99 protein-coding genes, 2 pseudogenes and 1 riboswitch (2 of these 102 only partly in view) are annotated in these 114,496 nt (G+C 69.5%); of the genes and pseudogenes, 40 read left to right on the top strand and 61 right to left on the bottom strand.

Going from position 1 to position 114,496, the window contains the following annotated elements:
• The 8 genes from OHA77_RS04315 to OHA77_RS04280 all read right to left on the bottom strand — a co-directional run.
• Positions 1 to 481, bottom strand: the beginning of a protein-coding gene (locus OHA77_RS04315; protein WP_406316273.1) for an FAD-dependent oxidoreductase. 737 nt of this gene lie to the left of the window's left edge; only the first 481 of its 1,218 coding nucleotides appear in the window; the start codon lies at positions 479 to 481; the stop codon falls past the left edge of the window.
• Positions 482 to 582: 101 nt separating this feature from the next.
• Complete coding sequence (locus tag OHA77_RS04310; protein WP_406316271.1) at positions 583 to 1,566, bottom strand: phosphotransferase family protein; 984 nt, start codon at positions 1,564 to 1,566, stop codon at positions 583 to 585.
• Positions 1,567 to 1,575: 9 nt separating this feature from the next.
• A complete protein-coding gene (locus OHA77_RS04305) occupies positions 1,576 to 2,472 on the bottom strand; it encodes an aldose 1-epimerase family protein (RefSeq protein WP_406316269.1) in 897 nt (298 codons plus the stop codon).
• A gap of 71 nt (positions 2,473 to 2,543) precedes the next feature.
• A complete protein-coding gene (locus OHA77_RS04300) occupies positions 2,544 to 3,551 on the bottom strand; it encodes a LacI family DNA-binding transcriptional regulator (RefSeq protein ID WP_326821952.1) in 1,008 nt (335 codons plus the stop codon).
• A 33-nt stretch (positions 3,552 to 3,584) separates the two neighbouring features.
• Positions 3,585 to 5,009: a GH1 family beta-glucosidase gene (locus OHA77_RS04295; protein ID WP_406316268.1), complete on the bottom strand. Its 1,425-nt coding sequence runs from the start codon at positions 5,007 to 5,009 to the stop codon at positions 3,585 to 3,587.
• On the bottom strand, positions 5,006 to 5,887 hold the full coding sequence (locus OHA77_RS04290; RefSeq protein WP_406316266.1) for a carbohydrate ABC transporter permease: 882 nt from the start codon (positions 5,885 to 5,887) through the stop codon (positions 5,006 to 5,008). The genes OHA77_RS04295 and OHA77_RS04290 overlap by 4 nt, the downstream gene beginning before the upstream one ends.
• Positions 5,884 to 6,864: a sugar ABC transporter permease gene (locus OHA77_RS04285; RefSeq protein WP_326821955.1), complete on the bottom strand. Its 981-nt coding sequence runs from the start codon at positions 6,862 to 6,864 to the stop codon at positions 5,884 to 5,886. Before OHA77_RS04285 ends, OHA77_RS04290 begins: the two co-directional genes overlap by 4 nt.
• 80 nt (positions 6,865 to 6,944) lie before the next feature.
• Positions 6,945 to 8,297 carry an ABC transporter substrate-binding protein gene (locus tag OHA77_RS04280; RefSeq protein ID WP_406316265.1) on the bottom strand — a complete coding sequence of 451 codons (1,353 nt, stop codon included), beginning with the start codon at positions 8,295 to 8,297 and terminating at the stop codon, positions 6,945 to 6,947.
• 939 nt (positions 8,298 to 9,236) lie between these two features.
• On the opposite strand from OHA77_RS04280, the gene OHA77_RS04275 reads away from it, so the two are divergent.
• From OHA77_RS04275 to OHA77_RS04265, 3 genes and pseudogenes are all read left to right on the top strand, one after another.
• The gene (locus OHA77_RS04275; protein WP_406319763.1) at positions 9,237 to 10,262 is read left to right on the top strand and encodes an IS30 family transposase; all 1,026 of its coding nucleotides are present in this window, start codon (positions 9,237 to 9,239) and stop codon (positions 10,260 to 10,262) included.
• Between the two features lie 85 nt (positions 10,263 to 10,347).
• A complete protein-coding gene (locus OHA77_RS04270) occupies positions 10,348 to 11,406 on the top strand; it encodes an IS110 family transposase (RefSeq protein ID WP_406316263.1) in 1,059 nt (352 codons plus the stop codon).
• Positions 11,407 to 11,577 (top strand): annotated as a pseudogene (locus tag OHA77_RS04265) (IS30 family transposase); the annotation flags it as partial.
• 111 nt (positions 11,578 to 11,688) lie between these two features.
• Here OHA77_RS04265 and OHA77_RS04260 read toward each other — a convergent pair.
• From OHA77_RS04260 to OHA77_RS04250, 3 genes are all read right to left on the bottom strand, one after another.
• Positions 11,689 to 12,384 carry a CHAP domain-containing protein gene (locus OHA77_RS04260; RefSeq protein ID WP_406316261.1) on the bottom strand — a complete coding sequence of 232 codons (696 nt, stop codon included), beginning with the start codon at positions 12,382 to 12,384 and terminating at the stop codon, positions 11,689 to 11,691.
• A gap of 18 nt (positions 12,385 to 12,402) precedes the next feature.
• Positions 12,403 to 12,540, bottom strand: a riboswitch (cyclic di-AMP (ydaO/yuaA leader).
• 365 nt (positions 12,541 to 12,905) lie between these two features.
• Positions 12,906 to 13,484 carry a TetR/AcrR family transcriptional regulator gene (locus OHA77_RS04255; RefSeq protein ID WP_406316259.1) on the bottom strand — a complete coding sequence of 193 codons (579 nt, stop codon included), beginning with the start codon at positions 13,482 to 13,484 and terminating at the stop codon, positions 12,906 to 12,908.
• Positions 13,485 to 13,499: 15 nt separating this feature from the next.
• Positions 13,500 to 14,372, bottom strand: coding sequence for an oxidoreductase (locus OHA77_RS04250; protein ID WP_406316258.1), 873 nt, complete (start codon positions 14,370 to 14,372; stop codon positions 13,500 to 13,502).
• A gap of 150 nt (positions 14,373 to 14,522) precedes the next feature.
• On the opposite strand from OHA77_RS04250, the gene OHA77_RS04245 reads away from it, so the two are divergent.
• Together OHA77_RS04245 and OHA77_RS04240 are read left to right on the top strand one after the other, a co-directional pair.
• Entirely contained in the window at positions 14,523 to 15,560 is a 1,038-nt protein-coding gene (locus OHA77_RS04245) for a hypothetical protein (protein WP_406316256.1), read from the top strand.
• A gap of 11 nt (positions 15,561 to 15,571) precedes the next feature.
• Entirely contained in the window at positions 15,572 to 16,759 is a 1,188-nt protein-coding gene (locus tag OHA77_RS04240) for a DUF6716 putative glycosyltransferase (RefSeq protein ID WP_406316255.1), read from the top strand.
• On the opposite strand, the gene OHA77_RS04235 is transcribed toward OHA77_RS04240, so the two are convergent.
• From OHA77_RS04235 to OHA77_RS04205, 7 genes are all read right to left on the bottom strand, one after another.
• Positions 16,738 to 18,141, bottom strand: a complete 1,404-nt coding sequence (locus OHA77_RS04235; RefSeq protein WP_406316254.1) for an ATP-binding protein — start codon at positions 18,139 to 18,141, stop codon at positions 16,738 to 16,740. The two genes, OHA77_RS04240 and OHA77_RS04235, sit on opposite strands and share 22 nt — an antisense overlap.
• Before the next feature lie 83 nt (positions 18,142 to 18,224).
• Positions 18,225 to 19,526: a polysialyltransferase family glycosyltransferase gene (locus tag OHA77_RS04230; RefSeq protein ID WP_406316252.1), complete on the bottom strand. Its 1,302-nt coding sequence runs from the start codon at positions 19,524 to 19,526 to the stop codon at positions 18,225 to 18,227.
• The gene (locus OHA77_RS04225; protein WP_406316251.1) at positions 19,523 to 20,452 is read right to left on the bottom strand and encodes a glycosyltransferase family 2 protein; all 930 of its coding nucleotides are present in this window, start codon (positions 20,450 to 20,452) and stop codon (positions 19,523 to 19,525) included. Before OHA77_RS04225 ends, OHA77_RS04230 begins: the two co-directional genes overlap by 4 nt.
• Before the next feature lie 292 nt (positions 20,453 to 20,744).
• Complete coding sequence (locus tag OHA77_RS04220; protein ID WP_406316250.1) at positions 20,745 to 22,763, bottom strand: N-acetylneuraminate synthase family protein; 2,019 nt, start codon at positions 22,761 to 22,763, stop codon at positions 20,745 to 20,747.
• Between the two features lie 244 nt (positions 22,764 to 23,007).
• Positions 23,008 to 23,193 carry a CsbD family protein gene (locus tag OHA77_RS04215; RefSeq protein ID WP_326821966.1) on the bottom strand — a complete coding sequence of 62 codons (186 nt, stop codon included), beginning with the start codon at positions 23,191 to 23,193 and terminating at the stop codon, positions 23,008 to 23,010.
• Between the two features lie 129 nt (positions 23,194 to 23,322).
• Positions 23,323 to 24,282: an alpha/beta hydrolase gene (locus tag OHA77_RS04210; RefSeq protein ID WP_406316249.1), complete on the bottom strand. Its 960-nt coding sequence runs from the start codon at positions 24,280 to 24,282 to the stop codon at positions 23,323 to 23,325.
• 274 nt (positions 24,283 to 24,556) lie between these two features.
• A complete protein-coding gene (locus OHA77_RS04205) occupies positions 24,557 to 25,432 on the bottom strand; it encodes an AEC family transporter (protein WP_406316248.1) in 876 nt (291 codons plus the stop codon).
• A gap of 189 nt (positions 25,433 to 25,621) precedes the next feature.
• Between OHA77_RS04205 and OHA77_RS04200 the strand changes: the two genes are divergently transcribed.
• The gene (locus tag OHA77_RS04200) at positions 25,622 to 26,194 is read left to right on the top strand and encodes a putative glycolipid-binding domain-containing protein (RefSeq protein ID WP_406316246.1); all 573 of its coding nucleotides are present in this window, start codon (positions 25,622 to 25,624) and stop codon (positions 26,192 to 26,194) included.
• Between the two features lie 523 nt (positions 26,195 to 26,717).
• On the opposite strand, the gene OHA77_RS04195 is transcribed toward OHA77_RS04200, so the two are convergent.
• Positions 26,718 to 27,260 (bottom strand): DUF4240 domain-containing protein, encoded by a 543-nt coding sequence (locus OHA77_RS04195; protein ID WP_406316244.1) that lies wholly within the window; start codon positions 27,258 to 27,260, stop codon positions 26,718 to 26,720.
• A gap of 419 nt (positions 27,261 to 27,679) precedes the next feature.
• Between OHA77_RS04195 and OHA77_RS04190 the strand changes: the two genes are divergently transcribed.
• The 7 genes from OHA77_RS04190 to OHA77_RS04160 all read left to right on the top strand — a co-directional run bounded on the left by OHA77_RS04190 (position 27,680) and on the right by OHA77_RS04160 (position 36,110).
• Positions 27,680 to 28,927: a hypothetical protein gene (locus OHA77_RS04190; RefSeq protein ID WP_406316242.1), complete on the top strand. Its 1,248-nt coding sequence runs from the start codon at positions 27,680 to 27,682 to the stop codon at positions 28,925 to 28,927.
• Positions 28,928 to 29,467: 540 nt separating this feature from the next.
• Positions 29,468 to 30,763, top strand: coding sequence for an extracellular solute-binding protein (locus OHA77_RS04185; protein WP_326821972.1), 1,296 nt, complete (start codon positions 29,468 to 29,470; stop codon positions 30,761 to 30,763).
• A 24-nt stretch (positions 30,764 to 30,787) separates the two neighbouring features.
• Entirely contained in the window at positions 30,788 to 31,780 is a 993-nt protein-coding gene (locus OHA77_RS04180) for a carbohydrate ABC transporter permease (RefSeq protein ID WP_406316240.1), read from the top strand.
• Positions 31,777 to 32,649: a sugar ABC transporter permease gene (locus OHA77_RS04175; RefSeq protein WP_406316238.1), complete on the top strand. Its 873-nt coding sequence runs from the start codon at positions 31,777 to 31,779 to the stop codon at positions 32,647 to 32,649. The genes OHA77_RS04180 and OHA77_RS04175 overlap by 4 nt, the downstream gene beginning before the upstream one ends.
• Positions 32,650 to 32,698: 49 nt before the next feature.
• Entirely contained in the window at positions 32,699 to 34,315 is a 1,617-nt protein-coding gene (locus OHA77_RS04170; RefSeq protein WP_406316237.1) for a glycoside hydrolase family 13 protein, read from the top strand.
• On the top strand, positions 34,305 to 35,354 hold the full coding sequence (locus OHA77_RS04165; RefSeq protein ID WP_406316236.1) for a LacI family DNA-binding transcriptional regulator: 1,050 nt from the start codon (positions 34,305 to 34,307) through the stop codon (positions 35,352 to 35,354). Before OHA77_RS04170 ends, OHA77_RS04165 begins: the two co-directional genes overlap by 11 nt.
• 123 nt (positions 35,355 to 35,477) lie before the next feature.
• The gene (locus OHA77_RS04160; protein WP_406316234.1) at positions 35,478 to 36,110 is read left to right on the top strand and encodes an amino acid-binding protein; all 633 of its coding nucleotides are present in this window, start codon (positions 35,478 to 35,480) and stop codon (positions 36,108 to 36,110) included.
• Between the two features lie 46 nt (positions 36,111 to 36,156).
• On the opposite strand, the gene OHA77_RS04155 is transcribed toward OHA77_RS04160, so the two are convergent.
• Positions 36,157 to 37,449: an ABC transporter ATP-binding protein gene (locus OHA77_RS04155; RefSeq protein WP_406316233.1), complete on the bottom strand. Its 1,293-nt coding sequence runs from the start codon at positions 37,447 to 37,449 to the stop codon at positions 36,157 to 36,159.
• 307 nt (positions 37,450 to 37,756) lie between these two features.
• On the opposite strand from OHA77_RS04155, the gene OHA77_RS04150 reads away from it, so the two are divergent.
• On the top strand, positions 37,757 to 38,821 hold the full coding sequence (locus OHA77_RS04150; protein WP_406316231.1) for a LacI family DNA-binding transcriptional regulator: 1,065 nt from the start codon (positions 37,757 to 37,759) through the stop codon (positions 38,819 to 38,821).
• Between the two features lie 133 nt (positions 38,822 to 38,954).
• Entirely contained in the window at positions 38,955 to 39,869 is a 915-nt protein-coding gene (locus tag OHA77_RS04145) for a carbohydrate kinase family protein (protein ID WP_406316230.1), read from the top strand.
• 108 nt (positions 39,870 to 39,977) lie between these two features.
• Here OHA77_RS04145 and OHA77_RS04140 read toward each other — a convergent pair whose 3' ends face one another.
• Positions 39,978 to 41,318, bottom strand: coding sequence for an FAD-binding oxidoreductase (locus OHA77_RS04140; protein ID WP_406316229.1), 1,341 nt, complete (start codon positions 41,316 to 41,318; stop codon positions 39,978 to 39,980).
• A 275-nt stretch (positions 41,319 to 41,593) separates the two neighbouring features.
• Between OHA77_RS04140 and OHA77_RS04135 the strand changes: the two genes are divergently transcribed.
• Positions 41,594 to 41,839, top strand: a complete 246-nt coding sequence (locus tag OHA77_RS04135) for a hypothetical protein (protein WP_406316228.1) — start codon at positions 41,594 to 41,596, stop codon at positions 41,837 to 41,839.
• Positions 41,840 to 42,048: 209 nt separating this feature from the next.
• On the opposite strand, the gene OHA77_RS04130 is transcribed toward OHA77_RS04135, so the two are convergent.
• Entirely contained in the window at positions 42,049 to 45,612 is a 3,564-nt protein-coding gene (locus OHA77_RS04130; protein ID WP_406316227.1) for an indolepyruvate ferredoxin oxidoreductase family protein, read from the bottom strand.
• A 112-nt stretch (positions 45,613 to 45,724) separates the two neighbouring features.
• Here OHA77_RS04130 and OHA77_RS04125 point away from each other — a divergent pair, with 112 nt between their 5' ends.
• A complete protein-coding gene (locus OHA77_RS04125) occupies positions 45,725 to 46,177 on the top strand; it encodes an Lrp/AsnC family transcriptional regulator (RefSeq protein WP_406316225.1) in 453 nt (150 codons plus the stop codon).
• Positions 46,178 to 46,180: 3 nt separating this feature from the next.
• Here the strand turns inward: OHA77_RS04125 and OHA77_RS04120 are convergent, their stop codons facing one another.
• Positions 46,181 to 48,286, bottom strand: coding sequence for a SpoIIE family protein phosphatase (locus OHA77_RS04120; RefSeq protein WP_406316224.1), 2,106 nt, complete (start codon positions 48,284 to 48,286; stop codon positions 46,181 to 46,183).
• A 212-nt stretch (positions 48,287 to 48,498) separates the two neighbouring features.
• Here OHA77_RS04120 and OHA77_RS04115 point away from each other — a divergent pair, with 212 nt between their 5' ends.
• Entirely contained in the window at positions 48,499 to 49,035 is a 537-nt protein-coding gene (locus OHA77_RS04115; RefSeq protein WP_326821985.1) for an NUDIX hydrolase family protein, read from the top strand.
• A gap of 299 nt (positions 49,036 to 49,334) precedes the next feature.
• Here OHA77_RS04115 and OHA77_RS04110 read toward each other — a convergent pair whose 3' ends face one another.
• Together OHA77_RS04110 and OHA77_RS04105 are read right to left on the bottom strand one after the other, a co-directional pair.
• Positions 49,335 to 49,529, bottom strand: coding sequence for a DUF397 domain-containing protein (locus OHA77_RS04110; RefSeq protein ID WP_406316223.1), 195 nt, complete (start codon positions 49,527 to 49,529; stop codon positions 49,335 to 49,337).
• The gene (locus OHA77_RS04105; RefSeq protein ID WP_326821987.1) at positions 49,520 to 50,344 is read right to left on the bottom strand and encodes a helix-turn-helix transcriptional regulator; all 825 of its coding nucleotides are present in this window, start codon (positions 50,342 to 50,344) and stop codon (positions 49,520 to 49,522) included. The genes OHA77_RS04110 and OHA77_RS04105 overlap by 10 nt, the downstream gene beginning before the upstream one ends.
• A 174-nt stretch (positions 50,345 to 50,518) precedes the next feature.
• On the opposite strand from OHA77_RS04105, the gene OHA77_RS04100 reads away from it, so the two are divergent.
• The 3 genes from OHA77_RS04100 (at position 50,519) to OHA77_RS04090 (ending at position 53,225) form a co-directional block, all read left to right on the top strand.
• A complete protein-coding gene (locus tag OHA77_RS04100; protein WP_406316221.1) occupies positions 50,519 to 50,977 on the top strand; it encodes a hypothetical protein in 459 nt (152 codons plus the stop codon).
• Positions 50,978 to 51,133: 156 nt separating this feature from the next.
• Positions 51,134 to 52,105 carry an endonuclease/exonuclease/phosphatase family protein gene (locus tag OHA77_RS04095; RefSeq protein ID WP_406316220.1) on the top strand — a complete coding sequence of 324 codons (972 nt, stop codon included), beginning with the start codon at positions 51,134 to 51,136 and terminating at the stop codon, positions 52,103 to 52,105.
• A 169-nt stretch (positions 52,106 to 52,274) separates the two neighbouring features.
• Positions 52,275 to 53,225: an alpha/beta hydrolase family protein gene (locus tag OHA77_RS04090; RefSeq protein WP_406316219.1), complete on the top strand. Its 951-nt coding sequence runs from the start codon at positions 52,275 to 52,277 to the stop codon at positions 53,223 to 53,225.
• 1 nt (position 53,226) lies between these two features.
• Here OHA77_RS04090 and OHA77_RS04085 read toward each other — a convergent pair whose 3' ends face one another.
• The 6 genes from OHA77_RS04085 to OHA77_RS04060 all read right to left on the bottom strand — a co-directional run bounded on the left by OHA77_RS04085 (position 53,227) and on the right by OHA77_RS04060 (position 60,638).
• A complete protein-coding gene (locus OHA77_RS04085) occupies positions 53,227 to 53,919 on the bottom strand; it encodes an AAA family ATPase (protein WP_406316218.1) in 693 nt (230 codons plus the stop codon).
• A 300-nt stretch (positions 53,920 to 54,219) separates the two neighbouring features.
• Positions 54,220 to 55,284: a DUF917 domain-containing protein gene (locus tag OHA77_RS04080; protein ID WP_406316216.1), complete on the bottom strand. Its 1,065-nt coding sequence runs from the start codon at positions 55,282 to 55,284 to the stop codon at positions 54,220 to 54,222.
• Positions 55,277 to 56,797 carry a hydantoinase/oxoprolinase N-terminal domain-containing protein gene (locus OHA77_RS04075; RefSeq protein WP_406316215.1) on the bottom strand — a complete coding sequence of 507 codons (1,521 nt, stop codon included), beginning with the start codon at positions 56,795 to 56,797 and terminating at the stop codon, positions 55,277 to 55,279. The genes OHA77_RS04080 and OHA77_RS04075 overlap by 8 nt, the downstream gene beginning before the upstream one ends.
• A gap of 22 nt (positions 56,798 to 56,819) precedes the next feature.
• Positions 56,820 to 58,139, bottom strand: a complete 1,320-nt coding sequence (locus tag OHA77_RS04070) for a purine-cytosine permease family protein (protein WP_406316214.1) — start codon at positions 58,137 to 58,139, stop codon at positions 56,820 to 56,822.
• Positions 58,140 to 58,161: 22 nt separating this feature from the next.
• Positions 58,162 to 59,535, bottom strand: coding sequence for a hydantoinase/oxoprolinase N-terminal domain-containing protein (locus OHA77_RS04065; protein ID WP_406316212.1), 1,374 nt, complete (start codon positions 59,533 to 59,535; stop codon positions 58,162 to 58,164).
• Positions 59,532 to 60,638, bottom strand: coding sequence for a DUF917 domain-containing protein (locus tag OHA77_RS04060; protein ID WP_406316211.1), 1,107 nt, complete (start codon positions 60,636 to 60,638; stop codon positions 59,532 to 59,534). Before OHA77_RS04060 ends, OHA77_RS04065 begins: the two co-directional genes overlap by 4 nt.
• 88 nt (positions 60,639 to 60,726) lie before the next feature.
• Here OHA77_RS04060 and OHA77_RS04055 point away from each other — a divergent pair, with 88 nt between their 5' ends.
• Entirely contained in the window at positions 60,727 to 62,340 is a 1,614-nt protein-coding gene (locus tag OHA77_RS04055; RefSeq protein ID WP_406316210.1) for a PucR family transcriptional regulator, read from the top strand.
• Between the two features lie 227 nt (positions 62,341 to 62,567).
• Here OHA77_RS04055 and eda read toward each other — a convergent pair whose 3' ends face one another.
• The 4 genes from eda to zwf form a co-directional block, all read right to left on the bottom strand.
• Positions 62,568 to 63,179: a bifunctional 4-hydroxy-2-oxoglutarate aldolase/2-dehydro-3-deoxy-phosphogluconate aldolase gene (eda, locus tag OHA77_RS04050; RefSeq protein WP_326821992.1), complete on the bottom strand. Its 612-nt coding sequence runs from the start codon at positions 63,177 to 63,179 to the stop codon at positions 62,568 to 62,570.
• On the bottom strand, positions 63,176 to 64,132 hold the full coding sequence (glk, locus tag OHA77_RS04045; protein ID WP_406316208.1) for a glucokinase: 957 nt from the start codon (positions 64,130 to 64,132) through the stop codon (positions 63,176 to 63,178). Before glk ends, eda begins: the two co-directional genes overlap by 4 nt.
• Before the next feature lie 91 nt (positions 64,133 to 64,223).
• Positions 64,224 to 66,104: a phosphogluconate dehydratase gene (gene edd / locus OHA77_RS04040; protein ID WP_406316206.1), complete on the bottom strand. Its 1,881-nt coding sequence runs from the start codon at positions 66,102 to 66,104 to the stop codon at positions 64,224 to 64,226.
• Between the two features lie 105 nt (positions 66,105 to 66,209).
• Complete coding sequence (gene zwf / locus OHA77_RS04035) at positions 66,210 to 67,688, bottom strand: glucose-6-phosphate dehydrogenase (protein ID WP_406316204.1); 1,479 nt, start codon at positions 67,686 to 67,688, stop codon at positions 66,210 to 66,212.
• Positions 67,689 to 67,833: 145 nt separating this feature from the next.
• Between zwf and OHA77_RS04030 the strand changes: the two genes are divergently transcribed.
• A complete protein-coding gene (locus OHA77_RS04030) occupies positions 67,834 to 69,003 on the top strand; it encodes an ROK family protein (protein ID WP_406316202.1) in 1,170 nt (389 codons plus the stop codon).
• 150 nt (positions 69,004 to 69,153) lie between these two features.
• On the opposite strand, the gene OHA77_RS04025 is transcribed toward OHA77_RS04030, so the two are convergent.
• The 3 genes from OHA77_RS04025 to OHA77_RS04015 are packed head-to-tail and all read right to left on the bottom strand — an operon-like array spanning position 69,154 to position 70,225.
• A complete protein-coding gene (locus OHA77_RS04025) occupies positions 69,154 to 69,417 on the bottom strand; it encodes a hypothetical protein (protein ID WP_406316201.1) in 264 nt (87 codons plus the stop codon).
• A gap of 49 nt (positions 69,418 to 69,466) precedes the next feature.
• Entirely contained in the window at positions 69,467 to 69,856 is a 390-nt protein-coding gene (locus OHA77_RS04020; RefSeq protein WP_406316200.1) for a hypothetical protein, read from the bottom strand.
• Positions 69,857 to 69,859: 3 nt separating this feature from the next.
• The gene (locus OHA77_RS04015; protein WP_406316198.1) at positions 69,860 to 70,225 is read right to left on the bottom strand and encodes a hypothetical protein; all 366 of its coding nucleotides are present in this window, start codon (positions 70,223 to 70,225) and stop codon (positions 69,860 to 69,862) included.
• 97 nt (positions 70,226 to 70,322) lie between these two features.
• Between OHA77_RS04015 and OHA77_RS04010 the strand changes: the two genes are divergently transcribed.
• The gene (locus OHA77_RS04010) at positions 70,323 to 70,940 is read left to right on the top strand and encodes a hypothetical protein (protein ID WP_406316197.1); all 618 of its coding nucleotides are present in this window, start codon (positions 70,323 to 70,325) and stop codon (positions 70,938 to 70,940) included.
• A 245-nt stretch (positions 70,941 to 71,185) separates the two neighbouring features.
• Here OHA77_RS04010 and OHA77_RS04005 read toward each other — a convergent pair whose 3' ends face one another.
• Together OHA77_RS04005 and OHA77_RS04000 are read right to left on the bottom strand one after the other, a co-directional pair.
• Positions 71,186 to 71,380: a CsbD family protein gene (locus OHA77_RS04005; RefSeq protein ID WP_326822001.1), complete on the bottom strand. Its 195-nt coding sequence runs from the start codon at positions 71,378 to 71,380 to the stop codon at positions 71,186 to 71,188.
• Between the two features lie 53 nt (positions 71,381 to 71,433).
• Complete coding sequence (locus OHA77_RS04000) at positions 71,434 to 73,029, bottom strand: hypothetical protein (protein ID WP_406316196.1); 1,596 nt, start codon at positions 73,027 to 73,029, stop codon at positions 71,434 to 71,436.
• A gap of 909 nt (positions 73,030 to 73,938) precedes the next feature.
• Here OHA77_RS04000 and OHA77_RS03995 point away from each other — a divergent pair.
• The 4 genes from OHA77_RS03995 (at position 73,939) to OHA77_RS03980 (ending at position 80,270) form a co-directional block, all read left to right on the top strand.
• On the top strand, positions 73,939 to 74,793 hold the full coding sequence (locus tag OHA77_RS03995) for a hypothetical protein (RefSeq protein ID WP_406316194.1): 855 nt from the start codon (positions 73,939 to 73,941) through the stop codon (positions 74,791 to 74,793).
• A gap of 359 nt (positions 74,794 to 75,152) precedes the next feature.
• Positions 75,153 to 76,436: a hypothetical protein gene (locus OHA77_RS03990; protein WP_406316192.1), complete on the top strand. Its 1,284-nt coding sequence runs from the start codon at positions 75,153 to 75,155 to the stop codon at positions 76,434 to 76,436.
• A gap of 272 nt (positions 76,437 to 76,708) precedes the next feature.
• On the top strand, positions 76,709 to 79,156 hold the full coding sequence (locus OHA77_RS03985; RefSeq protein ID WP_406316191.1) for a M14 family metallopeptidase: 2,448 nt from the start codon (positions 76,709 to 76,711) through the stop codon (positions 79,154 to 79,156).
• Between the two features lie 88 nt (positions 79,157 to 79,244).
• A complete protein-coding gene (locus OHA77_RS03980) occupies positions 79,245 to 80,270 on the top strand; it encodes an NAD(P)H-dependent flavin oxidoreductase (RefSeq protein WP_406316189.1) in 1,026 nt (341 codons plus the stop codon).
• Between the two features lie 42 nt (positions 80,271 to 80,312).
• Here OHA77_RS03980 and OHA77_RS03975 read toward each other — a convergent pair whose 3' ends face one another.
• Positions 80,313 to 80,714 carry a MerR family transcriptional regulator gene (locus OHA77_RS03975; protein ID WP_406316188.1) on the bottom strand — a complete coding sequence of 134 codons (402 nt, stop codon included), beginning with the start codon at positions 80,712 to 80,714 and terminating at the stop codon, positions 80,313 to 80,315.
• 87 nt (positions 80,715 to 80,801) lie between these two features.
• Between OHA77_RS03975 and OHA77_RS03970 the strand changes: the two genes are divergently transcribed.
• Positions 80,802 to 81,479, top strand: a complete 678-nt coding sequence (locus tag OHA77_RS03970) for an SDR family NAD(P)-dependent oxidoreductase (RefSeq protein WP_406316186.1) — start codon at positions 80,802 to 80,804, stop codon at positions 81,477 to 81,479.
• Positions 81,476 to 81,847: a nuclear transport factor 2 family protein gene (locus tag OHA77_RS03965; RefSeq protein WP_406316185.1), complete on the top strand. Its 372-nt coding sequence runs from the start codon at positions 81,476 to 81,478 to the stop codon at positions 81,845 to 81,847. The genes OHA77_RS03970 and OHA77_RS03965 overlap by 4 nt, the downstream gene beginning before the upstream one ends.
• 142 nt (positions 81,848 to 81,989) lie before the next feature.
• On the opposite strand, the gene OHA77_RS03960 is transcribed toward OHA77_RS03965, so the two are convergent.
• From OHA77_RS03960 to OHA77_RS03950, 3 genes are all read right to left on the bottom strand, one after another.
• Positions 81,990 to 82,127, bottom strand: coding sequence for a hypothetical protein (locus OHA77_RS03960; RefSeq protein WP_406316183.1), 138 nt, complete (start codon positions 82,125 to 82,127; stop codon positions 81,990 to 81,992).
• A 193-nt stretch (positions 82,128 to 82,320) separates the two neighbouring features.
• A complete protein-coding gene (locus OHA77_RS03955; RefSeq protein ID WP_406316181.1) occupies positions 82,321 to 83,541 on the bottom strand; it encodes a Dyp-type peroxidase in 1,221 nt (406 codons plus the stop codon).
• Positions 83,542 to 83,558: 17 nt separating this feature from the next.
• Entirely contained in the window at positions 83,559 to 84,116 is a 558-nt protein-coding gene (locus tag OHA77_RS03950) for a copper chaperone PCu(A)C (protein ID WP_406316180.1), read from the bottom strand.
• Between the two features lie 445 nt (positions 84,117 to 84,561).
• Between OHA77_RS03950 and OHA77_RS03945 the strand changes: the two genes are divergently transcribed.
• Positions 84,562 to 85,140 carry a ClpP family protease gene (locus OHA77_RS03945; protein WP_406316178.1) on the top strand — a complete coding sequence of 193 codons (579 nt, stop codon included), beginning with the start codon at positions 84,562 to 84,564 and terminating at the stop codon, positions 85,138 to 85,140.
• Positions 85,141 to 85,603: 463 nt separating this feature from the next.
• Here OHA77_RS03945 and OHA77_RS03940 read toward each other — a convergent pair whose 3' ends face one another.
• Positions 85,604 to 86,239 carry a flavin reductase family protein gene (locus OHA77_RS03940; protein WP_406316177.1) on the bottom strand — a complete coding sequence of 212 codons (636 nt, stop codon included), beginning with the start codon at positions 86,237 to 86,239 and terminating at the stop codon, positions 85,604 to 85,606.
• Positions 86,240 to 86,512: 273 nt separating this feature from the next.
• On the bottom strand, positions 86,513 to 87,241 hold the full coding sequence (locus tag OHA77_RS03935) for a DUF2470 domain-containing protein (protein WP_406316176.1): 729 nt from the start codon (positions 87,239 to 87,241) through the stop codon (positions 86,513 to 86,515).
• An 87-nt stretch (positions 87,242 to 87,328) separates the two neighbouring features.
• Here OHA77_RS03935 and rpsD point away from each other — a divergent pair, with 87 nt between their 5' ends.
• On the top strand, positions 87,329 to 87,943 hold the full coding sequence (gene rpsD / locus OHA77_RS03930) for a 30S ribosomal protein S4 (protein WP_326822016.1): 615 nt from the start codon (positions 87,329 to 87,331) through the stop codon (positions 87,941 to 87,943).
• Between the two features lie 186 nt (positions 87,944 to 88,129).
• On the opposite strand, the pseudogene OHA77_RS03925 reads toward rpsD, so the two are convergent.
• Positions 88,130 to 88,681: pseudogene (locus tag OHA77_RS03925) on the bottom strand (ion transporter); the annotation flags it as partial.
• Positions 88,682 to 88,975: 294 nt separating this feature from the next.
• A complete protein-coding gene (locus OHA77_RS03920; RefSeq protein WP_406316175.1) occupies positions 88,976 to 89,668 on the bottom strand; it encodes a TetR family transcriptional regulator in 693 nt (230 codons plus the stop codon).
• Positions 89,669 to 89,744: 76 nt separating this feature from the next.
• Here OHA77_RS03920 and OHA77_RS03915 point away from each other — a divergent pair, with 76 nt between their 5' ends.
• Both OHA77_RS03915 and OHA77_RS03910 read left to right on the top strand, forming a co-directional pair.
• On the top strand, positions 89,745 to 90,482 hold the full coding sequence (locus OHA77_RS03915) for an ABC transporter ATP-binding protein (RefSeq protein WP_406316174.1): 738 nt from the start codon (positions 89,745 to 89,747) through the stop codon (positions 90,480 to 90,482).
• Positions 90,479 to 91,204: an ABC transporter permease gene (locus OHA77_RS03910; RefSeq protein ID WP_406316173.1), complete on the top strand. Its 726-nt coding sequence runs from the start codon at positions 90,479 to 90,481 to the stop codon at positions 91,202 to 91,204. The genes OHA77_RS03915 and OHA77_RS03910 overlap by 4 nt, the downstream gene beginning before the upstream one ends.
• Before the next feature lie 111 nt (positions 91,205 to 91,315).
• Here the strand turns inward: OHA77_RS03910 and OHA77_RS03905 are convergent, their stop codons facing one another.
• Complete coding sequence (locus tag OHA77_RS03905) at positions 91,316 to 92,620, bottom strand: ISAs1 family transposase (RefSeq protein ID WP_406311517.1); 1,305 nt, start codon at positions 92,618 to 92,620, stop codon at positions 91,316 to 91,318.
• A 761-nt stretch (positions 92,621 to 93,381) separates the two neighbouring features.
• On the opposite strand from OHA77_RS03905, the gene OHA77_RS03900 reads away from it, so the two are divergent.
• The 3 genes from OHA77_RS03900 to OHA77_RS03890 all read left to right on the top strand — a co-directional run bounded on the left by OHA77_RS03900 (position 93,382) and on the right by OHA77_RS03890 (position 100,087).
• Positions 93,382 to 94,971, top strand: coding sequence for a DNRLRE domain-containing protein (locus tag OHA77_RS03900; protein ID WP_406316172.1), 1,590 nt, complete (start codon positions 93,382 to 93,384; stop codon positions 94,969 to 94,971).
• On the top strand, positions 94,944 to 99,263 hold the full coding sequence (locus tag OHA77_RS03895; protein WP_406319762.1) for a DNRLRE domain-containing protein: 4,320 nt from the start codon (positions 94,944 to 94,946) through the stop codon (positions 99,261 to 99,263). Before OHA77_RS03900 ends, OHA77_RS03895 begins: the two co-directional genes overlap by 28 nt.
• A gap of 215 nt (positions 99,264 to 99,478) precedes the next feature.
• On the top strand, positions 99,479 to 100,087 hold the full coding sequence (locus OHA77_RS03890) for a DUF6461 domain-containing protein (protein ID WP_406316171.1): 609 nt from the start codon (positions 99,479 to 99,481) through the stop codon (positions 100,085 to 100,087).
• Positions 100,088 to 100,355: 268 nt separating this feature from the next.
• Here the strand turns inward: OHA77_RS03890 and OHA77_RS03885 are convergent, their stop codons facing one another.
• The 11 genes from OHA77_RS03885 to OHA77_RS03835 all read right to left on the bottom strand — a co-directional run bounded on the left by OHA77_RS03885 (position 100,356) and on the right by OHA77_RS03835 (position 110,908).
• On the bottom strand, positions 100,356 to 100,589 hold the full coding sequence (locus OHA77_RS03885) for a hypothetical protein (protein WP_326822027.1): 234 nt from the start codon (positions 100,587 to 100,589) through the stop codon (positions 100,356 to 100,358).
• Between the two features lie 67 nt (positions 100,590 to 100,656).
• On the bottom strand, positions 100,657 to 102,000 hold the full coding sequence (locus tag OHA77_RS03880) for an ABC transporter substrate-binding protein (protein ID WP_326822028.1): 1,344 nt from the start codon (positions 101,998 to 102,000) through the stop codon (positions 100,657 to 100,659).
• Between the two features lie 33 nt (positions 102,001 to 102,033).
• Positions 102,034 to 102,852, bottom strand: coding sequence for a carbohydrate ABC transporter permease (locus OHA77_RS03875; protein WP_326822029.1), 819 nt, complete (start codon positions 102,850 to 102,852; stop codon positions 102,034 to 102,036).
• Positions 102,849 to 103,805, bottom strand: a complete 957-nt coding sequence (locus tag OHA77_RS03870; protein WP_406316170.1) for a carbohydrate ABC transporter permease — start codon at positions 103,803 to 103,805, stop codon at positions 102,849 to 102,851. Before OHA77_RS03870 ends, OHA77_RS03875 begins: the two co-directional genes overlap by 4 nt.
• Positions 103,805 to 104,503, bottom strand: coding sequence for a glycerophosphodiester phosphodiesterase (locus tag OHA77_RS03865; protein ID WP_406316168.1), 699 nt, complete (start codon positions 104,501 to 104,503; stop codon positions 103,805 to 103,807). Before OHA77_RS03865 ends, OHA77_RS03870 begins: the two co-directional genes overlap by 1 nt.
• A gap of 252 nt (positions 104,504 to 104,755) precedes the next feature.
• On the bottom strand, positions 104,756 to 105,541 hold the full coding sequence (locus OHA77_RS03860) for an inositol monophosphatase family protein (RefSeq protein ID WP_326822032.1): 786 nt from the start codon (positions 105,539 to 105,541) through the stop codon (positions 104,756 to 104,758).
• Positions 105,538 to 106,530, bottom strand: coding sequence for a 2-hydroxyacid dehydrogenase (locus tag OHA77_RS03855; protein WP_406316166.1), 993 nt, complete (start codon positions 106,528 to 106,530; stop codon positions 105,538 to 105,540). The genes OHA77_RS03860 and OHA77_RS03855 overlap by 4 nt, the downstream gene beginning before the upstream one ends.
• 23 nt (positions 106,531 to 106,553) lie before the next feature.
• Positions 106,554 to 108,002, bottom strand: coding sequence for an FGGY family carbohydrate kinase (locus OHA77_RS03850; protein ID WP_406316164.1), 1,449 nt, complete (start codon positions 108,000 to 108,002; stop codon positions 106,554 to 106,556).
• The gene (locus tag OHA77_RS03845) at positions 107,989 to 108,774 is read right to left on the bottom strand and encodes a DeoR/GlpR family DNA-binding transcription regulator (RefSeq protein ID WP_326822035.1); all 786 of its coding nucleotides are present in this window, start codon (positions 108,772 to 108,774) and stop codon (positions 107,989 to 107,991) included. Before OHA77_RS03845 ends, OHA77_RS03850 begins: the two co-directional genes overlap by 14 nt.
• Positions 108,771 to 109,400, bottom strand: a complete 630-nt coding sequence (locus OHA77_RS03840) for a histidine phosphatase family protein (protein WP_326822036.1) — start codon at positions 109,398 to 109,400, stop codon at positions 108,771 to 108,773. Before OHA77_RS03840 ends, OHA77_RS03845 begins: the two co-directional genes overlap by 4 nt.
• Positions 109,397 to 110,908, bottom strand: a complete 1,512-nt coding sequence (locus tag OHA77_RS03835) for an FGGY-family carbohydrate kinase (protein WP_406316161.1) — start codon at positions 110,906 to 110,908, stop codon at positions 109,397 to 109,399. The genes OHA77_RS03840 and OHA77_RS03835 overlap by 4 nt, the downstream gene beginning before the upstream one ends.
• A 187-nt stretch (positions 110,909 to 111,095) precedes the next feature.
• Here OHA77_RS03835 and OHA77_RS03830 point away from each other — a divergent pair, with 187 nt between their 5' ends.
• The 3 genes from OHA77_RS03830 (at position 111,096) to OHA77_RS03820 (ending at position 113,757) form a co-directional block, all read left to right on the top strand.
• Entirely contained in the window at positions 111,096 to 112,052 is a 957-nt protein-coding gene (locus OHA77_RS03830; protein WP_406316159.1) for an inorganic phosphate transporter, read from the top strand.
• Positions 112,053 to 112,130: 78 nt separating this feature from the next.
• Entirely contained in the window at positions 112,131 to 112,763 is a 633-nt protein-coding gene (locus OHA77_RS03825) for a DUF47 family protein (protein WP_326822039.1), read from the top strand.
• A gap of 13 nt (positions 112,764 to 112,776) precedes the next feature.
• The gene (locus OHA77_RS03820; protein ID WP_406316158.1) at positions 112,777 to 113,757 is read left to right on the top strand and encodes a teichoic acid biosynthesis protein C; all 981 of its coding nucleotides are present in this window, start codon (positions 112,777 to 112,779) and stop codon (positions 113,755 to 113,757) included.
• Positions 113,758 to 113,863: 106 nt separating this feature from the next.
• Here the strand turns inward: OHA77_RS03820 and OHA77_RS03815 are convergent, their stop codons facing one another.
• Positions 113,864 to 114,496: the end of a S8 family serine peptidase gene (locus OHA77_RS03815; RefSeq protein WP_406316156.1), read on the bottom strand. The gene runs 726 nt beyond the window's last position; the window shows 633 of its 1,359 coding nt (coding positions 727–1,359); the start codon falls outside the window, past its right edge; its stop codon occupies positions 113,864 to 113,866.

The following is a 114,496-nucleotide window of genomic DNA, read 5'->3' as shown; positions in this document are numbered from 1 at the left end:
TGGCCACGGTGAGCGTCGCCCGCAGCTCGTGCTCGCCGTCGGCGTCCCGGTAACGGACCCCGCGCACCGCGTCGCCCTCCCGGATCACGTCGTGGACCTCGGCGTTCATGACGAGGCGGAAGGTGGGACACCGCTTGGCGGCGTCGGTCACCAGGTTGAGGAAGTCCCACTGCGGCACGAACGCGATGTAGCCGTAACGGCCCGGCAGCCTGGACAGGTCGGCGATCGGCACCGTGGCGTCGTCGGTCCGCATGGTCATCTGCCGCGCCTTGCGGTGGGGCAGCCGGTCGAACTCCCCGGCCAGGCCGAGCTCGTCGAGGAGCTGCAGGGTCGAGGGGTGGATGGTGTCGCCTCTGAAGTCACGCAGGAAGTCGCCGTGCTTCTCCAGCAGCGTCACCTCGACGCCGGCCCGGGCCAGCAGCAGGGCGAGAACGGCCCCCGCGGGGCCGCCCCCCACAATCACGCATGTGCTCTGATCCATAATTCATCACCCATTGAAATATTGGCACAGGTATCCCGCGAAGAGAACCCGTCCCCTGCTGGAACTTCGCCCACCCCGTCGCCGAGCAGCCGCTCCGGCTGTCAGGCGGAGAGCTGGTCCAGCGCTCTGAGCAGGGCCTGGACACTCCGGTCGCGGAGGGGGGCGTAGTCCTCCTCCGGGTATTGGCGGGGGCCGTTCTCCGCCAGGATGATCAACGCGAGATAGAGGCGGTAGAGGGCGATCCGGGTGCGGGCGGAGCCGGTGAACTCCACGACGCCGCCCGCCTCCCGGTAGCCCGCCACGATCTCGTCGGTCTCGTCCAGCTCGCCGAAGATCGTCGGCGTGACGAAGTCGGCCAGGGGGTCGCCCCAGAACGCCCGCTCATGGTCGATGATCGCCTGGATGCGCGGAGTGTCGCCGGGAGTCAGGAAGACGTTGCCCGGCCAGACGTCGAAGTGGACCAGGGAGGGGACCGTCACCTCGTCCAGCACCGCCGCGCTCGCCTCGATCGCCGCCCGGATCTCGTCGGCGGGTCTCGGCAGCGGCGTCGCATAACGGTGCGCGTCCGCCAGCACCGCCCCGGTCATCGCGAGGAAGGCGGCCCGCCAGGTGTCGCCGGTCAGGTCGGCGTGCGGGTAGCCGTAGACGTCGCCGGTGATCGCGTTCAGCCGGGCCAGGTGGCCGCCGAGCTCCCGGCGGAGTGCGCGCCGGTGCGCCTCCGACGGGGTGGCCTGGTTCCACGGCACACCGTCGAGGACGGACAGGATCAGGTAGTCGCCGCCCAGCACCGGATCGTCGAACCCGGCCCGCAGCAGCTCCGGGCCCGGCACCCCGGCCGCCTCGGCCAGGCCGTACACCATGGCCTCGGTGCGCAGCAGGTTTCGTTCGTAGCGCAGCTGTTCCAGCTCGGGCGGGGGCGACAGCTTGAGCACCACCTCGCGGCCGTCCTGGAGGGTCAGCCGCCACACGGCGTTGGCGAAACCGTCCGTCAGCTCCGTGGCGGCGGCGAGACCGGTGCCCAGGGCACGCCGGGTCAGCGCGTCGAGCTCGGCGGCGGTGAGCCGGCGCTTGGTGTCGCTGTCCATCGCGGTGCCTCAGATGGGGGAGATCGTCCAGGAGGTCTCGACCTTGTCGCCGGGCTGCAGCACGATCAGGTCGGTGCCGGAGTTGAAGGCGTCCGGCGGGCAGGTCATCGGCTCGACGGCCAGCCCGCGGAAGTCGAGCACCGTCCCGGTGCACACCTGGACCCAGGGCAGCACCGAGGCGTCCCAGCGGATCTCGACCCCGCCGTCCGGACCGCTCACCCGGACCCGGACCTGTCCGTCGGCGTCCGCGAGGAGGCCGGTGTAGGCGTGGTCCACGGCGGTGTCGCCGACCGTCCGTGCGGTCGTGAAGTCGTACGGCGTGCCGGAGACGTCCTCCAGGGAGCGGGGCAGCAGCCGGTCGTCCACCAGCAGCACCCTGGACGCGGGCACGTGCAGCTCGTAGTCCTCGACCCGCTCTCCCGCCAGCAGCCACGGATGGGGGCCGCAGCCGTAGGGGGCGGGACCGTCACCGAGGTTCTCGGCGGTCAGCGTGGTGGTCAGTCCCTCGGGGGTGAGGGAGTAGAGCACCTGCAGGGCGACGGTGAACGGATAACCGGGGGACGGGGTGATCGTGTGGGCCAGCCGTACGGAGCCGTGCTCGTCCTCCACGGCCAGCCACTCCACCGCCTCCCAGTCGACCCCGGCGACCAGCCCGTGCAGGGCGTTGCCCCGGTCCTCCTCGTTCGCCACCGGCCGGTGGGTCCGGCCGTCGAAGGTGTAGGAGGCGCCGGCGATCCGGTTCGGCCAGGGGGCGAGGAGGGTGCCGCTGTAGTAGGGGATCGGCCCGTCCGCCGGCCAGCTGGGCACCAGATCGCGTTCACCGTGGCGGAGTACGCGCAGAGCGGCGGACCGCTCGGTGATCTCGGCGTGCATGGTGCCGCCGCGGAGGGTGAACGTCCGGGACACGAGGGTCCTTTCGCCGGGAGGAGATGAGTCGAACACGGTCAGATCGAAGGTGCACAGGCCGGGGGCCCCGGTTACGCGGAGGCCCGCTCGACCAGGTGGGTGTCCAGTATCACCACCGGTTGCTCCAGATGCTCGCCGTTGATGCGGGCCACGAGGAGATGGGCCATCTGGCGGCCCATCGCCTCGGTCGGCTGGTGCACGGTGGTGAGCGCGGGGGAGGAGTGCGACCCGGCGGGGGAGTCGTCGAAGCCGATCACCGCGACGTCCTCGGGGATCGCCTTGCCCTCCTCCCGCAGCACCCGGATCGCGCCCAGCGCCATCGGGTCGGAGGCGGTGAACACCGCGTCGATGCCGGAGTTCTCGGCGAGGAGCTTGCGCATGGCGACGATCCCGCTCTCCTCGCTGAAGTCGCCGTGGGCCACGATCTCGGGCAGACCGGTCGCCAGCAGCGCGTCACGGTAGCCCGCGAGCCGGTCCACGCCCACCCCCATGTCCTGCGGACCCGCGATGGTGGCGATCCGCCGCCGGCCCTTGCCCAGCAGGTATTTGACCGCCTGCCGGGCGCCCGCCCGGTTGTCCACGTCGACGTAGCTGTAGGGGGTGGGCCCGATGGGCCGGCCGCCGATGACGGTCGGCACGCCCATCGCCTCCAGCTTGCCGGGCAGCGGGTCGGCGCCGTGCAGCGAGATCAGCAGCACCCCGTCGACGTGCTGGCCGGTCAGGTAGTGCTCCAGCCGCTCATGGTCCTGCTGCGACTGGGTCATCGCCAGGATGAGTTGCAGACCGGTCTCGGAAAGGGCCGAGCCGATGCCACGGATGGTCCCGGCGAAGTAGGGTTCGTCGAAGACGCGTAACTCCGACTCCGAGACCACCAGCGCGACCGTGTCGGTGCGCCTGGTGACCAGCGCGCGGGCTGCCCTGTTCGGGACATAGCCCAGCTCCTGGATCGCCTGCTGTACGGCGTCGCGGGCCTTCTCGCTCACCTTGGGTGAGCCGTTGATGACCCGCGACACCGTGCCCCGGCCGACACCGGCCAGAGCCGCGACCGCCTCAAGCGTCGGACGACGGTCGCCGTTCATGTACATCGCCCCCATAGAGATTTCGCTGATCCCTTATTCTGCCGGACCGTTCAGGCCCCCACGCCTGATGGTCCCGGCATACCAGAGAGCGCTCTCTTTGGGAACTCTCGCCTGCGTCTCATAATCGACGTGGACCAGTCCGAACCGCTTGTCGTACCCCCACGCCCACTCGAAGTTATCCATCAGCGACCAGGCGAAGTAGCCCTCCAGCGGCACCCCCGCCTCGATCGCGGCGTGGCAGGTGCGCAGGTGGGCGGCGATGTAGTCCAGGCGTTCGCGGTCGTGCACGACGCCGTCGGCGTCCACGACGTCGTCGAAGGCCGCGCCGTTCTCGGAGATGACCAGCGGGATCCGCGGATATTCGCGGGTCAGCCGGATCAGGAGCTCGTGCAGGCCGGCGTCGTCGATCTCCCAGCCCATGGCGGTGACCGGCCGTCCGGCGCCGACGAACGACACGTGCTCGCTGCCGACCCAGGGCGACCCGCTGTCGGTGGGGGCCGCCGCCGCCGAGGCCGCGCCGCCGGGCGTTCCGGAGACGGTGAAACGGCTGTAGTAGTTGAGCAGCAGCATGTCCAGCGGGGCGGAGACGGTCTCCATGTCCCCGTCCTGGACGAACCCGCTCATCTCGCCGAGGTCCTCCAGGACGTCGGCCGGATACTCCCCCTTCAGCAGCGCGTCCAGGAAGAAGCGGTTCTGCAGGCCGTCGATCCGGCGGGCGGCGTCCCGGTCGGCCTCGGAGTCGGTCTGCGGGGTGACCGCGTAGAGGTTGACGCAGCCGCCGATCCGGGTGTCGGAACGCTGGGCCCGCATGGCCTCCACGGCCAGGCCGTGCGCGAGGAGGAGGTGGTGTGCGGCCCGCACCGATTCGGCCGGGTTGCGCCGCCCCGGGGCGTGCTCGCCGGAGGCGTATCCCAGGAACGCCGCGCACCAGGGCTCGTTGACCGTGCTCCAGTTGCGGACCCGGTCGCCGAGCGCGTCGTGTACGGCCGCCGCGTAGTCGGCGAAGCGCTTCGACGTGTCCCGTGACGGCCAGCCGCCCGCGTCCTCCAGGGTCTGTGGCAGGTCCCAGTGGTAGAGCGTCACCCACGGGTCGATGCCCCGGGAGAGCAGCTCGTCGACCAGCCGGCTGTAGAAGTCGATGCCCTTGGCGTTGATCGGGCCGCTGCCGTCGGGCTGGATCCGGGGCCAGGAGATGGAGAACCGGTATGCGCCGAGGCCGAGGTCGGCCATCATCCGCACGTCGTCGCGGTAGCGGTGGTAGTGGTCGATGGTGACATCGGCGTGCTCGCCGTTGACCACCCGGCCGGGTTGCTTGACGAAGGTGTCCCAGATGGACCGGCCGCGGCCGTCCTCGGAGACGGCGCCCTCGATCTGGTAGGCGGAGGTGGCCGCACCCCAGACGAAGTCCGTCGGGAACACCAGGTCCGGCGTCTGAATCTGCGTCTCTTGCGTGGTCACGCCTTGACCGCACCTTCCATGAGGCCGCCGACGATCTGGCGACCGAACGCGACGAAAACGATGAAGAGGGGGAGGACCGAGGCCGCCGTGCCGGTGAAGAGCATGACGTAGTCGGTGCCGTGGGCCTGGTTGAGCGCGGCGATCGAGGTCTGCACCACCGGGTTGTCCGGGTTCAGGACGATCAACGGCCACATGAACTCGTTCCAGTTCTGCATGAAGGTGAGCAGCGCCAGAACCGCCATGCCGGGCCGTACCGCGGGCAGGACGACGTTGGCGTAGATGCGCATGGTGGAGGCGCCGTCGACGCGGGCCGCCTCGACGAGCTCGTCCGGCACCGCCTGGGTGGTGTACTGGGTCATCATGAAGACCCCGAACCCGTTGACCAGGAAGGGCAGGATCACGGCCTGGATCTGACCGGTCCAGCCGAGGGTCACCATCATCTCGTAGAGCGGGACGACGCCCATCTGCTGGAGCGGGACCATCATGGTCACCAGGATCAGGCCCAGCAGGATCTTGCTGCCCCGGAACTTCAGCTTCGCGAAGGCGAAGCCGGCCAGGGTCGAGATGAGCACGACGGAGACGGTCACCGTGGTCGCCACGATGGCCGAGTTGATCAGACCGGTGGCGAAGTAGGCGTCCTCGGTGGACAGGAGCCGCTGGATGTTCTCGCCGAGGTGGCCGCCCGGCAGCAGCGGCGGCGGGGTGTCGATGGCCTCGTCGTTGGTCCGGGTGGCCATGATGAACATGTAGTAGATCGGGAAGGCCGACAGCACGAGCGCGAAGGCGAGGACCACCTTCGTCAGCGGGCCCGCGTCCCAGATGCGGTTCGGCGCGGACGCGGGGCTCTTCCGGCGCCGCCGGGCTTGGACCGCCGTCACTTTTTACCCCCGATGCGGCGAGTGAAGGAGTAGTTGATCAGCGTTCCGATGAGGATCAGCGCGAACAGCAGCCAGGCGGCCGCCGAGGCGTAGCCCATGTCGAAGTCCCGGAACGCCTCCTTGACGATGAACATGGCAACCGTCTGGTACTGGCCGGTGGCGCCGCCCGCCATCGTCGGGTTGCCCTCGAACATGACCGGTTCGGTGAACAGGGTCAGGCCGCCGATGGTGGAGATGAACACGACGAAGACGAGCGTCGGGCGCAGCATCGGGACGGTGATCTGCCAGAACTGCCGCCGGGGCGAGGCGCCGTCAAGGGAGGCGGCCTCGTAGAGGTCCTTGGGGATCGTCTGCATGGCGGCCAGCAGGATGATCGCGTTGTAGCCGGTCCAGCGCCAGTCGATCATCGTGGAGATGGCCAGCCACGCGCTCCAGCTCTGGTTCTGCCATTCGATGGCGTCGACGCCGAACAGGCCGAGGAACCAGTTGATCATGCCGTAGTCACGGCCGTAGAGCTGGGTGAAGACGACGGCGACCGCGACGACCGAGGTCACCAGTGGGAGCAGGATGCCGAGGCGGAAGAAGAGCCGGCCCCGGATGCGCTTGTTGAGGGCGTTGGAGATGACCAGCGCCAGGATGAGCTGCGGGATCGTCGAGATGACGAAGATCCCGAGCGTGTTGACCACCGCGTTCCAGAACGATCCGTCGGTGATCAGGGCGATGTAGTTGTCAAGTCCGATGAAGGACTTGTCACCGGCGAGTTCCCAGTCGTACAGGGACACCCAGAGGGTGTAGCCGAGCGGGAAGACGCCGAAGATCGCGAACAGCAGGAAGTACGGCGAGACGAGGAAATAGGGAGTCGCCCGGAGGTCGAACCTGGCGAATCCCGACCCGCCCCGTCCTGCGCTCCGGTGCCCGGAGGGCCGGCGGGGGCCGGGTCTCCGGGCCGGAGCGGGGGCGTCGACGTTCAGGGTCATCGGTCAGCCTTTCAGCGGAGGGCAGGCGACAGGCCCGGCGACGGGGTAGCCGCCGCCGGGCCCGTGCGAACGGACGGGGATCAGCCCGCTGCCTTGGTGCCGGCCTCGATGAACTTGGTCCAGGCCTCGCCGTAGGGGATGGAGCCCTTGTCCATGCCCTCCAGGACCTTCTCCGCCGCGGTCTTCACCTGGGCGTGCTTCTCACCCAGGAAGACGGGGAGCAGGTCCTTGACCGAGTCGCCGAAGATCTTGCCGGTGGGCGCGTCGCTGAAGAACTCGTTCTTCATGTCGGCCACCGCCGGGTCCTGCTGCCCGGACAGGGAGCTCGGGAAGGCCTGGGCCTCCTGGAAGGCCATGACGTGGCCCTCCTTGCCGGTGAGGTAGTTCAGGACCTCGGCGGCCTCCTTCGGGTGCTTGCTCTGCGCGGGGACCGCCAGGTAGGAGCCGCCCCAGTTGCCGGCGCCGCCGGGGACTCCGGCCACATCCCACTTGCCCTTGCCCTCGTCACCGGCGTTGCCGGAGATGACGCCGAGCATCCAGGCCGGGCAGCCCATGACGGCGAAGCCGCCCTTCTTGATCGCCGCGTTCCACTCCGGGGTGAAGGAGGCGAGTTTGGCGGTCAGGCCGGCCTCGCTGTAGGACTTCACCGTGTCGAACGAGGTCTTGATGGCCGGGTTCTTGTCGATGACGAGCTGGTTGCCGGTGTCGAAGTAGGCGATGTTGCCGTTCTTCGGGGCCTCCTGCGACAGGACCACGTTGTAGAGGGTGTTGGGCCCGTCGAGGAACTTCGGTGCGCCCTTGCCGGGGTTGGCGGCCTGGAACTTCTTGCCGGTCTCCATGAAGGAGGCCCAGTCCGGCCAGAGCTTGGTGACCTCGTCGCGCTCGCTCGGCAGGCCGGCCTTCTCCAGCAGGTCCTTGCGGTAGCACATGCCCATGCCGCCGATGTCGGTGCCGAGGGCGAAGAGCTTGCCGTCCTTGTTGATGCCGTTGTCCCACTTCGCCGCGGGGAAGTCGCTCTTGCGGCTGTCCAGCCCGTACGGTGCGAGGTCGGTGAAGAACTGCGGGCGGGCCTTCATCAGACCCATCGCGCCCTCGTCGATGCCGACGATGTCCCCGGTGCCACTGCCGGCCTGCAGCTTCTGCAGCAGCTGGGGCAGGTAGACGTCCTCGAACCGGTCGGTCAGGTTCTGGTACTTGACCTGGATGTTCGGGTGCGCCGCGTTCCACGTCTCCACGGCCTTCTTGTAGCCGAAGTTCGCGCCGCCGCCGAAGGTGTGCACGGTGATGGTCACCGGCTCGGCGGCGGCCGCGGAGCCGGTGCCGCCGGCCGAAGGCGTGGCGGAATCACTCGAACCGCAGGAAGTGATCGCCAGGGCGGTGGCCGCCATCACCGTGACCGCGGCGAGCTTGCCATGCCGCTTGCTGTTCAACATTACGGACCCCTCTCAGGTGGTCGTCCGAATCGATGGGAGGTGACATCGCGCATCGGTCCCCGACAAACGCGGTGCGCGATGGGGTAGATCCCGCAAAAAGTTTTGGGAGCGCTCCCACGAAGAGTGGACGATAGGCAACCAGGACGTCAATATGCCGAAACTCAACCGTTACATCTGGCCTGTCAGTGGGGGATTAACGGCATCACACCTCGCAAACCTCTCAGAAAGGTTTTTGGGAGCGCTCCCATCACACAGTGACATACTGTGACATTCGGCGCGGCAGAGCCGCTGTCCCGGAAAGCGGGCGCCCGGTGGTTCCGGACAGCGGGATCTCGTACGGCGCGGGGCCGGATGCCGGAAAGGGCCCCGCCGAGGGCGGGTTCATGTGGTCGTCGCAACACCTCGATCTGAGGAGTTGCGACGACCATGTCGTTGTCGGAGGGGTCATCGCGTGAGTGCGATGAGTTGTTGAGGCTGATCGATGCCGGGGTTTCGGTGCGGTCCGCAGCGACGGCGTTGGGCTTGCCGAGTTCGCGTGCGTATGCGATCTCGCGGGCGGGTGGTCGGGGGACGGGGCGTGCCAAGACCGTGGTGACCGACGAGCATCGCCGGCGGGTGCTCGCGGTCTTCGCGGAGTCGGGGAGCGTCAACCGGGCGGCGATCGCCGCTGGGCTGAGTCATGGGACTGCCCGGCGGATCCTGGTCAGTGCCGGGGTGATGGCGGCCGAGGCGAAGCCTGCGGGTAAGGAAGCGGCTAAGCGGCGGTTCCTGGAGCTGATCGGGCAGGGTTGGCCATCGGCGCGGGCCGCGCGGGAGGTGGGCGTACATCCACGCACCGGACGGGACTGGCGCAGGGGTGTCCGCAAGTCCAGCGACACACGGGTCTATCCCGACGGCACGGTCGTGGACTCGGGCTCGGGCACCCGCTACAAGGTTTCCATGATCGATCCTGTCGAGGCCGAGGTTCATAGCCGGTATCTGTCGCAGGTCGACCGGCTGGCGATCGCCGACGGGTTGATCAACAAGCAGACGGTCACCGAGATCGCCGAGGAGATCGGCAAGCACAAGTCGACGGTCTCGCGTGAGATCGCTCGGCGCTCGCTCGAGGGTGTCTACCTGCCGCACCGGGCTCACCGGGCTCACCGGGCCGCTGCCGCCGCGCGGGCCCGTCCCAAGACCTGCAAGCTGGTCGACCATAGAGTGTTGCGTGAGCAGGTCGAACAAGGTCTGGAACGGAAGTTGTCTCCCGAGCAGATCTCCCACAGGCTCGTCAAGGACTTCCCCGATGACGAGAGCATGCGCGTGAGCCACGAGACGATCTACCAAGCCCTGTATTTTCAGGCCCGCGGCGGCCTCAAACGCGAGGTTCAAAAAGCGTTGCGGACCGGCAGGGCCCGCCGCAAACCGCAACGCCAGCCAGGGCAGCGGCAGCATCGGTTCGTCGAGGAGATGGTGATGATCGCCGACCGGCCCGCCGAGGTCGAAGACCGTGCCGTGCCCGGCCACTGGGAGGGCGACCTGATCATCGGCGCGAACAACCGGTCCGCGATCGCCACCCTGGTCGAGCGGACCACCCGCTACACCATGCTGGTGCACCTGCCCCATGGCCATGACGCCGAGCAGGTCCGCGACGGACTGATCCAGACGATGTCGACCCTGCCGACCCACCTACGCGGGTCACTGACCTGGGACCAGGGCTGCGAGATGGCCCGGCACAAGCAGTTCACCATGGCCACCGACATGGCCGTCTACTTCTGCGACCCACACTCGCCCTGGCAGCGCGGCACCAACGAGAACACCTATTGGTGCAGGGTGGGTCGCGCGGGGCTTCTTCGACGGGAGATGCTCCGATCGGGCCGTTGGGTGACTCGGAGAACACGTGCCGAAAGGCTTTCCGTTGATCTGTCCACGACGGCCCGCAGGGCGAGAGCCCTGACCGGGAGTGACTTGATAGAAGCCTGCTGAGCCGTCAACTCGCAATAGGTCTGTCCCCCGGCCAGGGCCCTCGCGGTCTGTCCCGTCCCATGACAGCAGAGGAGAGGACGACTCGATGGTGACCGTGGGGATCGACCCGCACAAGCACGTCCACGTCGCAGTGGCCGTCGGTGCCGACGGCAGACGGATCGGCAAGCCACTGACCGTCAAAAACGACGCATTCGTGATCACCGCTCTGTTGAAGTGGATCCGGTCGATCACCGACGGCACGCCCGTCACCTGGGCCATCGAGGACGGCCGTGGGTTCGCTCGCCGCTTGGCCGACGGCCTGCTGCTCGCCGGCCACGAGGTGGTCTGGGTTCCCACCCGCCTGACGGCCGCCCACCGCAAACTACACGCCGCCACCGGCTCCAAGTCAGACCTCATCGACGCCGCCGCGGCCGCCCACGCCGCTATCGCCACCCCGGGCCTGGATCGCCACCGCATCGACGAGCGCGTGCGTGAGCTGCGTGTCCTGGTCGACTACCGTGCTGATCTCGTCAAGCGCCGCACCATGGTGATCAACCAGCTCAAGGCGCACCTGCACGTCTGGCTCGACCACACGCCGGGCGATCTCGCCCGCCCCAAGGGCCTGACCTCGCTGACCACGCTGCTGGACGCCGCACGGCTGGGCATGCACGTCCACCGGACGCTCACCGACATGACCACTGAGATAGCCGATCTCAACCGACGCGTCCGCGACCTTGAGATCACGATCAGGGAACTCGTCACCCCGCTGGCACCCAGACTGTTGGAGATCACCGGGATCAGCCACATCTCCGCGGCGGTTCTGATCGCGGAGATCGGTGACATCACCCGCTTTGCCAGCTCGGCCAAGCTCGCCCGCTACACCGGCTGCGCTCCGATCCCGGTCTACTCCTCAGCCCAAGAACGCCATCGCCTCCACCGAGGCGGCAACCGCCGCCTCAACAGCGTGATTTACACCGCGGCCATCGTGCAGAAACGCTTCTACCCCGCTGCACAACAACTCCTGTCCCGTCACGAACCCACCAAAGGCGCCCGCGGGGCCCGCCGGATCCTTCAGCGTCACCTCATCGACGTCATCCACCGAGCGATGACCGACGATCGAGCAACCTGGCAGCACCAGATCACCCGCCACCAGCTCGCCGCTTGACATAGAAGCATCAACGGCCTGCTCCGGCAGTACTTCCCCAAAAGCACCGATCTGAGCGTCTACGGGCCCGAGGACATCGAACACGTCGCCCAAGAACTCAACGGCCGCCCACGCAAAACGCTCGACTGGGACACCCCAGCCGAGCGCTTGCGTGATCTACTTACTGCCTAACACCAGCGGTGTTGCGACGACCCCTTGAAACCGCCATGAGCCGGGCCCCTTTCGGTGCCGGTGGGTCCGCCGGACCGGAGTCGGGCGACCGTGGTGTGCGGCGCCGGAGGATCAGCCGCTGTAGACCGGGTAGCCGTAGCCGACGACCTGGGAGGTGGGCCGGACGCGCGCCTCGACCTTGCCGTTGCCGGTGTTGCCTTCGATCGTGCTGATCGTGCCGTCGCCGTTGTCCTTCTTCACGAAGCCGACGTGATCGATCCCGTCGATGCTCTTGCCGCCCTGCCAGTCGTAGAACACGACGGCGCCGGGCTTGGCGACGGTGCCCCAGTGTCCGTTGTTCTTGAACCACTGGGCGTAGGTGACGGTGTAGGCGTCCCAGCCGACGGTGGGCCGGATGCCGGCCTGGTCGCCGACCCAGGAGACGAACATCGCGCACCAGGAGGCGTTGGCGTAGGCCTGCGGGTTGCCGCCGTCACGGGCGACGGTCTCCTGGGCTCGCGGGGAGGACACGTACCAGGACTGGAACTTCGTTCCGCCGCCCTGGGCGTTCTCCGAGACGCCGATCTGGCTCGCGGCGATGTCCAGGACCTTCGCGGCGGTGACCTTGGGCAGGCGCTCGGCCTGAAGCTCGAGGGGAGACTTGACGGTCTTGACGACCTCTGCCGGGGGAGCGCTCAACGGGCTCTGCCCGGGGGCCTCTGCCAGGGCCGCGGGAGCCGCGAGGGTGCCGGCGCCGACGAGGATGGATGCCCCGAGAAGGACGTGGGCCAGGTTGCGGGACTTGGGAGTGAGGCGGTTTGTGGCCATGAGGGGAGAACTCCTTGCTTCGCTTCTCATGCCGCCTACCGGGTTAGCTGACGGGTTCGGGCTGGGAAGTGCCCTACGGCGCGCGAAAGCGCCGATTCACCCCAAAAAAGTGGTTCCCCGGTTCCGCGAGACCCGCGGATTCGGCGGCCGTGTCCATCGAGCGGAGTCATCCGCTCAGAGGGAGCACGGACGGGCAATGGTGACGCATAGACCTTGATGGACTTGGACGTTCACCAGGGATGACTAGAAGCTACGCGAAAAGGACAAACGATTACAAGTAGGGCACATTGCCCTGGCTTGGGAATAAGCCCGAATCGAGGGGGTGGGCTTGGCATGCCCCAAAGATCGACAACTCCGCGCCGGCGGCTCGGCCGGAGCCGGGAACGCCTGCGGGTAAGGCGTTTTCGGCCGACGGGGGCGCCGCAGGGCCGGGGGGCCGCACCCGCTTCGCCCCACGGTTTCGCCATCATCGTAGATCTTTTGGATGATGGCCGCTTTACCTGCGAAAACGCTCGGTTCGATCATCGTCTGGGCTCGGTCCAGGCATGGATCAGCGGCAGCAGCACCCGGTCGACCGTGTCCGCGACGAAGGACTCGTCCAGCGGCTTGCCGACGATGAGCAGCCGGTGCCAGACCAGGGCCTCGGTGACCGTTCTGATTTCGCCGGGATCGGCCCTCCCCGGCAGTTCGCCCCGGTCGCGGGCGCGGTCGAGGAGCGGGGTGGTGCCGGTGATGTCGGGGCGCGGCACGTGCTCACGCAGGGCGGCCGCCAGTTCGGGAGTGGTGAGCAGGGCCGGGAGCAGCCCGAAGACCAGGCCGTGCTGCTGCTCCAGGGTCCGGCAGAATCCGCCCACCACCGCCACGAGGTCACCGCGCATCGACCCGGTGTCGGGCGGCGGTGCGACGCCGATCTCCAGGTGGTTGCGGACCAGATCCACCACCAGGGCCTCCTTGCCCGGCCAGCGACGGTAGATCGTGGCCTTGCTCGCACTGGCGCGCCTGGCGATCTGATCGACGGACATGCGCTCGAAACCGACCTCGGAGAGCAGTTCCATGGTCGCGTCGAGAATCGCGCGCTCTCGTCTGGGGTCGAGACGCAAGGTGGCTCCGATGGGCTACGAGTGTTGGGTGAGCGCCTCGAATCGTACGCCTGTGAGCTCCTCCGACGTCTCCCACAGCCGCCGGGCGACCGTCTCGTCCAGCGCCTTGGGGGAGAGGGTCAGCGTCTTCGGGCCGGGGCCGATGAACCGGCCTCCGGTCACCTCGGGAGAGGTGGCGGCGTAGAGGGAGGGGGCCGCGCCCTTGTCCGGAGGTTGGAGCACCAGCCGGATGAGGGCGTTGACCGGTCCGGTGAGCACACCCGTCTTCACGATGCCGGTGGCGGTCGCGCCGGGGTGGGTGGCGACGCTGAGCAGCCGTCCCCCCGCCCGGCGCTGCAGTTCCAGGGTGAACAGCAGGTTGGCGAGCTTCGACCTGCCGTAGGCCGAGAACCGGCGGTAGCGGCGTTCCAGGCCCAGATCGTCGAAGTCGATCCTTCCCAGGCTGTAGGCGTCGCTGGAGACCGTGACGACCCGGGAGCCCGGTCCGGCGAGCAGTCGCGGCAGCAGCAGCCCGGTCAGCGCGAAGTGCCCCAGGTGGTTGGTGCCGAACTGCATCTCGAAGCCGTCGGCGGTGGTCCGCCGGGGGATCATGCCGACCCCCGCATTGTTGATCAACAGGTTGACGGGCCCGTCGAAGGCGGCGGCGAACGCCCGTACCGAGCTCAGGTCGGCCAGGTCCAGCCGTTGTAGTTCGATCCGCGCGTTCGGCGCGGCCGACCGGATCGCGCTTCGCACCGTCTCGCCCTTGGCGAGGTCCCGTACGGCCATCACGACCCGGGCGCCGTGCCGGGCCAGGTGCAGGGCGGTGGGGACCCCGATGCCGCCTCCGGCGCCGGTGACCACCGCGGTGGAGCCGGTCAGGTCGGGGATGTCGTTCGGAGTCCACATGATGTGCTCCTCTGCAGCATGGGCCAAGTGTACGAAACCGTTCCGTACACCACGGTAAGCCGTTCCCCGCGGGAAACGCAAGCGGGTGTACTCGCCTGTTCACCCGCAGTTCCCGGGCGCGTAAGCCGCCCCGGTTACGGTGAGGCCGTCGTGAACGGGTCATCGCCCGGCGTGGAGGACGGCCGAGACCACGCGCGGGAGCAGAGTTCGGCCGTCGCATGGGTGGAGTCACCGCTGCAGTTGCTCTGCGCCGTGGAGGCCTGTCACGCCGGGCTGCTCGGCGCGCACGCCAGGGTGGTGCCCCGCGCGGGGCTGCGCCCGCTCGCTGTCACCCGCCGCGAGATCTCCCGGCTGGACCTTCCTCCGGGGCTGGAGCTGGCCACGCCCGAGCCCGGGATGCCCAGGCCCCGCCGGGGCGTGACCTGGACGGTCGGCGACGCGTTCTCCGGAAAGGTCCAGGCGGGCCTGCTCACCGCGCTGCCCGGCCGGATCGTGATCGTCGACGACGGACTGGCCACCGTCAAGCTCCTGGAACTGCTCGCCGGACGGATCTGGACACCGCTGCTCCGGGCCCGTGCCACCGCCGGTCCGCTGCGGACCGTCCTCGGCACGGCCGCCGGCCTGCGACTGCGCGCCGCCGCCCGATCCGGCCGGCTGTCGGTCTTCACGGCCATGCCCGTCCCCGGCGAGCTGGCGCGGGCCGTACGGGACAGGGGAGCGGAGCTGGTCACCCACGACTTTGCCTGGCTGCGGTCGCAGCCCCTGCGCGGACCCCGTCCCGAGGAGCGCACCGTCGTCCTCGGCACCTCGCTGGTCCGCAACGGCCTGATCCACCGCGATCCCTATCTCACCTGGCTGGCCGGACTCGGCTCGTCCGAGCCGGTGGCCTACTTCCCGCACCGCCGGGAGGATCCCCATGACCTCGCCCAGGTCGGTCGACAGCCCGGGATCACCGTCTACGACGGCGGGATCCCCGCCGAGATGACCCTGCGAGGGCTGGCCGCCGGGCAGCGGGTGCTGAGCCTGCCGTCCACGGCGGTCACCTCCCTGCGGGTCCTGCTCTCGGCCCGGGGCGTCGCCGTGGAGACGGTGGACGTCCCCGACGGGTGGTGGACCGCCCGGGCGGTCCCCTCACTCCGTTCCCATCTGTCGATGTCCACCCATCACGACACTGGAGTCACAGGTTGAAGGTCCTGGCCGTGGCCGATTCGGATTCCTATCTGAAGTGGGCCGCCCACCTGCTGGAAGATCTCCCTTCGAGCTGTACGGCGGAGCTGACGGTGATCCGTACTCCCATCACGCCCTCCCCTGCCCAGATCCGCGCGGCCGTCGCCGGTGTGGCCGCCGATCCCCCCGTGCTGTCGGCCCGGGGGCTGCGCCGGGCGGCCGAGCGGCTACGACCCGACGTGGTGCTGGTCGCCTGCACCGGGCCCGTGGTGGACATCCTGGTGAGCGAGGTGCTCTCCGGCCTGGCACCGCGGCCGGTGTTCGTCTCCGGGCTGCCCGGGATCTCCATCCCGGCGACCGAGAAGGCGTGGCTGTTCCGCAGCGGGTGCGACCTGTTCGTCCTGCACAGCGAGCGGGAGGTCGCGGAGTTCTCGGCACTCGGCCGTGAGCTGGGCGGCGGTGGGGCGGTGGGCCTGACCCGGCTGCCGTTCCTGAACGGCGGCGAGGAGATCCCCGTCACCGGCCCGCGCAACCGGGTGGTGTTCGCCACCCAGGCCAAGGTGCCCAGGCGCAGGGAGGAGCGCGAGCGGATCCTGCTCTCCCTGGCCGCGCTGGCCGAGCGGCGGCCGGACCTCGACGTGGTGGTCAAGCTCCGGGCACTGGACACCGAACGGCAGACCCACAACGAGCGTCACCACTATCAGCGGCTGTGGCGGTCACTGGCCGACGGCGGCCGGGTCCGTCCCGACGCCGTGCGTTTCGCCGTGGGGCCCATGCGCGAACACCTGGCCCACGCGGCCGGATTCGTCACGGTCAGTTCGACCGCCGCGCTGGAGGCGATCGCCCAGTCCGTGCCCCTGCTGGTGCTGTCGGACTTCGGGGTCGGCGCAGAGATGATCAACCTGGTCTTCGAGGGCAGCGGCCTGCTCGGCACCCTGGACGACCTGTCCGAGGGGCGTTTCCGCACCCCGGAGGAGGCCTGGTGCCAGGCCAACTACTTCCACCGGCGGGGGGAGAGCGACTGGATGTCGCAGATGGTCACCCTGGTCGCCCGGGTCCGCGCGGGACGGCTGGCCCCCGCCCGGTCCCTGCTCGACGGCCCGCAGCACACAGCCGCCCGGCGCCGTGCCCGCCTGCGTGTCGAGGTCCCGCCCAACGTGCTGCGCGCCGGTTACCGGGCCAAGCGCCGGATGACCCGCTACCTGAGGGTGTTCGGCTGAGGGGCGTCGGCCGGGAGTCCGGTCCCGCCCCGGTCGTCCGACGTCTCCTTCTCCGCGTCCGTCCCGGGTGGCCGGCCGGCCGCTTCTCCGGCGAGCGGCAGCCGTAGGACGAACCTCGCGCCGCGCTCGCAGTCGGCGATCCGCAGGGTGCCGCCGTGCACTTCGGCGATCTCCCGGGCGATGGCCAGACCCAGGCCGCTGCCGTGGGCGTCGCGCTCGCGGCTGTCGGCCAGGCGGACGAACCGCTGGAACACCCGCTCGCGGTCGGCAGGAGGGACGCCCCTGCCGTCGTCGACCACCTCCAGCACCGCCTGGCCCTTCCTGGCGTCGGGGTAAACGCTCACCATGACCTCGCGTTCGGCATGCCGTACGGCGTTGTCGACCAGGTTGGTCAGCAACCGCGCCAGCTGCACCCGGTTGCCCGCGACCAGCGCTCCCCGCAGCAGGTCGTGGCCGACCGTGTCGGGGCGGCGGACCAGTTCGGCGCCGACCAGTTCGCCCAGGTCGACCGGCTCGACGTCGTGCGGCATCCCCGCGTCCAGACGGATCACCGCCAGCAGGTCCTCCACCAGGAACTGGAGCCGGTCGACCGCGCTGTCCAGCCCCGCGAGGGTCGCGGATACATCGATGGCAGGATCGCTCAGTGCCAGGTCGAGCTGGGTGCGCAGGGCGGTGATGGGGCTGCGCAGCTCGTGCGAGACGTCGGCGGCGAACCGCTGCTGCTGACCGACCGCCTTCTCCAGCCGCTCCAGCGTCTCGTTGATGGTCTTGGCCAGCGCCCTGAATTCCACCGGCTGCTCCGGCTCCGGCACCCGCTTGCCCAGGTCGGTGGCGGTGATCTCGTTCAGCTTCGCGCGCATCCTGTGCACGGGGGCGAGCGCCCCCGACAGCGCCACCCAGGTGGCCAGACTGACCAGGCCCACGCACAGCAGCGCGGCCCCGCCCAGCAGCGCGACGTGGGTCGGCTGGTGGAACAGGCCGGGTTCGGGCAGGGCCACGTAGACCGTCCCGCCCGGAGCGGTGAAACCCACGGTGACCAGCCGCTGCCCGTTCCGGATGACCGTCCCGTCCCAGCGCAGCTCGTCCGAGATCGGCCGGGCCGTCGTGAGCGGCATCCGGCCCTCCGCCGGCGGGGAGGAGGAGAGCACCCGCCCGTTGCCGGCCACCAGCTGCACGACTCCGCCGTCGGCGGGGATCACCGGAGTGAGCAGCCCGCCTTCCGTGATGTTCAACACGTTGTGCCGTGCCAGTGACGCGGCGTTGGCGCGCACGTCGTGGATCGCCTGGTGCTGGTCCGCCGCGAGCAGCGCGAACCAGCCCAGGATCGCGATCACGCCGGTCACCAGCGCCGCGACCAGGGTGCTCTGTGCGCGCAAGGTCATCGGCGGTCTCCCCCTGCCGTACTGCTCCGCTCCGTACCCGGAACGGTTGAGGGACGGTATTCCCAGCCCAAGGGGATATATGTCTAGTTATGGGTGTTTTGGGGTAGTGCTCGCGCCAGTCGGCGGCGGAGTTTTCCCAGCGTTCCGGGTTCCTGGACGGCGGCCGCGGGGCGCAGCCCCAGGGCGGCCAGGCGCCGGTGTTTGAAGTAACGGGCTGGTCCGTGGGCGTCCAGATAGGTGGCCGCGACCTCACGCAGGCCGGGATACGCCTCGCTCCGCATGCAGTAGCCGACCGCTTCGACCAGGGCCGGCAGGTTCACCGGGGGCGGCTCCTCCAGCGACCCGTCGGCAGACAACCGGGGGAACAGGGCGTCGACGACGGTGGCGGGGATCCGGTTGCTGTTCTCGTACGGCGAGAGCCGCTCCAGGACCAGTTCCCCGCCCATCGTGGCGACCGCCAGGCCGAAGTGCCGCCCGGCGGTGACCAGGGCGGTGGAGAAGCAGCCCACCACGAGAGCGGGTCGCAGCGCGGCGAAGCACGACTCCGCGGACACGGTCTCCGCCACGACCGCCAACTCCACACCCAGCTCGCCGGCCGTCTCGCGGAGCCGCTGGGCGTGCCGCCGCCCACCGGCCGGGTGGGGCTTGAACAGCACGGTGCGGGCTCCCCGGGCGACCAGGCCGCGCAGCATGGCCGCGTGCAGCCCGGCCTCCTCCTCGGGGGTGACGAGGTCCAGCGCGGACAGGTACTGGCCGAGGATCATCGGCGCACCCACCGGCAGGCCGTCCATGCCCCGCCCGGCGTCGCTCCGCTCGATCACGTCGATGAAGGCCCGGTCGGGGAGGGGCTCGGCGGGCACGCCGTACTCCGAGAGCAGCAAGGGTGACAGCCCCGGCACGAGATCGAGGTGGAGCAGGCGGGTGATCCGGCCCGAGATCTCCGCCGGGAGCGGGTCGCGGGTGGGGCCGTAGCTCATCAGGCCGTCCGAGTAGACCGTGATCGGGCAGTCCCTGACCAGGCCTGCCAGGGTCCGCGACGGGGGGACCGCGATGGACTCCAGAACAAGTTCGTCGAGGCCGTCGTCAAGGGAGAGATGGGAGCGCAGCAGGCGGCCCAGCATCGGGACCTCGACGATCCGGGCCCTCCAGTCCGACGGGTGCAGCGGGGCCACGATGTCGTTCCACGACCGGACCTCGTCGAAGAGCGGGCGCAGCGCGGCGAAGCCGGGGGCCTCGTCCAGGGAGGGGGTGATCTCCGGGATGGCCGCGTTGTTGGAGACCAGCAGGATGCGGCGGTCCTCGCGCGGACCGAAGCGGCCGTCGCCGATCGCCGTCGCCAGCGTCATCGCGCCGAACAGCGTAGAGGCGTAGAACAGCCGTGTCATCGGGTCTCCAACAGTCTCCGCAGGATCTGGTCGCGTTCCGGGTCCAGCCGGGTCTCGGCGAGCAGGCTGTCCGGCAGTCGCCGCAGGGCGTCGGCGCCGCGCTGCTCGAAGCGGGCGCGCAGTTCGGGGGAGAAGCGGTCGGCCAGCTCCAGGTGGTGGGCCAGCAGCGCGCAGAAGGTGCGTACGGCCTTGGGCGCGAACTCCTCCTCCAGGTCCGCCAGGACCAGGTCGAAGGCGTCGAAGAAGTGCAACTGCCTGGCGTCGCCGATCCGGGTCAGCGAGCCGGACACCATCCGCCGGTAGAAGATCCCGGCCAGGGAGACCACCGCGAACGAGCCGGCCTGCCGGTGCAGCCGCCAGATCCACGGCCGGTCCTCGGCGGTGTGCAGGTGCCCGGGGAAGGTCAGCAGGTCACCGAGGTCGCGCCGGTAGATCCCGGCCCACGCATAGGGGTAGTCGACCATGGTCCTGACCCCGGCGGGCAGGATGTGGTCGCGCGGCTTCAGCACCACCTCTCTGGTGGCCAGGGGGGCGCGGTGGATCACCCGTCTGCGCCCCTCCACCTGGACGTGGTCCACCCGGACGAAGTCGCAGCCGAGTCGTTCGACCGCCTCCACCAGACCGGCGAGATAGCCCGGCGCGAGCCAGTCGTCACCGTCCATGAAGGTCAGGTAGCGGCCCGAAGCCAGCGACGTCCCGAGGTTGCGGGCGTCCGCCAGCCCGGCCGGCGTCTCGTTGCGCAGGACGACCAGGCCGGGCAGGTCGGCCCGGAAGTCCTCGATGATCTGCCCGGTCGCGTCCGCCGACCCGTCGTCGACCACGATGAACTCGAAGTCCCGGTGCGCGTTTCTGACGAGCGAGGTGAGCGCGTCCGATATGTAGAGCTCGGCGTCCCGCACCGGGACGACGACGGACAGTTTGATCAAGTTTCCCTTCCCATCAAAACCGCTCCCCACGAGCGGACCCCCGACCCGCCGGCGTCGCCTTCTACCGCGAGGGGGCGCCGGTGAACTGGACTGAGGAACGAAGGAGCCCGCGAGGGGGCGCCGGTGAACTGGACTGAGGAACGAAGGAGCGAAGCGGATGAGTGACGAGGGAAGTCACCGGTTACCAGCCCCCGAGCCGCGACGCGCCAGCGTCGCCATCGAACACGCGGATGAGTGACGAGGGAAGTCACCGGTTACCAGCCCCCGAGCCGCGACGCGCCAGCGTCGCCTTCTATACGGTGACCCGGCGCAGGCGGGACTTGGGCGCCTCCTCGCCGGGGAAGACTCGCTTGACACCGTCACCGAGCGCGGTCTCGATGACGCGGATGTCGCGGACCAGGTGCTCCAGGCCGGACGGCTCCAGCGAGGCGGCGTGGTCGGAGCCCCACATGGTGCGGTCCAGCGTGATGTGCCGTTCCACGGTCACCGCACCCAGCGTCACCGCGGCGAGCGAGATCTGCAGCCCGCGCTCATGGCCGGAGTAGCCGACGGGCACGCCGTACCGCTCCTGGAGGGTGAGGATCGTGCGGAGGTTGGCCTCCTCCGGGGGAAGCGGGTAGGTGGAGGTGGCGTGCATCAGCACCAGCTTGGAGGTGCCGAGCACCTCCACCGCCCGGTCGATCTCCTCCAGCGTGGACATCCCGGTGGACAGGATGAGCGGCTTGCCGGTGGCGGCGAGCGCGCGGAGCAGCTCCAGGTCGGTCACGCCGGCTGAGGCGATCTTGTGGGTGACCACGTCCATGGACTCCAGGAACTCCACCGACGGCACGTCCCACGGCGAGGCGAACCAGTGCAGGCCCCGCTCCCGGCAGTAGGCGGCGATCTCGGTGTACTCGGCCAGGCCGAACTCCGTCCTGATCTTGTATTCCAGGTAGGTCATCTCGCCCCACGGCGTCTGCCGGATCTGGTCGCGCTGTTCCAGCGGCACGCAGATCTCCGGGGTGCGCTTCTGGAACTTGACCGCCTGGCAGCCCGCCTCCGCCGCCACGTCGATGAGCCTGCGCGCGATGTCCAGGTCGCCGTTGTGGTTGATGCCGATCTCGCCGATCACGTAGACCGGCTGTCCGGCGCCGATCAGCGCGTCGCCGATCTGGACCGGCTTGGCGACCGGGGTGAGCCGCAGCTCGGTGCGGGGCGCGGGCGCGGCGGCCGTCTCGACCTCCGGGCGGGCCGCGAGGACCCGGTCGCACAGCTCCCGTACGGCTCCCGCCCCGCCGGGCCTGGTGAGCACGGTCCGGGCGGCGGCGCGGACCCGGGGATGGGCGTCGGGGACCGTGACGGGCCAGCCGACCTCGCTCATCGGGCCCAGGTCGTTGACGTCGTTGCCGATGTAGGCGACGCGCGCCGGGTCCAGCCCCTCGATGGCCAGCCAGTCGCGCAGCACGGTCCGCTTGTCGGTCAGGCCCTGCAGGACCGGTACGCCGAGCTTGCGGGCGCGGGCCGTGACCACCGGGTTGTGCTCGGTGGACATGATCATCAGTTTGACCCCGGACCTGCGCAGCAGCGCGACGCCCATGCCGTCGGAACGGCTGACCGCGACCATCTCGTGGCCGTCCTGGTCGACGTAGGCGCGGTCGTCGGTGTGCACCCCGTCGAAGTCGGTGATCACGGCGTCCACGTCGATCGGCTCGGGCCGGTCCACGAAGGGGGCCAGCGCCCGGACGATCTCCAGGTCCTCGGGGGTGTCGACCTCGATGGCGTGCCGGGACGGCACCTCCTGCACGGCGACCGCGCCGAAGAAGCGGTGACCGTGCTCGCGCAGGCCCTCGGTGCGCATCACGTAGAACGCGCCGGTCTCGCGGAAGTGCGGCTCGCGCTCCTGGCGGCGCAGGCGGAAGGACGGATCGTGGTTGACGCCCGCGCCGGCGGCGTCCCACAGGAACTCGTGCGTCTCCAGCCCGGAGAACACCACGTCGGCGGTGCCGTCGAGGACCTTGGCGATGGCGATGTCCAGGTCGGTGGGGTCGATGAACGCGCTGGTGCACTGCACCAGGACGACGACGTCGGGAGTCTCGGGCAGGTGGTCGAGTACGTGCAGCACGGCGGACTCGCTGGAGGCGGTGGCGCCGCTCAGTTCGCCGGGACGGTCGACCACGGTCGCCCCGGCCTCGCGGGCCACCGCGGCGATCTCCGCGTGGTCGGTGCTGACCACCACCTCGTCGATCAGTTCGGAACGCACGCAGGTCTTCACCGCACGGGCGACCAGGGGGGTGCCGCCCACCGCGGCCAGGTTCTTCAGCGGAACACCCACAGAACCTCCGCGGGCGGGGACAACGGCCAGGACTCGCAAGGTGGCTCCTCATGACATACGGCAAACGCCCCTGAACTGGGGTGTTTGACGAACGCTAGCCACGAGGGTGGCCGGACAGGGGTGCCTGAGCTGAACGACCAGAGTCGCCCACCTTAACTTTCTGCGCGAGGTGGAGCCCCAACATGACGGGCGCCGTGGGCGGCACTCAGTGCCGCCCACGGCGCCCGTTGTCCGGAAGCGATCCCTACTCGGCGAAGCGGCCGTGCTTCTCGCCGGCGGCCTTCTTGGCCCGGTCCTTGGCCTTGTCCGCCCCTTCCTTCGCCTTACCCTTGGCCCGGTCCGCCCGGCCCTTGTTGGCCAGGCTGTCGTTGTCGGCCGCCTCGCCGGCGGTCTCCTTGACCTTGCCCTTGATCTGGTCGAAGTTCGTCATCGTGCTCCCCCGTGTTCCAGGATCGGTTGGTTACTGCGTCTCATAACCAGAACCGCCGGGGACCAACCATTGCTTAGATAACCTTAAGTGACTAAATGCCACTTCATGGTAACGGAGCGCGACGGATGGCTACATCGTTACTCCGATGGAGTCCATGAGCATGGGGAGCGCGCGTTCCAGGCCGCGCCGCCAGTACGGCCAGCTGTGCGTGCCGGGCCCGTAGAAGTCGGCCGTCACCTCGATGCCGTCCGACCTGGCCCGCTCGGCGAACGTGACGGCCTGCCGCAGCAAGGACGCCTCACTCCCGTCCATGGCGGAGGCGGGGGAGTCCAACGGGCCGGGAGACCCGTCCCCGCTGGAGACGAAGAGCCGCACCCCGCGCAGCCTCCCGGTCAGGTCGGCCGGGTTGTGCGCGGCCCACTGGGGGTCCCGGGGGTCACCCCAGAGCTTCCGCGCGTCCTCCCCGCTCCGGTCGAGCAGCCAGTCGACGCCGCCGTTGCCGTCGCGGGTGTGCAGCACGCCGGAGAAGGAGGCGGCGGCCTGGAACATGCCCGGATGGCGGGCGGCGTAGGACATCGCGCCGAACCCTCCCATGGACGCCCCGGCCACCGCCCGCCGGTCCCCGGCGCCGTAGTCGCGTTCCAGGATCCGGCGGACCTCGCCGAGGTGGAAGGTCTCCCAGTCGGGCCCCTCCCGCCAGTCGGAGTAGAAGCCGACCTCGCCGCCCTCCGGCATGACCACGATCGCCGGATAGCGCGAGGTGAGCCCGGCGGCCTCCCCCCGGGTGGCCCACGCGTCGTAGTCGGACTGGCAGCAGGCGTTCAGCAGGTACAGCACCGGCCACGGTCCCGAGCCCGGCCGCCAGCCCTCGGGCAGCAGAACCCTGACCGTCCCCTCGCGGCCGAGGGCGGCGGAGGTGACCGTGAGCACATGGTCGCGCTCGCTCAGCCGCTTGACGCTTACGCTCTGCTCTCCCAGGGAGATGTCCGAGTCCGATGAGGAGAACGGGACCAGTAGGGCCAGGAGCACCGCCGCCACCGCCGCTCCGGCCAGCAGGAACGTTCCCAGACGTACGGCTGTGTGCTTCACAGGTCCATCCTGACGGTCTGTCACGCTCCCGTGAAGCTCATACGCCCGATGGGCGGCCCGGAGGCCGCACACCGGACCCGTGTCGCGAGGTGGACCCGACACTCGTACGGAGCCGATCGACCGCCTCGCGGCCGGCGCCCCGGATGCGATCCCGCACCCGGTCCGAAGGGCTCCGGAACGGAACGACGGCCCTGCGCTACGCGCTCGAACCGGATCACACCCCGGCGGGGGAAGGGCGACTCCTGGCCTCGGTTCTCGGACTCTTCCCGGGGGGTCAGCCGGCTCCCAGGAAGGCGATGAGGGAGAGGGTGACCATGGATCCGAAGGTGGACAGAAGGATGGCGTCGCGGGGAAGTCCGGTGGGCCGGCCGTACTCGGCGGCGTAGACGTAGGTGTTCTGCGCGGTGGGAAGGCCCGCGAACAGGACGGCCGCGAAGAGCGCGGGACCGTCGAGGTGCAGGAGGAAACGTCCCGCCAGGAAGGCCACCAGCGGTTGGAGGAGCAGCTTGAGCGCCACCACCGGGCCGGTTTCGCGCCAGGAGACCGCCGAACCGTTCAGGGACATGCCCAGCGAGAAGAGGGCCAGGGGAACCGCGGCGCCGCCGAGGATCTCCAGGGGGCTCGACACGGCGTCGGGCAGGTGCAGGCCGAGGGCGGACATGCCCAGTCCGAGGACCGAGGCCACCACGATCGGCGTTCGCAGCGGGGCCAGCAGGGACGAGCGTTCGGCCCCGAGTCCGATGAAGATCAGTGGGGAGACCACCAGGATCTGGAAGACCATGACCGACACCACGAACGTCGCGTCGTGCAGGACGTACAGGCCGACGGGGATGCCGAGGTTGCCGGAGTTGACGTAGGCCGACGACATGGCGCCGATCACCCGGTCGGGTAACTTGCCGCGGAGCAGCGCGAGCGCCGGCAGCCCGACGGCGAAGGTGCTGATCGCGAAGGCGAGCAACGGGCGTGGCTGGATCTGGCCGAGCGGGGTACGGCTGAGCGTGGTGAACAGTACGGCCGGCATCGCGACGGTGAACGCGAACTCGGTGAGCGCCCGCTGGAGGTGCCCGCTCGCCAAGCCGAAACGGGCGGACAGCCAGCCGAGGGCGCCGATGATCCAGATCGGGGTGAACGCCGCGATTATCGCCTGCACCCGGGACACCGTAGCCGGACCGGTCACCCCGCCGGTGCCCCGGGCATTCGCGGCCGGTCCGGCCCACAGTCGAGACGCCGGTCACCTCCGGGGGACCGGCGTGGTGGTTCACGGCCACCTGCCGGGGTACGCCCGTGCCGCCAGGTCATCTCACGGATGGCGGGAAAGGGCAGGCGAAGGGAGAGGGCGATGCGCGGGCTCGTGTGGATGAAGGACGGAGGCGCCGAATACGCGGAGGTCGACTTCGCGCGGGAGATGACGGCCGTGGGCGTGGCGATCGGTACGGATCCGCTGCCCTATCGACTGGAATACACCCTGCGTACCCTCCCCGGGCACATCACCGAACTGCTCACCGTACGGGCCCACGGTGCGGGCTGGTCCCGGGCCCTCGACCTGCGCCGCTCCGCCCAGGGCTGCTGGTCGTGCGAGACCAAGGAGGAGGGACACCTCGACGGGCCGCCGCCGGGCGGGGACGTGAACGTCCTGAACGACGCGCTCGACTGCGATCTCGGGTTCTCGCCGCTGACGAACACCATGCCGGTCCTCCGCCACGGCCTTCACCGGACCGGCGGGCACGTGGACCTCGCCATGGCCTGGGTCCAGGTCCCCTCCCTGCGCCTGATCCACCATCCGCAGCGCTACACCCACGTCCGTCCCAACGTCGTGCGCTACGAATGCGAGGGCTTCGGCGCCGACCTCGTCCTCGACGACGACGGATTCGTCGTCGACTACCCGGGCCTGGCAAGGCTGGTCACCTCCTGACGGCCCGCCCCCGCCGCCGCGATCCCCGGCGATGGGCACGGGCCGTTGAGCCGGTGGTCCGGCCGCCGTCCGGTGGGCCCTATCCGGCCAGGAGGTGCCGGTAGGCCAACTCCAGGCCCGCCTCGGTGAACGCCCGGATACCTAAGGGACCAGACCGGTGCCGCAGTGGAAGCCGTGGAACGGGTGCTTGACGTTGACCGACCTGGGCAATTCCGAGTCTCCGCACCATGAGACGACCGGCTCGGCCGTCTGCCCCTGGCCTTGATGCATGTTACGGCGTCCACGTCGGCGTGCTCGACATGCCTGCAGACGGTGCAACAGGAGAGGGCTCGGACGCCCTATGTCCGTCAAGCGGTCATCCCGCTGTGGCGTTGGAAACCACAGGTCGTAGCCGGAGCAGGTCATGGACCTCGCGGGCGACACGGCGTTTGAGGCAGCGGATGGCTTTGCGGTGGGTCGTGCCTTCGCTGATCCGCCGTTCCAGGTAAGCACGCGTGCGCTCATCCCAGCGCAGACGGGTGAGTCAGAAGGACCAGCCGGTGGGGTTCGAACACGATTCGCGGGTGATCCCCGCACCGGTTTCCGGATAGCCTCCGAACCGTTCGTGGTGCAGTCGTGCGAAGAAATAACACATTCCTTCGCAGTCCGCGTCGAGCACGGCCATCTGAGGATCGCGAACCACTGCGGCGTAGTAGTCAGGGCCCAGCGCGACGATGAAGCCCCGGGCATACAAAAAGCCGTCGTCTGAGCCATCGGTTACCGCTTGGATGTCTGCGCGGTCGATGTCGTAGAGCTTCCGCTCCAGCACTCGATCAAGCTCGGTCAGTTCGGCCGCCGACAGCCCTCGGCTCTGCTCCGTGAGGTTGCGCAGGAACTCCTCGAAGGCATCGTCAATGACCGAGAGGAGCGAGAAGTCGTCCTTCTCGTCCGGAACGCGGCTTGCCAATGCTCGCCGGGTCTGGTTGATCTCGTCGTCCAACGGTGCCCACGCCGCCTCGAGCAGCCCCCAGAAGCGCGCTTCCTCATCCGCAGTCGGAAGGCGCTGATCATTCCTGTCCACAGTCATCGGCAGATGCTAGAGGACCCCTGCCACGGACACGTCAATTCCCTGCTCGGGCCATCCGACCAGGCCTGTCCACGACCACACAAAGTAACAAGAGAGCTCCGAAGCACCGTGAACCGGCGGTAGTTGAATATGCGACTCCGCCGATCCGGTATTCCATCGCAGATCTGCCGATTCGGAACCGTCGCCGTCCCGCATCCGCGGACCTCATTCCGAAACGATCGGCCGGCCTCACTCTGATTCCGCTTCGCATCGAGTGACCGGAGTTGCCGATAATCGACCTTGTCCGCCAAGTCCCGTCCTTCTAAAATCACAACTCCCTGCACATCCATACCTGGTGCCCGAAGCGAGCAGTGAACGAAGGGCTTACTGTGGCGAAGCGGTGGATGGTAATCGCGTTGGCTTCCGTCGTGGGACTGGGTATGACATCGATCCCAGCCACCCCGGCGATATCGGTCGCGGGCGAGAACGCCGCGACAACGGCGGCGGCACCCCTCAAGCCGCTGGCCCTCACCGGTCTCGGTCTGCGCGCGGGGACGGATCCGTACACCGTGCCACTCGCTGCGGAGTTCGAGCAGGTGGGTATCGGTGGAGTGCTCAGCGGAGCGGACCGCACGGCGCTGCCGGGAAGCGAGGACGCCGACTGCGCACGGCGGGCGGCGTATCTCCCGACGCTACCGGTCGGCTCCTGGTTCTGCTGGGACGCCCAGGCACAGGGCGACAAACAAGACGTCCCACACTCACCTTGGGTGCCGCAGGGCCTGGCCACCTCGGGTGAGGCCCAGCTCGACGGCACGCCCATCGGCAGCGATCGCCGGGCCCTGATCACCAGCTGGACCTGGCAGAACTCTCCCGATCCCAACACGCCGGACTACCGCACCAACTCGGTGATCTTTTCGGTGGTCGACCTGGACGAGCGCCGTTATCGCAAGGTGCTACCCGTGTGGGTGGACGCGAGCGGGAAATTGAGACGCGTATACGGGCACGGTGGCGGCCTGGCCTGGTATGGGCCTTACCTCTTCATGACGTCCAGCTCCAATTGGAACGGCTATTCAGGACCCGACTCGACCAAGCACACCATCCGGGTGTTCGACACCCGCAAGATTTACCGGAAGAAGGACGGCGGAGGCGGTGACTACCGCTATGTGATGCCGGAGGTGCGACATTACATCGCCCCCATTCTCCTCGACTACGTGTCCCTGGACCGTAACAGCGCGGGAGGCGCGAGCTTGGTGGTGGGCACATACAAGCGCTCCGACGGTTCTTCCTCTTCGTCGGCCGGCACCAAGCTGATCCGCTATCGCTTCCAGCCTGGCCAGGCCGGTGATTACCAACTCATCGCGGCACCTGTGCAGGCATGGGTGTCCACCGTTCCGGCGAGCCCGGCGGACGCCATCAGCGACGTGCAGGGAGTGCAGGCCGACGGCGACCGCCTCTACCTCAACATGTCAGCCGGTTCGCACCCCGGTCCGAACCCCCGGCGGCGCGTCGCGACGGTCGAGGTCAGCGGCGAGGCCTCAGCATGGACGATCGACTCCCAGACGAGTTGGGCCTACCGACCGGAGGATCTGTCGCTGTGGTACGCCACCGGTGAGCTGTGGGGACTTACCGAAGGCGAGGAGGAGCGGGTCGTCTTCTCGGTCAGAACGACCGACCTGAACCCCGGATAGGAATCGCAGGCACGGGAGGGGCCGCGCCGACCACGATGACGTCGAGCACGTCGGCACGGTCATCCATTGGCCCGGCTCCTCCCGAGGAGACCGGGCCGGCGCAGGTGTGACCAGCCTCTGACGATCCGCCGGGAGCGGGCGTCCGATCCTCGCGGGACAGGACACCGAGCACGCCGGGGACCCCCGCTGCGTTGTTTCGAGGGTGTTGCCCGGAAGCCACTCCGTGGACATGATCGATGCAATCTCTTACGGCAACTTTCTGAATCGTGATGATTTCAGTGGAGGCAGCGGGGGTGCGGCCGTGGAGATCCGGACCTCCGGGAGGGCGGATATGTCGTCTGACGTGCGCTTATCCCACAAGGGAGAGATGTGGAGGAGGTTGTCGCCGCTTGCGCCTTTGGGGGAGTTTGTAACAACTTTGCAGAGACTTGCAGAAACTTCTTCCAATGAAGTTCACGTCAGCGTAACGTCCGGCGTACTCCAACCCCGGCCGTCGGCTCCCCCAGTCATGGCCGGTCCCCTGAGCTATGAGGAGAAATGATGCGGCGAGCCTTCTCGGCTGCGACGATCGTCGCCGCCCTCGCCCTGGCGGTCTCCGCCTGCGGTGGCGGTACCGATGATCCGGCGGCGGCGCCCGCCCAGTCGGCCGCGGCCGATCCGTCGAAGGTCAGCGGCGAGATCACCTGGTGGGACACCGTCCGGCCGGACAGTGAGGGCCCGACGTTCCAGGCGCTCATCAAGGAATTCGCGGCGAAGTACCCCAATATCAAGGTCAAGTATGTCAACGTCCCCTCGGACCAGGCGCAGGGCCAGTTCCAGACCGCCGCTCAGGCCGGCACCGGGGCGCCGGACGTGATCCGCTCCGAGGTGGCCTGGACCGCGCAGTTCGCCTCCCTCGGCTACCTCCAGCCGCTGGACGGCACGCGCGCCGTGGAGAACGAGTCCGACTTCATGCCCAGCCCGCTGAGCAGCACCAAGTACAACGGCAAGGCCTATGCCGTGCCGCAGGTCACCGACACCCTGGCGCTGCTCTACAACAAGAAGCTTCTGGAGAAGGCCGGCTACGACAAGGCTCCCACCACGGTGGAGGAGCTCAAGAAGGTCGCGCTCGACGTCAAGTCCAAGACGGGCGTCAACGGTCTCGCGCTCAACGTCGACTCCTACTTCCTGCTGCCGTTCATGTACGGCGAGGGCGGGGACCTCCTCGACGTCCAGAACAAGAAGATCGTCGTGAACTCCCCGGCCAACGTGAAGGCCATGGCGACGGTCGCCGACCTGATCACCTCCGGCGCCGCACCCAAGCCCGCCACCCAGGACAGCTACGCCAACGCCATGACCGCCCTCAAGGACGGCAAGGCAGCGATGATCTACAACGGCCCCTGGGCGCTGTCGGAGGTCTACCAGGGCAAGGAGTTCAAGGACAAGGCCAACCTCGGCATCGCCCCCGTCCCCGCGGGCTCCGCCAAGGCCGGTGCCCCCACAGGCGGCTGGAACCTGGCCATCTACGCCGGTTCCAAGAACCTGGACGCCTCCTACGAGTTCGTCCGCTTCATGAGCACCGCCGAGGCCCAGGCCAAGGTCGCCAAGGAGATCAGCCTCCTGCCGACCCGCACCTCCGCCTACGACAACCCCGACGTCCAGGGCAACAAGGACGTCGCCACCTTCAAGCCGATCATCGACACGGCGGTCGCGCGGCCGTGGATCCCCGAGGGCGGCCAGCTCTTCCAGCCGCTGCTTGAGGGCTACCAGGCGATCGTGGGCGGCAAGACGACCCCCGAGGACATGCTCAAGAAGGTCGACAGCGACTACCACGGCATCTTCAAGGACTGGAGCTGACCAGTGGCGCTCTCGACTGGACGTGTGAACGGCACGACCAGCGACCGGGCCGCGGACGCCACCGGCGTCCGCGGCCCGGGCCGCCGTGAGAAGGCCGGCACCGCCCGCCGGGCGATGGCCCGGTACTGGTACGCCTGGGTCATGGTCGCCCCGGTGGTCCTGGTCACCGGCCTGCTGATCGGCTGGCCGCTGGCCCGGGGGGTCTACCTGTCCCTCACCGACGCCACCGAGGCCACCATGGGCCGGACGATCGGTGTCAACGTCATCCCCTCGACCTATGAGTTCGTCGGGCTCGAGAACTACGTCTCGATTCTGGGCAGCGGCCTGTTCTGGGAGAAGCTGATCTGGACGGTCGTCTGGACCGTCGCGTGCGTCGGCCTCCACTACGGCCTCGGCCTCGGTCTGGCCATGCTGCTCAACCGCAAGCTGAGGTTCCGTTCCACCTACCGGCTGCTGCTGATCCTGCCCTGGGCGATCCCCGGGTTCGTGGCCGCGTTCATCTGGCGTTACCTCTACAACAGCGACTACGGCGTCATCAACGCGATGCTGAAGGCGGCCGGGTTCGGGGCGGTCGGCTGGCTCGACGACCCGACCACGGCGAAGATCGCGGTGATCGCGGTCAACGTCTGGATGGGTGTGCCGTTCATGATGGTCGCCGTCCTCGGCGGCCTCCAGTCGATCCCCGGCGAGCTCTACGAGGCGGCCGAGATGGACGGCGCGACACCGTGGCAGCGGTTCCGCCACATCACCGTCCCCGGCCTGCGTACGGTGTCGAGCACCGTCGTCCTGCTGGGCACGATCTGGACGTTCAACATGTTCCCGGTGATCTTCCTGATCACCCGGGGAGGACCGGGCAGCTCCACCGAGATCCTGGTCACCTACGCCTACCGCGAGGCCTTCACCAGCATCCGCAACTACTCGGGCTCCGCCGCCTGGGGAGTGATCATCCTGCTGCTGCTCGTCGTGCTGGCCCTGGTCTACCGTCGCGCGCTGCGCAGGCAGGGGGAGGTCTGGTGAGCTCGACCACCGCAGGTTCCACCGGACGCGCGCGGGGGCGCAACGAGCGCGGCGTCGGCAGGTCGATCCTGCTGCACGCCACCCTCGTCGCCGCGTCGCTGGTCTCGATCTTCCCCATCGTGTGGCTGATCCTGACCTCGCTCAAACCGCGTGACGGCTGGCTCTCCACCGAGCTGGAGCTGTTCAACCAGCCGTCGCTGGACAACTACACCCGGGTGCTGACCGAGACGCAGTTCCCGACCTGGCTGCTCAACTCGGTGATCGCCGCCGGGCTCACCACGATCCTCGGCGTGTTCCTGGCCTCCACCACCGGATACGCGATCAGCAGGTTCCGCTTCCCGGGGCACCGGGGGGTCATGTGGATGCTGCTGATCACCCAGATGTTCCCGGTGGCCATCCTGATCGTCCCGCTCTACAACCTGATGGCCGGGCTCGGCCTGCTCAACCAGATTCCCGGCCTGGTCATCGCCTACATGACGGTCTCGGTGCCGTTCTGCGCGTGGATGATGAAGAGCTACTTCGACTCCATCCCGAGGGAGATCGACGAGGCGGGAATGGTCGATGGTCTGACCCCGTTCGGTACGTTCTGGCGGGTCATCCTGCCGCTGGCCCGGCCGAGCCTGGCCGTCACCGCCTTCTACTCCTTCATGACCGCCTGGGGTGAGGTCGCCTACGCCTCGGTCTTCATGTCGCAGGAGGAGAAGCGCACCCTCGGTGTCGGCCTGCAGCAGTTCGTCGGCCAGCACTGGTCCGACTGGGGGCTGCTGACCGCCTCGGCCGTGCTGATCGCGGTGCCGGCCTCGATCGTCTTCCTGCTCGTGCAGCGGCATCTGGTCGCCGGGCTTACCGCAGGCGCCACCAAGTCGTGACATCACCGTACTATCACGTCCTGATATGTCACTTGATCGGGGGACCAATATGACCGAGCTCATCCAGGCGGGCCACGCCAGCGAGACCGCCACCCGATGGTGGCGTGACGCGGTGATCTACCAGGTCTACGTGCGCAGCTTCGCCGACGGCAACGGCGACGGCATCGGTGACCTGCTGGGTGTGCGGAGCCGACTGAGGTACCTGGCCGACCTGGGGGTCGACGCCATCTGGCTGACCCCTTTCTACACCTCGCCGATGGCCGACTTCGGGTATGACGTGGCGGACTACCGGGACGTGGATCCGATCTTCGGATCGCTGGCCGACGCCAGGGCGCTGATCGACGACGCGCACCGGCACGGCCTGCGGGTGATCTTTGACGTCGTGCCCAACCACACCTCCGACAGGCACATGTGGTTCCAGCAGGCCGTGGCCGCCGGGCCGGGCAGTCCCGAGCGGGAGCGCTACATCTTCCGCCAGGGCAAGGGGGAGAACGGGGAGCTGCCCCCCAACGACTGGGAGTCGGTCTTCGGCGGTCCCGCCTGGACCCGGCTGCCCGACGGTGAGTGGTACCTCCGCCTGTTCGCCCCCGAGCAGCCCGACCTGAACTGGGAGAACCCCGAGGTCCACGAGGAGTTCGCGTCGGTCCTGCGGTTCTGGCTCGACTTGGGAGCGGACGGCTTCCGCGTCGACGTCGCCCACGGCATGGTCAAGGCCGAGGGCCTGCCCGACGTCGGCCACCCCGACCAGGTCAGGATGATCGGCTCCGACGTGGTCCCGTTCTTCGACCAGGACGGCGTGCACGAGATCCACCGCGCCTGGCGCAGGCTGCTCGACTCCTACCCGGGTGAGCGGATCGGCGTCGCCGAGGCGTGGGCGCCGTCCCCGCAGCGGCTGGCCGACTACGTCCGCCCGGACGAGCTGCACCAGGCGTTCAACTTCCACTTCCTCACCACCCCGTGGGACGCGGCCAGGTTCCGCGCGGTGATCACCGAGTCGCTGGCCACGGCCGCACTGGTCGGCGCGCCCAGCACCTGGGTGCTGTCCAACCACGACGTCAAGCGGCATCTCACCCGCTACGGCGGCGGCGAGACCGGCCTGCGCCGCTCGCGCGCGGCCGCCCTGCTGATGCTCTCCCTGCCCGGCTCGACCTACGTCTACCAGGGCGAGGAGCTGGGCCTGCCGGAGGTCCTCGACCTGCCGGAGGAGCTCCAGCGCGACCCGCAGCGGCTGCGCAACCCCGACGACGGCCGCGACGGCTGCCGGGTCCCCATCCCGTGGGCCGACGTCGAGCCGCACTTCGGCTTCAGCCTGCCGGGCATCGAGGAGTCGTGGCTGCCCATGCCCGCCTCCTGGGGGCCGCTCAGCGTCCAGTCCCAGCTGCGCGACCCGCACTCCACACTGCGCCTCTACCGGGCGGCGCTGGAGATCAGGAAGGCCCGCCGGGCCTTCGGTGACGCGCCGCTGACCTGGCTGGACTCACCCGAGGGGACGTTGGTCTTCAACCGGGGCGAGGAGTTCGCCTGCACGGTCAACCTGACCGGCGAGCCGGTCGAACTGCCCCTCCCCGGCCGGGTCCTGCTGGCCAGCGCCGAGCCGGCCGTCGACGGTGCCGTGGTACGGCTCGCACCCGACTCCGCCGTCTGGTGGGAACGCGATGCCGTATAACGGCGGCCCGACAGGGAACGGCGTGGCCCGGCTGGCCGACATCGCCGCGCAGGCGGGGGTCAGCGAGGCCACGGTCAGCCGGGTGCTCAACGGCAAGCCGGGTGTCTCCGCCGCCACCCGGCAGGCCGTCCTGGTCGCGCTGGACCTGATGGGGTACGAGCGTCCGCAGCGGTTGCGCCAGCGCAGCCACGGGCTGATCGGCCTGGTCACCCCGGAGCTGGACAACCCGATCTTCCCGGCGTTCGCCCAGGCCTTCGAGAAGACCCTGACCCAGCACGGCTACACCCCGCTGCTGTGCACCCAGCTCCCCGGCGGCGCGGTGGAGGACGAGTTCACCGAGCTCCTCGTGGAGCGGGGGGTCAGCGGCATCATCTTCGTCTCCGGGCTGCACGCCGACACCACCGCGCGCTCCGACCGCTACACCCAGCTCATCGGGCAGGGCGTGCCGATCGTCCTGCTCAACGGGCACGCGGACGACGTCCCGGCGCCGTTCATCTCTCCGGACGATCGGGCGGCGGCGCGGCTGGCCGTGCAGCATCTGGTGGATCTGGGGCATGAGCGGATCGGTCTGGCGGTGGGGCCGCGCCGGTTCGTGCCGGTGATCCGTAAGATCGAGGGTTATCGGCAGGCGATGGCGCAGTTGCTGGGGGCGACCGAGGTGGACGGGTTGATCTCGCACTCGTTGTTCTCGGTGGAGGGTGGGCAGGCGGCGGCGGCGCAGTTGCTGGAGCGTGGTTGTACCGGGATCGTGTGTGCGTCGGATCTGATGGCGTTGGGTGCGATCCGGGCCTGCCGGGATCGGGGGTTGTCGGTGCCGGGGGAGGTGTCGGTGGTGGGGTATGACGACTCGCCCTTGATCGCGTTCACCGACCCGCCGCTGACCACCGTGCGCCAGCCCGTGCAGTCGATGGTGACCGCCGCGGTGCACACCCTGCTGGAAGCCGTCTCGGGTGCGCCCGCACAGCAGTCCGAGCTCATCTTCCAACCGGAGTTCATCGTCCGGGGCTCGACGGGCTCGGGTCCGAAGGTCGTCCGCTGAGGTTTTCCGCTGGAGGCCGGCCGGTCTGACATTTCAGGACAGCAGGCATTATTTTTGACATATTCCGGGAACATCCGTGAAACCTGTCTAGGACACCCTGATGTCCAGAGAGAGGTGATCGAAATGATGGTGCGGCTACGGGTGTCCTTTCCCGACCGCCCGGGTGCGCTGGGCCAGGTGGCCCGGGTGCTCGGCACGCTGGGAGCCGACATTCTCCAGGTCACGGTCCTGGAACGGCAGACAGGCCGGGCCGTGGACGACTTCACCGTCTCCTGGCCCGGTACGGTCGACGCCGACACCGTCCGGGAACGGCTTTCGGCCGTCCCCGGAATGCGGGTCGAGGCCGTCTGGCCCACCCGGGAGATCCCGGGCAGTGCTCCGGACTACGATCTGCTGAAGCACGTCGCGACCGATCCGGGCAGGGCCTTCGCCACCCTGGTGGACGCCGTGCCCGACCTGGTGAGCGCCGAATGGGCGGTCACCGTGGACTCCGGAACCGGTGAACTCGTCCACCGCAGCTGGCAGGCCCCGTCCTCGCTCGACGGAGCGGGCGGCCTCGCCGGTGTCAAGGCGGCCGATCTCACGCCCCTGCGCCCCGCCACCCTCGACGCGGGCCGCTACCGGCTGATGAGCCTTCCTATACCGGACACGCACCTGCACCTCATCCTCGCCCGGACCGAGGGGTCGTCTTTTCATCGGGCCGAGATGGACCGTGCCATCCGCATCGTCGAGGTCGTCTCCATCATCGGCCGCTGATCCCGCGCCGCGCGGGTACGGCCTGCCGTGCAGGTACGGGGGCGGGTCAGCGGTGCGGGGGGTCGATGCGGGAACCGTCCATGGCGAAGAGCATCAGGCGCGTGACGTCGACGCCCACCCGGGCAGGTTCGCCGGACCGCCAGACGGGGCGGCCGCCGAGACGGACGATCAGGTCGGCTCGGCGGTGGGTGCCGCCGGCGATCTGCTCCTGCGCCTGCTGGGGTTCGGGTTCGGAGTCGAACCCGGAGCCGGGCAGCAGGCGCCGCAGGACCGCCCGGGCCCGGCTGCCCGGAGCGGAGGCGGCCAGGTCGCGCGCCTTGCGGCGGGGATCGGGGGGCTCGGGGACGACCACGGAGGGGATGCCGCTCTCGACGTAGGCGAGCCACTCGTGACCGTGGTACTCCAGTGCCCGGACCCGGCCGAGGAAGGTGGGGCCCTCGAACGTCTCGGGGACCGGGGCGAGGCAGTCCGGACGGAGGCCGACGATGATCTGGTGGCCGACGTGCTGGGAGATCGCGTAGGCCCGGGGATCGGTCCAGGGGATCGTGATCTGGTGCACTCCGAAGTCCAGCAGGATGAACTGGTTCTGCGGGGTGCGGACGGTGGCCGCGAGCAGATTGATCTGCTGGGAGCTGAGGAAGGCGGCGGTGAAGGCGGTGGCCGGGTCGTTGTAGACCTGGGCGGGGGTGCCGACGTCCTGCAGCACGCCACGGTTCATGATGGCGATCCGGTCGGCCAGCGTCAGGGCCTCGACCTGGTCGTGGGTCACGTAGACCGTGGTCACGCCGAGCGAGCGGACCAGCGAGGAGATCTCCATCCGGAGTTCGGTGCGCATGCCCGCGTCGAGGTTGGACAGCGGCTCGTCCATCAGGAAGAGCGAGGGCTGGCGGACGATCGCCCTGCCCATCGCGACGCGCTGGCGCTGGCCGCCGGAGAGCGTTCCAGGGCGACGCTCGAGGGTGTCGTCGATGTGCAGCGCCTTGGACAGCTCCGTCACCCGTTCCCGGACCATCGCCGGATCGGCTTTGGCGATCTCCAGGGGGAAGGCCATGTTGCCGCGCACCGTCCGGTGCGGGTAGAGCGCGCCGTTCTGGAAGACCATGGCGACGTCACGGTCGCGCGGCGGGAGATCGTTGGCCAGGTCGCCGTCCAGCCACAGATCCCCGGCGGTTATCTCCTCCAGGCCCGCGATCATTCGGAGAAGCGTGGACTTGCCGCAGCCGGAGGGCCCCAGCAGCACCAGGAACTCCCCGTTCTCGGCGCGCAGGTTCATTCGATCAACCGCGAGGTACCCGCCGGGGTAGACCTTGCTCACATTGTCGAGGACGACGGTACTCATGCGCGCTCGTTCCTCCCGGACCGTGTTGCCCGGATCCAGCCTTGGGATTGATGAGGTAGTACATCGCGCTACTTGCCCATGTGTCCATAGGTGTTGTTAGAAATCGCTCATCTGCCGGTTACTTTGCTATTCCCGACTATTAGGAAAGTTTCAAGTCAGAGGCCATCGGGCCACAACTGGGTCAACGTCTGTAACGACGGGCGGAGATGTTACGGTTCGCCTAAAGTTTCGGCAACGTATTTCGCGTCCAGGGAGCTGAACTCCGCTTGGCTTGCACCCGGTTCGGCCCCATGGTGAGGTACATCTGATGGACGGTGAACTCACGCACACACCCCGGCCCCGCCCCGACGGCACGGCGACCCGGCTGGCCGACATCGCCGCGCAGGCGGGGGTCAGCGAGGCCACGGTCAGCCGGGTGCTCAACGGCAAGCCGGGTGTGTCGCAGGGGACCAGGCAGGCGGTGCTGACCGCGCTGGACCTGATGGGGTACGAGCGTCCGCAGCGGTTGCGCCAGCGCAGTCACGGGCTGATCGGCCTGGTCACCCCGGAGCTGGACAACCCGATCTTCCCGGCGTTCGCCCAGGCGATCGAGAAGGCGCTGACCCAGCACGGCTACACCCCCGTGCTGTGCACCCAGCTCCCCGGCGGTGCCCCCGAGGACGAGTTCACCGAACTGCTGATCGATCGCGGGGTCAGCGGCATCGCCTTCGTCTCCGGGCTGCACGCCGACACCACGGCCAAAATGGACCGTTACGCCCGGCTGACCGACCGGGGGCTGCCGATCGTCCTGCTGGACGGCTACAGCAACCGGATCGAGGCGCCGTTCATCTCTCCGGACGATCGGGCGGCGGCGCGGCTGGCCGTGCAGCATCTGGTGGATCTGGGGCATGAGCGGATCGGTCTGGCGGTGGGGCCGCGCCGGTTCGTGCCGGTGATCCGTAAGATCGAGGGTTATCGGCAGGCGATGGCGCAGTTGCTGGGGGCGACCGAGGTGGACGGGTTGATCTCGCACTCGTTGTTCTCGGTGGAGGGTGGGCAGGCGGCGGCGGCGCAGTTGCTGGAGCGTGGTTGTACCGGGATCGTGTGTGCGTCGGATCTGATGGCGTTGGGTGCGATCCGGGCCTGCCGGGATCGGGGGTTGTCGGTGCCGGGGGAGGTGTCGGTGGTGGGGTATGACGACTCGCCGTTGATCGCGTTCACCGACCCGCCGCTGACCACCGTGCGCAAACCCATCGGCGCGATGGCCTCGGCCGCCGTGGCGACCCTCCTGGAGGAGATCAACGGCATCCCGAGCAGGCACATCGAGCTGATGTTCCAGCCCGAGCTGGTCGTGCGCCGCTCAACGGGCTCCGGACCGCTGGTCAACCGCTGAGCGTGCGTCACGAAGCGGGCTCCGGCCCGCTGGTCGTGCGTCGCGGGGCGGGGAGCCCGGCGGAAGCTGGGAACATGGAGCGTTGACCTCCCCCACGGCTGAAGCCCGGGGCCGCCACGCCCGAGGAGATCCGATGAAGAGCGGTTACGACGTCGTCGTCATCGGCGGCACCGGAGTGGACACCACGGCCTATGTGCCCGAGCTGCCACTGCCGTACGCCGACACCTACGCCGTTCCTCCGATGATCGACCGGATCGGCAACACCGGCAGTGGTGTCGCGCTCGGCTGCCACGCGCTCGGGCTCAGGGTGCGGCTGGTCGACCTGATCGGCGACGATCCGCAGGGTCGGCTCATCCGGGAGCACCTGGAGACCAAGGGCGTGGAGTTCGGGTGGGCGCTCGCCCCCCAGGGCACCCGGCGCAGCGTCCTGCTGGTCGGCCCCGACGGTCGGCGGCTGTCGCTGTTCGACCCGCGTGCCGCCGCCGGGGAACGGCTGCCCGGGGAGCTCTACCTGACCGCGGCGGCTGAGGCCCGGCACGTCCACGTGTCGCTCACCGACTTCTCCCGGCACGTCTACCCCGACCTGGAGGGCCTGGAGGGCATCTCAATCTCCACCGACCTGCACGACTGGGACGGGGAGAACGACTACCACAAGGACTTCGCCCACTCCTCCGACCTGGTCTTCCTGTCCAGCGCCGCGCTCGGCTCCCGCCGCGAGGCGGTCATGCGCGGCATCCTGGACGGCGGCCGCGCCACGACCGTGATCTGCACGGCGGGCGCCGAGGGCTGCCACGTCCTCGACGCCGACGGGCTCCGGCAGGTCCCGGCCGCGCCGCTGCCCGGCCCGGTGATCGACAGCAACGGCGCCGGTGACGCCTTCGTCTCCGGCGTCCTGTACGGCCTCCTCACGGGCCGCCCGTTGGACGAGTCCGTCCTGCTGGGCGGCATCGCCGGTGCCCACGCCTGCACGGCGCCGGGCACCCACGAGGACCCCATCGACGAGGCGACGCTGCTCCGCCGCGACCAGGAGCCCGCCCGGCTCCCGTAGCCATGAGGGGAGGGGGCTCCGCACCCGGGCACGGGGCCCTACTGGTACCGGCGCCGGTAGGAGACCTCCTGGTCGACGAGGCCCGACTGGTTCAGGCGGGCCGTCGCCTCAGAGGCTCCTCGGTGGAATGTTGAAGTTGAGGCGGAACATGTTGTCCGGGTCGTAGGCGGCTTTGATCTGCGTCAGCCGGTCGAAGTCCGCCTGGGTATAGGCGCGGCGTACCTGGTCGAGGGCGATTTCTTCGACACCCATGAAGTTCAGGTTCACGCCGCCCGTGCTCCATGGGCGCAAGCGGGCGAACAGTTCGTCACGCCGCCGCCGGCTCTCCTCGGCGGGGTCGGTGCCGATGAACAGGGAGAAGGCGGCATCACGGCCTCCGACGCAGTTGGCGACCTTCGGCGACCGGCTGTAGGCCCCTTGGAAGTGCCGCAGCTCGGCGATGAACGGCGCATGGGCCTGCGGACCTGCGAGCGAGACGAGCGTGTCCACGCCCTCCCGCTCCAACGGGCGTAGCAGGATGTTGCGGTCGTAGGCCACGAACGGCATGGATGTGGGCTCGTGATGAATGGTGCCGACCTCGGCGTACGGCATGTCCCGCACGCTGTCCAACAGGCGTGGGCCGAGGTCGCGCAGCGGCCGCACCAGCTCTTCGCCGTCCTCGGGGGCGCCGCTGTAGGCGATCCGGACGTGGACCACAAATCTGCCGCGGAGCTGCTCGGGGACGTCTTCCAGGTCGGGGTTGTGGGCCAGCAACACCGAGGAGGCCATTTCCTCGGGTATCCGGCGCGTCCATTCGGCGTAGGTCCGCATCACCTCCGGGGTGGCCTCGCCGGGGAAATACAGGCCGCCTCCGTACAGGCGGGACACCGGGAACAGGTCGATCTCCATGCCCGTGACCACGCCGAAATTGTCCTTGCCGCCGCGTACCGCCCAGAACAGGTCGGGATCGCCGTCGGGTGAGACATCGCGGACGCGGCCGTCGGCCGTGACGACGCGCAGCCGCCGTACGTGGTCGGCGGCGAAGCCGAAGCGGCGCCCGAGCAGTCCCGCGCCGCCGCCCACCAGGTATCCGACGGCACCGACGTCGGGACTGGAGCCGTTCAGCGGAGCCAGGCCATGTGGAGTGGTGTGTTCGAGCACCTGACGCCAGCGGGCTCCGGCCTCGATCCAGGCGGTGCGGGCGGCCGGGTCGACTCTGACGGTGTCCATCCGGCGGGTGCTGATCAGTACCGCGTCGTCGGCCGAGACCGAAGGGCCGTGCCCGGAGGCAAGCACGGCGACCGGCCGCTTCTGCTTGGCGGCAAGCCGCACCGCGGCGGCCACGTCCTGCTCTCCGGTGGCTCCGAAGACGTATGCGGGGTGCGACTCGGCCGCCCGGTTGATCCCGAGCCGCTCGTCGTCATATCCATGCTGCCCTCGCTGGAAGATCTGGCCGGGAACTGTATCCATGCAGATCAACGTAGTCAGGGCCGATTCTTTCGGTCTTGCAGGAATCAGACATGGCGTATCGCCAAAATTCGGTCCGATCATCCCCGAAGGCCGGTTTCCGGATGTTTCGCCCGGGAACGCCGCCCGCGCGACCTGGCCGTGACAGGTGAGATCGGTTCGGACCCGGCCCGGCGCGGCATCCCAATTGTCACTCTGGGTTGAATTATCTTCGCTGAAAGTAATCAGATGATTTGGGCGCTCCATCCATGCGGGGCGGGCCCAGCAAGGAGAAGCATATGAAAACAGTCGAAAGAGCGTTGAAAGCCGGCCTCTGCGCTCTGGCCGTCGGCGGGATGCTGCTGGCCTCCTCCCCCGCCGCCTCGGCGGCGTCCTGGCACTGGGTCGCCCGCTTCGACCTGTGGGCGGCCTGTCAGGCACGCATGATCACCCAATATGGCGGCTGGAACGCCGACCATGTGAAGTGTGAGATCGACGGCACCTGGCACCCGACCCAGACCTACAGCCTCTACCTCTACTACTGAGCGGCCACAACGGACGGTGCCAGGGGCGATGTGCCCGGTATCCGTTCCACCCGGGCGGCGGCACCGGCGTCAGCAGGGCCCCGTTCACAGCGGCGGGGCCTTCCTCGGAACGTTTCCCCAGGCATCCGAGCAGGTCGGGGTGCCTGGGGACGGCTGCCGGACCGAGGCGGAGGGCGTACGATCCGAGGTCAACGCGCATCGGGAGCGCCTCAGGCCCGATCGTCATTCAGCCGATCAAGGATGGCCTTGGCGGAAGCGCGATACTTGGCCACGTTGCGCAGCTTCACGTGCTCGTAGCCGCGGATCACATCCGGGAGTTCGGCCAGCTCGCGCACCCGGTCCTCGGTCTCCGGACGCAGGTGCGCGAGGGCGCCGTGCACGTCGCGGGTGTACTCGGTGACCAGATCGCGCTCGGTCCTGCGCACCCCCGCCATGCCGAACGGGTCCAGCGGGGTGCCGCGCAGCACACGCATGCCGTACAGCAGGCGGAAGGCCGGGTCGAACCAGGCGCCGAGGCGGATCTTCCGGTTCATGCCCAGGGCGCGGAGGACCGGCGGGTGCAGGTTGTAGGAGACCTTGGCGCCGGGGCCGAACTCGGCGGCGACACGGGCCCGCTCGGCCGGATCGAGGTGGAGCCGGGCGACCTCGTACTCGTCCTTGTAGGCCATCAGGCGGTGCAGCTGGCGGGCGTAGGCCTCGGTGACGGGGGAGCGTCCGGCTGAGATCTCCCGCTCCCTGGCCAGGACCGCGCGAATCGCGTCGATGTAGCGGACGGCGTAGCGCAGGTTCTGGTAGGCGGCCAGATCGGGCACCCGTACCGCCAGGATCCGGTGCAGTTCGGTGCCGGGGTCGGCGACCGATTTCACGAGTGCGACGAGTTCGGGGGCCGGCGGACGCCGGTCCGGGGCGGGGGAGCCGGTCGCCCGGGCCACGGCGGCGGGATCGGCGACGACGGCCCGGCCCCAGTGGAAGGCGGCGATCGTCTTCTCCGCGCTCCTGCCTCCGCCCATCCGGACGGCCCGTTCGATCGACTCCAGGCTCAGCGGGATGAGCCCGCGCTGCCAGGCCGCGCCGACCACGATCGTGTTGGCCGGCATGTGGTCGCCGAACAGCTTCTGGGCGAGGTCCTCGGCGTCGAGACAGACGTTCAGCTCGCGCCGGGTGCGTGACTCCAGGGCGCCGAGCGGCGAGCCGAGGCCGGTGACGTGCGTGGCCGGGTCGAGGACCATGGAGCCGGTGGGGACCAGGCTGGTGGAGACCACCGCGACGGTCCGGCCCGGGTCGGCGCCGCCCAGTTGCCTGGGGTCGGTGGCGCCGATCAGGTCGAGCGCGAGGTAGGCGTCCACGCCTCCGGTGCCGGCCTGCCCGGTCCGGTCGTCGTCGCCGTCGAAGATCCGGATGTCGGAGACGACCGTGCCGCCCTTCTGGGCCAGGCCGGTCTGGTCGAGGCCGCGCGACTGCCTGCCGTCGAGCATCGCGGCGGTGCCGAGGATCTGGGCCACCGACACCACGCCGGTGCCACCGATCCCCACCAGGCGGATCGTCGTCTCCCCGGTGCGGGTCTCGGGTACGGGCATCGGGGGAGGAGCCGGTACGGCGGCGCGCCCGCCGCCCTTCCTGCCCGGTACGACGGTCAGGAAGGAGGGGCAGTCCCCTTCCACGCAGGAGTAGTCCTTGTTGCAGGACGACTGGTGGATCCCGGTCTTGCGGCCGAACTCGGTCTCCACTGGCAGCACCGACAGGCACTCGGACTTCTGCCCGCAGTCGCCGCAGCCCTCGCACACCCGCTGGTTGATCGCCACCCGCCGGACCGGGTCGGGCAGGTCGCCTCTCTTGCGCAGCCGCCGCTTCTCGGCCGCGCACTGCTGGTCGTGGACCAGCACGGTCACCCCGGGTATCGCGGCCAGTTCGCGCTGCGCGTCCTCCAGCGCGGTACGGTCGCGGACCTCGGCGATCCGCGCCAGTCTGACCCCCCGGTAGCGCTCGGGCTCGTCGGTGGTGACGATCACCCGGCGCACGCCCTCCGCCTCCAGCCAGCGGGTCAGGTCGGCCACGGTGAGGGACGGGGTGATCGTCTGGCCGCCTGTCATGGCGATGGCGCTGTTGTAGAGCAGCTTGTAGGTGATGTTGACGCCGGCGCCCACTGCGGCGCGGACGGCGAGCGAGCCGGAGTGGTGGAAGGTGCCGTCACCCAGGTTCTGGAAGATGTGCGGGGTGTCGGTGAACGGCGCCTGGCCGATCCACTGGGTGCCCTCGCCGCCCATCTGGGTCAGCCCCGTCAGCGTGCCCTTGCCCTCCCGGTTGAGCACCACCATCGTGTGGCAGCCGATCCCCGCGCCCACCGGGGCGTTGTCCGGGACGGCGGTGGAGCGGTTGTGCGGGCAGCCCGAGCAGAAGAACGGGGTGCGCTGGGGGCCGAGCAGTTTCAGCGGTGCCGGGCGGGAGATCACGGCCAGCCCCCCGGCGATCCGGTCGCGCACCTCCGGGGTGAACCGCTCGCCCACGCCGGGAACGGCCCGCCCGGCGGCACCGGGGGAGGCCGCACCCGGTGCCGCGGCGGTGTCCAGGCCCTTGCGGCGCAGCCGGAACGCTATCGCCTTGGCGGCCAGGTCGGCGTCGACGCCCCCGGTCCGCGGGATCAGGGCGGCGCCGTTCTCGTCGAGCTTGCCCAGGACGCGCGGGGCGTCGGCGGTGCCGTACAGGACGTCCTTGACCAGGGTCTCCAGCAGCGGCCCCTTCTCCTCGACGACCAGGATCTCCTCCAGTCCGCGGGCGAAGGTCCGGACGATCCCCGGCTCCAGCGGCCAGATCATGCCGATCTTGAGGATGCGGATGCCGAGTTCGGCCGGGTCCACGCCCAGCCGGCGGAATCCCTCGCGCACGTCGTGGTAGGCCGTACCGGAGGCGACGATGCCGAGCCAGGCGTCCCGGGGGTCCGCCGTGACCTGGTTGAGGTGGTTCTCCCTGGCATAGGCGCGGGCCAGCTCCAGCCGGGGGCCGACCAGCGTGCGCTCCATCTCCAGCGACCAGGGGGTGAGCAGGGTGGCGTCCGGCGTGTGCCGGTACGGCCTGCCCTCGTACTCGACGACGGGCATGACGGGGACCACCCGGCCGGGACCGACGCCGACCGTGCCGGTGGCGTCCACCACGTTGGTGACCGTCTTCACCGCCACCCACAGGCCGCTGGCCCGGGAGGCCGCGATCGCGTGGCGCCCCAGGTCGAGCAGCTCCTGGACGCTGCCCGGGTGGATGATCGGCATGCCCAGCGCGGCGAGCGCGCTCTCGGTGGCCGAGGGGAGCGTCGAGGACTTGCAGGTCGGATCGTCGCCGCAGAGCGCGATCAGACCCCCGTGGGGGTGGGCGCCGACGAAGTTGCCGTGCCGCAGGGCGTCGGCCGCGCGGTCGACACCGGGGGCCTTGCCGTACCAGACGCCCAGGACACCCGCCTTGCGCGGCCGGGGAAGCGCGGGCACGAGCTGGCTGCCCCAGACGGCGGTGGCGCCCAGCTCCTCGTTCTGGCCCGGTCGGTGCACGATGCCGAGCGGCCCGGTGTGCCCGTGCGAGCGGGCGAGTTCCTGGTCGAAGCCGCCGAGCGGGGAGCCGGGGTAGCCCGACACCATCGTGCCCGTGTCGAGGCCGGCCGAGCGGTCGGCGCGCATCTGGTCGAGGATCACGCGGACCAGTGCCTGCGTCCCGGTCATGAAGACCTGTCCCTCATCGAGGGCGTAGCGGTCTTCGGGAGTTGCTTCGCGGGCATCGGCGATGATCGTCATGATCGTGGTCCCGTCTGTCTGCGCCGCTCTTATGCCGCAAGGTTATGCCAGGAAAGCCAGAATTGGATGTCAACATTTATGTCGATTAGTGCTTTTGTTAGCATCTATTGCCATGGATGCCACTGATCGCGCAATTCTTGGCCTTCTGCAGGTGGAGGGGCGACTCAGCAACCTTGAGCTCGCCGAGCGGGTGCGGCTGACCCCGTCACCGTGCCTGCGCCGGGTCCGCAGCCTGGAGGAGTCGGGGGTGATCACCGGTTACCGGGCCGTGGTCGACCCGGCCGCCGTCGGGCGCGGGTTCCAGGTGCTCGCCTACGTCGAGCTCGAAGGACAGGACGCCGAGACCGTCACCGCTTTCGAGGCGGCCGTCATGGAGATCGACGATGTGATCGAGTGCCTGCGCATGTTCGGCCGGCCCGACTACGTGCTGCGGGTCGCCGTACCCGACATGGACGCCTACAGCCAGCTCTGCCTGGAGAGACTCGGCCGGCTGCCCGGCCTCGACAAACTCACCTCGCAGATCGCGATGAAGGCCCTCAAACCGGGCGGTGTCCTGCCGCTGTGACCGTCAGTACGGCGTGCCCGGGCCGGAGCCGGCCGGGGAGGGCGGATCCCACTCGTCGAGAGGAGTGGACGGCAGACGTACGGCGATCATGGCGATGTCGTCGTCCCCGCCGTTGGACAGCCCGGCCAGCAACTCGTCGCAGAACGCCTCCAGGGGCTTGTGGGCGAGCGGGGCGGCGAGGTCGCGCAGCCGGTCCAGGCCCTTGCCGATGTCCTCACCCGCCCGTTCGACGAGGCCGTCGGTGTAGAGGAGTACGGTGCCGCCCGGAAGCAGCGGTTCGACGGCGCTGTCACGCGGTCCGTCGCGGATCACCCCGAGGATCGGGGAGCGCCCCTCCTCCAGGAAGCGGGCGTCACCGTCACCGGTGACGAGCAGGGGCGGCGGATGCCCGGCCACAGCGTAGTTCAGCCGCCACCGGCCGTCCTCCGGCCTCTCGACGCGTGCCAGGACACAGGTCACGGTCTCCTCGGCGTAGAGGGTCTCCATGGCGATGTCCAGGCGCCTGAGGATGTCGCCGACCGGCTCCTCCCGGTCGACCGCCAGCCCCCGGAGCATGTTGCGTATCTGGCTCATGGTGACGGCGGCCGGCAGGTCGTGACCGGCCACGTCCCCGATCGTCAGCATCGTGGCGCCGTCGCGCAGCCGGAAGCAGTCGTACCAGTCCCCGCCGACCTCGGCGGCGGCGGGGCTCGGCCGGTAGCGGGCGGCGATCTGCAGGCCCGGTACGGCGGGCGGTTCCGGCAGCAGGCTGTGCTGCAGGGCGAGTGCCACGCGCTGGGTGCGCCGGTATTCGATGGCGTTGCTGAGGGGGTCGTGCGCGTGCTCGAACATCTGGCCGATCAGGGCGACGTCGGCCGCGCTGATCGGGGAACGTTCCCCGCAGGTGGCGGCGGCCACCATCGCCGCCACGGTCCCGTCGACGATGACGGGCACCAGGACCACGCTGTTGGCCTTGGCCGAGACCAGCCACGCCTCGGCCCCGGCCGGTGCGACGCCGGGATTGGGCTCCCCCCGGGGGAACGCCCGGTACGTCGGACGGAGCCGCCGTACCGTGCGGGTGAAGATGTTGCCGGCGTCGAAGGTCACCTCGCCGATCTCCGGCAGCTCGGGCAGCCCCGGCCGTACGGCCGAGACGACCTGGTGCGCCGAGATCGACACGTCCCCGAAGCGTTCCGGGGCCGGGGGGATCAGGTAGATGATGCACCCGTCGGCCAGATCCGGCACGATCACCTGGGTCAGCGCGGTGAGCATCTCCTCCAGGCGGGTGATGTCCGCGGTGGCGGCGGCGGCACGGTCGAGCAGCTCCTGGCGCCGGCTCGCCCGCCACTCCTGCTCGATGTCGGTGCAGGTGCCCACCCACTCCACCACGGCGTCGCCTTCGAGCACCGGCACGGCGCGGATGCTGAAGTGCCGGTAGGTGCCGTTCACGAGACGCAGCCGGTAGGTGTGCTCCCACAGGGGGACCACCCGCTCAAGCGCCTCCTTCCACGCCAGGGCGGACGGTTCGCGGTCGTCGGGATGGAGGGCGTCCAGCCACCCGCCGTCCCTGAACTCCTCCCACGACTGCCCGGTCATCTTCTCCCAGCTCAGGCTCGGCTCGATGACACCGCCGCCGGCATCGGCCACCCAGAGTATCTGCGCGCCCACGCTCCCCAGCTTCTGGTAGCGCTGGAGGAGGCGGCGGCGTTCCTCGGCCAGGTCCTGGATCTGCCGCGCGGCGGTGACCTGCTCGGTGACCTCGGCGCACACCAGCAGCACCCCGGGCTCACCGCCGCCGAGAGAGATCTGCGACAGGCTGAAGGTGAAGAAACGCTCCTGCGGGCCGGTGTCGGTGTAGGCGAGCTTCACCGGGGCCTCGGTGACGGTCACCGGCTCCCCGGTCGCCAGCACCTGGTCGGCCAGTCCGTAGTAGTAGTCCCGGTCGACGTGCTCGCTGAACGCCTCGTGCGCGATGGCCCTGAGCGTCCTGTCGCCGAAGACGGACCGGTAGACGGCGTTGGCGTACACCAGCCGGCGGTCCCGTCCGCCGGTGACCGCCACCCCGACGGGAGCCGGATCGAACACCTCCAGCCCCAGTCCGCTCGACCTCTCGTCCGGGGCGGCTCTCATCGGGCTTCCCACAGTTGAGGCCTGTCCATGCACCGGACATTAGTGGCGTGTCTGCCCATATTGGGTCGCATATCCGAATAGTTCGGACATATAAGGATGATGGTTGCCGTTGGGTCCCTAAGATCTACCTCCTCTTCATCGGCGCGAGAGAGGTTCAACGCCTCGCCGCCGGCCGATCGTGTCCTGAGCCGACCGGGAAGTACGATCAGCCAATGACCGAAATGACCGAGACCACGCCAGGCTGGCTTACTCCCGAGGAACTGGAGTCGGCGCGTGCGCGGATGCCGATCCTCTACGTCGACGCCGTGCCGGTGCGGGTCGACGACGCCGGAGTGGTCACGCATGTCGGCCTGCTGCTCCGCATCGGACCGGACGGGACGGTCAGCCGCGCCCTCGTGTCCGGGCGCGTACTTCACCACGAGCGGGTCCGCGACGCGCTCATGCGCCACCTGGAGAAGGACCTCGGCCCTGTCGCGCTGCCCCGGGTGCCGGCCTCCCCGCAGCCGTTCACCATCGCCGAGTATTTTCCGACGCAGGGCGTCACCCCCTACCACGACCCCCGGCAGCACGCGGTGTCCCTTGCCTACGTCGTCCCGGTCGCCGGGGACTGCCGTCCCCGGCAGGACGCCCTCGACCTTGTCTGGTTCACGCCGCAGGAGGCCGCGTCGCCGCTGGTGCAGCAGGAGATGCCCGGCGGGCAGGGCGTCCTGCTGAGGCAGGCACTCGCGCACGTCGGCTGCCTCGGCTGACATTCCGGGCAGCACGGAGCCACACGAGAGGCGTGGTGGAGGGGATTGGTGGAGGGGATAAGGCGCCGGCGTCACGGCCCCGGGTGGATCTCGACGGCGGCGCAGGCCGGCCGGATCCTTACCACGCGCAGGTGCTGGTCGAGGTCGGCAGCCTCGACCTCGACGATCTGCTGATCACTTCCTTCGCCGGGACGGACGAACTCCGCCGGGCGTCACGGAACAGCGACGACCCTCCCCCACGAATCCCTCCGACAGACTCGTGGAAGCCGGGTCCGGCGTCACCGCCGACTCTCCTGACCTCAGACGGAGCCGGACTTGATCCGCGTCAGGAAGTCACTCCACACGCTGGGGGAGAACAGCAGAGCGGGGCCGCCGGGGTTCTTGCTGTCGCGGACGGCGACGACGCCGGGGAGGTTGACGGCCACCTCGACGCACTCGCCGCCGTTTCCGTTGCTGCGGCTGCTCTTGCGCCACCGGGCACCGGTCAGATCCATGAACTCATCCTCTTCTCGATAAAGGCCGCGGAGGCGGCCTGGGGAAGTGCCCAGGAACGCAATGCGTCGAACTGGGCGGAAAGGGGGTCAACCCTGGCGGGGTCGGTCAGGAGCTGTGCGTTCTCCGCATTCTCCATGTACACCACATCGGGCGCTCCTCTGAAGGAGAGGACCAACATGGGTCCGGCCAGCCCGGGGTAGGCCCCCACCTCGAACGGGATCACCTGAAGGGTGACCCGTGGTCGTGCCGTCGCCTCCAGGAGGTGCTCGAGCTGCTCGCGCATCACTCGGGCACCGCCGATGGGGCGGGCCAGCACCGCTTCGTCCAGCAGGACGAAGAGAATCGGTGGTTCGGGGCGGTCCAGCAGCCGTTGCCGCTGCATCCGCACCGTCACCATCTCCTCCACCTGCTCGACGGTGTCGAACGGCCGACCCAGCCGGGTCAGCGTCCGTGCGTAGTCCTCGGTCTGTAACAGCCCCGGCACCACCGCGAGTTGGTAGTTACGGAGTGTGCGCGCCTCCCACTCCAGCTCGAACAGTGAACGGACCCAGGTGGGCGAGGACTCCCGGCCGATCAGCGGCCAGAGCTTGATGAGCGCGCCGCCGGTCTCCAGCACCTCGTCGCATCGCTGCGCGAACTTCCTGGTCGGGGCCCGCATGGCGGTCTCGACCAGGCCCACCAGCGAGGTGGAGTAAGCCGTCCGCTTCGCGAGCTCCTGCTGGCTCCAGCCCATGGCCTCTCGCAGCCGGCGTAGCTCGGAACCCCAGTAAGCCATGACGCTGGCACTGGGGTCCAGCTCGTTTGGGGCGGGCATGGGGGCTCCCGTCCTTTCGGGTCCTACATGTGCCGGGGTGGGTCCCACAGGGGAACCCAACCAAGTTGCATGTGTCTCTTAGTAATCGAGCACCTACCGAAAGTAATCATCTCACGGCACCCTGGGAAGAGGAAACGACTCGAGGTTTTCCCTAACACCGAAAGGAGGTGGGCAGTGGCGAACCTCCGGGGTGTGCTCGCGGGAACGCCCGCCCTGCACGCCGCTTGCCTGCTCCGTGACGAGCTGGAACGGCACGGCGTGGAAGGCGACGTCCACGACGGCTACGGGCTGGCGCTGGTGTCGGTCTGGGCCGACCTGGTGATCTGGACCGACGGCATGGTCTACCGCTGGTGGAACGGATGTCTGGCGCCGAGGACAAGGCAACGTCTCTACGCCGTGTACGGCATGGACAACCCGGCCGCCGTCGCCCGCGCGGTGATGCTGCGCTACGCCGAACTCAGGGAGAACCACCCGCGCTCCGGGCTGATCGCCGAGGCCCTCCTGTCATACCCGTACGGGCGTGGCGGAGGGCTGGCCGGTTTCCTCCGCCCGGCCATCGCGAGCGCCGGACGGGAAGAGCGGATACGCGTACCCTCGGCGTCCCCGCCGCTGGAGGCCGTGCACGGTCACTGACGGGAGACCTGCCGGTCACACAGGGGCTGACCGGCGGTCCGCCCGACCCGGTGGCCGTCGCGACACGGCCGGCCTGCACGCGGCGGCGTCGGCGGCATGATGGACTACTCCGGTGAAGACCGCCGGAGTCCGCGGTCGCCGAAGGGGTCCCTCGTCATGTCGCCGCGGTTTCGAGGTGGGCTGACCGCAGCCACGGGCGCGTCGGTCGCCCTCCTCCTGGTGGGTCACCGGCTGCTGCCGAACTGGCGGGGCATGGGCAACACGTTCGACAGCGGTCTGCCGTGGCTGGGGCTGGCGATCCCGGTCCTGGCCCTGGTCGCGTTCGCCCGGCGGTCGTGGCTCGCGCTGGCCGGGGCCGCGATGCCGGCCGTGATGTGGGCGATGATCTTCGGCCCCCCGTTCGTCCGCGCCGCCGGCACCGGGCCGTGGGACCTGCGCGTGGTCCACCAGAACGTCAACTACGCCAACGGCGACCTGGCGGCGACCGCCAGGGTCCTGCGGGCCGCGGACGCCGACATCCTCGTGGTCGCGGAGGTCCCCGACGATCCGGTGCTGATGAACGGGACGGTCGATCCCGCGTTCGCCCGGGAGGTCAATCCCGGCTACCCCTATCGCTTCCCGGACAATCCGGGGGTCGCGGTGTGGAGCAGGTATCCCGTCGAGGGCCTGCCGCGGCCCGTGCCCGGAGTGGTGCGCTCACGGCACGCGATCATCCGCACGCCGCAGGGGCCGGTCAGCCTCTACGCGGTGCACCTGTCGTCCTTCCGTCCCGACCAGCCGTCCGTCATCGCCGGCCGCAACGCCGAGGTGGAGGCGCTGGCCCGGGCGATCCAGGGGGATCCCAGCCCCCGGATCATCGTCGCCGGCGACCTGAACACCGCCACCACCGACCGGGAGCTGAGCCGTCTCACCGCGCTCCTGTCGTCCGTTTCGGACAGCGCCGGCACCGGCCTGCAGTTCACCTGGCCCGCCACCCTGCCGATCGTCCGCCTGGACCATGTGCTCACCCGCGGTTTCACGGCCCTCGACAGCCGGGTGCTGCCGATGTCGGGCAGTGACCACCGCGCGATCCTGGCCGATCTCAGGGACTCCGGCCACTTGCCGCCGAGCCGGGGCCACGGAGACTGAGCCGGGGCCACCGAGGCCGGGCCGGGGCCACCGGGCCTGAGCCGGGGCCACGGCGGCTGGCCGCTTCGGCGCCTGCCGACACGTGCCGCTTGACGGGCGCGGGAGCAGCCTCCACACTCATGACGCTTAGAGAAACGCCGTTTCGGTAGAGGAAACACCGGAGGATTACATGCGCTTCCCCGGACTCGGACCCGTCCTGTCGGCAGTCGTCACGGCCCTCACGCTCACCGGCGTCGCGGCCGTCCCCGCACACGCCGGACCGGTAGCCCGGTCGGCCACCCCGGAGACCACGGAGACCACGGAGTTCACCACGACGGTGCACGGCGACGCCGCCGACGTCTACGCGCCGGCACCGGCGAAGATCCACCACGACCTGCCCGTCGCACTCCTGCTGCAGGGCGCCGATGTCGACAAGTCCCGCTACTCCGCCTTCGCCCGGGCCGTCGCGAGCTACGGCTTCGCCGTAGTGGTCCCCAACCACAGCCGGGTCGTCTTCGGACAGGCGGGCCTGTTCGCCGAGGAGGCTCAGGCGTCGTGGACGGCGGCCTGGATGCAGCAGGAGGACATCCGTGCGGGCTCACCGCTCCGCGGCAGGATCGACACGGCCTCCCTGGTGCTGCTCGGCCACTCCTTCGGCGGCGCGGCGGGGCTGACGCTCACCACCGGCGCGTGCGTCCCGCCGTTCTGCGGGGAGCCCGCCACGGCGCCGGCCCAGCTCAAGGCCGCCGCGTTCTACGGCACGAACAACACCCCGCCCGGGGGCACCGGGAGCCCGCCGGTGCCCAATGCCGTCCCGGTGGCGCTCGTGCAGGGCACGGCCGACGGAGTCGCCTCCCCGGCGAGCGCCGAGGGCACCTACGACGCGTTGCTGAACCCGCCCAAGATGCTCGTCTCGGTGACCGGGGCCAACCACTACGGGCTGACCGACATCCAGAACCCGCCGGGGGCCCGTCCCGACCCGGTCCCGCAGACCGTCGCGCAGGACAGGAGCGTCAAGGCCGCGGCCCGCTGGAGCGCCATGTTCCTGCGCACCGCGCTGGGCGATCACTGGTCGGCCGTCTGGCTCTACGGGGTGGGCGACTCCGTGGACGGCGATGTGACGGTCGAATACGTGAAATGACTCACGGCTCCTGACCCTCCTGCCCCCGGTCGAAGCGGATGGCACTCAGCAGGTCCGACGCGGGCCGGTCCAGCACGGTGACGCCCGCGGCGGGAGGGAGGGAGCCGCCGCGGGCACGGCCGACGAGAACCCGCCAGCGCCGGCAGTGCCGGGCGAAGCCGACACCGGTGACGACCCTGCCCCGGGAGAGCTGCCCCGCGCGGGCGACCTCCGGTTCGACGTCGAGCAGGATCAGATGGACCTCGCTGCCGACCCGGCGGGCCAGCCAGGCGAAGCCGTACAGGATGTGCGGCCAGGTGCCCCGGGTGTGGGCCACGACGCCGTGCCCGCGCAGCAGCGCCCGTGCGATCCGCGCCACATGGGTGGCGTGCACGATCGGGGTGCGGATCCGCGGCGGGATCGGGCCGAGGTAGCGGGCCCACCAGTTGCGGGACTGCCGCGAGTCGATGATCCGCACCTCGCCGGCCCGGACCGGTTCCCTCTCGTCGCCGCGCAGCCCGTACAGCCGGTCCAGCAGAGTGCTCTTGCCCGCACCGGGGAGCCCCGCGAGCAGCACCAGCGACCCGGGGGGATAGCTCAGGTGCGCGGACCCCTCCGCGCTGGTGGCGGGCCCGCCCCCGGGGGGAGCCGTGGCGGGAGGAGCCTTACTGGGCGGAGCCGTACCGGGGGTGGGGGGTGGGGTGTCGGCGAACATGGGAACTCCTCGAATGCGCTCGGCCATTCGAGGTCTCCTTCACCCGCGTATCGCAGGCAACCGCCCGGGGACGCCGCAGGGCGCCCGTACTGACCGGGCCGATTCTTGGGAAGTACTCCCCTCGTCCTGACAGGGTAGGGGACTCCGGCGCATCGCTCCACCTCTTGGCCTGTTCCATGCCCCGATGTGTCCATATAGCTATGGATCTGTCCTTTATCGGCCACGGGTGGTCCGGTGCCGTGGTCCCCGCCGCCGCCACGTCCCTGGGGCGGGCGCCGCGTCCTCGGAGCCGCCGGGGATCTACCCCCCGGCGGGCAGGGGCACGTGGTCGCAGTCGTAGCCGAAGTAGCGCGGCCCGGCGAGCGCCAGTCCCCCGGCGGTGGTCCACCGGGGGTCGCAGGGGGCGGCGATCACCGTGACACGCAAGCCGTACCGCATGGCCTCGGTGGTGACCGGCTCACCGGTGTCAGTGTCCAGGACGCAGATCAGGTCGGGGGTGGTGGCGACGACGGCACCGTCGCGTACGGCCAGCAGGTGCTCGTTCTGGAACCTCAGCTCCATGGTGCCCGCCGGGCCCTCCAGCCACGCGTGGCCCCGGGCGAAGCCGCCGGTGGTCCGGCGCTCCACGTCGACGACCTTGCCGGCGAGCAGGCGGACGCCGCCCAGCAACCGCGTCGCCTCGGCCACCGGGTCCGCGTGCGCGGCCCGCGCCAGCCGTACGGCCCGGCCCAGGTCCTCGGCCAGTGTGAGCGTCGCGGGCACCAGCCCGTCGCGGAGCTGGTCTCCCCGCAGCACGGTGTCGGCACAGGAGACCTGGCAGCCCATCTCCACGCAGGCCGCGCGGGCGATCCTCTCCGACCACCGGTTGGAGACCGCGTCGATGACCAAGGTGTTGCCCTTGTCGTCGGCGAGGGCCATCGGGGTGGTCGATACGCCGATCAGCGAGGGCAGCACCATCTGGGCCTCGGGGAAGGCCCGGCCCATGGCGTCGCCGTCTACCAGCGGCAGCCCGGCCTGGGCGGCGGCGGCGATGGGGATCATGGAGTTCACGCCGCCGATCTCGATCGGGACGATGTGGGTGGCCCGCCGGCCGAGTACGGCCTCCAGCGCGCGCAGCGCGGTGAGCTCCTCGGTGCCCGCCGGGAGTTTCTCCAGCAGCACGGTCGGCGCGCCCATCCCGGAGACCGGCACGACGGTGGCGTCGGGCGGCACCTCGTCGATGTCCAGGACGGTCACCGGGCCGTGGGCGAGGATCGCCTCACGGGCCAGGAGCTTGCCGATGTAGGGGTCGCCCCCGCCGCCGGTGCCCAGGATGCCGGCGCCGCGGGCGAGGTCGTCGAGCTGATCGGCTCCGAGTTCACGCATTGATCTTCTCCAGGTCCAGGTCGCCGACCGCCCTGACACGGACGCGGGTCGCGCCGCCGGGCAGGTAGGCCAGGGGGATCTCCTCCACCTCGACGATCCGCACGCTGCCGGTGCGGGCACCGGCCCGTTCGGCACGGGAGACCGCCTCGTCGCGGGCCCCGTCGAGCACGGCCTCGCGCGCTCCGGAGAAGACCTGGTCCACCTCACCGCCGACCTGCGCGATGGCGGCGCCGACGGCGTTGGCGACGGCGAAGTGGGCAGGACGGTGAACCTCGTCGAAACCGGGCAGGCCGTCGGGGATGAGGATGCTGCCGCCGCCGACGGCGACGACGGGCAGCGGGGCGGCCGAGGTCCGCATCCGGTCCACCGTCTCGGCGATGCGTTCGGCGATGCCCGCCAGCGCGGGGCGCGGGTCGAGGTGCGCGACGCGTGCGGGGTCGCCGATCTCGGTGTATCCGGCCGCCACCGCCAGGTCGGTGGCGGTGAGGGTGGCGCCGCCGAAGACCAGGGCCTCCTCGGTGAGCCGGTAGCCGACGCTGCGCGGTCCCGCCGTACCGTCCGCGGCGACGAGCGAACCGCCGCCGATGCCGAGCGACAGCACGTCGGGGATCCGGAAGTTGGTTCGCACCCCCGCCAGCTCGGCCTCGCCCGAGGCCTCCCGGGGGAAGCCGCCGACCAGGATGCCCACGTCGGTGGTGGTGCCGCCGACGTCGACGACGGCGCAGTCGGTGAGCCCCGACAGGAACGCCGCGCCGCGCATCGAGTTGGTCGGCCCCGAGGCGAACGTCGCCACCGGATAGCGCTGCGCCTGCCGGACGTCCATCAACGTCCCGTCGTTCTGCGACAGGAACAGCGGGGCGGCGATGCCCGCGGCCGTCAGCGCGTCCTCGAAAGCGCCGGCGATGTGTTCGGCGAGCGGGCGCAGGGCGGCGTTGACGATGGTGGCGTTCTCCCTGGCCAGCAAGCCGATCCGGCCGATCTCGTGGGAGAGCGACAGGTGGACCCCGTCGCCGAGTTCGGCGCCCAGGATCTCCGCGGCACGCTGCTCGAACTCCCCGCTGACCGGGGAGAAGACCGAGGAGATCGCCACCGAGCGCAGCCCCCGGGCGGCGATGTCGGCCGCGACCCGCTTCAACTCCTCGGGGTCGAGGTCGGAGATGGGGGTGCCGTCGTACTCGTGCCCGCCGTGGCACAGGTAGCTCTGCCCCCTGACGACCTCGCGCAGCCGGACGGGCCAGTCGACCATCGGCGGCAGCGCGGCGGTGGCCGGCAGGCCGAGCCGCACGACGGCGACCGGCTCCAGCCGGGCGGCCTCCACCAGCGCGTTCACGAAGTGGGTGGTGCCGATCATCACGGCCGAGGTGTCGACGGCGCCGAGCGCGGTGATCGCCGCCGCGACGCCTGAGGTGACGTCGGCCGTGGTGGGGGATTTGACCGCGGCCAGCACCTCACCGCTGTCGCCCAGCAGGGCGGCGTCGGTGTTGGTGCCGCCGACGTCGATTCCGATGCGCATCATGCTCTCTTCCGGATCGCTTTCAGACGTGTACGGCGGGCTGCTCGACGGGCAGTTCCCGCGTCCCCCGGACCAGGCCCAGTCTTCCCGCGGCGAGGTAGCCGAGCCCGGCCAGGATCAGTGAGTTGAGCGCGGGGATACCGATCCACCCGTAGACGTCGCTCAGCCAGCCGACCAGGGCGGCGGCCGCCCAGACCGCGAGGGTGGCGGGCACCCAGGCGGGTTCGGTCTCGGGCAGCCGTCCGAGCTCCCGGGAGGCGTCCAGGACGGGCCGCCAGCGCTTGACCACGAAGTACTCGGCGACCATGATCCCGGCGATCGGCGGGGTGATGACCCCGAGGACGAACAGGAAGCCGGAGAACGCGTCCAGGATCCCGGCGGCGGCGGCGAGGCTGCCCAGCAGGCCGATGCCCAGGGTGACGGCGACCCGGTTGAGCCGCACGCCGACCGTGGACTCCACCGCGTTCATCAGACCGAGCGCCGCCGAGTAGAGGTTCCAGTTGTTGATCTTCACGGTGGCCGAGACCAGGATGACGACGCCGACGACGCCGGAGGAGGCCGTGATGATCGCGACGATGTCGGAGGTCTTGACCGCGTAGGCCAGGAGCACTCCGGCCAGGCCGAGCACGTACTCGCCGAGGGAGATGCCGATCAGCGTCTGCTTGACCACGTCGGCGGTGCTGCGGTTGAACCGGGTCATGTCCGGGGTGGTGACCGCGCCGACGATGTAGGAGCCGGCGACGATCGTCGCGCCGGTCGCGACCGTGATGGGCGCGCCGAACGGCGAGGAGGAGATCAGCTCGCTCAGGCTGTGCCGGGAGACCTCCACCCACATGGCCCAGCCCGCCAGCCCGAGGAACGCCGGCACGGTGACGAAGGCCGTCCAGCCCATCGCCCGGAAGCCCCGCAGGACCAGGAGGGTCACGCCGAGCCCGGCGATGAGCGACCAGGCCCACAGGGGGATGCCGCTCATGATGGCGTGCAGGCCCGCCGCGAACACCGCGGTCTGCACGCCGAACCAGCCGAACAGGCTCAGCGTGATGATCACACCGATCAGCGTGGAGCCGTACCGGCCGAACCCGGTCCAGCGGGCCAGCACCGAGGTGGACAGGCCCTCGCGCATCCCGGCGATGCCGACGAAGATGCAGACGACCTCCAGGATCACCGAGCCGAGGGTGAACGCCCAGAACGCCCCCCAGAACGACAGACCCGCGCCCAGCGTCGCGCCGAGCAGGAACTGCGTCAGGTCCGACAGCTGGCCGAACCGCTGCACGGCCACGTTGAACCACGAGTAGCGGGCTTCTTGGGGGACCCGCTCCAGCGGGTAGTCCTCATCGATCATTTCACGGGCCTTTCAGGGGGGTTCACAGGCGTGAGGGGGGACCGGCCGCCCGGGCGCGGAGCCGGAGGAACGGGCCGGGCAGGTAGGTCAGCGGGGAACTGGCGGACTCGACGATCTCGACGTGCCGGGGGTCGGCCCCGGCGCGCACCGCGTGCGCCCGCGCCTCCTCGGCGACGGCGTCGAGCGCCTCGGAGAGCCCGGCCCGCTCCTCCAGCCGGACGATCCGCTCGTACTGCCCGCCGACCGGGCTGGTGGCCGCGCCGATCGCCCCGGCGGTCCGGCCGTGCTCGGGGCGCCGGACGTCCGGCACGCCCAGCAGCCCGTCCGGTACGGCGGGCGCCCCGCCGCCCACCATGACCACCGGCAACCGGTCGACGCCCGGCTGCAGCCGGTCCACCGCCTCGGCCAGTTCGGTGAGCCCATCGCCCCGGCTGGAGCCGGCGGGCGGGGCCGTACGCTCGCCACCGGGGTCCCGGAGCACCCGGATCAGCTCGGGGATCCGGAAGCCCACGGGGACACCGCCGATGTCGGCTCCCCGTGCGGTCTCCTCCGGGTAGCCTCCGGCCAGCACTCCGACCCGGACGCGGGTCGCGCCCACGTCGGCGACCACCGCGTCCCGCAGCCCGCTCAGCACACCGGCGCCGCGCAGCGCGCTGGCGGGTCCGCTGCCCAGGCTGAGCCCGGGGTGCCGGGCCAGATACTCCAGGCTCATCAGCGTGCCGTCGCCCCGGGTCACGAAGACGGCCGCGCGAGGGAGGGCGAGAGCCAGCCGTTCGGCGGTGTCCCGGGCGAACCCCGACAGCGCCGCGTCCAGGATCGTGGCGTTCTCCCGCTCGATCAGCCCCAGCGAGCCCAGGTCGGCGGAGAGGGAGACCGGCAGCGGCCCGAGCTCGGTGTGCAGGATCTCCGCGGCCTCATGTTCCTGGTCGCCGTCGATGGGCGAGAACACACCGGTCACCGCGACGGCCTCGGCTCGCCCCGCGACCCGGGCGGCGAAGCGCGCGACCGCCTCGCGGTCCAGCGGCGTCCAGTGTTCGGGTTCCAGCCCACCGCCGCCGTCGACGATCCCCGCGCCCGCGCTGACCACCCGCGACAGGTCGGTGGGCCAGCCGAAGAACGGCCGCACGGCCTGCGCGGAGGGTCCGCCGATCCGCAGTGCGGCCACCCGGCAGAGCCCGGTGCGCTCGGCGACCGAGGTGGCGGCCCCGCGCAGCCCGACGGCGATCCGGGTGGTCTCGGCCGATCCGGAGACTCCCAGCGCGGCCAGTGCGGCGACCACGCCGGCCACCGGGTCGCCGTGGACCGTGCCCACCTTGACGGTGGCCAGCACAGCTCCGGTGCCGTCCAGGGCGGCGGCGTCGGTGTTGGTGGGGCCCACGTCCACGCCGATGTTCACCTCTCCACCTCCGCTTCCCGGCGCCGGGAAGCCCCGGCACGGGATCCGGGCGGCGCGGAAGGCCTGGCAGGGGGTCCGGATGGCACGGAAGGCCCGGCAGGGGGTCCGGGTGGCACGGAAGGCCCGGCAGGTTCCGGGAGCCCGGTCAGCCCGAAGGCTCCGGGGCCGCCGAGCCGGAGCCCGGCGGGGGTCCGCCAGACGGGGTCGCACTCCAGGTGCACGATGCCGACGCGCAGCCCGTAGCGGAGCTGCTCGACCTGGACGGCGTCCCCGCTCCGGGTGTCCAGCAGCGCGATGACGTCCGGGACGGCGGCCAGCAGGTTCCCGTCTTCGAAGACCGCGAGATATTCGTTCTGCGCCTCGATCCGGGCCAGCCGCCCGGCGTCCGCGCCCAGTCCCTCGACGAGGACCGAGCCGCCCTCCACCGCGGCGACCTTCCCGGTCAGCAGCGGAGCGGGAAGGCGCTCGCCCACCTCGATGGCCCGGGTGATCGAACCGGTGACGGTGCAGGCCCGGACCTGGCCGGCGCGCAGCACGTACTCGCTGGAGGCGACCTGGCCGCCGAAGGCCTCCAGGGAGACCCGCACCAGGCGCTCCAGCCAGCGGCCGTCGACGTGGTCGATCACCACGGTCCGGCCGCGCTCGTCGCAGAGTACGGCGGGCGTGGGGCTGATCCCACGCAGCTCCATCACGGTCTGGTCCATCCGGGGGAAGGCCCGGCCCATGCCGTCGGCGTCCACCAGCGGCAACCCCAGGTAGGCCGCCCAGGCCACCGCCACGCATCCGTTGGCGCCGCCGATCTCACTCGGCATCAGCGCCGCGACACGGGAGCCGTGCAGCTTCTCCACCGCGTCACGGAGGTAGGCCGGCTCGGTTGTGCCGCCGATCCGCTCGACCTGCACCGCGGAGGTGCCCGCGCTGCCGCAGGGCATGACGAGGGCGCCGGGATCCAGCTCCTCGGGCTGGACGACGCGGACCGGGCCGTGCTCCTCCAGTGCCTGCAGGGCCGCCGCCCGGGTGATGGACACCGCTCCGCCGCCGCCCGAGCCCAGGACGGCGCAGCCGCGCGCGTACGCGGGCAGGAGTTCGGTGTCGAGGTCCACACCGGAAGGTTACGAAAACCCGCCGTGTGCTCCGTGTGCTGGGGGAACACGGTTCGCCGCACAACTGTGGCCTTGGCACACTGGAAGAATGCTGAACCGTCTGCTCGGCGCGCCCGGCCTCGACGGACTCCGGCACCTGGCGGGCCCGCTGGAGGCCCGGCGGGTCGTCTGCGTCCGGCTGGCGGAGAGCCTGCGCGACCTGGCCCGCCAGCCGTCCGGGTCCATGATCGTACTGACCGCCGCCGCCACCCGGCAGGCCGCGGGGTACCGTCTGGACGTCGCCATCCGTGACGCCGCCGCCGCCTCGGCCGCGGCTCTGGTGCTCACCTCCTTCGACGGCCCGCTCCCCGTCACGGCGACGGCCCTGGCCGAGCGTGGCGCGCTCGCCCTGCTCACCTACACCGGAGACCTGGCAGGACTGGCGGTGGCGGCCGAACGGGCCCTGTCCGGTCCGGCGGCGGACGCGCTGGTCCGGGCCGAGGAGGCGACCTCGTCCATCCTGCGCGCGGGCGGCGACCCCGACCTGATCGCCGCCGCCGCGTCCCGCTCGCTGGGCGTCCCCGTCCGCACCGACGGCGCGGTCTTCTCCGCCGGAACGGCAGACGACACCTGGGACGGGTCCGAGGCGCCGGATATCCTCCGCAGCGGGTCCGACTCGCCGGATGTCTTCCAGAGCGGGTCCGACTCGCCGGCTGTCTTCCACGGCCGGCCCGGTACGCCGGATGTCTTCCACAGCGGGTCCGGAACGCCGGAGAATCCTCGCGGCCGTCCTGGTCCGACGGAGGACTCCTCCGGTGGACCGGGCACGTCGGAGGCCGGCTCCGTGCCGCCGGGAGGGCATCTCGCCCGTGCAGTCCGGCTGGTCCTCGGCGTCGCCGCTTTAGCCGCTTCCAGTGGCCATTCCGACGACCACCCGGTGCGTTCGCGTGCTCAGCTCCTCACCGAGCTGCTGATCGCCCCCGAGGACCAGGCGTTCCGGCTGGCCACCCGCGCCCGTGCCCTCGGGCTCGCCATCGACGCCTGGCACATCGCGCTCCGCGTGGAGCCCACCGCACTGACCGGTTCGGACCGCTACGCCGTACTGGACGACACGGGATCCGTGGCGGGACGTCTGCTGCGGTCGGCGGGCGGCCCCGACTGGCAGCTGACCCGCGCCGACGACGCACTGATCATCGTCCGCACCCAGCAGCTCGACCCGGGCGGGGACGGTCTGCGGGCCGCCGTCGCCGACGCCGGACGGCTCCTGGCCCATCTACGCGAACGCTTCCCCGACGCGGGACTGCGCTGCGGGGTCAGCTCCGCGCACCGCGGACCGCTCGGCCTGCGTGCCTCGGCCCTGGAGGCCCGTACGGCCCTGCTCCGCAACCCGGCCGCCGCCTCGCCGGTCACCGCGCACGATGTGGCCGGGCTCGACCGCATGCTGGTGGAGTGGTACTCCTCCGACGCCGCCCGCCAGGCTGTGCAGGAGCTCCTGGCGCCGCTGCTGGCCCTCGGCTCCAAGCGGGCCGAGCCGCTGGTGCGGACCCTGCAGTCCTATCTCGACCACCAGGGCTCGCCTGCCCGGGTCGCCGAGGAGCTCCACCTGCACCGCAATGCCGTGAGCCAGCGCATCCGGCGCATCGAGGGCCTTCTCCACACCGACCTCGGCGATCCCCAGCAGCGCCTGGCCCTGCAACTCGCCTGCCGGGCGGTCCGCATCTGAGCGCACCGTCCCGGTGCCGGGAGCGGCCGGGTGTTCCCGGTGTCCGGGCGTCGTCGGGTGTGGTCAGGCCTGATCAGGCGTGGTCGTGTGTCCCCGGAGCCCGGAGCCCGGAGCCCGGAGCCCGGAGCCCGGAGCCCGGAGCCCGGAGCCGGGTGATCGGGCGGGTCACCTACCCGATCACCCGCTTGGGACGGCCCGAGCGGGACGGTCCGAGCAGGACCGTCCGGTCAGCGAAGGGCGGCGGCCTCGGCGGCCAGCTTCTCGATCCGCGCGTAGTCGCCGCCGGCCAGTGCGTCGGCCGGAGTGAGCCAGGTCCCGCCCACGCAGCCGACGTTCGGCAGCGCGAGATAGTCGGGAGCCGTCGCGAGCCTGATCCCGCCCGTCGGGCAGAACCGGACATCGGGCAGCGGGCCGCCGAGCGACTTCAGGTACGGCAGGCCCCCGGCGGCCTCGGCCGGGAAGAACTTCATCTCCGTCAGCCCGCGTTCGGCCAAAGCCATGACCTCCGACGCGGTCGCCACACCGGGCAGGAACGGCACGCCGCTCGCCTCCATGGCGTCCACCAGCTTCGGGGTGCTGCCCGGACTGACCAGGAAGCGGGCCCCAGCCGCCACGGAGGCCGCCACGTCGGCCGGAGTGCGGATCGTCCCGGCGCCGATCACCGCGTCGGGCACCTCGGCGGCGATCCGCTCGATGGCCTGCAGGGCGTCGGCCGTACGGAGGGTCACCTCGATGACCGGCAGACCACCCGCCACCAGGGCGCGCGCCAGGGGTACCGCGGTCTCCAGGTCGTCGATCACGACGACCGGTACGACCGGGGCGATGTCCAGCAGACTCATACATACTCCATGTTCGACAGGCGCTGGTTCAGCCAGGCCGCCGCGCCGATCAGCGCGGGCTGGGAGGCCACGATCAGCGTCGTGGCGATGGCGGACAGGTAACCGTTCAGCGCGGGGGTGGCCTCGAACCGACGGCGGAAGTCGCTGTCGGCGACCCGGTTCACGATACGGGGTAACACGCCGCCGCCCAGATAGACCCCACCCCGGGCGCCCAGGGTCAGCGCGACGTTTCCCGCGAAGGTGCCGAGCATGCCGCAGAAGACCTCGACGGTCTCCGCGCACAGCGAGTCGTCCATCCGGGCCACGATGTCGGAGGCCGACAGCCGCGGCGCGTCCACCCCGTGCACCAGCGCCAGCCCCCGGTGCAGCCGGGTCAGCCCCGGGCCCGACAGCAGGTGCTCGGCCACCACGTGGTCCAGGCCGTCCGCGCGCAACGCCTGGACGACCGCGTGGTCCCGCTCGTCCAGGACCGGCATGGTGACGTGCCCGCCCTCACCGGGGATCGGCACCCAGCCCCGGCCCGAGGGCACCAGGCCGGCCACGCCGAGCCCGGTGCCCGGCCCCAGCACGGCCTTGACGCCGCGCGAGGGTTCGGGGCCGCCGAGCGAGACCAGGTCGTCCTCGCCCAGGTGCGGCAGGGACGCCGCCAAGGCCTCGAAATCGTTGAGCAGTTCGGCGTTGGGGATACCCAGGTCGTGCACCGAGCCCGACCACCCGGCGTTGGTGAGCCGGTAGCGGTCGCCCTCGACCGGTCCCGCGATCGCGACGCAGGCCGCTCCCGGCTGAACTCCGCCCGCATGATCTGCGAGATAGGCGGCTACGGCTTCGGGAAGCCCGTCGTGGTCCGCTCCGGCCAGTACGGCCACCGCCTCCGGCTGCCCGCCCGGCTCCGTGACGAGCCCGAACCGGGCGTTGGTGCCGCCGATGTCGGCGACCAGCCAGGGAAGGCTCACCTCGCCTCCTTCGCCGGGTTCCAAAAGGACGCGGACCACCCGGTCATGCCCGAGCCCCGGCGGGGACAGGTGGATGAGACGGCAGTCCCGGTCACAGTCCGGCTCCCTTCACGGCGTCCGCGGCGATGCTCTCGGCGTGGCCGTTCAGGGCGAAGATTCCGGCACCGCGTTCGGCGGGGCCCGCCGAACGACGGAAGGCGGCGAACAGCTCACGGCCGGTGCCCACCCACTGGGCGTCGGTGAGCGGCGCGCCCTGCGGCGTGCGCGCGGCCAGTTCCTCCGCCGGGACCAGCAGTTCCAGGGTGCCCGCGGTGGAGTCGAGGCGGATCGGGTCGCCGTCGCAGACCAGGGCGATCGGGCCGCCGTGGGCGGCCTCGGGCGACAGGTGGATGGCGGCCGGGACCTTGCCCGACGCGCCGGACATGCGGCCGTCGGTGACGATCGCCACCCGCTGCCCCCGGTCCAGCAGCACCGACAGCGGCGGGGTGAGCTTGTGCAGCTCGGGCATGCCGTTCGCGCTCGGCCCCTGGTAGCGGATGACCGCCACGAAGTCCTGCCCGTCCAGCTCGCCCGCCTCGAAGGCGCGCAGCAGCTCCAGCTGGTCGTCGAAGACCTTCGCGGGGGCCTCGACGACCAGGTGCTCGTCCTTGACGGCGGAGACCTTGCTGACCGCGCGGCCCAGGTTGCCGTCGAGCATGTGGATGCCGCCGTCGGGGGAGAACGCCTCGCTCACCGGCCGGAGCACGTCGAGGTCGGTGCTGCCGCCGGTGCGCTCCTGCCAGACCAGATCGCCGTCCTTGAGCTCGACGGACGAACGGTAGTGGTCCAGCCCGCGCCCGGCGATCGTCAGCACGTCACGGTGGAGCAGCCCCGAGTCCAGCAGGTCGCCGATGAGCACCTGCATGCCGCCCGCGGCCTGGAAGTGGTTCACGTCCGCCTGCCCGTTGGGGTACATGCGGGTGAGCAGCGGCACCGCCTTCGACAGCGCCGCCAGGTCGTCCCAGAGCAGGTCGATGCCGGCCGCCGCGGCGATGGCGACGATGTGCATGGTGTGGTTGGTCGAGCCGCCGGTGGCCAGCAGCGCCACGCAGGCGTTGACGATCGCCTTCTCGTCGACGACCCGGCCCACCGGGGTGTACTCCTCGCCGTGCGCGGTCAGCTCGACCGCCCGCCTGCCCGCGGCCCGGGTCAGGGCCTCACGCAGCTCGGTGCGCGGGTTGATGAAGGTCGAACCCGGCAGGTGCAGGCCCATGACTTCGATCATGACCTGGTTGGAGTTGGCGGTGCCGTAGAAGGTGCAGGTGCCGGCGGAGTGGTAGGACTTCGACTCGGCGTCGAGCAGCTCTCCCTTGCCGACCTTGCCCTCGGCGAACAGCTGCCGCGTGCGGGCCTTGACCTTGTTGGGCAGGCCGGAGGACATCGGCCCGGCCGGCACGAACACCGCCGGCAGGTGGCCGAAGTGCAGGGCGCCGATCAGCAGCCCCGGAACGATCTTGTCGCAGACACCGAGCATGAGCGAGGTGTCGAACATGTCGTGGGACAGGGCGATCGCGGTGGCCATCGCGATGACCTCGCGGCTGTAGAGCGACAGCTCCATCCCCGCGCGGCCCTGCGTGATGCCGTCGCACATCGCGGGCACACCGCCGGCGACCTGCGCCACCCCGCCCGCCCTGCGGACCGCGTCCTTGAGGATCGGCGGGTAGGTCTCGTACGGCTGGTGCGCCGACAGCATGTCGTTGTAGCTCGTCACGATCGCCACGCCTGGTTTGACGTTGGCCCGCAGGTCCAGCTTGTCGGCCTCGCCGGAGGCCGCGAAGCCGTGGGCGAGGTTGGCGCAGCCCAGGCTGGCCCGCGCCGGTCCACGCCGGCGGGCCGCCTCGGCTTCGGCGTCGAGCCGTGCCAGGTAGGCGGTGCGGCTGGCGCGGCTGCGCTCGATCAGGCGGTCGGTGATCTCCTGGATCACGGGATTCATCGAATCTCCTTGAGCGTGGAGACCCCGGGCTTCAGCTCCGGGGAGGAAGTCAACAGGCCTCTTACAACGTCGTCGGGTCGGTCCGCTTCCGTATGGTGCGGGTGGTCACTCATCCGAGCCGTCCTCGTGCCAGAAACGGCCGCTGCGCAGCACGAGCTCGTGGGCTCCGGCCGGTCCCGGGGAACCCGCCGGGTACGGCTCGGGCGGCGTGCCCCACGACTCCCACTCGCGCAGGATCGGGTCGATGAACCGCCAGGCGGCCTCGACCTCGTCGCGCCGCATGAACAAGGTCGGGTTGCCGGTGAGGACGTCCATGAGCAGCCGCTCGTAGGCCTCGGGCACCCGGGTGGTGAAGGTCTCGGCGAAGCTCAGGCTGAGCGGGACCGGCTTGAGCGCCACCTCGCCCGCGCCCGGCTCCTTGGCCATGATGTTCAGCTGGATGCCCTCGCTGGGCTGCAGGCGCAGGACCAGCCGGTTGGGCGCGCTACCCGGGAAGATCGAGTGGGGCACCTCCTTGAACTGCACCATGATCTCCGAGCACCGGTACGGCATACGCTTGCCGGTGCGCAGGTAGAACGGGACGCCCGCCCAACGCCAGTTCTTCACCTCGGCGCGGATTGCGGCGAAGGTCTCCACCTGACGTGAGGCCTCGGTGGGGGCGGTGTTGTCGGGTTCGTCGAGGTAGCCGGGGACCGGCACGCCGCCGGACTCACCCGCGGTGTACTGGCCGCGGACGGTGAAACGCTCCACCTCGCCGCCGGTGATCGGCCGCAGCGACTCCAGGACCTTGACCTTCTCGTCGCGGATGGACTCGCGGTCGTTGCGCGCCGGCGGCTCCATGGCGACCAGGCAGAGCAGCTGGAGCAGGTGGTTCTGCACCATGTCGCGCAGCGCGCCCGCGTGGTCGTAGTAGCCGCGCCGGCCCGGGGTGCCCACGGTCTCGGAGGCGGTGATCTGGACGTGGTCGATCCACAGGGAGTTCCAGATCGGCTCCAGGAACGCGTTGGCGAACCGCAGGACGAGCAGGTTCTGGACCGTCTCCTTGCCGAGGTAGTGATCGATGCGGTAGATCTGCCGCTCGTCGAAGATGGCGCCTACCTCGTCGTTGATGCGCTGCGCGCTGGCCAGGTCGCGGCCGAGGGGCTTCTCCAGCACCACCCGCGAGGCGGGGGTCACCAGGCCGGCCTGCTGCAGTTCCCGGCAGAACGGCCCGAACGTCATGGGCGGGCTCGCCAGGTAGAAGACCCGATCCCGCTGCTCGTGCCCGGCGAGCAGGCCGGTGATCTTCGCCCAGCCGGTGGTGTCCTCGCCGCCGATGTCGATCGAGACGTGGTGCAGGCGGCCGAGGAAGCGCTGCCAGGTGTCGGTGTCGTCCACCGGTACGGCGGCCCGTACCTCGGCGTCCACCTTGCCGCGGAAGTCGGCGTCGTCGAGCCCGCCCCGGGACATCGCGATGATCCGCGTCTCGGGGGAGAGGCGGCCGTCACGGTCGCAGTGATAGAGCGCGGGAAGAAGCTTCCGCATGGAGAGGTCACCTGTACCGCCGAAGACGATCAGGTCGGCGGATTGCGGGGTCTCGGACATGGGGAGTGCTCCGTGGTGATCTACCGAATTTGGGGATGGATCGGACACTAGCCATATCTTGCGCTCTACACAAGCGGAGTTTTGTAATCTGAGATGAGAAAGCGCGCAGCTTTCATTTCATAAGTAGGTGTGGTTCACTGGGCCGATGCCTCGACGTCCCGCTGCCGCGCTGGCCACCAGCGGTGAGGTGCTCCGCCTCATCCGCACAGGTGAGGCTGCCACACGCGCGGATATAGGGCGTGTCACCGGCCTGTCCCGGCCCGCCGTCTCGCTGCGTGTCTCCGAGCTGCTGGACCGGAGCCTCATCGTGGAAGACAGCGAGGGGCCCTCCACCGGAGGGCGGCCACCCACCCGACTGGTCTTCAACTCCTCCGGCGGCGTCGTGCTGGTCGCCTCGCTGGGCGCGAGCCGCGCGCAGATCGCCGTCTGCGACCTCGCGGGCCACGCATTGGCCCGGACGAGCCTGGGCGTCGACGTGGAGGAGGGCCCGGACGTCGTCCTCCCCCTGGTCATGGACACCTGGAGCGAGCTGCTCGGGGACCGGCCGCTCTCCCAGCTGCGCGGCGTCGGCCTGGGCGTCCCCGCCACGGTCGAGTTCGCGGCCGGCCGCACCGAGAGCGCCCGCATCATGGCGAGCTGGACCGGCGTCGCGATCCCGCCGATCATCGCCGAGCGCTTCCCCGGCCCCGTCTTCCTCGACAACGACGTGAACGTCATCGCGATCGGCGAGCACCGCGCCGTCTACGCGGGCGAGGCCGACGACCTGCTGTTCATCAAGGTCTCCACCCGGATCGGCTCCGGCGTCATCGCAGGCGGCGAGATCCTGCGCGGCGCGCTCGGCGCGGCCGGGGAGATCGGGCACATCCCGGTCCGCGACGGCGGGGGAGTGCTGTGCCGATGCGGCAACATCGACTGCGTCGACTCGGTGGCCAGCGGCACCGCGATCCTGCGTGACCTGCGCGCCCGGGGGCGCGACGTGAAGACGCTGGACGACGTGGTGAGCCTGGTCCGGGCGGGTGACGCCCAGACCATGTCCGTGGTCCGCGACGCCGCCCGGATGCTCGGAGAGGTCGTCGCCAGCGCCGTCAACCTGCTCAACCCCGCCGTGGTCGTCCTGGGCGGAGACGTGGCCGAGACCTTCCAGCCCATGGTGTCCGGGGTGCGCGAGGTCGTCCACCGCCGTTCGACCGCCCTGTCCACCCGCAACCTGCGGATCGAACGCAGCCGCCTGGGCCCCGGCGCGGGCATCGTCGGCTGCGCCCACATGGTCCTCGACCACATCCTGTCGCCCGAGGCCGTCGACGCCCTTCCGTGACGGGCTTCCGTGACGGGCCCGGTGAACGGCCACCGTAGGACGGCGGGTGCGGCCCGTAGCGTGGTGGTCAGGCCGCAGCCGGGCGGCAGGGCGTGCCGACGGCTCCGGGAACGCCTCCGCGCCTCCCGGAGTCGCCGGGGCACGGGCGGCTCAACCCGCCTCCTCCGTGGTCGTGTCAGGGTTGTGCGACTCGCGGCGGACCGCGAGGGCGATGAACGCAATCAAGATCACCGCGAGCACCGCCATGCCGACGATCAACCAGGTGAGGCCGGTCACGAAACCGAACACGCCGAGGATGACCACCGGTATGAGACCGAATGAGGCCAGGCGGATGTGCACGACGTCACGAGGCGTCGCCCGGACCATCGGCTTGCCTTTTTCGGTCCTCTCCTCCGGCTGTCCTTCGGGATTCATCTCTCCTCCTTCTGTAACGCAGCAGCCCCCATACCCAAGGGTCCTTCCGTCATGTGTTCGACGGCTGTTCGAGTGCCCTCGCCAGTCCTTCGGGATCGGCGACGGTGAGGGTTGCATCCGGGTGGCCCAGCAGTGCGACGGGCAGGAGCGCGGGCACCGGGGTGTGGAAACGGACACAGACGCCGCGCCGGGGGTTGGTCCCGAAGGTCACCCCCCGGTCGGCCAGCGACAGGCGCGGTCCGAGGACCCGCCACGCCGCGTAGGGTCCGGTCAGGGTGGTGCCGGCGACGTTGGTCAGCGGCGTGCACAGCAGCCAGTGGCCGAAGCGGACCGTGAACGTGTCGTTCTCGACGAGGGCGAAGGCCCGCCCCGGAACCACGCCGAACGGGCGGAGGGCGAGCCCCCAGGACGGCTCGACCGCGAAGTCGAAGCGCGGCACCGGTCAGCGCTCCCAGGGGGCGGTGTCGCCCATCTTGGCGTAGTACTTGGCCAAGTGGGACTTGATCCGGTCGACGTCTTCCTCCGGCACGTCGACCCCGCCCCGCGCGCCCTGCATGACCGCTCCGGCCGCCATGACGGCATGCGGCACCGCCGTCAGCCTGCCGTCGATCACATCGGCGATCAGCAGTTTGTAGCTCTCGAAGTTGTCCGGCGCGTCGCCGTCGTACCAGACGTGGGCGTCGCGGTACTTCGCGTCCGGCTCCTTCTCGGCTCCCGCCCACGTACGGACCCGTTTCTCCGCCGCGTCTCCGTCCCACTGCCGGTCCCGGTCGGCGAGGGGGAGGTCCTGAAATCGTGTCACCGTCATGGCCGTTCTCCTTCCTCCAGGAGATCCCGTACCCGGCTGCCGGACTCCATGCCTGGTCGGCGACATATTTAGTCCTTTGCCGGGGAGAGGGGCTGGCATGGTCGAGGACAGCGCGGTAAGTGAGAAGACAGACGAACACGATCTCTCCCGAGAGACCTCCGCGCCGGGGGCGCAGGAGCATCCGGAGCCCGAGGATCAGACGGGTGCCGAGGAGAGGGGGTCTGCGGCCCCGGTGGCTGCCGGTGGTGAGGGGGCCGCGGCTTCGGCGGATGGCGGCGAGGAGGGACCTGCGGCTCCGGCGGATGGCGGCCAGGAGGGGTCTGCGGCCCCGGTGGCTGTCGGTGGTGAGGAGGCTGCGACTCCGGCGGACGTCGGCGAGGAAGGGTCTGCGGCTCCGGCGGATGAGGATGCGGAGGCACCCCCGGCACCGCGGGGTGTCGACGGTGAGAGCCGGGTCGTGGCGGAGCGGTCGGGAGCCGACACCTCCTTTCCCGAACGCCCTCTTCTCGCAGACCCCGAGGACGCGGGCCGTCTCGCGGATTCCGAGGACATGGACCGTCTCGCGGACGCCCGCGATCCGGCCAATGAGGGTGAGAGTTCCACCGAGAACGGCGAGAGCGGTGAGGGTGAGAGTTCCGCCGGAGGCGGCGAGAACGGTGAAAGTAGGAGTTCCGCCGAGGGCGGCCCCAAGCCTGAGGTGGGACCGGCGTCCTGAGCACCCGACCGCGAGACGCAGTGGTGACACAGTGCGGTCGTGATCTGATCAGCGTCTACGAGACGAGCGCCAGAGGGCGCCCAGGAGACAGGTGCTCCACGATGGGTGCACACGAGATGGGCGCCACGGAGTAGGCCACGGTACCGGTGCCAGAGGTGGATGGCACAACAGGTGGATGGCACAACGCGAAGGGGACCCCGAAAATCGGGGTCCCCTTCGCGTTCTCCGGCCGGTCCGGATGCCGGTCAGCCCTTGAAGGCGTCCTTGACATCCTTGGCGCTGTCCTTCGCCTTCTCCCCGGCCTGCCTGAGGCGGCTGTCGGCCTGGTCGGCCTTGCCTTCGGCCTCCAGACTCTCGTTACCGGTGGCGCGGCCCGCTGCTTCCTTGACCTTGCCCTTGAGCTCTTCAGCCTTGTTCTTGGCCTTGTCGTCGGCACCCATGGTGTTTCCTCCCCTTGCGCGAAGTTCTCCTCGTGCAGTGATACTTAGTGTCCTCAGCAGAGGGGAGTAAACATGGGCCCCACGGCTTCGGCAGTGACGGCGGACGACAGACCCGTGTGAGCGGTCCGCACTTCCGGAAAGCCCTGCTCATCTGCGGAGCGTCCGGCAGGGACAAGAGCGAGGTCGGCCGCCCACCGGTGCGGCACTACGGGATCCCGATCGTCGAGGCGCTGCAGGCCGTGACTACCTCGGAGCAGCCGTTCCTGCATCCCTGGTGCATCCGCCCCGAGGCCGCACGGCTGCCTTCCGACGGCATCGCCGACCTGTAGATCGCCATCGCGGAGGCACTCGTCCTCGCGGTGGACGCGATCGCGGGCGACCACTTGGAGACCGACAGTCCGGGGGTCATCGTGGGCAACCACCTGGAGACCGACACTCTGGTGGTCATCAAGGGGGACCACCTGTTGTCCGCCCTCGCCGTACCCGACAGCTTCGTGGGCGTCCCCACCACCGCCCCGGACATCCACGGCCGGCCCGGCGGGTGGTCGGCTCCTCACGGCCGATGCCGTCGCGTTGCCCGATCCTTCGATGGCGGCGTCGCAGAAGGGGTGGCGGGGGTCGCGTCCGCAGCCGGGGCAGGCGGTGCCGTCGGCGATGTCGGCGGCCAGTTTCCGGAGGGTGTCGTCGAAGCGGCGCAGGTGCTCGTAGGGCCCGAACGCCGGGTCGGCGGCGAACTTGGCGCAGTAGTCGGCGATGGCCGCCGGGGCGTGGTGGGCCAGGGCTTCGGTGATCTTTTTCAGCAGGCGGGAGCGGAGCCAGGCCGGGGTGTGGCGGTAGTGGCCGGGCAGCAGGCCGAGGACGGTGGCGGCGATCCGGGTGCGTTCTTCGGGCTTCGCCGCAGGCGTCGTGGCGGCGTCTCGCGCGTTACGGTCCGCGCGCTCGCCTGCGGCGAGAAGAGGAAGGGCTTTTCTGGTCTTCTCGGGGTGCTGGTCTTCTTGCTTGTCTGTTCTTCTTATGGGGGTGGGTTTTCCAACGTTGGTTTTCCCGTCGTAGGTGGTGACCTGCGGGTTCACCGTGTTCGTGCTGGTCGCGGCCAACGGCGGGTTTCCCGTCGCAGGTGAGGGCGGGACGGTCCTCGGGACCGGAGCTGAGACTGGTGCTGGTGCTGGGATCGGGGTTGTAGTCGGGTGTGGTGCCGGGGCCGGGGCGGTGTCTTCGGTGGGGGCGGTCCCCTCGGGGTGGGGCTGGGGTGCCCAGGGGTCGCAGAGGATGTAGTCGACGCCGCCGAGCCTGCCATCGCGGCCACGGTCGCGCTCGCGCACGAGGTAGCCGCAGGTCTCCAGCTCCCTGATGGCGGCGCGGGTCGCGTCGCGGCCGTCGGGGGCGGCGCAGATGATGCTCTTCTCCGACACCCGGAAACCGGCCGCGTGGGAGGACAGCCAGCCGAGGAGACCGCGTGCCTTCCAGGACAGCTGCTCGTCGCGAAGCCACTGGTTGGAGATCCGGGTGAACCGGCTGATGGGAGGTGTCGCACGTCGGATATGCCGTCCGCTCTCCGGAGTCGGGGGAACGGATCGACGGCGCGTGCCGATCGCCTGGCCGGAAGGGGTGTTTGAAGCGGGCGTGGGCGCGCCGATACAGTCGGGCATGGATCCTTCTCCTGGTCTAGCAGGGTGAGTGATCAAGGCCTTGGGTCGGTGTTGGAGCACCGGCTCAGGGCCGTCTTCGTTTGTGCAGGTGACCGGGTTTCGGGTCACGTTTTTTACAGGCTTCTACGATCTGGCCACAGCTGCCGATCACGATGGCGATGGGCGTCTTCTCGCTGTGAAGCACTTTCTACACCCGGAACGGATGCTCAGGTGTCCTGATCGCGCAATGCCCGATTTGTCATACCGAAGAGCCAAATGAAAACTTGCAGAGTGAGTTATTGAGATCTTCGGTCACGTGAGATTTTTTGCCCAGCTTCTCTGGCTGGAGGGGTGAAGGGCGCCACGATGAGTCGGCCGGTGCAGGACAGGTAGCCATGGTCTCCTCGGAATCCGTTGGCCTTCACCTTCACATCCGTCCGGCCGTCGGGCGTGCGGAGCTCGATCTGGGCGGAGGCGACGGCTTTCTAGGACAGCCGTACCTGCCTCCGTTATGAACTGTAATCGCCGCCTTACTCCCAGGAGTTTTTCTGTGCGGAATTACGTCAGGCGATCCACGGTCAGCCTGTGACCTGCGGCATCAGGTGCCAAATGCGCTTACCGGTGGTCCCTTCGAGTGAAATTTCCCGATCTTGTATTGTTTGATCGGATATCGACGGTTCAATTTTTGAAACTGGTCTCGACGGCGATGCAGCCACACGCGCGTATGCCGGATCGACATGCGCAGTGGTCGCCGTGTCCGTAACCAGGGTCAGGGTTTGGAGGAAGCGGCATGGAGTTCCGAGTGCTTGGGCCGGTGGGGATCTGGCGGGGCGGGCGCGGCGATCTGGAGGCCCGGGTCGCCGCCTTGTCGTACGTTTCCACTGTCATGACCTCGAACACACGCAGGTGATCATGAATATTTTCTCAGCCATGAAAAACATGAATGCGCGGAAAGCCGGTCTCGTTGTTGCTGCCGTCGCCATGGTTTTCGGGTCCCTGATCCTCTTGCCGTCTTTCACTGGACCTTCCGAGCGGCCATCGGAAACCCAGAGCCAAGGCATCGGATGTGACAGATTCCGCCGGGTGCTGCTGAACGGTTTGGCAGTCGCAAACCCCGATTATCGTGTCAAATTTCCCTGGCCAGGTGATGATTGCGCAGTTGATGCGGACGGAGCGATGCTGGAGGTCGGCATTCGGGGTGGGGAACTCAACAACTCCTCGCCGTGGTCGAAGTGGGTCGATTACCGACGTTCAACGGACGACCTACTGTCGATGGGGTTAGCGGACTGGCGACTGACCGCTGCGCTGCGTTCGATCGGGGCGTCGGATGTACCCCATGCCATGACGTTGCGGCTGGCGTCGTTGCCGTCTGACAAGGCATATATCGCGGTTGTTTATCTTAAGAAGCCAATGGCCGAGGAGCAGGTTCGGGAAACGTGGAACGGGTGGGTGGACACAGTGCTCCTGTCTCCCAGTGTCGCAGGGAAGAAGCCCCTTTCCTGGGATCACACTCTGTTATGTGTAGAGCGAGGGTTCGACATTTGCGCAGGAGGGGTGCGGCGGCCCCTGTTAGAGCAGTTCAGAGCATGGGTGGCAGGGCTCTCGGCAGAGGATTTTGACGATCTCGCCAAGATCGGTCTGCATGCCGAAGATCTTCGACGCGCATCGACCGATGGGAAAGTGTACGGGTTCGTAACGCGCGATACTGCAGCTTCGCTCCGCCATCTGCTCTCCTCGAAAAAGAGGTTCGTGCGGGCCATCGCAGTGGTGGACGAAGTTCGTTGATCGGTTACTGGGTCCCTCCGGTCAGTATCGAAATGGACGGGGAGAGTCGGCAGCCTATAAAGGATCGGCGGGCCTCATCGCAAAAAGCGGTAGATGTGGATCAGGTCGGACAGGCGGACGAGGATACGATCAGACGGCGGAATCGCGGCGGGGTAAAGGCAGCAACGGGGCTCCTGGTCGGGACATCAGATCTTGGACGGCTGCTGTCCTACCGGCGACCTCGTCGCATCTCAACTCGGCCTTCTCCGTCCACGCCACCCAGCATTTCCAGGTTGGAAAAGCTCTTTCTGTCAGTCCGATGAGGCGCGGTAGGTTGGCGGTCCATGTCTGCAAGATCGCGTTTATGGTGGGCCGCTGCTGTGATCCTGGCCGCCGCCGGGATGCTGGGCGTCATCACTCGGACAGGAGGGAACCTCGTACTCCTCGGACAGGTGGGGTTCTGTTCGGGTGTCGAGATCGATTCCGGCGTGTGGGTGACGCTCCGGTGGCGGACGCCGCTGCGGTATGCGGCCGTTTGCGGGCTGCTCGTGGCCTTTGGGACGCACTGGGTGAGCGTCAGGCGAGGACGGGAGCCGGTCGGGCAGACGATCGCGCGGGTGCCGGTGGCGGCTGTCTTGCTGGCTCATGGTTCGGGTGCCCTGATCATGGCGTTGGAGTTGGGCGCCGACCGATATTGCTGGACGACCCTGGACGAGTCAGGCCTCCTGCGTGGTGTACTGGCTTTCCTCATCGCCGATGTTGCGCTCGTGCTGGCTGCGCTCTGCGCGCTGGCAGCGGTACGGGTGCCCCGGCACCGGCTGCGCAGGCTTGCCCGGAGCCGTCGGTTCCAGCGCGCGGCGGCGGGCGCGACAATGAGTGGTCTGCTGTGCTTCCTGCCCATCGCCGACCTCGGGTCCGGGCCGGTCACCGGCCTCGACGCGTGCGGGTCCAAGGAGCCCCTGTCGCTCAGGGGCGAGCTGCCTTTCCTCTGCAACGCGCGCCGCTCCTTTCCCACTATGCCCGACCACCATCTGCTCGCCTACGGGCGTAAGCAATGTGAGGCGTATCCGAACATCCGTGTGGACGTCTCGTTGATCGTGCCCATCTGCCCGGCGGCCGCGCGCCAGTGGGACAGGGAAATCGCTGCCGAGGAGGCCGAGATCGAGCGGTCGAACGCGGCGAACCAGGCCGCCTGCGACCGGTTCAGACATCGGCCGCTGATCACACCAGTCGGTGTGGTCCGCGATCTCCTGTGGTCCGAGATCGGTCTGACGGCGTTCGAGGATCATGAGCTCACTTCGGATGAGCCTCCCACCCTGCATCACGATCTGGTGGGCAGCACGCCGGGGCACCTGGCGATCGGCTCCAGCTCCGAGTCCCAGATCTGCCTGACCGCGGAGACTTACCGGAGCCGGCCGCCCATTGAGGTCAAAAAGTGGAACAAAGTGGTCGAGATCGGCTATGAGAGCCCCACGGGAAACTTCGTGATTGTGGACCCATTGTCAGGGTCGGGACCGGTATCCAATCTCGCTTTCCTCGGTAAGGGGCGTTACCGGGTTCGAGTGCATTACCGTGAGCCCGTCTGGGCGCAGGACCTGCCGCAGCACATTTTGGTCATGGTGTTCCCCGGTGCAAGCGAGCGGGTGATCGTCCACAAGCGTTAGTGCCGTGTCAGGCAACGTTTGCTCAGCGAGGTCTGTGGTATCTCCGGCGGCGCCGTGCAGTAGTACGACCGGAGGAGGTGAGACCGATCAACGCTGTGGTGACGCGACCCGCCATCCCGTCCTCGGCCGTGTGCTCCACCCGATTCGGCTGTCTGCGTGCGAGGCTTTAGGCCTTGACGGGTATTCGACCTTGATCAAGACTTCTGGTCACTTGTGTGCTTTCGACCGGAATGCCCCCCGCTCCGGTCAGGCACGCCAACTGGAGGGATCTCTTGAGGGGTTCTCACAGCGGTAGAAGAGCCGGCCGGGTCGCGGCTGTACTCGTTCTTCCCATTGTTCTCGCACTCAGCGCACTCCCCGTTCTCGCCGAGCCGACTCCCACGCCGAGCGAGGTCGCACCCGACCGGCCGTCCGGCAGCACGCAGGACGGCGTCGCCCTGCTGCGCGTCGTCGTCCCCGACCAGGCCGGTATGGACCGCCTCAACTCCCTGGGCGTCGACCTCGCGGAGTACCGGAAGCCCGTCGCCGACGGCATCGAGCTGCACGCCGTACTCAGCCCCCGGGAGGCCCAGGAGCTGCGCGACCAGGGGTTCGACGTGCGCGGCGCCATCTCCGACCAGGCCGATCTTGCCGAGAACAAGGCCGACCGGCAGGCCGCGCTGTCCGCGGAGGCGGAGGCGGCCGACGAGGTCGACACGCTGACTCCGCTGCGCGCCGAATGGTTCGACGGCTCCGGCGGCCGGCGCTTCCTGTCGGTGGAGGTGAAGTCGAGCGCGACGGACGCGCAGACCGTGCTCACCGCCACCTGGGACAGCGGCCCCGGGACCGCCCCGGGCTCCGGGGGCACGGCGACGATGTCGCGGTTCACCGACGCCGGCCAGTACATGTACCACCGGTTCAACTCGCCGCTGTCCGTCGCGGCGACCCCCGCCAAGGTCACGGTCACGAGCAGCCGCGGCGGCTCGGTCACGGTCCCGGTGACCAAGTGGCTGGGTGACAGGCGGAAAGACCCGGGCAGACACTACGTCGCCGACTTCGTCGACCACTACATGGACCCGACCGAGGTCACCGACCGGATCACCGCCCTGGCCGCGGAGTTCCCGAAGATCGCGCAGGTCGTCGACCTGCCGTACAAGACGAACGGTTACCGCCGAGCGGCGCAGGCGCAGTTCGGCACCGCTGCGGCGAGCACGCTGTACGTGACCTCCAAGGAGTACGGCTCGCAGGGCGGCAACGACGTCAGCGTGGCGCTGGTGAAACCGGACGCCGCCGCCAGCCCGCTCACCGTGCAGGTCACCGGCTCCGACGTCGTGGTCGGCCTGGCCACGGACGGGTCCGCCGCGATCAGCAGCACCGCCCGCGAGGTGGTGGACGCGCTCGGCGCCGACGCCGCGGCGTCCGCGCTGCTGACCGCCGCCACCTACCGCGGCGACGCCGGTACCGGCCTGGTCGCCGCGGCCCCGGCGACCAGACTGACCGACGGCCTCAAGGCGCCGGCGACCGTCTCACGCGCCCCGTTCCAGATGAAAGTGCTGCGCATCGGCAAGAAGCGCGACGGCTCCAAGACCGGTGTGTTCCTCTACTGCCAGGAGCACGCCCGCGAGTGGGTCACCCCGCTGGTCTGCGTGGAGACCGCCGAGCGGCTGCTGCGCAACTACGCCCATGACGGGCAGACCAGGAAGCTGGTCGACGACCTCGACATCTTCATCATGCCGACGGTCAACCCCGACGGCGGGCACTACAGCATGTACGACTACAACATGCAGCGCAAGAACATGACCAACCACTGCGCGGCTACCGCGGCGGACCCGGGATCACGCAACTCCTGGGGCGTGGACCTGAACCGCAACTTCTCCGTGGGCTCCCGCCTCGACGGATACGACGGCGCCTCGGCGAGCTGCACCAGCGGCACGTTCTCCGGCCCGGCCGAGCTGTCCGAACCGGAGGCGCGCAACGAGGTCTGGCTCACCGAGAAGTACCCGAACATCAGGTTCGCGATGAACACGCACTCCTACGGCGGCTACTTCATGTGGCCCCCGGGCGCGTACAAGGCCGCCGGACGCGAGCTGCTGCCGCGGGTCGACTTCGGTACGGAGAACTTCTTCTGGGACGCCTCCGGTCACATCCTCTCCGCGGTGCAGTCGTGGCGCGGTACGGCGATCTGGCCGGGACGCACCGGGCCGGTTCCGGACGTGCTGTACTCAGCGGCCGGAAACAGCGCCGACGAGCACTGGTACAACCGCGGCATCATGGGCTGGGACTTCGAGGTCGGCGCGGACCTCTACGACCCGGCGACCAAGCAGTTCCAGCCCGTCGGCTTCCAGCCGCCGTTCGCCGAAGGGCACGAGGAGGCGATGGAGTTCGCCGCCGGTCAGATCGGCATCCTCGAAACGGCGCGGGCCTTCGCCGGGGACAAGAAGGACCCCGACTCGAAGCTGAAGGTGACCGGTAGAGCCGAGGGTTCGACCACGTTCACCTTCGCGATCGACGAGCCGGCGAACGTCTACTACACGCTGGACGGCAGCCGCCCGACGTTGAGCTCGGCGAAGCTCACCTCGTCGGGAATGCGGGAGGGGACACAGCAGATCACGCTGGACAGGACCACCGAGGTGCACTGGTTCGCGGTCGACATCGCGGGCAACGTGGAGAGGAACTACCGGCCGGACGGCAACGGCGGCAACTACCGGAAGGAAAGAGTCGAGGTCCGAAAGGCCCGGTGACCCGCCGGATACCAGCAGGTGGCCGCCGGTCCGCAGGTCGGCGGCCACCTGCGGCCGGCGCCCGGCAAACCGGCAATATGGAGTGCGAGTGACCACCAGGCCGGCAGGCACGCTCGGCACCGTGAAAGACGCGGACGCGTGGTTGACGGAGAAAGAGGCGACGATGCGCACCTGGCTTACTGACCGGTTCGGCCTTGACGTGCCCGTGGTGGGCGCACCGATGGCGGGGGTGGGCGCAGGTCACCTGGCTGCGGCTGTTTCGCGGGCGGGAGGACTCGGCATGGTCGGCGTTCCCGCTGCGGCGTCGGCCCAGTGGGTCACGGAACAGGCGGTGGTCGCGGGGGCGGCCGGCCGGCCGTACGGGATCGGGCTCATGGCCTGGGCACTGCGCGACAATGCCGCCCAGTTCGAGGCGGCCCTGGCCGCCCGGCCCGATCTGGTGTCGGTGAGTTATGGGCCCTACGCGGGATACGTCGAGTCTCTGCGGCAGGCGGGCAGCACCGTGGTCACCCAGGTGGGCACGACGGACGAGGCGCGCGCCGCCGAGCAGGCCGGGGTGGACGTCGTGGTGGCGCGTGGCTCCGAAGCCGGCGGCCACGGGCGCAACGATGTGGCGACGCTGCCTCTTCTGCAGAGCGTTCTGGAGGCGGTGCAGATCCCGGTGCTCGCAGCGGGGGGCATCGCGACCGCTCGCGGGCTGGCCGCCGTACTCGCCGCAGGGGCGGCCGGCGCCTGGGTCGGTACGGCCTTCATGGGCTGCGTCGAGACGACGATCTCCTCGGAGGCCAGGCGGCGTCTTCTGGCGGCGGGGGAGACCGACACGTCCTATGGGCGGGTTTTCGACGTCGCCCAGCGGCTTGCCTGGCCGCCGGAGTACGGCGGACGCGCTCTGCGCAACACGTTCTTCGACCGGTGGGTGGGCCGGGAGGAGGAGCTGGCGTCGGATGACGATGCGTACGCCATGCTCGACGCCGCCCGCCGCGAGGGCGATTTCGACACCGCCTGCATCTATACCGGCCAGGCCGTAGGGATGGTGCGGCAGCAACGGACGGCCGCCGACGTGGTCGCCGATTTCGCCGATGCGAAGAGGCTGCTGAGCCGCTTCACGGTGTGATCAGGGCGCCTCGGACGGCGTCGACCGGCCGATGTCAGGATGTCAGGCCGTCTCCGTGTCGCCGGGGCCGCCCGGCAGCTGCGCGGACGGTCGTAGGGCGGTGGCGAGCATGGTGTCGAGCGCCTGCTGGGACGTCTGGAGCTGGGTGATCGCCTCGGAGATGCGGTCGCTTTCCTGCCGCAGGTTGGCGATCATGGTCGGGCAGGTAGACGGCATGATCTGCCCGTCCTCGTCGTGGACGCAGTGCAGGAGCCGGGAGATGACCATGGTGGGGAGCCCGGCGGCGAGCAGGGCGCGGATGTGGCGCACCGCCGCGACGTCGGATTCGGCGTACTCCCGGTAGCCGTTGGCCAGCCGTACCGGCCTCAGCAGGCCCTGCTCCTCGTAGTAGCGCAGCAGCCGCCGGTTCACCCCCGTCTCCTGAGCCAGGTCGCCGATCCGCATGTGGTCCCCTCCGAGGTTGACCTTCGCATCAATGTGATGCCTTAGCGTTCCCATTGTTGCCGATCACGAAGAGTGAGGGAGTCTGAGATGTCTGGAGCGGTGGTCATCGGGGCAGGGCCGGGGATCGGTCAGGCGGTCGCCCGGCGGTTCGCGCGAGAGGGGCTGCCGATCGCGCTCATCGCACGGAGCGACGAGACGCTGGCGGCGGCGGCCGAGGCCGTTGCCCCCACCGGTGTGCCGGTCGTCACCGCGGCGGCCGACAGCACCAACGAGAACGCGTTGCGCGAGGCCCTCGACAGGGCGGCCGGCGAACTCGGTCCGCCGGACGTCGTGGTGTACAACGCCGCGGTCATCCAGGCCGACACGCCGGGCGAGCTGTCGGTCCGCGCGCACCTGGACGCCTGGGCGGTCAACGTGGTCGGCGCGCTCACCGCCGCCGCCCACGTCGCGCCCGGGATGGCGCAGCGCGGCGGCGGATCGTTCATCGTCACTGGAGGCATGCCCGAGCCGAAGCCGCAGTATGTGAGCCTTTCACTCGGCAAGGCCGGAGTGCGGACCCTGGTGACGCTGCTCGACCAGACCTACGGTTCCTCCGGCGTCCACGTGGCGAGCGTCACGGTGTGCGGTCCCGTCGCCCCGGGCACCGCGTTCGACCCGGACGACATCGCCGAACACTACTGGCGGTTGCACACCCAGCCGCGAGACCGGTGGGAGGGCGAGGCCCTGCACACCGGGCTGACCGTCCACGACGGGGAGCGGAGTTGAGCGGCACCCCGGGCGCCGATGTCGTCGCCGAACTGCTGGGCACCTGGCGGCGGGCCTTCGACGGGCACCGGGTGGCCGACATCGTCTCTCTGTTCGGCGAGGACGCGCTCTTCCAGGGCATCGGCCCGGACCTGCGTACGGGCCCCGAGGAGATCGCCGAATACTACGCCGTCGTCCCCGAGGGGACGACGGCGGAGGTCGAGGTGCTCGGTGGCATCCGGTTGGGTGAGGGGACCGTGGGCGGCTTCGCGGACGTGACCTTCACCGCTCGCACCGGCGAGACCCACCCGGTGCGGCTCTCCATCGTCGCTGAGCGTGCCGGGGACGGCTGGCTGATCCGTCAGTATCACGCGGCGACGCGCCGATGACGCGGATCGGCGCGTTCTCAGCCGGCTGAGCCGGGAGCCACATCTCAGCGGAGGGGACAGGCGCGGAGCCGGGAGCCACCTTCAGCGGGGCGGCACCGGCCCCGCGAGGTGCCGCAGCCGGCACCGGAATTATCAGGGCAGGTCAGGACGGCTCGACCGGCGGGTCTCCGGCCGGTGTCCCTTCTTCCAAGAGGAGCGCGCCCTGCCGGTCACGCAGTGCGCGGGCTATCGCCAGGCGCTTCCTTCGCTTCACGGCGGCGATCCGCTCGGTTGCGATCATCGTGCGTCCGTCGCTGTCCGGTGTGCCGGATCAAGGCAGGCCGGATGTCCGGTCAGATGTTCGCCCATGTCTTATCCCCCGACAAACTATGGACTGTTCAGTCCATAGTTTGCGGTGGCAACAGTGGACTGTCAAGCCCAGTGTAAGTGACGTTCCCCACTGCTATACGGCTCTCACCTGCGAAAACAGGAGATCAGGAGAGCAGGGTCTCGCCGATCCAGCCGTCCGCCGAGCAGCCCGGGGGGATGGCGAACACGGCCGAGCCGATGGGCGTCGTCCACTCGTTGAGCAGGTCGGCCTCGGCCAGTTTCCGCTGGACGGGGAGGAACTGCCGGGCGACGTCGGCCTGGTAGGAGGCGAACAGCAGCCCGGAGTCGGCGTGCCCCTCGGGGGTGAGTCCCTCGTCGTAGTTGTAGACCCGGCGCAGGATCCGCATCCCCGGATCCCGCACATGGGCGCGGCGGATGTGGGCGTACTCGGAGATGACCGGGAACCCGGTCGCGTCGAGCATGGCGAGGTCGGGCTCGTCGTGCTCGACGCGCCCGGTCAGCGGGGCGCCGGTGTCCAGCCGGCGGCCGACGGTGAACTCCTTGGCCACCCGGTCGGCGGCGTCCCACTTCTCCATCTTCATGCTGATGCGCCGGAGCACCAGGGTGGTGCCGCCGTGCAGCCACGGCGGGCCGTCGTCGATCCAGACGGCCCGGTCGAAGTCCGCCGACCCCGGCTGGGGGTTGACGGTCCCGTCGAGCTGGCCCATGAGGTTGCGCTGGGTGGTGGCCGGGGCCTGGGCGTGCGGGCTGCGCCGGAACCCGCGCTGAGCCCAGCGCACCCGGGCGAAGGAGCGGGCGTCCTTGACGGTCATACGCAGGGCATGGGCGACGGTGACGGGGTCGTCGGCGCAGATCTGCAGCAGCAGGTCGGCGCCGGTCCACCGCTTCTCCAGCCGGTCGATCACGAAGCCGGGTAACGGCGCCACCGACGCGGGCCGCCGCTCCGCCACCCCGGCCGCGGCGAACAGGCCGGGACCGAAGCCGAAGGTGACGGTCAGCCGGGCCGGGAGCGCGGCCAGCTCCGGTTCGGTGTCGGCCAGGGCGGGCCGGCCCTGGGTCAGACGGCGGGCGTCGTCGGTGAGCAGGCGCATCAGCCGGACGACGGCCTCGCGGCCGGTGTCCGGCAGCAGGTCCAGGCCGACGAAGACGACGTGGGCCTGCGGGACCGTGGCGACCCCGGCCTGGTGGGCGCCGTGGAAGGGCTCGGTGGCCGCGCCGCCTGCCGGGAGGGCCACCTGCGCGGTCCCGGAGGCGGCACGGCCGGTGGAGAGGGTCTGCTCGGGGGTGCACGCGGCGAGGGCGCCGGCCGCCGCGGCGGCGCCCCCCGCGAGCAGACCCCTGCGAGTGATTCGGGGGTCTCGCATGGTTGTCAGTCCCTGGGTCAGCCGTGCTTCCTGCCCGCGTCTGTGCCGGGCCGGTAGTCCTCCTTGCCGCCGGCGAAGTCCTTGCCGACGGCGGTGAACTTCAGGGTCTCGCCGTCCTTGAGGGTCAGGGTGAACGGGATCTGCGCACCCGGCTTCACCTCTTCGGTGACCTTCATCAGCATGATGTGGTCACCGCCCGGCTGGAGCGGGTGGGTGCCCCGCGCGGGGATCACGAAGCCGCCCTCCTTGAGCCGCATGACCGACTTGCCCTTGGCGTCGACCACCTCGTGCAGCTCGATCTTCGGCGACAGCGGTGAGGCGCCGGAGACGACGGTCACGTCGGCGTCGGTGTTGTTGACCAGGGTGCCGAAGGCGGCGCTCATCCCCTTCTTGGTGGTCTTCACCCACGGATCGGTGATCATGAGAGGGGCGGCGCTGTTGGACGTGCTCGCCACGGCGGGCGCCTTCGTGGCGGGTACGGCCTCCTGAGTGGGGGACTGGGCGCCGCAGGCGCTCACCGAGGTGACGGCGAGGGCGGCCAGAAGTCCGGCGGAGAGAACGCGATTGACGATCATGGAAAAGCCTTTCACGGTGTACGGCGCCGCGGCTGGAGCTGTGCTCGACATGCCACGGGAAGGCACCGAGGAGTCGGGTGGACACCGGGCGCGATCGCGGGCATGGTCACGGGCATGATGTGGCCATCATCACACACGGTGACGACATCCTTCGTACGGTGACCGGAGCCTCTCCCGGGGCGGAGGCGCCAGAGAGGACGGGCGAACCGGGCGAGGACCTCCCGAAGGGGGTGGGAGCCGTGAACCCTGCCCGGGGCGGGTGAGCCGGGACAGGACGTGCGCCGAAACCGGGATGGTTGAGCCGGTACCGATGAAACGAATTCACCAGGCTGCGCTCTCAGCGAAAAGCGCTCACAGCGAACGGGATGAAAACACGGGGGCGGGTGGCGTTATCGTCACAAGGATTCATCATTCACAAATTCTGGATTCGGGGCAGGTGAAAGAGATGACCAGTCCACAGCCCGTGCTCGAGGACCAGCTGTACCAGCGGTTGCTCCGCAAGCGGATCGTCGTGCTCGGCAGCGAGGTGAACGACGAGGTGGCCAACCGGATCTGCGGCGAGCTGCTGCTGCTCTCGGCCGACGACGACCGCAGTGACATCTGGCTCTACATCAACTCGCCCGGTGGCTCGGTGTCGGCGGGCATGGCCATCTACGACATGATGCAGTACGTCCCCAACGACGTCGCCACCGTGGGCATGGGCATCGCGGGCTCGATGGGGCAGTTCCTGCTCTGCTCGGGCGCACCCGGCAAGCGGTACGCGCTGCCGCACGCCCGGGTCATCATGCACCAGCCGTCCGGCGGCCTCGGCGGGACGGCGACCGACATCGCCATCCAGGCCGAGCAGATGCTCTACACCAAGCAGATGATGCGCGAGCGGATCTCCTTCCACACCGGTCAGCCGCTGGAGCAGATCGAGGCCGACTGGGACCGCGACCGGTGGTTCACCGCCTCCGAGGCCAAGGACTACGGGTTCGTCGACGAGGTCATCCGCAATACCCGTGAGGTGGGCGCGGAGAATTAGTCATCCGCTCTCGGAGTGATTTTCTCTCCTAATTCCGGCGTACGCCGAGAATGGCGGCGAGTTTTTCTCCGGAATCGTATGGGGGTTCGCCGCGCAGCCGGCGGTAGGCCCTGGCGAGGGCGTGGCGGGCCGTCTCCTCCGGGAACGGCACGTCACGCCGGGCGCTGCCGGCGTCCCGTCCCGCGCCGAAGGCCTTCCGGGCGTCCCGCGTTGAAGGCCTCTCGGGCGACCTGCGCGACCTCGGCCGGCTGTGCCGCCTGCGCGGTCACCTGGCTCGGGCCGACGACGTCATCGTGGCCGGGGACCACGCGCTCCGGCGCCGGCCGTACGAGCGCCTCCAGGGTGGACGGCCATGCGGCGTCGCGAGAAGCCCCCCTTTACGAGGGGGAGTAGCAAGAAGCCCCCGTTTACGAAGGGGAGGAGTCACTCCAGCTATCCGAGCCCTCCGCGCCGCCTTGGGTGATCATGCCGTGCGCTGGAGTTCGTGCGGCATGTTCCAGCCCTCGGCGAGCCTGGAGGGGTGGATGTTGTCCGCGCCGCCGAAGAACTCGCAGAACTTCATGATGAGTGGATCCCATTTGAGCGGGTCGATGTAGTGCGTCCCCGGGATGATCAGTTCTTCCTCGACGTGGACGCGCACGATCTCCACCTGGAAGGCGGTGGCGTTCAGCGCGGGAGCGCCGAACGGGTGCGCCGCGGTGACCCGGCACTCCAGCTGGATGGGGCATTCGGCCACGCGTGGCGCCCCGACCAGGTCCGCGGGCTGCTGGGTCAGCCGTGCGGCCGAGAATTTGTCCGGCTCATACCGATAACCCTGCTCGACCCTGCGCGGCGACACCGCCGGCGCTCCGGTGAGCAGCGCGAGCCGGTCGACGGCGTCGACCATCGAGGAAGACGGCAGGTTGAGCACGCATTCGCGTTCGCGGAGCAGGTTCGCCGTCGTCCGGGCACTGTTTCCCATGCCCAGCATGGCGCACTGACCCAACCACCAGGCGGACGACATGGGTGCGAGATTGGCGGTGCCGTCCTCGTTGCGGGAGCCGATCAGCACCACGGGTGTTCCGAAGTACATCACTTTCAGCTCAGGGGTCTTGTGCACTGATAAGTCCTTCTGCGTCGAATTCCGGCGGCCTCAAGCCGAGTTCGACTCTGGCGGACCGGCTCGCGACGCGCTGGCGAGGATCGGACGTCGCATTCCGGCGACCGGCTCGCCGTATCCGTTTCCGGCTCGATCCGGCTCGGCGGCACCGCCACCGGCGCGGGCTCCGGCCGTGGCCGGGCACGTCACCGGAGCGCCGCCCGTTGGCCGGGCCGTCCGCCGTCGCGCGTGCGCGCGTCCCTCGCACTCACCGGGCGAGGGCCGAAGCCTCCGTCAGCGGTGGCAGAGCAGGCAGCGCAGTGCCTCCTCCAGGGACCGGGCGTCGGTCATGGGGGTGGGCCAGGGCAGACGGACCAGGGTCGGATCCTTGATGCCGGAGCGGATGGTCGCGCCGAAACGGTCGAGCTCCCAGAGCCAGATCTCGGAGACGGGATCGGTCAGCAGCGAGCGCAGCGTGCTCTCCAGCTGGCCCCGGTGGGCGGCGTTGACATGGCGGAGCATCCGCTCGGCGTCGTCCATCAGCGGATCGGGGTCGGCGCCGAGATACTCCTCGGCGTCCAGGACGCCCGACTCGGGGCCGGTGAGATAGATCACCTGACCGACGTCGACGCGGAGCAACCGGGGGCCGTCGGCGCTCTCCACGGCTTCGAACAACGCCTCGTCCGGGCAGTGCTCGGCGATCGCCACCGCGGTCTCCCGCGCCTCGTCGGCCGGTACGGCCTGCACCCAGCCCTGCACCTTGAGCAGGCCGCGGGAGAGCTTCAGCCCGCCCAGGGAACGGTCCGCGGACAGGTCGACGGTGACCACGGGCTCGTCGCGCACCCCGTAAAGCGGATCTCCCGGCGCGACCAGCAACACCGGCCGCCCGGCGCCGTCCACGCCACCCCTGGCGGACATCGCGGGCCGGGCCGAGCCGGAGAGGGACACATGGGTGGGAGTGGCGGTCGCGGCCAGCGTGCGGACACGCTCAGGGATCGGCGGAGCGGTGACGGGCTGCTGCATGAACCGGCTCTCCTTGAGGTCGGAGGACACTTGCAATTAAGGTTAGGCTTGCCTCACTAAGGTAAACCTAATCACAGAGGAGCAAGTGTGCGCTACACCGGTCCCAAGGTGCGTCTGTCCCGCCGGGCGGGCGTCCCGCTGACCCGTAAGGCCGTCCGCTACTTCGAGGAGCGTCCGTATCCGCCGGGCGAGCACGGGCGCAAGACCAACCGGCGCCAGACCGGTGACTACGGCCTGCGGTTGATGGAGAAGCAGAAGCTGCGCTGGTACTACGACGTCTCCGAGCGGCAGATGCGCCGCTACTGGGACATGGCACTCCGCGGCACCGGGCGTTCCGGAGCCGAACTGGTGGTGCTGCTGGAGAGCCGCCTCGCCTCGCTCGTCCTGCGTTCCGGTCTGGCCCCGTCCATCTACGCGGCCCGCCAGTACGTCACCCACGGCCACATCACCGTGGACGGCCGCAAGGTGGACATCCCCAGCTACCTGGTCAAGCCCGGCCAGGTCATCGCGGTGCGGCAGCGGTCACGCGCGATGCAGCCGTTCGTCGCCGCGGCCGAGGGCGTCTACGCCGACGACCGGATCGCCCCCTACCTGGACGTCAACCACGCCGAGCTCCGCTTCACCGTGGTCGCCCGCCCGCTGCGCGAGCAGGTCGTGGTCCCCGTGGACGAGCAGCTCGTGGTGGAGTTCTACTCCCGCTGAGCCGCGCCGGTCGCCCGCCTCCGGCGCCGCGGGGGCCCGTGCCCGGAGCTCCCGCACCTCCGCCCGGAGGGCGGCCAGCTCCGCGAGCACGGTCACGCCGAGGTCCCGTGTCGCCTGGACCGATTCCTCGGCGTGCTCGTCCTCCATCGCGCTGACCACCACCGCGATGAACAGGTTCAGCACGACGAAGGTGCAAACCAGCATGAACAACACGAAGAACACCCACGCCGAGGGATGCTCGTCCATCACCTCGCGGGTGATGTCGGACCACGCGTCCCCGGTCATCATCTGGAAAAGGGTGAACAGCGAAGTGGGCAGGTCGCCGAAGTACTCCGGCGCGGTGGCGTGATAGAGCTTGGTGCCCATCACGGCCGCGACGTAGAGCACCAGGCCGAGCAGCAGGACGATCGACGTCATCCCCGGCACCGCGGTGAGCAGGGCGGTCACGACCCTGCGCAGGCTCGGCACCACGGAGATCAGCCGCAGGGCCCGCAGGATCCGCAGGGCCCGCAGCACCGACAGCCCTCCGGCCGTGGGCAGCAGGGAGACCGCGACGATCACGGTGTCGAAGAGGTTCCACGGGTCGCGGAAAAACCGCAGCCGGTAGGCGTAGAGCTTGGCGGCCAGCTCCGCCACGAAGACGTAGAGCGCCAGATGGTCGACGACGGTCAGCGCCGTGCCGTACCGTTCGACGGCGACGGCCGAGGTCTCCAGCCCCAGGGTGGCCGCGTTGGTCACGATGACCGCGATGATGAACCGCTGGAAACGCGGGGCCTCCAGGGCGGCGCGGACACGCTCGCGCGTCGGCACGGATGACTCTCCGGGGATCGTAGGACCGGGTGAACTGCCGTTGGATCATATCGTCCGAAGATCGTCTTTTCCGTACGGCGAGCACCGGCCTCATCGGTCCGGAGCGTGATCGCGGCCGACGGGAGGGCTCGTGTCCTCGTTGCGGTGGGCGGCCACCGGAGCCGGCCCGGTGAAAAACGGCGCCGGACCCGCGCCGGCCCTGCCCGGTCCGGGTCGTCCCGCTTACGGAATGGCTCTGGAGGTGTCGGCCCCGCCGGCCTGCGTGATGTCCTCCCAGCGGATGCAGTAGTCGCCGACCCCCGACTCCAGGAGGCGGAAGGCGAGGTCGGTCTGCCGGCGCAGGTCCGGGGCGATGGTTTCCGCGCTCTCGCCGGCGAGCATGCGCCGGGCGGCGTAGGACATCAGGGTGTGGAGCGTCGCGCAGATCTGCCCGGCGACGAGGCCGGGGGTGAGGTCGTCGGGGTCGGCCTCTGTCTCGTCCGTCAGCGCCTTGGCCAGGGCCTGTTCCCGTAGCTCGTTCATCTCCCGGAGCCGGGCGGTGAGCGCCGGGCTCGCGCTGATCATCCGGGTGAAGACGTCGCTGCCCTCATGGAGGCCGTACCGGTAGTGGCCGGTGTCCAGGGCGTCCAGGGCGTCCAGGAAGTCGCGGCGGACCGCCTCCGCCGCGCTCTCGCCGGGCCTGCGCGCCCGTACGACCCGGCCGAGCAGCTCCTGCACCTCGTCCTGCTGGTCGAAGAGCAGGTCCTCCTTCGCCGGGAAGTAGTTGAAGACCGTGTTGACCGAGACGTCGGCGGCCCTGGCGACCTCCGCCACCGTCACGTTGTCGAACCCCCGCATCATGAACAGTCCCGTCGCGATGTCGGAGATGCGCAACCGGGTCTCTCTCTTCTTGCGCTCGCGCAGGCCCTCACTCATGGATCCATTCTATGGCGCCGGACAAATTTTGCAGTGACTCCAAATTTGGTGTTACTTTAAGTCCGGGGGCGATCAAATGATCAAGACATCAGGTCTGACCAAGACCTTCCCGGGCGGCGTCGAGGCCGTCCGGGGCGTGGACCTGGCCGTGGAGACCGGGGAGATCGTGGGCTTCCTCGGGCCCAACGGAGCGGGGAAGACGACCACGATGCGCATGCTGACCACGCTGCTCCGCCCCTCCGGGGGGAGCGCCACGGTGGCCGGGCACGACCTGCTCGCCGATCCCCGGGGCGTACGGCGGCGCATCGGCTACGTCTCCCAGGGCGGGGGCATCAGCCCGGCGAACCCGGTGGGCGAGGAGCTCGAACTGCACGCCATGCTGTACGGCATGCGGCCCGGCGAGGCACGTGAGCGGGTCCGCGAGGTGCTCGCCCGCCTCGCCCTCACCGGTATGGAGACGCGGCCGGGCGGCGCGCTGTCGGGCGGTTGGCGACGCCGGTTCGACCTCGCGTTCGGCCTGGTCCACGGTCCGTCGCTGCTCTTCCTGGACGAGCCCACCACCGGGCTCGACCCGCAGAGCCGCGCCGACCTCTGGGATCACGTCAGGCGCCTGCGCGAGGAGGAGGGGCTCACGGTCTTCCTCACCACGCACTACCTCGACGAGGCGGACGCGCTGGCCGACCGCCTGTTCATCATCGACCACGGCGTGATCGTCGCCGAGGGCACCCCGGCCGAGCTCAAGGGCGGCACCGGCAGCCTCGACGACGTCTTCCTGTCCATCACCGGCCGTTCCCTGCGGGAGGAGACAGTATGATCCGCGACACCTGGCTGATCTTCCGGCACAACCTCCGGATCTCCCTGCGGCAGAAGGCCGGGATCGTCTTCGGCGTCCTGCAGCCCCTGCTCTACCTGGTGCTGTTCGGACCGCTGTTCGCCACCATCGGGACCTGGGAGACGCTGATCCCCGGCCTGCTGGTCCAGGTGGGCCTGCTCAGCGCGGGCATGGCCGGGTTCGGTGTCGTCTTCGACGCCAGGTCGGGCGTGCTGGAGCGGCTGCGGGTCACCCCGGCGTACCGGATGTCCCTGCTGCTCGGCCGGGTCCTGGGCAGCTCGGTCACCCTGCTGATCCAGTCGATCATGTTGATCGTGGTGGGCTACGCCTTCGGCATGCGCGCGGCGATCCCCGGTGTGCTGGCCGGGCTCGTCCTCATGGCGCTGCTGGGGGTGAGCCTGGCCGCCCTGTCGAACGCGCTGGCGCTCACCATGAACCCCGACCTGTTCCTGCCGATCATGAGCACCGGGATCGTCCCGCTGGTCCTGCTGTCGGGGGCGTTCCTGCCGATGTCGATGGCACCCGGCTGGCTCGACGCGCTGTCCCGGGCGACCCCGTTCCGCTACGTCCTCGAGGCCATCCGCGACCTGTTCAACGGGCGCTACACGACTCCGGCTGTGATGGCCGGAGTCGCGGTCACCCTGGTCCTATCCGTGGTCTGCGTGACGGCCGGCACCCGCGTCTTCAACCGCGAGAACGCCTGACCCACTCATTCCGGGGCGGTGCCCACCACACCGCCCCGCCCGGCGGGGAAAGCCCGATGCAACCCACCCTCGACGCAGGGCCCCGGCAAGTTTGTGATTTGGTCGGTGTGATCACTTCGGTCCGAGGTTGAACAGGTCAAGGACGCGCTGGTGGTCGTAGCCGTAATCGCGGCGGGCATGGGCGATATTGACATGGCCCGCTCGGCGTAGGGTGCCGGTGGCGAGGTTGCGGAAAGCAGCCAAGGCGCGGGGCAAGGTGGCGGTCCGCGCTTGGCAGGCGTCCTCGGCGAAGGTGACGTCGCGGACGTGATGGACGCCGTTTTCGATGGCCTTCCAGTGGCCGCGGACGTAGGCGGCGAGCTGGGCCGGTCCGGCCTGCCGCGGAGTCAGATCGGTGATGCCGTAGCAGACTTCCTTGCTGTGACGTATGCCGTCCAGGCCGCCTCGATGGCGCAGGATGCGAAAGACCTGAGCGGCATGGGGGAAATCGATGTCGCCGGCCGGGGCTGTGCGAAGGATGCGGTGCTCGGTGCGGCCGTGTCCGCGGTCGAACTCGCGGTGGGTGACGGTAATGAAGTTGGCGTCGGGGCCGGTCAGTGCGGTGATGGCGGCGGCGCGCAGAGTGGGCTGATTGGCTTTGACGATCATGACGTAGTGCGCGTGATGGTCGTCGATCAGCAGTCGTGCGGAGGCGCGCTGGGTGTGCAGGGCGTCGGCGGTGATGACAGCGCCGGTCAGTTCGGTGTCGGTGGCCTGACGCAGCAGCGCGTCCAGGGCGCTGATCTCGCTGCTTTTGGCGGGGATCTGGCGTTGTGCGTGGACGGTGGCGTCGAGGTGGGCGGCCAGGCTGATCAAGTGAACGCGGCCGCCGCCGGGGTGGTGGGCACCTTTGAGGCGCTTGCCGTCGACGGCGTAGGCCGGCAATAGGCCCGGCGTCTGCGCGGGAGATCGGCGAGCGGCGCGGCGGGCTTCGCGCTCGGTGCGCCGGCTCACCGGTGCTGGGGCGCGCTCGTGCGGTTCGACGGTGGGCGGCTGGCCGAGGAAGGTTGCCAGGCAGGCGTCGAGTTCGTCACCGTCCAAGCCGGCCAGGACGCGGCGGATGGTGCGTTCGCTGGGCGGCTGGTGCAGGCCGGTGAATGGATCGCGCCAGATGTGCAGGTCGGCCAGGACCTGCTGGGGGGCGTTGTCGGCCCACTGTTCGATCGCGGTCAGGCAGTCGCCGCCCACCGCCACGGTGGCACATGCCACGATCGCCAGGATCGAGGCCAGCGAGTGGCGTCGCCCTCGCGCTGAGCGTGGGTCGGAAATCAGGGCGAACCGGTCGGTGAGCTTCAGCCGGGCGGAAGAATCGGTATCCGTTTGCCCAACTTGCTCGCAGCCGACAGCGTTGATCAGCGATGATGGCGCGACAGGCACGGTTTCCTCATTCGATCAGGCGGCTTTAGACACCTCTGATCTTCGGGAGCCGTGTCTTTCCGTCGTTGCGGGCTTGGTATTTCCTTACCCGCCCCTACTTACGCCGCTGGACGAATACGAACGAATCCGTTCAAAACATCAACTTGCCGGGGCCCTGACCCTCGACGTGCCCGAGTTCACCCCGGCCTCCGCTGACTGCTCGCGCTGGCGGCGCGGCCGTCGCCATCCCTAGCGGCGTCCCTATGACACGGTTTCGAGGTTGGACTGGAAACAGCCAGTGACGTGAAGAAAGGGAGGTCAACAGGTTTCATTTCGCTTTGTTCAACCCGTCACACCGCTCGATCGCGGAAGGTAGCCGACCCGTTTAGCAGGTATTGATCTATCTATATTCGATCTTCGTCCATGATCACCAAAATTGATGATCTATCTATCTTTACGTCAGCTCTACAAGTAACGTCCTGCATGCCGAATCCTTGTTCGAGTGGCCCGTGCGATCGCGCGGGCCACTCGCATGCATGCAGGAGACCTGAGTGACCTTGACAACAGGAAGAGGAGGGCATTCGCCTTCCCCTTCCATCAGCAGGCGGCGTAAACGCCGACTTGCGAACGCCACCGCCGCGACGCTGGCCGCGACGCTGGTCATCAGCCTGGCTGCGGCGCCGTCCTGGGCCTAGCAAGAACCGCCATCACCCCCCGCCCCCACCCAGTCGGTCCCCGCCCAGGCCCAGCCGGCCCCCGCGCCGAAGGGCGGCACGCCGGTCGTGGACAAGGTGGTGGAAGCCGCCAAGAAGAAAGCCCGCGAGACCGGCAAACGAGTGGAGATCCCCTCCCAGCAGACCGAAAGCACAACGGTCTTCGCCAACCCCGACGGCAAAACCCTGCGGATGGAACTGCACACCCAACCCATCCGGGTCAAGAAAGCCAAGGGCGAGGGCTTCACGCCGATCGACACCACCCTGGTTGAAGACAACGGTGTCATCAAGCCCAAGGCCGCCAAGGGCGACCTGACCCTGTCGGCGGGCGAGGACGCCGTCTTGCTGAAGAGCAAGACCGCGCGGGGCACCGCGGAGATCGCCGCTCCCGGCAAGCTGCCTGAGCCCAAACTGACCGGCAGCACCGCCACCTACCCGTCCGCCTACGGCGCGGGTGTGGACCTGGTCGTCACCGCCACGGTGACCGGTTTCCGGCAGCGGATCGTGATCCGGGAGCGGCCGAGCGCCCCGGTGACCTTCCGTCTGCCGGTGGACCTGCCTAAGGGCATGTCCTACGACACCAACGCCGCCGGGCAGCCGATCCTGCTGGCCGAGGACGGCAAGAAGACGGTCGCCGAGGTCCGGCCGGCGCTGGTGCTGGACGCCGTCGCCGCCGACCCGAACGGGCCGATCGACGCCGGAAAGGTCGGCAAGGCACACGTCAGCGTGGAGCAGGACGGCTCGGCGCTGGTGCTCACCCCCGACACGGCGTTCCTGGCCGACCCCACGGTCACCTACCCGGTGACCGTAATGGCCGCCGACTCCGATTGGTGGGAACCCGAGCTGGCCAACGACACCTTTGTCAACAGCTTGGACTATCCCGACGGCTACGCCAACAGTGGCCTGGACCGGATCCTGGCCGGTAAATCCAACGACGGTGGCGTGCGCTGGCGCAGCTACATCCGCTTCGACGACATCCCAGCCGACTCCCCGCTACGGGGCGGGAAGGTCGACAACGCCGACCTCACCTTGTGGAACTACCTGTCCAACGACTGCGGCCTGTATGTCGGCTCCGGCATCGCCGCCCGCCGCATCACCGAACGCTGGGATGTCTCCACCCTGACCTGGAGCAACCAGCCGCTGGCCACCAGCGCAGGTGTGGACACCGAATACGGCGCTTACAGCACCAACTGCTCGGGCTCCATGAACTACGCGTCCGACCTCATCCACTCCGTCAACGAGATCACTCAGGACTGGGCCGACGGAGAACCGAACTACGGTTTCCTGCTCACCGCCGGCAACGAGTCCGACCTCACCAACTGGCGCCGCTACCGCTCCAAGGAGCAGACCGACGGTGGCTTGGCGCATGGCCCCAACTCACCGTCGACTTCACCCCCGCGTACAAGCTCCGAGTCGTCTTCTCCTCCGACGAGGATCTATCCCGTTGGCCGACGTATGAGGAAGCCCTGCCGATGCAGGTCGACCATGGGGAGGGCGGCCCAGAACTGGGTGGGATCACACTTGATGAGGCAAACGTTATCCAAAGCAAGCCAGGCGCCCTTTATGAGGTCGGCCCCGATAAGCTACAACCCCTTCCAGGGGAAGACTGGAGCGGGCCAGATCCGGAGGACATCCCCTCGGACAAGGCAGGGCCTGTAGTCATCGAGACGGGTCCGGCAGGCGACGCCATCGATGTACCGGCAGATGTTCAGGTGAAAGCCACTTTTGACAAACCGGTACGAAATGCGCAGCTCACGTTGAAGGACTCCGCGGGAGCGGTGGTTACGGGAAGCCTCAGATCGGAAACCGATCAGAAGTCGGTGATCTTTACCCCGGCCCAGCTGTTGTCTGTTGGCACCAAATACACCGCTGAGGTGAGCGGTGCGCAGGATTTGTGGGACAACGTCATGACGACCACCCACTCGTGGTCGTTCACTACTCTCGTAAAGATGGCAGGTCATTGGACGTTCGACGAGGCTAACGGCCGCACGGCCGCTGATGCGTCGGGACAAGGCCATGACGCGAAGCTGAACGACACAGCGGTCCGGATCGCCGGAAAGAACGGAAACGCGGTCTCCAACGCACCGTCACAAGGGGAGACAGCCGCTTCGCGTCAGGCGGTCAGCCAGAACAAGAGAGTCGAGGTCGTCGACAAAACCACCGAGACCAGTGTCACTTACGCTCAGCCTGACGGGAAGACGTTCACGACCGAGATCACTGCGGGTCCGGTGCGGACCAAGCAGAATGGCACGTGGGTGCCGATCGACGTCTTGCTAGCCGAGCAGGGCGGGCTACTGAAGCCGAAGGCGCTCGCGTCGGGTGCCACGGTGGAGGTTTCCACCGGCGGCACGGGTGCGTTCGTGAAGATGACAGCCGCTGACGGGCAGTCGTACGCGCTGCGGTGGCCGACCGCCCTGCCCAAGCCGACGGTCAGCAAGAACGTGGCTACGTTCACCGACGCGGCCGGCAAGGGCGCGGACCTGGTCGTGACCGTGCTGCCGACCGGGTTCCGGCACGACGTGGTGCTGCGCGAGCGGCCTGCTGCGCCGCTGGAGTTGCGCATCGGGGTGGAGACCGATGGTCTGACCCTCACCGAGGGCAAGGGCGGGCGCCTGCTACTCACCGGCGGCAAGGGCAAGAAGCTGGTCGCTTCGGCGCCGCAGCCAGTGATGTGGGACGCCCCCGCCGGAGCTCACTTGGCCACGAGCCGCCTGCCACAGGCCCGGCACGCGAAGATCGCCACCGACGTGGTGACCACCGGCGGCCGGACCGAGCTGGTGCTCAAACCCGACCACGCGTTCTTGTCCGATCCGGCCACGAAGTATCCGGTGCGGGTGGATCCGACGACCACACTGCCGTTCAACCACGATGTGGATGTCTCGTCCACCAACACCGCCAACTTTCCGGCCGACCCGACCTATCCCATCATCATGGCCGGCACTCGGATCGGCAGCCTGAAGTACCGGGTACACCTGCGCTTCGACACCACCAGCCTGACCGGCGCCACGGTGACCGACGCCAAGCTCTCGGTGCTGAACATCGGCGCTCAGGCCTGCGGTAGCGCGGTCGGCGCGGGCATCCAGGTGCGCCGCCTGACCAGTGCATGGGATGAGAACAACCTGTACTGGGTCAACAAGCCGATCTCCACCACAGAGGACGCCCAGATCAACAAGGCGGGTTACGACTCCGCCTGCGCCGATCCCACTCTGCTGGAGTGGCCGGCCACCGGCATCGCTCAGGACTGGGCCGCCGGCGCGGCCAACCACGGCCTGGTGCTGCAGTCGCCGACCGAGACCAACGTTGAGAACTTCCGGGTGTTTCCCGCTTCGGAGGAGGTCGGCGAGTTCAATAGCCCGCCGACGCTGACCGTCACCACTACCGGCCCAGTCTCCGCCCCGGCGATCAGCGGCTTGACCGTCACCCCGGCCCAGGACGTCGCCGGCACCACCACGGTCACCTCCCTCACCCCACAGTTGGCCGCCACTGTCTCCGACGCCATCGGCGGCACCCTGACGGGCCAGTTTGAGATCGAGCACGACCCGGCCGCCACCGATCAGGGCACCGGCCAGATCTGGACCGGCGCCTCCGCCGCAGTGGCCTCCGGCAGCCAGGCCACAGCAGCTGTCCCAGCCGGGAAGCTGACCGACGACTGGCAGGTCCGCTGGCGTGCCCGCGCGGCTAACGCTGCCGCCTCAACCACCTCGGCCTGGTCGGACTGGCAGCAGGCCACCGTCGACGTACCCGGCCCGATCTCGGAGCCGGCCGTGGGCGCGCTGCAGGTCAACCCCTCGCAGGTGGTGAACGGCACCACCGTCACCTCCACCCTCACCCCCACCCTGCTGGCACAGGTGAGTGGCCCGGTCGGCGGCACCCTGCGGGCCGAGTACGAACTCGAGCACGACCCCGCCGCACCCCAAGGCCAGGGCACCGGCCAGATCTGGACCGGCGGTATTGACAACGTCGCCTCCGGCACCCAAGCCGGCATCGCCGTCCCAGCCGGGAAGCTGACCGACGACTGGCAGGTGCGCTGGCGCGCCCGCGCCGTCGCCGGACAGCTGTCCTCGGCCTGGTCGGACTGGCAGCAGCTCACCATCAACGCCGCCCAGCCGGGCGAGGAGCCCCTCGCACAGACCGCCGAGCCGGTGATCCGCACCGACCAGAGCTTCACCGCCACCGCCTGGCTACGGTGGAACGACAAGGACGGCGACTACACCGTCGTCGAGCAGAAGGGCACCCACCAGGCGCCCTTCCGCCTCGGCAACACCCCCGACCGCGGGCTAGTGTTCACCTTCACCAGCGCCGATGCCGCCGACGCGACGACCGAGGGTGTGCTCTCCGACGTCGAACCACCGACGGGCGAATGGTTCCACCTCGTCGGCGTGTACGACGCCACAGCCAAGACCGCGACGCTCTACCTCAACGGCGCGGCTGTCAAGACCGCACCGGTCAGCTTCCCCGCGTGGAACGCTGATGCCGCCATGACGCTGGGCACCAGTATGCGCGGCGATCTCGATGACGTTCGGGCTTATCCACGTCCGCTGGCGGCTGCTGAGATCGCCGCATTGCTCGGTGGCGCTTCCACAGCCGTGAAAGTTCCGTCTTCCTCGCAGAAACCATTGGAGCGAGCAACCGGTTCAGTGCAGTCATCCACCATCACGGCCCCCTCCAACAGGGGAGCCGCAGCCTTGTCCTCTTCCAATCAGGCGGCCGAGCCACTGGACTACAATTTCTTCACCTATGACCGGCTGACTATCGGGCAGTGCAACGACCTCAGGAAACAGAGCTGGGACAAGGCGTACAGCGCCGAGGGATTCGATCTCCTGAGGCCGTATACGGCGTGTTGGAGCAAGTGGATTGGTTGGGGCGATTGGGAGGCAAAGTACAAGAAGGGTAGTTGGCAGGTTACTCCCGAGGTCGAGGACGGGCGGAGGCTCGAGGCGACTGTCGTCATGCAGACCTATCTCGGAGACAGTTCGGGAACGGAAGTTCTTCCCGATAACGTCCGAGGCGACGCCAAGCCCAGGCAGATCGCCGTGTGGACGAGTCTTAATAATTTCGCTGCTGTCCAGGACTGGCAGCCAACAACTGCCTACGACAACGACTTTCTGAGGGTGGAAATCAAACCCAATTCCGACCCTGATAACTCCTCAACCTGTGTGAGAACTGGCGGGGAGGACCGTCGAGACACCATCGGCAATTGGAAGAAGCGCGACCACGACCTTTCCATCTTCCAGTCGGCGAACGTCAACCTCTCCAAGAGCAGAATAGCTGCGTGCACGTTGCGGCCATGGCTTATCTATGAGAAGGCTTTCGGTTCGGCTGGCGACAGCCGGGTAGCTATGTGGAACAGGCCGGAAGGGAGGATCTTTGAGACCGCTAAGGACAACGCTCCCAAGATACGGTGTGATAGCAAGGCAAGGGGAGGGTGGAGCCAGCCCTATTACAAGAATGGATGCATTTTCGTAGGGGCAAGCGCGCTCTACACAATGTATACCGGTGATCCGCACAACCAGGCGGTCGCACAGCATATCCATGACGCATACTGGAATCCCGAAGCCACTCTTCCCAGAAGGCTGGGTGGGAAGCACATTCCCGGAAACTGGGACGACCCCGATCAAGACGCGAGAAATCCGCTCAAATATCTAAGCCCGAATACATGGGTGGACGGCAAGAACCTAAAGAACGCAAACAAGGCCGAGAAGGACAGGGCTTGCGCGACAGCAGAGGTATCCGCAGGGAAAAAGAACCCGGATGACCAATGCGATGAATTCCCATTCGCCTCCACCTATGAAGGCGCCGGAGCGGGTACCGGACAATATTCGGTTCGATACATTGACAGAATCCAGAACAGGGATGCCGGAACGGACCTTAGAATGTTCTATGCACGATACAGAATGGACGAAGGCATGAGCTTCTGGGTTCGGGTCCATCAGGGTCCTCCACCATCGTGAGAAACGATGTGATCTCGTCCAGTCTGTGACGCCTGACGAAGCCGCGGCTAGAGAAAACGTGTAACCTGTGGGAACACGGCCTGCATCAGTATCCTCGGAACAACTTTATTGATATATGGCCGTGTTCCCGACATTGGCGGCGATTACCTGCCTATAAAAAAGAAGGGCGAGGCGAAATTGTTAGGAAGGAATGCCTGTGCTGGAAGGGCATCTCGATGAAATCCGCTGAACGGCTCTATGACCTGCTTCACTCCTATGCGCGGTTCTACGGCGACGAGGACGAACCTCTCGCGGAGTTCTGTGCCGCCTGGTGTGAGGGAATCGGGGTCGAGGAGGCCGCACGGCGGCTCGGGGCGGACCTGGATTCCCGCACCGACTGCGACCTCAGGAACATCGCGGATGCGGCGGGCGGTAACGTCATCCTGGTGGGCCTGTGCGGATCCTGGACGTTGGTCTTCCAGATCGGCGGTTTCGACTGCGCGACGATGCAAGGACTATCGGCCCTATCTCGTGATTCGGGCCGGGCGCTGAGCGTTAGCTGGAACATCAATGGGAACGAAACCCTTGATTACGCGATCGATGGGCAGATGATCACGAGTCTCACCATCACCTACCCAGAGCTCCGCGACGGAATCGACCCCCATGCGCTGGACCCGTATATGGAAGGACTGCGTTTCGAACTCAGCAGCGGTCGAGAGGGGCCCTCGAATGATGAGGTCATCAGCTCCGCGCTGACTCTGATCGGCCGCATCACCGGCCGCGAGATCGACCAGGAGTGGCTGGACGGTACGCACGCGCTGTATGTGATGCCATCTCGGGACTGACGAGCCCGGTTTGAAAACCGCTCCTGTGGATGAGACCGATACAGCAATGGAGACAGAGCGAGCGTGTCCGCTCTTGGCCTGTGACGACCAGGACGGACATCCTCGCAACCGCATAACGCACGAAAGTCGACGCCGCGGTGGTCGTGCTTGCCGAACCGGCCCGCTCCACCCTTGCCTGATCGGCGGCACCGGGCAGTGCGATCGGTGTACGGCGCTGCGTGTCCTGACCGGGACCGGGCACGCCCCCGGTCCGGGGGCGTGCCGGGTCTCACTCCGGTGGGCCGTAGGGCTCGATCCTCGGGTCGGCGTAGGGGCCGCCGCCCGCCTCCGGGTCGAGGGTGCGGGCGGCCTCCTCGGTCACGCGCAGGCCGTACAGGCCCTGGTCGGGGTCGATGAGCACCAGGCCGTAGCCGGTGTCGACCTCCTCCTCCGACAGTCCGAGACGGTGGATGGCCTGGGGGAGAGTCGCCTGGGGCGGGAGCCGTACGGTGACAAGGTGCATGACCTCACGCTACGCGCATCACCCCGCGCCGCAACGATGTGCGCGCAGTCCTCCGGCCGGGGGTGGCCTACATGTGCCTTTCGATCGTCTTGCGGACTGACTCGGTGCTCTTCCTCAGCTCCGCCGCCACCGACTTGAACACCGCCTCCGCGGGCTGGTTGTCGGCGTAGATCTTCTGAAGGCCGCCGTAGATCACCCGGTTGGCGTTGGGGACCTGCACCCGCACCTGGTCCTGCTTGTGGGTCCTCGGCAGTTGGTCGACCGCCTTCTTGAAGTTCGGGTTGTCGGCGAACAGCTTCTGCATCTGGGGGGTCTCCGCCGCGGCCTTGGTCGCCGGAAGATACCCGGTGTCGATCGTCCACTGGGCGGCGTTCTCGGGCTTCGCGAGGAAGGTCAGGAACTCGAAGGCCGCCTGCTTGCGTTCCTTGGGCGCACCGGCCATGACGGAGATGCCGCCGCCGCCCGTGGGGCAGCCGAACGCGGTCTCCTCGGGAAGGAACGCGGTGCCGACCTTGAACTTGGCGTCCTTGGTGACGCCGGTGAGCGCGCCGGTGGACTCGGTGAGGGTCGCGATGAGCCCGTTGGTGAAGTCGAGCTTGGGGCTCTGCGCCATGTAGGCGAGCTTGTCGTCGTGGATGAGCTTGCGCTGCCACTCGCCGGCCTCGACCGCGCCGCCGGTGTCGATGGTGACGTCGAGCCCCTTGGAGTAGTTGCCGCTCCACTGCCAGACCGTGCCCTGGAACTGCCAGTCGCCGTCGATCTGGGCGTAGGCGGTGAGCTTGGGCGACTGGCCGGCGACCTTCTGCGCGCTGATGGCGGGTGCCCACTCGCGCAGCTCGCTCCAGGTCTTCGGGCCCCGGTCGGGCAGCCCGGCGGCCTCGAACAGGTCCTTGTTGTAGTAGAAAATCGGGGTGCTGCGGGCGAAGGGCACCCACCACACCTCGTTCTTCACGGTGCCCTCGGCGATGAGCTGGTCGGTGTAGTCGGCGGCGTTGAGCCCCTTGCCGAAGTATCCGTTCAGCGGTTCGAGGGTGTCATTGAAATAGAACTTGTTCCAGGTCACGTCGCTGAAGACGCACAGGTCGGGGATCTGGCGGGCCTGCAGGGCGGTGGCCAGCTTCTGGGTGGTCTCGTCGTAGGTGCCCTGGAACTGGGCCTCGACGTAGATGTTGCTCTGGGAGCCGTTGAACTTGGCCACGAGGCGCTGGAACGCCTCACCGGGGACACCGGTCCAGGGGAACCAGATCACGACACGCTGCCGCTTGGCGTACTGCTCGGGCACCTTGCCCTCGGGCTGTGCCATGCCCGAACCGGATCCGCCACCGCAGCCGACGGCGGTGAAGGCGAGCAGGCCGGCGCCGGCGGTGCCGAGGAACTGCCGCCTGCTGAACGAGGGGAAGGAGGTGTTCATGGGGGGATCCTTTGCGAGGAGGCGCGACGAGGGTCAGCCCTTGACCGCACCCTGGGTGAGGCCGGTGACGATGTGGCGCTGGGCGAGGAAGAAGACGACGAGCACGGGGACGACGACGAACATGGCGGCGGCCATGACAGCTCCCCAGTTCGTGTATCCCTCCTGGTTCTTGAGGAGGAGCAGGCCGACGGGCAGGGTGCGCATCGATGCCGTGTTGGTGACGATGAGCGGCCAGATGAAGTCGTTCCACTTGCCGACCAGCGACACGATGCCGACGGTGATGAGCATCGGCCGCGACATGGGCAGCACCACGCTCCACATGGTGCGCAGATGGCCCGCGCCGTCTATGCGGGCGGCCTCGATGAGCGCGCCGGGCAGGGTGAGCATGTGCTGGCGGAGCAGGAACGCCCCGAACGCCGAGGCGACGCCGGGGATGATGATCCCCTGGTAGGTGTTGATCCAGCCGAGTTCCGAGACGGTCAGGTAGTTGGGCAGCAGCGTCACGTGACCGGGCACCATCATCGCGCCCAGCAGCACGACGAACAGCACCCGCTTGCCGGGGAACCGCAGGAACGTGAACGCGTACGCGGTGAGCACGGCGTTGGCGATCTCGATGGCGCTGCCGGCGAACGTCGTGATGATGGAGTTGATGTAGAAGTCGGCGAAAGGGGCGGAGTTCCAGGCGTCGCTGTAGTTGGCGGGACGGATGTTCGTGGGTATCCAGACGGGCGGCCAGGTGTAGATCTGCGAGGGGTCCTTCAACGAGGAGGACAGCAGCCAGTACAGCGGGCCGACCATGATGACGCCGAGGACGATGAGCAGGGCGTACTGAGCGGTACGGGCGATTCTCACTTGTAGTGCACCTTCCGCTCGAGGTAGCGCGTCTGCAGGAGCGTGATCGTGAGGAGGATGCCGAACATCACGATCGAGCTCGCTCCGGCGGGGCCGGCCTGGAAGCTCCGGAACCCGGAGTCGTAGACGAACCACGACAGGATGGTGGTGGCGTCGCCGGGACCGCCGCCGGTGGTCAGCGCGATGACGTCGAACGCCTGGAACGAGCCGATCGTCGAGGTGACGACGAGGAAGAACGTCACCGGCGAGAGCAGCGGCAGGGTGAACCTGCGGAAGGTCGTCCAGGGGCCGGAACCGTCGAGGGCCGCCGACTCGTACACGTCCTTGGGCATGTTCTGCAGGCCGGCGAGATAGACGATCGCGGCGAAGCCGGTGTTCTTCCAGAGATAGACGATGATGACCGCGGGCAGCGCCCAGTCGGAGTCGGTGAGCCAGGCGGGCGAGGCGCTGCCGACCGCGGAGAAGAACACCCGGGACAGGCCGTAGTTCGGGTCGAAGATGAACGCCCACACGAGACCCACCGCCGCGCCCGAGAGCACGTGCGGAGCGAACACCATCGTCCGGACGAACGTGCGGCCCCTGAGCTTCAGGTTGAGCAGCAGCGCGATGCCGAGGCCGAGGAGCATGCTGCCGCCCACGACGCCGACGGTGAAGTACACGGTGGTCAACAGCACGTCGGCGAATCCGAGGCTGGTGAACATGTCGACGTAGTTGTCGAGACCGACGAAGTTCTTGATCGGCGAGATCATGTCCCAGTCGGTGAGGCTGAGGTAGGCGTTGTAGATCACCGGCCAGTACGAGAACACCACGATGAACAGGAAGTTCGGCGCGACGAACGCGAGGAACATCAGGTGCTCGCGGCGCAGGCGCCGACGTGCCCCGCCGGTGCCGGGCGAGGCGCCGCGCGGCACCGGGGGCGGCGCGACGCCGGCCTTGGTCATCGCGGCCGGCATCAGGATGTCCCGGCGTCCGCACGCAGGCGCAGCAGCGAGGAGATGTCGTCGGCGACGACCCCGTCGACCCCGTACTCCATCGCGGCGACGACCGCGGCCTCGTCGTCCAGAGGGCCGACCCAGACGCGGTAGCCGCGTTCCCGCATGGCGGGCACCCCGGCCGCGTCGGCGACCCTCCAGCGCGGGCCGAAGTACTGCGGGCGCAGGGCGTCGAGCAGTTCCTCGGACGGCGGCTGCTCCTCGGTCCAGTCCAGGCCGATCGTGGCGTCGGGCGCGTTGGCGCGCAGCTTGATCAGGGCCTCGCGTCCACCGCGCCGCGCGGCGACGAAGATCGAACGGTCGAAGGCGTCACCGTGCCGGCGCAGCGCGGCGACCGCGGGGGTGATCACGTCGTCGGTCTTGAGGTCGACGAGGAACGTGGTGTCGTCGAACGCGTCGAGCACCTCGTCGAAGGTCGGGACCTGGTATTCGCCGCCGGTCTCACGCACCTCGGCGAGGGTGAGGTCGGAGATGTCGGCGGTGCGGCCCCAGAGCCGTTCGAGACCCGCGTCGTGCAGGAGCACGATGTGCGCGTCCCGGGTGAGGCGCAGGTCGAACTCAAGGGTGTTGGCACCTTTGTCGACCGCGGAACGCAACGACGGGAGGGTGTTTTCGCGGTGCACGAGCGGGTCACCACGGTGCGCGATCGTCAGGAACACGGGTTCTCCTTGGGGGCGGGAGGCAGGCCAGAACATAACGCTATTAACACTTATGGGCGTTTTGTTCGCAGGAGTAGTTAACACGATGTTCACATAACAGGCAAGAGGTGAGTGCCCCATCGGCCACGATCACCGGGATTAAAGGGTCGAATGCTCGCATATGGAGCCATAAAGCGGGCAGGGGTGGCCGCTGGGCCACCCCGAATCGCAACCGCTCTGTTATTTAAAACGTTAAAATGGCGTCACATCGCGTTAGAAGCGCGGACGCGTGAGTGCGACGAGGTCGTCGAGGACGGGGCCGGATCCCGCCACGGTCACCTCCGAGTCCATGAAGTGCTCCGCGCCGCCGCGGTCGACGACCTCTCCGCCTGCCTCACGTACGAGCGCGATGCCCGCGGCGGTGTCCCACGGGTTGTTGGAGAACATGATCAGACCGTCCAGGCGGCCCTGCGCCACCCAGGCGAGATCCACCGCCGCGGTGCCCAGCATCCTTATCCGCTGGGCGCGCGCGGCGAGCTCCGCGGTCGCCGCGAGGCGTTCCGCATTGAGCTCCGCGGCGTCGACGCCCACCGCGTAGTCGCCTACCGCAACCACGGCGTCGGCGAGCCGCTGCGGCGTGCTCACCCGCATGGGGCTGCCGTCGGCGTGGGCACCGGCGCCCTGGACCGCCGTGTAACGGTTGCCGAGCAGCGGCAGGTCGACCACGCCGAGCACCGGCCGTCGCCGGTAGACCAGCCCGAGGGAGACCGCGACCAGCGGCAACCCGTGCACGAAGTTGACGGTGCCGTCGATCGGATCGAGCACCCAGGTCAGCTCGCCCTCCCCCCTGGTGCCCTCCTCCTCACCGAGGAACCCGATCGCGGGGGTCTCCTGCCGCAGGTAGTCGCGGACCGCGCGTTCGACGGCGAAGTCGACCTCGGTGGCCATGTCGCGTTCTCCCTTGGCGGTGAGAACGCCCGGCCGCCCCTCGCGGACGAGGCCCGCGGCGAGCTCCACCGCCTTCTCCGCGACGGGCAGGAGCGGGGTGAAGGCACTCACCGCGTCTCCGCGAGGAACGCGGTCACGGCGTCGGCGCACTGGCGGGCGGCGCGCTGCGCCGTCTGCACCGTCGCCCCGGCGAGGTGGGGGGTGCACACGACGTTCGGGGCGGTGAACAGCCGTGAGCCGGCGGGCGGCGGCTCGACGTCGTACACGTCGAACGCCGCGGCGCCGAGCCTTCCGTCGTGCAGCGCGTCGGCGACGGCGTCGTAGTCGAGCAGCCCGCCACGGGCGGTGTTGACGAGCACCGCACCCCGGGGCAGGCGGGTGAGCGCGGCGGCGTCGACGAGCCCGCGGGTCTCGGGGGTGAGCCGGGCGTGCACGCTCACCACGCGGGAACGGTCGAGCAGCTCGTCCAGGCCGACCGGGGTGGCGCCGTCGAGGGTCTCGGGAGCGGCGTACGGGTCGTATACGAGCACCTCGGCGTCGAAGGCCGCGAGGATGCGGCCGACCCGGCGCCCGATCGCGCCGTACCCGATGAGGCCCACCGTGGTCCCGGCGAGCTCGGAGCCGACGGCGTCGAGGGCGTACAGGTCGCTGCGCCACTCTCCCGCGACCGTCGAGGCATGGGTGGCGGGGATGCGGCGCAGCGCGGCGAGCAGCAGGGCGACGGTGTGCTCGGCGGCGGCCACGGCGTTGCGGCCGGGTGTGGAACGGACCTCGACACCGCGTGCCGCGGCCACCTCGAGGTTGACGTTCACCGGTCCGCCACGTGCGACGACGATGAGCCGCAGCGTGTCGGTGGACTCGATGACCCGGGCGGTGAACGGGGCCATCTGGGTCACGGCGATCTCGACTCCGTCGAGCGCCTCGATCAGGGCGTCCTCGTCACCGGACGCCTCGTCGACCTCGGCGACCGGTCCGAACGGCGTGTGCGGCCAGGGCAGTGTCATTGTCGTGACGTCGAACCCCACGTCGAGCTGGGCGTTCAACGCGCCAAGGAGCAGGTCATTGGTGACGAAATGATCACCGGCGACGAGGACCTTCACAGGGGGGATTCCCTTCTGTTCTGCTATCCGGAGGCGACCCACGCGGGGCGGGCAGCCGTGATCTGGGTGAGATAACGCTCGTAACCCGCGGCGTACCGGGCGGACGCGGCGGGGTCGGGATGGTGGGTCCGCCCGGACGGTGCCGCCATGGCGGGCAGGCCGAGGGTCTCGGCGGCGGCGCGGGCCGCTCCGCGGGCACCGGTCTCGTCGCCGGAGAGGACATTCAACGGGCGGTCGAGGACGTCGGCGAATATCTGCGACCACGCCGCGGACGCGACGCCGCCGCCGCACGCGGTCAGCGACCCGGTGAGCCCGGCCGTCGTCAGGCAGTGCCGGGCGCTGTAGGCGATCGCCTCGCAGGTGGTGCGCACCAGGTCGGCGGGACCGGTGCCGAGGTGCAACCCGTCGATCCGGCCGCGGGCGCGGGGAGCGACGAACGGGGCGCGCTCTCCCGCCTCGGCGAGGAACGGCAGCATCGACAGCCCGTCCGAACTGCCTCCGGCGAGCAGCCGCGGCAGGTCGGAGACGGTCGCGCCGATGAGGCGCAGTACCCAGTCGAGGGCGGCGGTGCCGACCATCGCGGGCAGCGCGCGCAGCCAGCGCCGGTCCTGCCAGGTGCTCAGCGTGAGCCCGCACGCCTCGCCGCCGGTGTCGACGTCGTCGACGAGGACCTGGCAGGCGAGGGTGGTGCCGACGATGAGCAGCCCGTCGCCGACCTCGGTGACGCCGGCGCCGAGCGCCGAGGCGGGCAGGTCGTAGGGCGCGGCGATGACGGGCGTGCCCGCGGGCAGCCCGGTCGCCGCCGCGGCCGACCGGCTCAGCGCGCCGGTCGGCGCGGTGGTCACCGGCGCGAGCAGGTGCCGGCGGTGCGCGAGACCGCACGCGGCGATCAGTTCCTCGTCGTAGTCACGGCGGAGCGGGTCGAGGAACGGCGCGGACGCGTCGGACGGGTCGGTCGCACGCAGCCCGGTGAGGGCCTGCATGACGACGTCCTTGCAGTATCCGGCGGTCGCCGCGCGGTCGAGCACCGATGGCTCGTGCGCGTCGAGCCAGGCCAGGACGGCGCCCGAGCAGCCGGGGAACATGAGCGTGCCGGTACGGCGGTAAGCGGAGTCGAGCAGCCCCTCGGACTCCCACGCCTCGATGACGGGGGTGGCCCTGGCGTCGAGCCACGAGATCGCGGGGCGCACGGACCGCCCCTCGGCGTCGACGAGCCACACCCCGTCGCCCTGACCCGTGATGCCGACGGCCGCCACCGTCCGGTCGAGGCCGCTGACCAGCTCGGCCAGCACGCCGACGGCGGACGCGACGACCGTGTCGATGTCCTGTTCGTACCGGCCGTCGCCGGGCCGGTCGAGGACCGTCGGCCGGGCGGTGCGCAGCAGTGCCCGGCCGGCGCCGTCGAAGGCGACGGCCTTGGTGACCGTGGTGCCGACGTCGATGCCGACGACGACCGGATCAGACGACGTCATAGCGGATTCCGTTCTCCCGCATCTCCAGCAGGCTGTCCTCGGGGGCACGCGAGTCGGTGAGGACGAGATCGAAGTCGGACAGCGGGACGAGCCGGTGCAGGGCGACGCGGCCGAGTTTGCTGTGATCGACCGAGAGCACCGACTTCTGGGCCGCACGGATCATCGCCCGCTTCACCAGGACGATCTCCTGCTCCTGGTGGTAGGCGTAGTTGTTCGACACCGCGGAGACGGAGGCGAACAACATGTCGACGCGCAGCGCCTCGATCGCCTCGATGCACGGCACGCCGAGGAACGAGTCGTGCGTCGGGTAGTACTCCCCGCCGAGGGTGATCAACCGGATGCCGCGCATGCCCGCGACCAGTTTGATGGTCTCCAGGAAGTTGGTGATGACGGTCAGCGGAGCGGCGTCCTCAAGGAGGCGGGCCAGCTCCAGTGTGGTCGTCGAGTCGTCGAGCATGACGGCCATGCCCGGCTCGATGAGCGCGCGGGCGCGGCGGGCGAGAGCGACCTTCTCCTCGCGGGCGGTACGCAGCCGGTAGGTCACGTTGCTCTCGAAGACGCTGGACGGCTGCGCGCTCACGCCACCGCGGAACTTGTGCACGATGCCCTGACGCTCCAGCTCGTCGAGATCGCGGTGGATGGTCATGAGACTGACGCCGAACAGTTCGGAGAGATCGTTGGCCGACATGGAGCCGTGCTGCAGGACATGCTCGGCGATCTCGGCCTGCCGCTGGGCGGGCCGGTTGCGCTCGGGAGAGTTGGAGGTCGTCATGTGGTCCATCCTCGGGACACCGGCACGTTGTACGCCAGCAGCGCCGCCGAATCGTCTCCGCCGGAGAGCCGGAACGTTGTCGTGGAGCCCGGGGCGAGGGCCGGCAGCCGCCGCCGGTAGTCGCCGAGCGGCACGCCGAGCACCTCGCAGACCAGCAGGCGGATCAGAGTGGAGTGGGCGACGACGAGGATCCGGCCGCCGGGGTCGGCGGTGGCGAGGTCGCCGAGTCCGGCCAGGGCACGTGCCACGGCGTCGGCGGGGGCCTCCCCCTCCGGGAAGTGGTCGCGGGCGGGGTCGGCCACGAACCGGGCGGCGACCTCGGGATGCTCCGCGCGGACGTCGGCGAGGGTGCGCCCCTCGGCGATGCCGAAATCGAGCTCACGCAGCCTTGGGTCGACGGTGGGGTGCTTCCCGAGGGCCGCCGCGACCGGCGCGAGGGTGGCGACCGCACGGGAGAGGTGCGAGCTGGCGATGCTGGTGAATCCCTGGGACGGTGCCCACTCGGCCAGTGCCCGGGCCTGGTCCGTCCCGACGTCGTCGAGCCCGATGTCGCTGCGGCCGGTGTAGCGGTTGGGATGGTGCCAGGGGGTCCGGCCGTGGCGGGCGAGGACGACGGTCGTGGTCACGGTTGCTCCTTGGCGTAACGAGCGAGGTCAGGCTCGAGATGGCCGCGATCGGCCAGCTCGTCGACGAAACCACCGTAGGCGTCGGCGAACCGTTCCGCGGACCCGGGTCGGGGATCGACGGTCTCGGCGATGCGGACGAAGCGCCGGGACGTCGCGTGGAGGCCGTCCTTCCCCGCGGCGGCGAGGACGGCCATGCCGAACGCCGGTTCGGGGCTTGCCGGGAGGCGTATCGGCCGGCCCAGGATGTCGGCGCGCAACTGCGTCCAGTAGCGGCTGCGGACGGCACCCCCGGTCGCCGACAGCGGCCCGTCCACGTCGGCGCCGAGATGGCGCAGCGTGGAGTAGGCGAGTCGTTCGACGAACGCGACGCCCTGCAGGACGGCGGCGTACCGGTCGGCCTCGTCCACCGGGGTGCCCAGCTCGAAGCCCTCCGCGTCCGGCGCGAAGAAGGGGAACCGCTCGCCGCGGCCGGCCAGGGGATAGGCGATGCCGCCCGACGGCTCGTACCGGGCGGCGGCCCGGTCGAGGGCGTCGCGGTCGCCGCTCGGGAACCGGCGTTCGAGGATGCCGGCACCGACGCTGGAGGCACCGCCGGGCAGCCAGCCGCCGTCGGGGTGGCGGTGCGAGTAGATCACGTTGGCCGGGTCGACGATGCGGGTGGCGGTGACCCCCTTGAGGACGAGGGTCGTGCCGAGCACGGAGTTCCAGCTGCCGGGAGCGAGCGCGCCGGCGGCGATCTGCGCGGCACAGCCGTCGCTCATGCCCGCGAGGACCGGGGTGCCGACGGGCAGCCCGGTATGGTCCGCCCCGGACGCGGACACCGTACCGAGCGGTGTGCCGGGGCGCACCACTGCGGGCAGGACCGCCGGGGAGAGGCCGAGTCTGCCGAGCGCCCCGGTGGGCCAGCCGAGCTCGTCGAGGTCGTATCCCGTCTTGAGCGCGTGACTCCAGTCGGTGGCGACGGGGCCGCCGACCAGGCGTTCGGCGAGGTGGTCGGGGCAGTGGACCATCCGGACGTGCCCGGACTCCAGGCCGGCGCGGAGCGGGGCGGGACCGGTGCGCAGCAGGTGCACGAGTTTCGGCAGGGCCCACGAGGGCTGCGTCGCGTGGCCGAGGGCGGCCGTCACGTCGGGCGCCTCGGCGGAGGCCCGGGCGTCGTCATACATCAGGGCCGGGGTGAGGGGAGTGCCGGCCACGGCGTCGGCGAGCAGGAAGGTCCCGGAGGTGCCGCAGATCGCGACCCCCAGGACGGCCCGGGGATCGACGTCCTTCAGGGCCTGGCGGAACGCGCTGCCGAGCACCGCCCACCACTGCGCCGGGTCCTGCTCGTGCACAGCGCCCGCGCGGTGGCTGGTCAGGCTTCCCGCCCCGTGCCCGGCGACACGGCCGGTGTCGTCGACGAGGACGACCCGCAGGCTCTGAGTGCCGACGTCGACACCCGCCCACACCTGGGCTGGTTGGTCTGTGCGCATGAGAAGTCGCGGCCCCCGCTCGAGCAGAAGAGTCATTGAGCGATGTGAACTTAACATTCTTTTCGGTAGAACTCCAGGCAGCCACGTGTCCGAAACGGGCGGTTGATGTGCCGAATCTACCGGGATCTCTGTCCGGATCCATGCTTCCTGTTGATAAATGCCGGACATTTAATGTTAACTTACGGCCGATACAACACGGATACATGGGAAGAAGGCGTCGCAGGTGGAAGTCGGGATGGTGGTGGCGGCCGTCTTCGCCGTGTTCACCGGCTTCAACGACGCCGGTGCCCAGGTCGGTCTGGGCACCCGGGCCCGTGGACTGCCACCCCTGGCCGCACTCGCACTGCTCGCGACGGCGGTCGCGGTCGCGCCCCTGGTCGTCGGTACGGCGGTCGCCGCCACCCTCGACGGCCGGCTCGTCGCCTACCCCGGCGGCGACGGCCGCACCGGACTGTACGTCGGGGTCGCCGTCGCCGTCGCCGTCACCGTCGGGCTCGGCTGGCGCGGACTGCCGACCAGCCTCACTCTCGCACTCGTCGGCGGGATCGCCGGTGCCGGCACCGGGGGCGGCGGCGACGTCTCCTGGCCCGTCATCGCCTCCGTGCTCGCCGCCGCGGCCGCCGCCCCCGTGGCCGGAGCGCTCGTCGCGGGCGCCGCCTGCCGCCTGGTGCGTGGCCTGCCGCACGTCGGCACGGCCGGTATCCGGCTGCGGTGGCTGCACATCGCGGCCTTCTCCGCCGGGTGCGTCGCCTACGGCGCCAACGACGGGCAGAAGGTTCTCGCCGTGTACTTCGCCACCCGCGACGGCACGCGCCACGGTGCGGCGGACCTCGCACCGGTGCTCGTCCTGCTCGGTGTCTGCTTCCTCGCCGGTGGGCTGGCCGGACTCCCCAGACTCGCGGCCGGACTCGGCGGCATGCTCACTCCCACGCGCACCGACACCCTCGTCGCCACCGAGCTCACCGGCGCGAGCGTCGTTCTCGGCACCGCCGCGCTCGGCTCCCCGGTGAGCATGACCCAGTCCCTCGCCGGGGCGCTCATCGGCACCGGCCTCGCCCGCGGCACCCGTCGGGTGCGGTGGCGCGGGGTCCTCGCCCTCGGCCGCGCGTGGCTGTTCACGCTACCTCTCGCCTACGGGCTCGCCGCGCTCGCCAACGCCACGATCGGAGCACTGAGTTGACCAGGACGAATGCGGGGGAGCGGGCTTGACCTCCTCCTCGCAGCCGAAGCCCGAGGTCGCCACGCTCAAGGAGATCCGATGAGCCCCGGACGTGTACGCCGTGTCCTGCGCGACCTGTCCGGCCGTACCGACCGGACACTCGCCGGTCTCGTGGTCGCGCAGGTCCGCGCCGCCGCCCGCGGAGTGGTGCTCGCCCGCGCCGCCGTGGACGGGGCCCTGCATCCCGCGGAGGCCCGCCGCCGGATGGCCCTCGTCGAGCACGAGGGCGATGCCGACCGGGCACGGCTCATCAGCCGGCTGCGCCGTAGCGTGACCTCCCCCATCGATCGCGAGGACCTGTTCCGGCTCTCCCGCAGTGTGGACGACATTCTCGACACCCTGCGCGACTTCGTCCGCGAGGTCGACCTCTACGAAGCCTCGCCCGACCCCCTGCACGGGCCGATACTGGCCGCTCTCGCCGACGGGGTCGACCGGCTCGCCACCGCGGTCGAGCTGCTCGCCGACCGGCCGCGCGACGCCGCCGACGCGGCGCTGCAAGCGAAGAAAGGCGGTGTACGACCCGCGTACCAGCAGGCCGTCGCGGTCCTGCTCACCCGACCCGAACCATCCCTCACCTCCCTGCTCCTGCTCAACCGGCTCGACACCGCGGGGGCGCATCTCGCCGCCGCGGCCGACGCCCTCGCCGACGGCGTCGTCAAACGATTCCAGTGACGGAGATCCCCCCATGCCGACACGACGTACCTTCCTCATCAGCGGTGCCATGACGGGCGCCGCCCTCCTCGCGGGCGGCCCCGCCGCCGCGGCGGCCGTGCCGAGAGCCGACCGTTTCGACTGTGCCGCACCGGGTGCGCGGCTGCTCGGAGGGGTGCCCCTGCACAACGCGACCGTCATGCAGTCGTTCGCGTTCGACGACGCCAACGGTTGTCTCTACGTCGTGCAGCTCGTGGCCGGCGGCCTGCAGCTGCCCGGCGAGCCCGAGCCCGTCAGCGGCGCCGTGCGCGCCAAAGACGGTGACCTATGCCTCACCCGGCTCGACCGCACGGGACGTGAGACCGGCCACATGTATCTGCTCGGCTTCGGGCACGGCGTGCAGATCGGCGCGGAGCCCCAAGGCCGGGGCACGTTCCTGTGGACCGAGGTCGACTCGGTCACCGACGACGACATCAGCGGCTGGGGCTCCCGGCTGTGCCGGTTCCCGTTCGTCGACGGCTCCATCCTCACCCGGGACTCTCCCGGCCTCGTACGGCATGTCCCCGTGCCCGGCGCCGACCGCACGACCTGCGGCACCGACCCCGTCAACCGCCGGCTGGTCATGCGGCACCGCGTCGACGGCGCGTTCCGCTACGCGCTGTACGACCTGAACGACGTCCGGCACCACAGGTACCGACCGCTCGCCGAGGTTGCCCAGCCGGAGCTGGCGTACTCCTTCCAGGGATACGCGACGTACGGGTCGTACCTGTACCTCCTGGAGGGGACCTCCGGGGCGGCACCCGGGAACACGCACCTGACCTGTGTCGATTGGCGGACGGGGGCGGTCGTCGACCGGCAGTTCGTGTCGGACGGCGCGGAGGTCGAATTCCGCGAGCCGGAGGGCATGGCGATCCAGGTCGCCGGTCCGAAGGAGGTGCGGCTGTGCTTCGGATTCGCCTCGGGAGTCACCGGTGACCGCCGGGCCAACGTGTACTACAAGGACGCGCTGGTCTGACCTCGCGTGCCGGACGGCGCCGCGGAGACGATCCGTGACGCCGCCGGTACGGTCCCGTCCGGCCCGGTCACCCCGCCGGGCCGGACGGGGACCGAAACCCACGCCCTCACGCCACGCGCATCGCCCTGCGCCGCAACGACGCGAGCACCCCCGCCGTGTCGGCGGTGCCGTAGCCGTAGTCGTAGTCGAACCCGACGTCGCTGCGGTCGTCGGCGGTGCGGCGGAGCAGGGTGCGGAGCTGGGCGGGGGAGAGGCCGGCGGCGGGCCATCTGGTGCGGATGGCCGCGACCAGTCCCGCGGCGACGGGGCACGCGGCCGAGGTGCCCGAGTCGGGCGCGCCGGCGCCGAAGGCCTTGGAACCGGAGAAATGGGTGTAGGAGCAGATGTCCGGCTTGCGGAGGGTGAGGCGGCCGGGACCCTGGGAGGAGTATCCGACCCGCTCGCCGCGGGTGTCCACGCCGCCGATGGACAGCACCCCCGAGTGGGAGTTGGCGCCCGCGATCGGCCGGTCCGGATACGCGCACCGGCCGTCCTTGCACTCGCGCCCGCAGTTCCCGGCGGCGAACAGCACGTCCGCGCCCGCCTGCTCCAGGCTGGCGACGATCAGGTTGAACGGGTGGGCAGGATTGTCGGAGTAGTTGCCGGGATGGCCGACGGGGAAGTCCCAGCGGGGGGAGAAAGAGCCCCAGCTGTTGCTGACCACCAGGGACCGTGACGCGACAGGCTGGTTCTCCAGGAC

Origin of the sequence: Streptosporangium sp. NBC_01639, from assembly GCF_045209755.1 — a bacterium.
Lineage (GTDB): Bacteria > Actinomycetota > Actinomycetes > Streptosporangiales > Streptosporangiaceae > Streptosporangium.
The sequence above is the reverse complement of the archived record's forward strand: the minus strand, read 5'-3'. Positions and strand labels throughout refer to the sequence as shown.

Excerpts from the sequence above, each read along its gene's own strand:
- OHA77_RS04310 (WP_406316271.1), bottom strand. The coding sequence starts at position 1,566 with ATGGACAGCGACACCAAGCGCCGGCTCACCGCCGCCGAGCTCGACGCG.
- OHA77_RS04300 (WP_326821952.1), bottom strand. The coding sequence starts at position 3,551 with ATGAACGGCGACCGTCGTCCGACGCTTGAGGCGGTCGCGGCTCTGGCC.
- OHA77_RS04285 (WP_326821955.1), bottom strand. The coding sequence starts at position 6,864 with ATGACCCTGAACGTCGACGCCCCCGCTCCGGCCCGGAGACCCGGCCCC.
- OHA77_RS04280 (WP_406316265.1), bottom strand. The coding sequence starts at position 8,297 with ATGTTGAACAGCAAGCGGCATGGCAAGCTCGCCGCGGTCACGGTGATG.
- OHA77_RS04275 (WP_406319763.1), top strand. The coding sequence starts at position 9,237 with ATGATCGATCCTGTCGAGGCCGAGGTTCATAGCCGGTATCTGTCGCAG.
- OHA77_RS04270 (WP_406316263.1), top strand. The coding sequence starts at position 10,348 with ATGGTGACCGTGGGGATCGACCCGCACAAGCACGTCCACGTCGCAGTG.
- OHA77_RS04260 (WP_406316261.1), bottom strand. The coding sequence starts at position 12,384 with ATGGCCACAAACCGCCTCACTCCCAAGTCCCGCAACCTGGCCCACGTC.
- OHA77_RS04250 (WP_406316258.1), bottom strand. The coding sequence starts at position 14,372 with ATGTGGACTCCGAACGACATCCCCGACCTGACCGGCTCCACCGCGGTG.
- OHA77_RS04235 (WP_406316254.1), bottom strand. The coding sequence starts at position 18,141 with ATGACCTTGCGCGCACAGAGCACCCTGGTCGCGGCGCTGGTGACCGGC.
- OHA77_RS04230 (WP_406316252.1), bottom strand. The coding sequence starts at position 19,526 with ATGACACGGCTGTTCTACGCCTCTACGCTGTTCGGCGCGATGACGCTG.
- OHA77_RS04215 (WP_326821966.1), bottom strand. The coding sequence starts at position 23,193 with ATGACGAACTTCGACCAGATCAAGGGCAAGGTCAAGGAGACCGCCGGC.
- OHA77_RS04200 (WP_406316246.1), top strand. The coding sequence starts at position 25,622 with ATGCGCGGGCTCGTGTGGATGAAGGACGGAGGCGCCGAATACGCGGAG.
- OHA77_RS04195 (WP_406316244.1), bottom strand. The coding sequence starts at position 27,260 with ATGACTGTGGACAGGAATGATCAGCGCCTTCCGACTGCGGATGAGGAA.
- OHA77_RS04190 (WP_406316242.1), top strand. The coding sequence starts at position 27,680 with ATGACATCGATCCCAGCCACCCCGGCGATATCGGTCGCGGGCGAGAAC.
- OHA77_RS04185 (WP_326821972.1), top strand. The coding sequence starts at position 29,468 with ATGCGGCGAGCCTTCTCGGCTGCGACGATCGTCGCCGCCCTCGCCCTG.
- OHA77_RS04170 (WP_406316237.1), top strand. The coding sequence starts at position 32,699 with ATGACCGAGCTCATCCAGGCGGGCCACGCCAGCGAGACCGCCACCCGA.
- OHA77_RS04165 (WP_406316236.1), top strand. The coding sequence starts at position 34,305 with ATGCCGTATAACGGCGGCCCGACAGGGAACGGCGTGGCCCGGCTGGCC.
- OHA77_RS04160 (WP_406316234.1), top strand. The coding sequence starts at position 35,478 with ATGATGGTGCGGCTACGGGTGTCCTTTCCCGACCGCCCGGGTGCGCTG.
- OHA77_RS04155 (WP_406316233.1), bottom strand. The coding sequence starts at position 37,449 with ATGAGTACCGTCGTCCTCGACAATGTGAGCAAGGTCTACCCCGGCGGG.
- OHA77_RS04150 (WP_406316231.1), top strand. The coding sequence starts at position 37,757 with ATGGACGGTGAACTCACGCACACACCCCGGCCCCGCCCCGACGGCACG.
- OHA77_RS04145 (WP_406316230.1), top strand. The coding sequence starts at position 38,955 with ATGAAGAGCGGTTACGACGTCGTCGTCATCGGCGGCACCGGAGTGGAC.
- OHA77_RS04140 (WP_406316229.1), bottom strand. The coding sequence starts at position 41,318 with ATGGATACAGTTCCCGGCCAGATCTTCCAGCGAGGGCAGCATGGATAT.
- OHA77_RS04135 (WP_406316228.1), top strand. The coding sequence starts at position 41,594 with ATGAAAACAGTCGAAAGAGCGTTGAAAGCCGGCCTCTGCGCTCTGGCC.
- OHA77_RS04130 (WP_406316227.1), bottom strand. The coding sequence starts at position 45,612 with ATGACGATCATCGCCGATGCCCGCGAAGCAACTCCCGAAGACCGCTAC.
- OHA77_RS04125 (WP_406316225.1), top strand. The coding sequence starts at position 45,725 with ATGGATGCCACTGATCGCGCAATTCTTGGCCTTCTGCAGGTGGAGGGG.
- OHA77_RS04120 (WP_406316224.1), bottom strand. The coding sequence starts at position 48,286 with ATGAGAGCCGCCCCGGACGAGAGGTCGAGCGGACTGGGGCTGGAGGTG.
- OHA77_RS04115 (WP_326821985.1), top strand. The coding sequence starts at position 48,499 with ATGACCGAAATGACCGAGACCACGCCAGGCTGGCTTACTCCCGAGGAA.
- OHA77_RS04110 (WP_406316223.1), bottom strand. The coding sequence starts at position 49,529 with ATGGATCTGACCGGTGCCCGGTGGCGCAAGAGCAGCCGCAGCAACGGA.
- OHA77_RS04105 (WP_326821987.1), bottom strand. The coding sequence starts at position 50,344 with ATGCCCGCCCCAAACGAGCTGGACCCCAGTGCCAGCGTCATGGCTTAC.
- OHA77_RS04095 (WP_406316220.1), top strand. The coding sequence starts at position 51,134 with ATGTCGCCGCGGTTTCGAGGTGGGCTGACCGCAGCCACGGGCGCGTCG.
- OHA77_RS04090 (WP_406316219.1), top strand. The coding sequence starts at position 52,275 with ATGCGCTTCCCCGGACTCGGACCCGTCCTGTCGGCAGTCGTCACGGCC.
- OHA77_RS04085 (WP_406316218.1), bottom strand. The coding sequence starts at position 53,919 with ATGTTCGCCGACACCCCACCCCCCACCCCCGGTACGGCTCCGCCCAGT.
- OHA77_RS04080 (WP_406316216.1), bottom strand. The coding sequence starts at position 55,284 with ATGCGTGAACTCGGAGCCGATCAGCTCGACGACCTCGCCCGCGGCGCC.
- OHA77_RS04075 (WP_406316215.1), bottom strand. The coding sequence starts at position 56,797 with ATGCGCATCGGAATCGACGTCGGCGGCACCAACACCGACGCCGCCCTG.
- OHA77_RS04070 (WP_406316214.1), bottom strand. The coding sequence starts at position 58,139 with ATGATCGATGAGGACTACCCGCTGGAGCGGGTCCCCCAAGAAGCCCGC.
- OHA77_RS04055 (WP_406316210.1), top strand. The coding sequence starts at position 60,727 with ATGCTGAACCGTCTGCTCGGCGCGCCCGGCCTCGACGGACTCCGGCAC.
- eda (WP_326821992.1), bottom strand. The coding sequence starts at position 63,179 with ATGAGTCTGCTGGACATCGCCCCGGTCGTACCGGTCGTCGTGATCGAC.
- edd (WP_406316206.1), bottom strand. The coding sequence starts at position 66,104 with ATGAATCCCGTGATCCAGGAGATCACCGACCGCCTGATCGAGCGCAGC.
- zwf (WP_406316204.1), bottom strand. The coding sequence starts at position 67,688 with ATGTCCGAGACCCCGCAATCCGCCGACCTGATCGTCTTCGGCGGTACA.
- OHA77_RS04030 (WP_406316202.1), top strand. The coding sequence starts at position 67,834 with ATGCCTCGACGTCCCGCTGCCGCGCTGGCCACCAGCGGTGAGGTGCTC.
- OHA77_RS04025 (WP_406316201.1), bottom strand. The coding sequence starts at position 69,417 with ATGAATCCCGAAGGACAGCCGGAGGAGAGGACCGAAAAAGGCAAGCCG.
- OHA77_RS04015 (WP_406316198.1), bottom strand. The coding sequence starts at position 70,225 with ATGACGGTGACACGATTTCAGGACCTCCCCCTCGCCGACCGGGACCGG.
- OHA77_RS04010 (WP_406316197.1), top strand. The coding sequence starts at position 70,323 with ATGGTCGAGGACAGCGCGGTAAGTGAGAAGACAGACGAACACGATCTC.
- OHA77_RS04005 (WP_326822001.1), bottom strand. The coding sequence starts at position 71,380 with ATGGGTGCCGACGACAAGGCCAAGAACAAGGCTGAAGAGCTCAAGGGC.
- OHA77_RS04000 (WP_406316196.1), bottom strand. The coding sequence starts at position 73,029 with ATGCCCGACTGTATCGGCGCGCCCACGCCCGCTTCAAACACCCCTTCC.
- OHA77_RS03995 (WP_406316194.1), top strand. The coding sequence starts at position 73,939 with ATGAAAAACATGAATGCGCGGAAAGCCGGTCTCGTTGTTGCTGCCGTC.
- OHA77_RS03975 (WP_406316188.1), bottom strand. The coding sequence starts at position 80,714 with ATGCGGATCGGCGACCTGGCTCAGGAGACGGGGGTGAACCGGCGGCTG.
- OHA77_RS03970 (WP_406316186.1), top strand. The coding sequence starts at position 80,802 with ATGTCTGGAGCGGTGGTCATCGGGGCAGGGCCGGGGATCGGTCAGGCG.
- OHA77_RS03960 (WP_406316183.1), bottom strand. The coding sequence starts at position 82,127 with ATGATCGCAACCGAGCGGATCGCCGCCGTGAAGCGAAGGAAGCGCCTG.
- OHA77_RS03955 (WP_406316181.1), bottom strand. The coding sequence starts at position 83,541 with ATGCGAGACCCCCGAATCACTCGCAGGGGTCTGCTCGCGGGGGGCGCC.
- OHA77_RS03950 (WP_406316180.1), bottom strand. The coding sequence starts at position 84,116 with ATGATCGTCAATCGCGTTCTCTCCGCCGGACTTCTGGCCGCCCTCGCC.
- OHA77_RS03945 (WP_406316178.1), top strand. The coding sequence starts at position 84,562 with ATGACCAGTCCACAGCCCGTGCTCGAGGACCAGCTGTACCAGCGGTTG.
- OHA77_RS03935 (WP_406316176.1), bottom strand. The coding sequence starts at position 87,241 with ATGCAGCAGCCCGTCACCGCTCCGCCGATCCCTGAGCGTGTCCGCACG.
- OHA77_RS03920 (WP_406316175.1), bottom strand. The coding sequence starts at position 89,668 with ATGAGTGAGGGCCTGCGCGAGCGCAAGAAGAGAGAGACCCGGTTGCGC.
- OHA77_RS03915 (WP_406316174.1), top strand. The coding sequence starts at position 89,745 with ATGATCAAGACATCAGGTCTGACCAAGACCTTCCCGGGCGGCGTCGAG.
- OHA77_RS03910 (WP_406316173.1), top strand. The coding sequence starts at position 90,479 with ATGATCCGCGACACCTGGCTGATCTTCCGGCACAACCTCCGGATCTCC.
- OHA77_RS03890 (WP_406316171.1), top strand. The coding sequence starts at position 99,479 with ATGAAATCCGCTGAACGGCTCTATGACCTGCTTCACTCCTATGCGCGG.
- OHA77_RS03885 (WP_326822027.1), bottom strand. The coding sequence starts at position 100,589 with ATGCACCTTGTCACCGTACGGCTCCCGCCCCAGGCGACTCTCCCCCAG.
- OHA77_RS03880 (WP_326822028.1), bottom strand. The coding sequence starts at position 102,000 with ATGAACACCTCCTTCCCCTCGTTCAGCAGGCGGCAGTTCCTCGGCACC.
- OHA77_RS03870 (WP_406316170.1), bottom strand. The coding sequence starts at position 103,805 with ATGCCGGCCGCGATGACCAAGGCCGGCGTCGCGCCGCCCCCGGTGCCG.
- OHA77_RS03850 (WP_406316164.1), bottom strand. The coding sequence starts at position 108,002 with ATGACGTCGTCTGATCCGGTCGTCGTCGGCATCGACGTCGGCACCACG.
- OHA77_RS03845 (WP_326822035.1), bottom strand. The coding sequence starts at position 108,774 with ATGACGACCTCCAACTCTCCCGAGCGCAACCGGCCCGCCCAGCGGCAG.
- OHA77_RS03835 (WP_406316161.1), bottom strand. The coding sequence starts at position 110,908 with ATGACTCTTCTGCTCGAGCGGGGGCCGCGACTTCTCATGCGCACAGAC.
- OHA77_RS03825 (WP_326822039.1), top strand. The coding sequence starts at position 112,131 with ATGAGCCCCGGACGTGTACGCCGTGTCCTGCGCGACCTGTCCGGCCGT.
- OHA77_RS03820 (WP_406316158.1), top strand. The coding sequence starts at position 112,777 with ATGCCGACACGACGTACCTTCCTCATCAGCGGTGCCATGACGGGCGCC.